At 66.0% G+C, this 115,343-nt stretch carries 97 protein-coding genes, 1 tRNA gene and 1 pseudogene (2 of these 99 cut by a window edge); 52 read left to right on the top strand and 47 right to left on the bottom strand.

Translation table 11 applies throughout. From position 1 onward, the window contains the following. Positions 1 to 606: the 3' portion of a DUF808 domain-containing protein gene (locus tag KV697_RS02150; protein ID WP_219019910.1), read on the top strand. The gene continues 330 nt to the left of window position 1, outside the view; the window shows 606 of its 936 coding nt (coding positions 331-936); its start codon lies off the left edge, out of view; its stop codon occupies positions 604 to 606. Between the two features lie 6 nt (positions 607 to 612). On the opposite strand, the gene KV697_RS02145 is transcribed toward KV697_RS02150, so the two are convergent. Then, the gene (locus KV697_RS02145; protein WP_219019909.1) at positions 613 to 828 is read right to left on the bottom strand and encodes a DUF5818 domain-containing protein; all 216 of its coding nucleotides are present in this window, start codon (positions 826 to 828) and stop codon (positions 613 to 615) included. A gap of 41 nt (positions 829 to 869) precedes the next feature. Beyond that, positions 870 to 3,908, bottom strand: coding sequence for a ligand-binding sensor domain-containing diguanylate cyclase (locus KV697_RS02140; RefSeq protein ID WP_219019908.1), 3,039 nt, complete (start codon positions 3,906 to 3,908; stop codon positions 870 to 872). A 235-nt stretch (positions 3,909 to 4,143) separates the two neighbouring features. Here KV697_RS02140 and dinB point away from each other — a divergent pair, with 235 nt between their 5' ends. Continuing rightward, a complete protein-coding gene (gene dinB / locus KV697_RS02135) occupies positions 4,144 to 5,193 on the top strand; it encodes a DNA polymerase IV (protein WP_219019907.1) in 1,050 nt (349 codons plus the stop codon). A gap of 8 nt (positions 5,194 to 5,201) precedes the next feature. On the opposite strand, the gene KV697_RS02130 is transcribed toward dinB, so the two are convergent. The 4 genes from KV697_RS02130 to glmU form a co-directional block, all read right to left on the bottom strand. After that, complete coding sequence (locus KV697_RS02130) at positions 5,202 to 6,962, bottom strand: sensor histidine kinase (protein WP_257575553.1); 1,761 nt, start codon at positions 6,960 to 6,962, stop codon at positions 5,202 to 5,204. Between the two features lie 11 nt (positions 6,963 to 6,973). Beyond that, positions 6,974 to 8,851 (bottom strand): GGDEF domain-containing response regulator, encoded by a 1,878-nt coding sequence (locus KV697_RS02125; protein WP_219019906.1) that lies wholly within the window; start codon positions 8,849 to 8,851, stop codon positions 6,974 to 6,976. Positions 8,852 to 8,928: 77 nt separating this feature from the next. Beyond that, entirely contained in the window at positions 8,929 to 10,752 is a 1,824-nt protein-coding gene (gene glmS, locus KV697_RS02120) for a glutamine--fructose-6-phosphate transaminase (isomerizing) (RefSeq protein WP_219019905.1), read from the bottom strand. A 4-nt stretch (positions 10,753 to 10,756) separates the two neighbouring features. Continuing rightward, positions 10,757 to 12,121, bottom strand: coding sequence for a bifunctional UDP-N-acetylglucosamine diphosphorylase/glucosamine-1-phosphate N-acetyltransferase GlmU (glmU, locus tag KV697_RS02115; RefSeq protein ID WP_219019904.1), 1,365 nt, complete (start codon positions 12,119 to 12,121; stop codon positions 10,757 to 10,759). Positions 12,122 to 12,183: 62 nt separating this feature from the next. Between glmU and KV697_RS02110 the strand changes: the two genes are divergently transcribed. Beyond that, positions 12,184 to 12,879, top strand: a complete 696-nt coding sequence (locus KV697_RS02110; protein ID WP_219019903.1) for an HAD-IA family hydrolase — start codon at positions 12,184 to 12,186, stop codon at positions 12,877 to 12,879. On the opposite strand, the gene KV697_RS02105 is transcribed toward KV697_RS02110, so the two are convergent. Genes KV697_RS02105 through KV697_RS02090 form a run of 4 tightly spaced genes read right to left on the bottom strand, consistent with a single transcriptional unit; the run spans position 12,839 to position 15,437 of the window. After that, positions 12,839 to 13,855: a nucleotidyltransferase domain-containing protein gene (locus KV697_RS02105; RefSeq protein ID WP_219019902.1), complete on the bottom strand. Its 1,017-nt coding sequence runs from the start codon at positions 13,853 to 13,855 to the stop codon at positions 12,839 to 12,841. The genes KV697_RS02110 and KV697_RS02105 overlap by 41 nt on opposite strands. Then, positions 13,852 to 14,697: an HprK-related kinase A gene (locus KV697_RS02100; RefSeq protein WP_219019901.1), complete on the bottom strand. Its 846-nt coding sequence runs from the start codon at positions 14,695 to 14,697 to the stop codon at positions 13,852 to 13,854. Before KV697_RS02100 ends, KV697_RS02105 begins: the two co-directional genes overlap by 4 nt. Beyond that, positions 14,694 to 14,972 (bottom strand): HPr-rel-A system PqqD family peptide chaperone, encoded by a 279-nt coding sequence (locus KV697_RS02095; protein WP_257575552.1) that lies wholly within the window; start codon positions 14,970 to 14,972, stop codon positions 14,694 to 14,696. The genes KV697_RS02100 and KV697_RS02095 overlap by 4 nt, the downstream gene beginning before the upstream one ends. Positions 14,973 to 14,975: 3 nt before the next feature. Then, positions 14,976 to 15,437 carry a hypothetical protein gene (locus KV697_RS02090; protein WP_257575551.1) on the bottom strand — a complete coding sequence of 154 codons (462 nt, stop codon included), beginning with the start codon at positions 15,435 to 15,437 and terminating at the stop codon, positions 14,976 to 14,978. A 144-nt stretch (positions 15,438 to 15,581) separates the two neighbouring features. Between KV697_RS02090 and KV697_RS02085 the strand changes: the two genes are divergently transcribed. From KV697_RS02085 to KV697_RS02050, 8 genes are all read left to right on the top strand, one after another. Continuing rightward, positions 15,582 to 16,826 (top strand): sensor histidine kinase, encoded by a 1,245-nt coding sequence (locus tag KV697_RS02085; RefSeq protein WP_219019900.1) that lies wholly within the window; start codon positions 15,582 to 15,584, stop codon positions 16,824 to 16,826. Between the two features lie 72 nt (positions 16,827 to 16,898). Continuing rightward, entirely contained in the window at positions 16,899 to 17,945 is a 1,047-nt protein-coding gene (locus KV697_RS02080) for a substrate-binding domain-containing protein (protein WP_219019899.1), read from the top strand. After that, positions 17,942 to 19,318, top strand: a complete 1,377-nt coding sequence (gene pstC / locus KV697_RS02075; protein ID WP_219019898.1) for a phosphate ABC transporter permease subunit PstC — start codon at positions 17,942 to 17,944, stop codon at positions 19,316 to 19,318. The genes KV697_RS02080 and pstC overlap by 4 nt, the downstream gene beginning before the upstream one ends. After that, on the top strand, positions 19,311 to 20,576 hold the full coding sequence (gene pstA / locus KV697_RS02070) for a phosphate ABC transporter permease PstA (protein WP_374011381.1): 1,266 nt from the start codon (positions 19,311 to 19,313) through the stop codon (positions 20,574 to 20,576). The genes pstC and pstA overlap by 8 nt, the downstream gene beginning before the upstream one ends. Next, entirely contained in the window at positions 20,570 to 21,334 is a 765-nt protein-coding gene (gene pstB / locus KV697_RS02065; protein WP_219021182.1) for a phosphate ABC transporter ATP-binding protein PstB, read from the top strand. The genes pstA and pstB overlap by 7 nt, the downstream gene beginning before the upstream one ends. A gap of 11 nt (positions 21,335 to 21,345) precedes the next feature. Further along, a complete protein-coding gene (gene phoU, locus KV697_RS02060; protein ID WP_219019897.1) occupies positions 21,346 to 22,029 on the top strand; it encodes a phosphate signaling complex protein PhoU in 684 nt (227 codons plus the stop codon). Positions 22,030 to 22,042: 13 nt separating this feature from the next. Continuing rightward, the gene (gene phoB / locus KV697_RS02055) at positions 22,043 to 22,735 is read left to right on the top strand and encodes a phosphate regulon transcriptional regulator PhoB (RefSeq protein ID WP_219019896.1); all 693 of its coding nucleotides are present in this window, start codon (positions 22,043 to 22,045) and stop codon (positions 22,733 to 22,735) included. Between the two features lie 116 nt (positions 22,736 to 22,851). Further along, positions 22,852 to 23,223, top strand: a complete 372-nt coding sequence (locus tag KV697_RS02050) for a hypothetical protein (RefSeq protein ID WP_219019895.1) — start codon at positions 22,852 to 22,854, stop codon at positions 23,221 to 23,223. 71 nt (positions 23,224 to 23,294) lie between these two features. On the opposite strand, the gene KV697_RS02045 is transcribed toward KV697_RS02050, so the two are convergent. Both KV697_RS02045 and epsC read right to left on the bottom strand, forming a co-directional pair. Further along, positions 23,295 to 23,627 carry a DUF2794 domain-containing protein gene (locus tag KV697_RS02045; RefSeq protein WP_219019894.1) on the bottom strand — a complete coding sequence of 111 codons (333 nt, stop codon included), beginning with the start codon at positions 23,625 to 23,627 and terminating at the stop codon, positions 23,295 to 23,297. Further along, positions 23,627 to 24,310 (bottom strand): serine O-acetyltransferase EpsC, encoded by a 684-nt coding sequence (gene epsC / locus KV697_RS02040; RefSeq protein WP_219019893.1) that lies wholly within the window; start codon positions 24,308 to 24,310, stop codon positions 23,627 to 23,629. The genes KV697_RS02045 and epsC overlap by 1 nt, the downstream gene beginning before the upstream one ends. Before the next feature lie 155 nt (positions 24,311 to 24,465). Here epsC and KV697_RS02035 point away from each other — a divergent pair, with 155 nt between their 5' ends. After that, the gene (locus KV697_RS02035; RefSeq protein ID WP_219019892.1) at positions 24,466 to 25,230 is read left to right on the top strand and encodes a sulfite exporter TauE/SafE family protein; all 765 of its coding nucleotides are present in this window, start codon (positions 24,466 to 24,468) and stop codon (positions 25,228 to 25,230) included. A gap of 111 nt (positions 25,231 to 25,341) precedes the next feature. On the opposite strand, the gene KV697_RS02030 is transcribed toward KV697_RS02035, so the two are convergent. Both KV697_RS02030 and KV697_RS02025 read right to left on the bottom strand, forming a co-directional pair. Further along, a complete protein-coding gene (locus tag KV697_RS02030) occupies positions 25,342 to 25,863 on the bottom strand; it encodes a carboxymuconolactone decarboxylase family protein (RefSeq protein ID WP_056434968.1) in 522 nt (173 codons plus the stop codon). A gap of 123 nt (positions 25,864 to 25,986) precedes the next feature. Beyond that, on the bottom strand, positions 25,987 to 26,532 hold the full coding sequence (locus KV697_RS02025) for a peroxiredoxin (RefSeq protein WP_219019891.1): 546 nt from the start codon (positions 26,530 to 26,532) through the stop codon (positions 25,987 to 25,989). A 152-nt stretch (positions 26,533 to 26,684) separates the two neighbouring features. Between KV697_RS02025 and KV697_RS02020 the strand changes: the two genes are divergently transcribed. From KV697_RS02020 to KV697_RS02010, 3 genes are all read left to right on the top strand, one after another. Beyond that, complete coding sequence (locus KV697_RS02020; RefSeq protein WP_219019890.1) at positions 26,685 to 27,587, top strand: hydrogen peroxide-inducible genes activator; 903 nt, start codon at positions 26,685 to 26,687, stop codon at positions 27,585 to 27,587. A 38-nt stretch (positions 27,588 to 27,625) separates the two neighbouring features. After that, the gene (locus KV697_RS02015) at positions 27,626 to 28,243 is read left to right on the top strand and encodes a fasciclin domain-containing protein (protein ID WP_257575544.1); all 618 of its coding nucleotides are present in this window, start codon (positions 27,626 to 27,628) and stop codon (positions 28,241 to 28,243) included. Between the two features lie 114 nt (positions 28,244 to 28,357). Further along, entirely contained in the window at positions 28,358 to 28,975 is a 618-nt protein-coding gene (locus KV697_RS02010; RefSeq protein ID WP_219019889.1) for a fasciclin domain-containing protein, read from the top strand. Positions 28,976 to 29,026: 51 nt separating this feature from the next. Here KV697_RS02010 and KV697_RS02005 read toward each other — a convergent pair whose 3' ends face one another. Genes KV697_RS02005 through pgsA form a run of 3 tightly spaced genes read right to left on the bottom strand, consistent with a single transcriptional unit; the run spans position 29,027 to position 30,275 of the window. Beyond that, positions 29,027 to 29,467, bottom strand: a complete 441-nt coding sequence (locus tag KV697_RS02005) for a molybdenum cofactor biosynthesis protein MoaE (RefSeq protein WP_219019888.1) — start codon at positions 29,465 to 29,467, stop codon at positions 29,027 to 29,029. Beyond that, the gene (moaD, locus tag KV697_RS02000; protein ID WP_219019887.1) at positions 29,464 to 29,721 is read right to left on the bottom strand and encodes a molybdopterin converting factor subunit 1; all 258 of its coding nucleotides are present in this window, start codon (positions 29,719 to 29,721) and stop codon (positions 29,464 to 29,466) included. The genes KV697_RS02005 and moaD overlap by 4 nt, the downstream gene beginning before the upstream one ends. Further along, positions 29,721 to 30,275 carry a CDP-diacylglycerol--glycerol-3-phosphate 3-phosphatidyltransferase gene (gene pgsA, locus KV697_RS01995; protein ID WP_219019886.1) on the bottom strand — a complete coding sequence of 185 codons (555 nt, stop codon included), beginning with the start codon at positions 30,273 to 30,275 and terminating at the stop codon, positions 29,721 to 29,723. The genes moaD and pgsA overlap by 1 nt, the downstream gene beginning before the upstream one ends. A gap of 114 nt (positions 30,276 to 30,389) precedes the next feature. On the opposite strand from pgsA, the gene KV697_RS01990 reads away from it, so the two are divergent. Next, positions 30,390 to 31,700, top strand: coding sequence for an MFS transporter (locus tag KV697_RS01990; protein ID WP_219019885.1), 1,311 nt, complete (start codon positions 30,390 to 30,392; stop codon positions 31,698 to 31,700). A gap of 11 nt (positions 31,701 to 31,711) precedes the next feature. Here KV697_RS01990 and KV697_RS01985 read toward each other — a convergent pair whose 3' ends face one another. The 5 genes from KV697_RS01985 to KV697_RS01965 all read right to left on the bottom strand — a co-directional run bounded on the left by KV697_RS01985 (position 31,712) and on the right by KV697_RS01965 (position 37,158). Beyond that, positions 31,712 to 31,882 (bottom strand): hypothetical protein, encoded by a 171-nt coding sequence (locus tag KV697_RS01985; RefSeq protein ID WP_219019884.1) that lies wholly within the window; start codon positions 31,880 to 31,882, stop codon positions 31,712 to 31,714. A gap of 96 nt (positions 31,883 to 31,978) precedes the next feature. Further along, positions 31,979 to 33,682 carry a cation acetate symporter gene (locus tag KV697_RS01980; protein ID WP_219019883.1) on the bottom strand — a complete coding sequence of 568 codons (1,704 nt, stop codon included), beginning with the start codon at positions 33,680 to 33,682 and terminating at the stop codon, positions 31,979 to 31,981. Continuing rightward, a complete protein-coding gene (locus KV697_RS01975; protein WP_219019882.1) occupies positions 33,679 to 33,984 on the bottom strand; it encodes a DUF485 domain-containing protein in 306 nt (101 codons plus the stop codon). Before KV697_RS01975 ends, KV697_RS01980 begins: the two co-directional genes overlap by 4 nt. Positions 33,985 to 34,054: 70 nt before the next feature. Further along, entirely contained in the window at positions 34,055 to 35,371 is a 1,317-nt protein-coding gene (locus KV697_RS01970; RefSeq protein ID WP_219019881.1) for a sigma-54-dependent transcriptional regulator, read from the bottom strand. Next, complete coding sequence (locus KV697_RS01965) at positions 35,368 to 37,158, bottom strand: sensor histidine kinase (RefSeq protein ID WP_219019880.1); 1,791 nt, start codon at positions 37,156 to 37,158, stop codon at positions 35,368 to 35,370. Before KV697_RS01965 ends, KV697_RS01970 begins: the two co-directional genes overlap by 4 nt. 208 nt (positions 37,159 to 37,366) lie before the next feature. Between KV697_RS01965 and KV697_RS01960 the strand changes: the two genes are divergently transcribed. The 3 genes from KV697_RS01960 (at position 37,367) to KV697_RS01950 (ending at position 41,631) form a co-directional block, all read left to right on the top strand. Continuing rightward, positions 37,367 to 38,698, top strand: coding sequence for a dicarboxylate/amino acid:cation symporter (locus KV697_RS01960; RefSeq protein WP_219019879.1), 1,332 nt, complete (start codon positions 37,367 to 37,369; stop codon positions 38,696 to 38,698). Between the two features lie 111 nt (positions 38,699 to 38,809). After that, entirely contained in the window at positions 38,810 to 40,297 is a 1,488-nt protein-coding gene (locus KV697_RS01955) for an alginate export family protein (protein WP_219019878.1), read from the top strand. A 41-nt stretch (positions 40,298 to 40,338) separates the two neighbouring features. Continuing rightward, positions 40,339 to 41,631 (top strand): MFS transporter, encoded by a 1,293-nt coding sequence (locus KV697_RS01950; protein ID WP_219019877.1) that lies wholly within the window; start codon positions 40,339 to 40,341, stop codon positions 41,629 to 41,631. A gap of 3 nt (positions 41,632 to 41,634) precedes the next feature. Here KV697_RS01950 and mtnP read toward each other — a convergent pair whose 3' ends face one another. The 4 genes from mtnP to KV697_RS01930 all read right to left on the bottom strand — a co-directional run bounded on the left by mtnP (position 41,635) and on the right by KV697_RS01930 (position 48,476). Beyond that, complete coding sequence (gene mtnP, locus KV697_RS01945; RefSeq protein WP_219019876.1) at positions 41,635 to 42,513, bottom strand: S-methyl-5'-thioadenosine phosphorylase; 879 nt, start codon at positions 42,511 to 42,513, stop codon at positions 41,635 to 41,637. Positions 42,514 to 42,631: 118 nt separating this feature from the next. After that, positions 42,632 to 44,101: an efflux transporter outer membrane subunit gene (locus KV697_RS01940; RefSeq protein ID WP_219019875.1), complete on the bottom strand. Its 1,470-nt coding sequence runs from the start codon at positions 44,099 to 44,101 to the stop codon at positions 42,632 to 42,634. Beyond that, a complete protein-coding gene (locus KV697_RS01935; RefSeq protein WP_219019874.1) occupies positions 44,094 to 47,306 on the bottom strand; it encodes a multidrug efflux RND transporter permease subunit in 3,213 nt (1,070 codons plus the stop codon). Before KV697_RS01935 ends, KV697_RS01940 begins: the two co-directional genes overlap by 8 nt. A gap of 18 nt (positions 47,307 to 47,324) precedes the next feature. Beyond that, complete coding sequence (locus KV697_RS01930; protein WP_257575541.1) at positions 47,325 to 48,476, bottom strand: efflux RND transporter periplasmic adaptor subunit; 1,152 nt, start codon at positions 48,474 to 48,476, stop codon at positions 47,325 to 47,327. Between the two features lie 165 nt (positions 48,477 to 48,641). On the opposite strand from KV697_RS01930, the gene KV697_RS01925 reads away from it, so the two are divergent. The 4 genes from KV697_RS01925 to KV697_RS01910 are packed head-to-tail and all read left to right on the top strand — an operon-like array spanning position 48,642 to position 53,036. Then, positions 48,642 to 49,274: a TetR/AcrR family transcriptional regulator gene (locus KV697_RS01925; protein WP_219019872.1), complete on the top strand. Its 633-nt coding sequence runs from the start codon at positions 48,642 to 48,644 to the stop codon at positions 49,272 to 49,274. A gap of 56 nt (positions 49,275 to 49,330) precedes the next feature. Further along, positions 49,331 to 50,446, top strand: coding sequence for a glycoside hydrolase family 130 protein (locus tag KV697_RS01920; RefSeq protein WP_219019871.1), 1,116 nt, complete (start codon positions 49,331 to 49,333; stop codon positions 50,444 to 50,446). Beyond that, positions 50,443 to 52,032, top strand: a complete 1,590-nt coding sequence (locus tag KV697_RS01915) for an alpha-amylase family glycosyl hydrolase (RefSeq protein ID WP_219019870.1) — start codon at positions 50,443 to 50,445, stop codon at positions 52,030 to 52,032. Before KV697_RS01920 ends, KV697_RS01915 begins: the two co-directional genes overlap by 4 nt. Continuing rightward, complete coding sequence (locus KV697_RS01910; protein WP_219019869.1) at positions 52,029 to 53,036, top strand: glycosyltransferase family 4 protein; 1,008 nt, start codon at positions 52,029 to 52,031, stop codon at positions 53,034 to 53,036. Before KV697_RS01915 ends, KV697_RS01910 begins: the two co-directional genes overlap by 4 nt. Here the strand turns inward: KV697_RS01910 and KV697_RS01905 are convergent. Then, entirely contained in the window at positions 53,015 to 53,485 is a 471-nt protein-coding gene (locus tag KV697_RS01905; protein ID WP_219019868.1) for a MarR family winged helix-turn-helix transcriptional regulator, read from the bottom strand. The two genes, KV697_RS01910 and KV697_RS01905, sit on opposite strands and share 22 nt — an antisense overlap. Before the next feature lie 63 nt (positions 53,486 to 53,548). On the opposite strand from KV697_RS01905, the gene hppD reads away from it, so the two are divergent. The 4 genes from hppD to KV697_RS01885 all read left to right on the top strand — a co-directional run bounded on the left by hppD (position 53,549) and on the right by KV697_RS01885 (position 56,995). Beyond that, positions 53,549 to 54,610: a 4-hydroxyphenylpyruvate dioxygenase gene (hppD, locus tag KV697_RS01900; protein ID WP_219019867.1), complete on the top strand. Its 1,062-nt coding sequence runs from the start codon at positions 53,549 to 53,551 to the stop codon at positions 54,608 to 54,610. A gap of 119 nt (positions 54,611 to 54,729) precedes the next feature. After that, complete coding sequence (gene hmgA, locus KV697_RS01895) at positions 54,730 to 56,010, top strand: homogentisate 1,2-dioxygenase (RefSeq protein ID WP_219019866.1); 1,281 nt, start codon at positions 54,730 to 54,732, stop codon at positions 56,008 to 56,010. Continuing rightward, positions 56,007 to 56,639 (top strand): maleylacetoacetate isomerase, encoded by a 633-nt coding sequence (maiA, locus tag KV697_RS01890; RefSeq protein WP_219019865.1) that lies wholly within the window; start codon positions 56,007 to 56,009, stop codon positions 56,637 to 56,639. The genes hmgA and maiA overlap by 4 nt, the downstream gene beginning before the upstream one ends. Further along, the gene (locus KV697_RS01885; protein ID WP_219019864.1) at positions 56,636 to 56,995 is read left to right on the top strand and encodes a Rieske (2Fe-2S) protein; all 360 of its coding nucleotides are present in this window, start codon (positions 56,636 to 56,638) and stop codon (positions 56,993 to 56,995) included. Before maiA ends, KV697_RS01885 begins: the two co-directional genes overlap by 4 nt. Here the strand turns inward: KV697_RS01885 and KV697_RS01880 are convergent. Further along, positions 56,985 to 57,851 carry a PEP-CTERM sorting domain-containing protein gene (locus KV697_RS01880; protein WP_257575540.1) on the bottom strand — a complete coding sequence of 289 codons (867 nt, stop codon included), beginning with the start codon at positions 57,849 to 57,851 and terminating at the stop codon, positions 56,985 to 56,987. The two genes, KV697_RS01885 and KV697_RS01880, sit on opposite strands and share 11 nt — an antisense overlap. A gap of 105 nt (positions 57,852 to 57,956) precedes the next feature. Here KV697_RS01880 and KV697_RS01875 point away from each other — a divergent pair, with 105 nt between their 5' ends. The 4 genes from KV697_RS01875 to KV697_RS01860 all read left to right on the top strand — a co-directional run bounded on the left by KV697_RS01875 (position 57,957) and on the right by KV697_RS01860 (position 60,058). Beyond that, on the top strand, positions 57,957 to 58,232 hold the full coding sequence (locus KV697_RS01875) for a metal/formaldehyde-sensitive transcriptional repressor (protein ID WP_058716587.1): 276 nt from the start codon (positions 57,957 to 57,959) through the stop codon (positions 58,230 to 58,232). Between the two features lie 43 nt (positions 58,233 to 58,275). Next, positions 58,276 to 59,244, top strand: coding sequence for a CDF family Co(II)/Ni(II) efflux transporter DmeF (gene dmeF / locus KV697_RS01870; RefSeq protein ID WP_219021179.1), 969 nt, complete (start codon positions 58,276 to 58,278; stop codon positions 59,242 to 59,244). A 35-nt stretch (positions 59,245 to 59,279) separates the two neighbouring features. Then, positions 59,280 to 59,915: a L,D-transpeptidase family protein gene (locus tag KV697_RS01865; RefSeq protein ID WP_257575539.1), complete on the top strand. Its 636-nt coding sequence runs from the start codon at positions 59,280 to 59,282 to the stop codon at positions 59,913 to 59,915. Between the two features lie 69 nt (positions 59,916 to 59,984). Further along, positions 59,985 to 60,058: transfer RNA gene (locus KV697_RS01860), tRNA-Gly, on the top strand. A 28-nt stretch (positions 60,059 to 60,086) separates the two neighbouring features. Here KV697_RS01860 and KV697_RS01855 read toward each other — a convergent pair. Both KV697_RS01855 and KV697_RS01850 read right to left on the bottom strand, forming a co-directional pair. Further along, a complete protein-coding gene (locus KV697_RS01855) occupies positions 60,087 to 61,064 on the bottom strand; it encodes an SDR family NAD(P)-dependent oxidoreductase (protein ID WP_219019863.1) in 978 nt (325 codons plus the stop codon). Between the two features lie 178 nt (positions 61,065 to 61,242). After that, positions 61,243 to 62,013 carry a competence/damage-inducible protein A gene (locus tag KV697_RS01850; RefSeq protein ID WP_219019862.1) on the bottom strand — a complete coding sequence of 257 codons (771 nt, stop codon included), beginning with the start codon at positions 62,011 to 62,013 and terminating at the stop codon, positions 61,243 to 61,245. A 50-nt stretch (positions 62,014 to 62,063) separates the two neighbouring features. On the opposite strand from KV697_RS01850, the gene map reads away from it, so the two are divergent. Beyond that, a complete protein-coding gene (gene map, locus KV697_RS01845) occupies positions 62,064 to 62,891 on the top strand; it encodes a type I methionyl aminopeptidase (protein ID WP_219019861.1) in 828 nt (275 codons plus the stop codon). A gap of 7 nt (positions 62,892 to 62,898) precedes the next feature. Further along, entirely contained in the window at positions 62,899 to 64,410 is a 1,512-nt protein-coding gene (locus tag KV697_RS01840) for an ABC1 kinase family protein (protein ID WP_219021177.1), read from the top strand. On the opposite strand, the gene KV697_RS01835 is transcribed toward KV697_RS01840, so the two are convergent. Next, a complete protein-coding gene (locus tag KV697_RS01835; RefSeq protein ID WP_219019860.1) occupies positions 64,407 to 65,348 on the bottom strand; it encodes a hypothetical protein in 942 nt (313 codons plus the stop codon). The two genes, KV697_RS01840 and KV697_RS01835, sit on opposite strands and share 4 nt — an antisense overlap. Positions 65,349 to 65,446: 98 nt before the next feature. On the opposite strand from KV697_RS01835, the gene purL reads away from it, so the two are divergent. Then, entirely contained in the window at positions 65,447 to 67,672 is a 2,226-nt protein-coding gene (gene purL / locus KV697_RS01830) for a phosphoribosylformylglycinamidine synthase subunit PurL (RefSeq protein WP_219019859.1), read from the top strand. Here the strand turns inward: purL and nhaA are convergent. After that, positions 67,669 to 69,075, bottom strand: a complete 1,407-nt coding sequence (gene nhaA, locus KV697_RS01825; RefSeq protein ID WP_219019858.1) for a Na+/H+ antiporter NhaA — start codon at positions 69,073 to 69,075, stop codon at positions 67,669 to 67,671. The genes purL and nhaA overlap by 4 nt on opposite strands. An 82-nt stretch (positions 69,076 to 69,157) precedes the next feature. Between nhaA and KV697_RS01820 the strand changes: the two genes are divergently transcribed. From KV697_RS01820 to KV697_RS01810, 3 genes are all read left to right on the top strand, one after another. Continuing rightward, positions 69,158 to 70,399: a DUF418 domain-containing protein gene (locus KV697_RS01820; protein WP_257575538.1), complete on the top strand. Its 1,242-nt coding sequence runs from the start codon at positions 69,158 to 69,160 to the stop codon at positions 70,397 to 70,399. Positions 70,400 to 70,479: 80 nt separating this feature from the next. Next, complete coding sequence (locus KV697_RS01815) at positions 70,480 to 70,650, top strand: (2Fe-2S)-binding protein (protein WP_042489390.1); 171 nt, start codon at positions 70,480 to 70,482, stop codon at positions 70,648 to 70,650. 61 nt (positions 70,651 to 70,711) lie between these two features. After that, positions 70,712 to 70,951, top strand: coding sequence for a hypothetical protein (locus KV697_RS01810; RefSeq protein ID WP_219019857.1), 240 nt, complete (start codon positions 70,712 to 70,714; stop codon positions 70,949 to 70,951). Here KV697_RS01810 and KV697_RS01805 read toward each other — a convergent pair. Beyond that, positions 70,886 to 72,205, bottom strand: a complete 1,320-nt coding sequence (locus tag KV697_RS01805; protein WP_219019856.1) for an MFS transporter — start codon at positions 72,203 to 72,205, stop codon at positions 70,886 to 70,888. The two genes, KV697_RS01810 and KV697_RS01805, sit on opposite strands and share 66 nt — an antisense overlap. 64 nt (positions 72,206 to 72,269) lie before the next feature. On the opposite strand from KV697_RS01805, the gene KV697_RS01800 reads away from it, so the two are divergent. The 3 genes from KV697_RS01800 (at position 72,270) to KV697_RS01790 (ending at position 76,963) form a co-directional block, all read left to right on the top strand. Next, positions 72,270 to 73,427, top strand: a complete 1,158-nt coding sequence (locus KV697_RS01800) for an ROK family transcriptional regulator (protein WP_219019855.1) — start codon at positions 72,270 to 72,272, stop codon at positions 73,425 to 73,427. 90 nt (positions 73,428 to 73,517) lie between these two features. Beyond that, positions 73,518 to 76,001 (top strand): TonB-dependent receptor, encoded by a 2,484-nt coding sequence (locus KV697_RS01795; RefSeq protein WP_219021175.1) that lies wholly within the window; start codon positions 73,518 to 73,520, stop codon positions 75,999 to 76,001. Between the two features lie 32 nt (positions 76,002 to 76,033). Further along, positions 76,034 to 76,963 carry a glycerophosphodiester phosphodiesterase family protein gene (locus KV697_RS01790; protein WP_219019854.1) on the top strand — a complete coding sequence of 310 codons (930 nt, stop codon included), beginning with the start codon at positions 76,034 to 76,036 and terminating at the stop codon, positions 76,961 to 76,963. Here the strand turns inward: KV697_RS01790 and KV697_RS01785 are convergent. Continuing rightward, positions 76,960 to 78,027 carry a PepSY-associated TM helix domain-containing protein gene (locus KV697_RS01785; protein WP_219019853.1) on the bottom strand — a complete coding sequence of 356 codons (1,068 nt, stop codon included), beginning with the start codon at positions 78,025 to 78,027 and terminating at the stop codon, positions 76,960 to 76,962. The two genes, KV697_RS01790 and KV697_RS01785, sit on opposite strands and share 4 nt — an antisense overlap. A 2-nt stretch (positions 78,028 to 78,029) precedes the next feature. After that, positions 78,030 to 80,198, bottom strand: a complete 2,169-nt coding sequence (locus tag KV697_RS01780) for a TonB-dependent receptor (RefSeq protein WP_374011403.1) — start codon at positions 80,196 to 80,198, stop codon at positions 78,030 to 78,032. A 187-nt stretch (positions 80,199 to 80,385) separates the two neighbouring features. Between KV697_RS01780 and KV697_RS01775 the strand changes: the two genes are divergently transcribed. Continuing rightward, positions 80,386 to 81,228, top strand: coding sequence for a type 1 glutamine amidotransferase (locus KV697_RS01775; protein ID WP_219019851.1), 843 nt, complete (start codon positions 80,386 to 80,388; stop codon positions 81,226 to 81,228). A gap of 12 nt (positions 81,229 to 81,240) precedes the next feature. On the opposite strand, the gene KV697_RS01770 is transcribed toward KV697_RS01775, so the two are convergent. The 5 genes from KV697_RS01770 to manD all read right to left on the bottom strand — a co-directional run bounded on the left by KV697_RS01770 (position 81,241) and on the right by manD (position 87,529). Further along, positions 81,241 to 82,665 carry a L,D-transpeptidase family protein gene (locus KV697_RS01770; RefSeq protein WP_219019850.1) on the bottom strand — a complete coding sequence of 475 codons (1,425 nt, stop codon included), beginning with the start codon at positions 82,663 to 82,665 and terminating at the stop codon, positions 81,241 to 81,243. A 75-nt stretch (positions 82,666 to 82,740) separates the two neighbouring features. Further along, positions 82,741 to 83,607 carry a hypothetical protein gene (locus KV697_RS01765; RefSeq protein WP_219019849.1) on the bottom strand — a complete coding sequence of 289 codons (867 nt, stop codon included), beginning with the start codon at positions 83,605 to 83,607 and terminating at the stop codon, positions 82,741 to 82,743. A 20-nt stretch (positions 83,608 to 83,627) separates the two neighbouring features. Then, positions 83,628 to 84,902 carry a PQQ-dependent sugar dehydrogenase gene (locus KV697_RS01760; protein WP_219019848.1) on the bottom strand — a complete coding sequence of 425 codons (1,275 nt, stop codon included), beginning with the start codon at positions 84,900 to 84,902 and terminating at the stop codon, positions 83,628 to 83,630. 76 nt (positions 84,903 to 84,978) lie between these two features. After that, the gene (locus KV697_RS01755) at positions 84,979 to 86,298 is read right to left on the bottom strand and encodes an MFS transporter (protein WP_219019847.1); all 1,320 of its coding nucleotides are present in this window, start codon (positions 86,296 to 86,298) and stop codon (positions 84,979 to 84,981) included. 19 nt (positions 86,299 to 86,317) lie between these two features. After that, positions 86,318 to 87,529: a D-mannonate dehydratase ManD gene (manD, locus tag KV697_RS01750; RefSeq protein WP_219019846.1), complete on the bottom strand. Its 1,212-nt coding sequence runs from the start codon at positions 87,527 to 87,529 to the stop codon at positions 86,318 to 86,320. Between the two features lie 201 nt (positions 87,530 to 87,730). Here manD and KV697_RS01745 point away from each other — a divergent pair, with 201 nt between their 5' ends. From KV697_RS01745 to KV697_RS01735, 3 genes are all read left to right on the top strand, one after another. Next, complete coding sequence (locus KV697_RS01745) at positions 87,731 to 89,824, top strand: alpha-glucuronidase family glycosyl hydrolase (RefSeq protein ID WP_219019845.1); 2,094 nt, start codon at positions 87,731 to 87,733, stop codon at positions 89,822 to 89,824. A 484-nt stretch (positions 89,825 to 90,308) separates the two neighbouring features. Continuing rightward, positions 90,309 to 93,455, top strand: a complete 3,147-nt coding sequence (locus KV697_RS01740; RefSeq protein ID WP_219019844.1) for a TonB-dependent receptor — start codon at positions 90,309 to 90,311, stop codon at positions 93,453 to 93,455. A 161-nt stretch (positions 93,456 to 93,616) separates the two neighbouring features. Further along, on the top strand, positions 93,617 to 96,277 hold the full coding sequence (locus KV697_RS01735) for a GAF domain-containing hybrid sensor histidine kinase/response regulator (protein ID WP_306822673.1): 2,661 nt from the start codon (positions 93,617 to 93,619) through the stop codon (positions 96,275 to 96,277). On the opposite strand, the gene KV697_RS01730 is transcribed toward KV697_RS01735, so the two are convergent. The 3 genes from KV697_RS01730 to KV697_RS01720 form a co-directional block, all read right to left on the bottom strand. Then, on the bottom strand, positions 96,274 to 96,876 hold the full coding sequence (locus tag KV697_RS01730) for a DUF2076 domain-containing protein (RefSeq protein WP_219019843.1): 603 nt from the start codon (positions 96,874 to 96,876) through the stop codon (positions 96,274 to 96,276). The genes KV697_RS01735 and KV697_RS01730 overlap by 4 nt on opposite strands. A gap of 111 nt (positions 96,877 to 96,987) precedes the next feature. Further along, a complete protein-coding gene (locus KV697_RS01725) occupies positions 96,988 to 98,496 on the bottom strand; it encodes an FAD-dependent oxidoreductase (RefSeq protein ID WP_219019842.1) in 1,509 nt (502 codons plus the stop codon). 27 nt (positions 98,497 to 98,523) lie between these two features. Then, positions 98,524 to 99,093 (bottom strand): Dps family protein, encoded by a 570-nt coding sequence (locus KV697_RS01720; protein ID WP_172839659.1) that lies wholly within the window; start codon positions 99,091 to 99,093, stop codon positions 98,524 to 98,526. A 256-nt stretch (positions 99,094 to 99,349) separates the two neighbouring features. Here KV697_RS01720 and KV697_RS01715 point away from each other — a divergent pair, with 256 nt between their 5' ends. The 5 genes and pseudogenes from KV697_RS01715 (at position 99,350) to KV697_RS01695 (ending at position 105,278) form a co-directional block, all read left to right on the top strand. Further along, positions 99,350 to 100,642, top strand: coding sequence for an alpha/beta fold hydrolase (locus KV697_RS01715; protein ID WP_257575531.1), 1,293 nt, complete (start codon positions 99,350 to 99,352; stop codon positions 100,640 to 100,642). Further along, on the top strand, positions 100,639 to 102,177 hold the full coding sequence (locus KV697_RS01710) for a GMC family oxidoreductase (RefSeq protein ID WP_219019840.1): 1,539 nt from the start codon (positions 100,639 to 100,641) through the stop codon (positions 102,175 to 102,177). Before KV697_RS01715 ends, KV697_RS01710 begins: the two co-directional genes overlap by 4 nt. Positions 102,178 to 102,339: 162 nt before the next feature. Next, a pseudogene (locus KV697_RS01705) lies at positions 102,340 to 103,362 on the top strand (glycoside hydrolase family 43 protein); the annotation flags it as partial. Between the two features lie 90 nt (positions 103,363 to 103,452). Then, on the top strand, positions 103,453 to 104,358 hold the full coding sequence (locus KV697_RS01700) for a Gfo/Idh/MocA family protein (RefSeq protein ID WP_219019838.1): 906 nt from the start codon (positions 103,453 to 103,455) through the stop codon (positions 104,356 to 104,358). Further along, positions 104,355 to 105,278 (top strand): ATP-grasp fold amidoligase family protein, encoded by a 924-nt coding sequence (locus KV697_RS01695; protein WP_219019837.1) that lies wholly within the window; start codon positions 104,355 to 104,357, stop codon positions 105,276 to 105,278. Before KV697_RS01700 ends, KV697_RS01695 begins: the two co-directional genes overlap by 4 nt. 5 nt (positions 105,279 to 105,283) lie before the next feature. Here the strand turns inward: KV697_RS01695 and KV697_RS01690 are convergent, their stop codons facing one another. The 3 genes from KV697_RS01690 to KV697_RS01680 form a co-directional block, all read right to left on the bottom strand. Then, positions 105,284 to 105,778: a DUF427 domain-containing protein gene (locus KV697_RS01690; protein WP_219019836.1), complete on the bottom strand. Its 495-nt coding sequence runs from the start codon at positions 105,776 to 105,778 to the stop codon at positions 105,284 to 105,286. Between the two features lie 71 nt (positions 105,779 to 105,849). Next, positions 105,850 to 108,867 carry a glycosyl hydrolase family 28-related protein gene (locus KV697_RS01685; RefSeq protein WP_219019835.1) on the bottom strand — a complete coding sequence of 1,006 codons (3,018 nt, stop codon included), beginning with the start codon at positions 108,865 to 108,867 and terminating at the stop codon, positions 105,850 to 105,852. A gap of 64 nt (positions 108,868 to 108,931) precedes the next feature. Then, positions 108,932 to 109,189 carry a helix-turn-helix domain-containing protein gene (locus KV697_RS01680; RefSeq protein ID WP_219019834.1) on the bottom strand — a complete coding sequence of 86 codons (258 nt, stop codon included), beginning with the start codon at positions 109,187 to 109,189 and terminating at the stop codon, positions 108,932 to 108,934. A gap of 303 nt (positions 109,190 to 109,492) precedes the next feature. On the opposite strand from KV697_RS01680, the gene KV697_RS01675 reads away from it, so the two are divergent. Beyond that, positions 109,493 to 110,839, top strand: a complete 1,347-nt coding sequence (locus tag KV697_RS01675; RefSeq protein WP_219021173.1) for a GntT/GntP/DsdX family permease — start codon at positions 109,493 to 109,495, stop codon at positions 110,837 to 110,839. 13 nt (positions 110,840 to 110,852) lie between these two features. Beyond that, entirely contained in the window at positions 110,853 to 111,530 is a 678-nt protein-coding gene (locus KV697_RS01670; protein ID WP_219019833.1) for a FadR/GntR family transcriptional regulator, read from the top strand. 254 nt (positions 111,531 to 111,784) lie between these two features. On the opposite strand, the gene KV697_RS01665 is transcribed toward KV697_RS01670, so the two are convergent. After that, on the bottom strand, positions 111,785 to 112,330 hold the full coding sequence (locus tag KV697_RS01665) for a gluconokinase (protein WP_306822672.1): 546 nt from the start codon (positions 112,328 to 112,330) through the stop codon (positions 111,785 to 111,787). A gap of 164 nt (positions 112,331 to 112,494) precedes the next feature. Here KV697_RS01665 and KV697_RS01660 point away from each other — a divergent pair, with 164 nt between their 5' ends. After that, positions 112,495 to 115,343: the 5' portion of a glycosyl hydrolase family 28-related protein gene (locus tag KV697_RS01660; protein WP_374011380.1), read on the top strand. Its footprint extends 193 nt past the window's final position; the window shows 2,849 of its 3,042 coding nt (coding positions 1-2,849); it begins with the start codon at positions 112,495 to 112,497; its stop codon lies off the right edge, out of view.

Raw genomic sequence — 115,343 nt, 5'->3', positions numbered from 1 at the left:
GAGAAGATCTTCGAAACGCTGACCGGCCATCACGCCGAAGCGGAGGACGCCGCGCCGGTCGACGCCAAGCAGTTGGAAGATCGGCAAGTTTCGGGCGCGATCCGCACCGACCTGATCCTGTCGGGCGAGATCATGGCGATCGCGCTGTCGGAACTGCCCGACCTGTCGATCGGAACGCAGGCCATCGCGCTCGCGCTGGTCGGCATCGCGATCACCGTCGGCGTCTATGGCGTCGTCGCTGCGATCGTGAAGATGGACGATATCGGCCTGCATCTCGCCCGCCGCGACAACGCAACGGCTCAGGCGATCGGACGCGGGCTGGTGAAGGCCATGCCCGTCGTCCTGCGCGTACTGGCGGTTGTCGGCACGGCCGCGATGGTCTGGGTCGGTGGCGGGATCATCGTCCATGGCATGGAGGAATTCGGGCTGACCGCCCTGCCCCATCTGATCCACGGCACCGCGCATCACGTCGCCGAGGCGCTGCCCGTCGGTGGCGTGGTTGCGGAGTGGCTGGTCGGTGCGATCGGCTCGGCGATCGTCGGGCTGATCATCGGCGCGGTGATCGTGGGTGTCCTGCACATTCTGCCGGGCAGAAAGGCCCACTGATCCGGCTCAGGCGCCCCTGACCCCGTCCACCTCCATCACATCCGGGGTCAGCATGTGGCCGGTGATCGCCACCGATTTGCCGACATGGTCGACTGGTACGCGCATCAGGCGCAATTCCAACAACTTGCCATCGTCCCCTTCCAGCACGAAGGCACCGCCCCGCCGGACCAGCCGCCCACTCCTGACCGTCGGCGGATGCGTTTCGGCGCTGTCGTTCGTCATCATGTCCGCCCAACCCGGAAGCGCGGGGTCGAGTTCCGCGCTCAGGCCGCCTGCGCCACCCGGTCCCGGCCGTTCCGCTTCGCATCGTAAAGCGCATCGTCGGCACGGCGGATCATGGCCGCGACATCCTCGCACGGCCGCCAGTCGGTCACGCCAGCACTGAAGGTCACGTTGATCGCCTGGCTCCCGATCAGCAACGGAGTGAAGACGATTTCTTCACGCAGGCGCTCGACGATACCCATCGCGCTGTCGAGCGTGGTGCCGGGGAACAGGATCGCGATCTCCTCCCCGCCATAGCGCGCGATGACATCGCCCGCCCGGATCCCGTTTTGCAGGCGTGCGGCCATCCTTACCAGCACTTCGTCCCCGGCGCTGTGGCCATAGCCGTCGTTGATCCGCTTGAAATGATCGATGTCGAGCAGCGCGAAGGCAAAGCCCTCATCCTGCGCGATCGCATGGTCGCGCGCCGCCTGAAGCGCCGTCATCAGCGTGCGACGGTTGGCCAGGCCGGTCAGCGGGTCGGTGCTGGCCAACCGGTCGAGCTGTTCGTTGGCCGTCCGCAGCGCGCTCGTCCGCTCGGCGACCATCTTCTCCAGCATCCGGGCACGGCGGCGGATGACGGCGGTGACGAGCCAGAAGGTCGCCCCCAGCAGTAGCAGGAAGATCAGCGCCATACCGATTCGCCCAGGCCAGCTCTCATACCATTGCGGGTCGACAGTGATCTCCACCCGCCGCTCGACCGTGCGGGCGCCCAGCCCCGGAACATAGGCCCGCAGTTGCAGGCTATAGGTGCCTGCCGGAAGATTGGTATAGGTCGCACTGGCGGGCGTCCCCGCAGGCACAGTCATCCAGGTCCGATCGAACCCGTCGAGGCGATAGCTGTACCGTGTATCCTCCGGCGCGTCGTAATCGGCGAGCGCAAAACCGATTCGCAGCGTACGGCCGTCCTTTCCCCATCGCAGCGACAAGGCGTTGACAGTGGAGTCGACCGCCAGCGCATGGCCATCAATATCGGCCGAACTGACGATCAGCGGCCCCGGTTGGACATGATCCAGCCGCGCCAGCAGAATATCGGGCTGCAGTACGATCAGGCCATCCGGCGCCCCGAACAGCAGGGAGCCATCCGCCATCCGCGCCGCCGTACGCTGGTTGAACGCACTGGCGCTCAGACCGTCGCGCTTGCTCATGACGCGAACCGTCCGACCGTCCGGATCGATGACGGAGATACCGCCGGCGCTTGCCACCCAGGGACGTCGATGGGCGTCGAGGACGACCGACGCGACATTGTCGCCCGCCAGCCCCTGAACCTCGGAAATCGCGCGGAAACGCCAACCGCCGGGGGCCACACGCCCCTGCGCAACGCCCCCATAGGTGCCGACCCAAATGTCGCGGCCGATCGGGACGACCGAGCCGACATAGTCCTGGGGTAGACTGCCCGATCCGCCCGATCGGCTGGAAAAAATAGTGAACATGCCACGCGTCAGGTCAAACCGCCCGATGCCTGCGGGGGTCGCGATCAGGATGGCGCCATAAGGATCGACGACGATGTTGATCACTTCGTTGTTGGGCAGGCTGTGGGGGTCGTTCGCGTCGTGCTCGAACACCCTCACCTGGCCATTATGACGGCGGACGAACAGGCCCTTATAGGTTCCGATCAGCAGCGCGTCGTCCGTCTCCGCCAAAGAGATCACCGGCAGGTCGCCCAAGCCCTCCACCGACAAAGGTCGCTGCGCCAAGGTGCGGGGATCGATCGCGACGACCCCTCGGGCTCCCGCCAGGATCGTCCCGTCCGATGCCTCCAGCAGGGCCTTGATATCCTGCCCCCCATGCTGGCCTTGCAACGTCAGACGACGCACACGCCCCGCCTTGCGGTCGAGGGCGTCTATCGTCCCGTTGCTCATGCCGAGCCATATCCGGTCGTGCCGGTCGACCATGAGCCCCCGGACATTGTCGTCCGACAGGGACATGCGCGGGTCGGGCATCGCCGATCCGATGCGCAATATTCCCCCGCCCGGCCCTTGTGTGCGCGAAGCGCCCATCTCGGTCGCCGCCCACACGCCGCCCGATCCATCCAGCGCCAGCGCACGCACGGTATCCCCGGCCAGCGACATCGGATTGGCCGTCAGGTGGCGAAGCCCGGTCGCGGAAAAGCCATTGGCGGGATCGATCAGTACGATCCCCATGCCATCGGTCGCGGCCCATAACCGTCCGCGAGCATCTTCGACCATCGCTCGGATCGTCCGGTGGCCGATCAGCGGCGCCGCACCGCTAAGGGTCGGCGACTGGATAAAGCGGGGATGCCAGCCCCGATCGCCGGACATGTAGATGCCGTCCGATCCCGTACCGACCCACAACCGTCCCTGACGATCGCGCATGATCGACCAGATGTCCCGGCTGTCCGTGCTGTCGACCAGCGCGGTCGGCTGGAAACGCCGGGCACCCGGCGGCCGAACCCAAAGCCCGCCCTCGCATCCGGCCCAGAGCGTGCCGTCAGCATCGCGATGGACCGCGAACGCCCCTTCAGGGCGACCGTCCCGCCCCTTGATCGCAACGCTCGACATCGCATCGATGCTATCGGTCTTGGCGATATAGCGATGAACGCCGCCATCCGACGCGATATAGGCGCCCCCCGAACCGTCCGGGGTAAAGCCGAAAATGCGGCTTCCTACAGGCCCGTTGGACGCCTTCAACCGAATGAAGCGACCGCTCGCCGGTTCATAGCGCGCAAGGCCACCGACATTGGTTCCGATCAGCAAGCCGCCATCGGGCAATGCCAACAGCGAACGCACATAATTGTCGGGCAACGAATAGGTATTGCCGGACTGCGCCTTGAAGCTACGAACACGTTGCCCGTCATACCGGGTCAGTCCGCCGCGCGTGCCGATCCACATGGTTCCGTCACTCGCACGGACGATCGCCGTGGCGGTGATATGCGGCAGGCCGACCGCGTCGCCCTGCCGTGTGAAGCTGGCCCATTGCCATGCCGCCCATGGGTCGCCGCGTGCCTCGCCCCGCACCATCGCGGGCAGACACAGGAACAGCAGAAGGGCAGCGGCGCCGAAGGAGCGGTAGCGTTTCAAATCGTTATCCCGCCGCCCTTCTATGACCAGAACGATAAAAGGATATTAATGTCGGTCAAGATGACGGCATCGATGCCGATGCCAAAGGGGTTGACGAACCCGCGATGTTCCTGTTTCGTTTCCAAGCCCGTAGCGTGCGGGACCATGGATCGTTTCAGACTGACGCGTGCCGACGCCAATTTCCTCTCCTGACGAAGCGGCGCACCATGATGGGCGCAAGGTTATCCATGTCGATATGGATGCATTCTATGCATCGGTCGAGCAGCGGGACGATCCCGCCTTGCGCGGGCGGCCCGTGGCGGTCGGCGGATCGCGAGCGCGGGGCGTCGTCGCCGCTGCAAGCTATGAAGCGCGGACCTTCGGCGTCCGCTCGGCCATGCCTTCCGTCACGGCGCTGCGGCGATGCCCCGATCTGGTTTTCGTGCCGCCCCGGTTCGACGTCTATCGCGAGGTATCGCAGCAGATTCGCGCCATCTTCGGCCGCTTCACCGAGTTGATCGAGCCCCTGTCGCTCGACGAAGCCTATCTCGACGTGACGGAGGACCGGGCGGGGCTTGGCTCGGCTACCGCCATCGCCAACGCCATTCGCGAGGCGATCCGCGCAGAGACAGGGCTGACCGCCTCTGCGGGGGTCAGCTACAACAAGTTCATCGCCAAGCTCGCTTCGGACCAAAACAAGCCCGATGGCCTTTGCGTCATCCCGCCAACCCACGGCGCGACCTTCGTTGCGGGATTGCCCGTCAAGCGGTTCCACGGCGTTGGGCCGGTCACGGCACGCAAAATGGAGGCGCTGGGCATCCTGACCGGCCAGGATCTGCGCGATCGGCCACTGGAGTTCCTGCAACGCCATTTCGGCAGCTATGCCGACTATCTCTACGGCGCGGCGCGCGGGATCGACCACCGCCCCGTCCGCGCGCACCGGATCGCCAAGTCGGTCGGCGCGGAGCGGACGTTCGAGAACGACCTGTCGGATCGCGACGCGCTGCATGCCGCGATGGAGCGGGTCGTGGACGCCGCCTGGACCCGGATCGAACGCAGCGGCGTGACGGGCCGCACGGTCACGCTGAAACTGCGGCACAGCGACTTCCGGACGATCACCCGCGCGCGCTCTGCCGGATATGGCATAGCCGACCGGGCCGAGTTTCTGGCGATCGGACTGGACCTGCTGGATCAGCAATTGCCCGTGACGCTGGGCGTGAGGCTGCTGGGCCTGACCCTCTCCGGCCTCTCCGCCGGGGCCGACGATGAACAGGCCAGCCCGAGCCAGGCCGAGTTGCCGCTATAGCCGGTCGGTCAGGCGGCCAGATCGACCGGCTGTTCCCCTTCGCCATCCGCGTCGAGGGTCAGGATAGCCACGGCACCGGTGCCGCGCCCGGCGCTTCGCAGTTCGAGCGTGCCGCCCATCACCGCCATGGAATTGGCACACCAATGCAGGCCAAGCCCGCCCGATTTCTCGGTACGGGTCGAATAGCCGGGCTGGAATAGCCGGGTTGCCTGCGCAGGCTCGAAACCCTCGCCGTCATCGATGATCCGCAATGCCAGGCGCCCATCGCTTGGTGCCGCGATGTCGACGGTGATCGATCCATGGCCTCGCCCCGTCGCGACGATCGCCTCGACCGCGTTGGCGAAGAGGTTGCCGATCACCTGGCTCAGGATCACCCGGTTCGCGACGACATAGGCCGGGTGTGCCGGAAAGGTGAATCCGACCGACACGGCCTGGGCATAGCGGGCGATCGTCGCATTGCGCGCCACGATGTCGCTGATGTCGCAGCGTTCACGCGGCGGACGCTCATGCGCGCGGGCCTGTTGTGCGCCGATGATCTCCAGCGTCTGGCGCATCGCATCGCGCCCGACCTCCAGCTGTCGCCGGACCTCGTCACGCGCCATCGCCTCCGTGTCGAAGGCCGTGGCGATGAACATGGCTAGCTTGGCGCGTCGATCCGCATCGACGTCCCCCCGCGCGAGTTCGTCGAGCGCGCGGTCGAGCAGATCGCGTCTGGCCTTGTCCCCCTGCCCGATACCATGGCTCAGGATCGTCGCCAGCGGCGCGAGCGCGTTGCGGACATTGTGCAGCACCGCAACCGCACTTTCGGAGCGTCCGAGCGCGAAGCTCTGTATCTCGTTACGTTCGCGCAGGTCTTTCAACTGGCTCAGCATCGCGTTGAAGCTGCGGCCCAGCGATCTGAATTCCTCGCACCGGCTCTGATCGTCCTCGAAGGGCAGCAGGGCGCCCGACACCTGCACCCGTTGCATATGCCGCTCCACCCGGTCGAGAGGCGCCAGCACGAAGCGCCCCAGTGCGCGGCGCAGCATCAGCAGGAGGAGGACCAGCAACAGGATCGACGCCGCCGCTGCCAATAATAGCACGCGCCGCCCGAGCAAAACGACTTCACGCGACACCTGGAAACGGACCGAAGCGACCGGCCGCCCATCGGCTCCGGCGATCGGGACGGCGATATCGATGAACTGCGCGCGTCGGCGGGTCGCCATGTCGCTCGAAACCGTTTCCGCAGACAGCGCAACACGCCGCCCGAGCAGGCGTGACAGATGTTCGCCGGTCAGCCGACGCGCCACCGCGACATACGCCAAACCGTCCGGACTTTCCGCCAGGCCCACCGCCATGACGTCCCGCTCGGCCTTCAGGTAGAAACGCGCCGAACGGCCAGATCCCACCAGCCGGTTGATAGCGAGGCGATCCAGCGCGGCCGCAACCTCGCGCTTGCCCGGTGCGCCCCGAACGGTCGCGACTGCGCCGGGACTACGCCGATAGACGATAGCGTATGAAGGAACGGCGGGAACGGTGCCCACCGCATTGGCCTGTTCGCGAGCCATGACTTCGGTCATCGCGGCAAAGTCCGACACCGCGGTCTCCGCCCTGACCCGATAGCCCTCGGTCGCCCGTTCCTCCAGTTCAGCGAACCCCGGAGAGATTACCAGCGTCAACATCACGGCCAGCGCCATCGCGCCGCCGATCCCGGTCAGCGTCAGGATCGACACCATGATGTCGCGAAGCGGACGTGGCCGCCCTCGCCGCTCATGCCACCAACGCGCCATACTGTAACCGGTCAGCCCGCCATGCCCGCGACCAGCGTCGGCGTTGCCGCAAGTTCGCCCGACAACGACATATATTTCCGCTCTGCCAAGGCGCGTGCTTCGGCAGCGGGGACGGGCTTGGAAAACAGATAGCCCTGCAAATGGCTGGCTCCCGCGACCCGGAGCGCCTGTGCCTGGGATTCGGTTTCCACGCCCTCGGCGATCACCCCCAGCCCCAGCGCCCGGCCAAGATGGATGATCGAATGGACGATCGCTGCGGACTCGCGCTCGCGGCCCATGCCGTCGATGAAGCTGCGGTCGATCTTCAGGCAGTCGAGCGCGAATTTGCGGATATTATACAGGCTGGAATAGCCAGTCCCGAAATCGTCGAGCGCGATACGGAAGCCCAGCTTGCGAAGCTCGCAGAGGGTGTGGGCGGCATGTTCGGCATCGTCGAAGATCGCCGTCTCGGTAATCTCGATCTGCACACGCTGCGGCTCGACGCCTGCACGCCGCACGCTATCCATGACGTTGCCGACGAAGTGCGAGCGGCGGAACTGGATCGGGCTGAAATTGACCGAGACATATTGGCCCGGCCAATGCTGAAGCTCGGCCAGTGCATGGTCGAGGATCCAGTCGCCCAGCTCGTGGATCAGGTGGCTTTCCTCGGCCCGCGGGATGAAGATCGCCGGACTGATCGCGCCTCGCTCCGGCGTGTTCCAGCGCACCAGCGCCTCGAAACCGACGATGTCGAGATTGCCGCGACCGACGATCGGCTGGAAAGCCAAGCTCAGCTCGTCGCGGGCGATGGCCTGGCTCAATCCGGCCTCGATCTCGCGGCGGACGCGGATACCCTCGTCCATGCTGGCATCGAACACGCGCACGGTGTTGCGCCCAGACCGCTTGGCCTCGTTCAATGCCATATCGGCCTGCCGAACCAGATCGGCCGGATCGCGCTCGCCGCCCGGCTGGCTCATCACCAGCCCGCACGACGCGCCGCAGCGTACCGCATGGCCCAGCACGTTGAAGGTCGATGCGCAGGCGGTCACGATCCGGTCGCATGATGTTACGGCGAAGTCGATCTCCTCGGCGTCGAAGAAGATGCCGAACTCGTCCCCGCCCAGCCGGGCCACCATCGCGCCCATGGGTGCCGTCGCCTGAATGGTCGCGCACACCTCGCGGATCAGCTCGTCGCCCGCCAGATGCCCGAGCGTGTCGTTGACCAGCTTGAACCGGTCGAGGTCGAGCATCGCGGTGACGAACAGGCCGCCCTGCCGCCCCCGCTCCGTCAGGCCGCGCAGGAAAGCGGCGCGATTGGGGGCGTCGGTCAGCGTGTCGTGCATGGCGATATGCATCGCCCGGCTTTCATTGGCCTCCAGCTCGGCGCTCTTCTCCTCCAGCGTGACGACCTGCTCGGCAAGTAGCGCACGTGCGGCGGCCAGCTCGCGGTCATTGTCCCAGCGACGGCACAGGGCGTTCGCCATCTGCCGCACCTCGCTGACCTCGAAGGGCTTGGCGATGTAGAAGATCTTGTCGGCGGGGCCAGCGACCTTGCCGATCTCGGCGGGAGAAAAGTCGGAATAGCCGGTGACGATGACGAGATGAACATCGGGATCGAGTGCGCGGATGCGGCGGGCGGTCTCGCGACCGTCAATCCCCGGCGGCATGCGCATGTCGATAAAGGCGACGGCAAAGGGCGCGCCTTCGGCTCTGGCGCGCTCGACCGCCGCTACCGCCTCCAGCCCCTGATGACAGTGCTGACGCTCGAAGAGCATGTCCGCCATGCCCTCGCCCGCAGACTCACCAAACAGCTCAGCTGCCATGGCATCGAGCGCCCGGTCCCCGCCCGAAAAGCACAATTCATAGCTTTCATGAACGGCCGGTTCGTCGTCGACGATCAGAATACGCATCCGGCTACCACCCGTCAGATTACTCAATAATGAAACAGATGGTAACCAAGGAGGCTTAAAGTGACGTAAATGGACAGTTATTCGACGGTCACACTCTTTGCCAGATTGCGCGGCTGGTCGACATCGGTCCCCTTGGCGACCGCGACGTGATAGGCCAAGAGCTGGACGGGCACCGCATAGACGATCGGCGCGATCAGCGGGTGCACCTTGGGCATGGTGATCGTGGCGATGCAGCCGTCGCCCGCGGCCTCGATCCCGTCATAGTCCGAAATCAGGATCACCTTGCCGCCGCGTGCCTGCACTTCCTGCATGTTCGATACGGTCTTTTCGAACAGCGGACCCGACGGCGCGATGACGATAACGGGTACCGATTCGTCGATTAGGGCAATAGGGCCATGCTTCATTTCGCCTGCGGCATAGCCCTCGGCATGGATATAGCTGATCTCCTTCAGCTTCAGGGCGCCCTCCAGCGCCAGCGGATAGTCGGTGCCACGCCCCAGATAGAGCACGTCGCGCGCGCCCGCGACCGCACCGGCCATGCCCTCGATCGCCTCGTCATAGGCCAGCGCGCCGTTGATCGCGGCGGGCGCTTCGGACAGGTGGCGGACGATCTGCTTTTCCTCGTCCGCCGACAGCCGCCCCTTGGCCTTGGCAAGATTGGCGGCGAGCGCGGCAAGTACGCTCAACTGGCAGGTGAACGCCTTGGTCGAGGCGACGCCGATCTCCGGCCCGGCATGGGTCGGCAGCAACAGGTCGGCCTCGCGCGCCATCGAGCTGGTCGGCACATTGACCACCGCAGCGATCGTTTGACCCTCGCCCTTGGCATGGCGAAGCGCCGCCAGCGTGTCGGCGGTCTCGCCCGACTGGCTGATGACGATCATCAGGCCGCCCGGCTCCATCACCGGCGCGCGGTAGCGGAACTCGGAGGCGACATCGAGGTCGACGGGCACGCGGGCGAATTGCTCGAACCAGTATTTGGCGACCATGCCCGCATAGAAGCTGGTCCCGCAAGCGACGATGGTCACGCGCTTGATGCCCGACAGGTCGAAGTCGGGGATGGGCAGCGCCACCTTGCCCTCCAGCCGCTGGAGATACGAGCGCAGCGTCTGGGCAACGACGATCGGCTGCTCGTAGATTTCCTTCTGCATGAAGTGGCGGTGATTGCCCTTATCGATCAGCGCGCCGGTGACGCCCGACAGCGTGACGGGGCGGTCGACGGGGTTGTTGTCGCGATCATAGACCTGTGCGCCCTCACGCGTGCAGACCACCCAGTCGCCTTCGTCCAGATAGGCGATACGCTGGGTCAACGGCGCCAGCGCCAGTGCGTCCGAACCGAGATAGGTCTCGTCATCACCATAGCCGACGACCAGCGGCGAACCGAGCCGCGCGCCGATCAGCATGTCGGGCTGGTCGCGGAACAGGATGGCGAGCGCGAAGGCGCCGTGCAGGCGCGGCAGCACCTCACGGACGGCGGCGACGGGATCGAGGCCCTGCTCGACCTTCTCGCTGACCAGATGCGCGACGACTTCGGTATCGGTTTCGCTAGTAAAGACACGGCCGCGCCCGATCAATTCGTCGCGGAGCGCCTTGAAATTCTCGATGATCCCGTTGTGGACGACCGCGACGTGATCGGTGGCATGGGGGTGCGCGTTGTTCGTGGTCGGGCCGCCATGCGTCGCCCAACGGGTATGCGCGATGCCGATCGAACCGGGCAGCGGATGCGCCGCCAGTTCCTTGGCCAGATTGACCAGCTTGCCCGAAGCACGGCGACGCTCGATCTCACCCTGATCGATCGTCGCGATCCCGGCCGAATCATAGCCGCGATATTCCAGACGTCGCAGACCATCGAGCAGCCGCTCGGCGACGTCATCGCCGCCCAGAATTCCCACGATACCGCACATAGTCTTACTCCCCAGCCTTTTTTGCGGCCTTCTTGGCCGTCATCATGTCTCTGAAACGCTTGGCCCAACCGGCCTTCGTCTGCCGCTCGGCGCGGACGAGGGCGAGGGCGTCGGCCTCCACATCGCTCGTCACGACCGATCCCGCCCCGACGATCGCACCCGCGCCTATGGTGACGGGCGCGACCAGCGCCGAGTTGGAGCCGATGAAGGCGCCCTCGCCGATCACGGTCCGGTACTTCAGGAAGCCGTCGTAGTTGCAGGTGATGGTGCCCGCGCCGATATTGGCGCCCGCGCCCACCTCGGCATCGCCCAGATAGGTCAGGTGATTGGCCTTGGCACCGGGGCCGAGCACGGCCTTCTTCATCTCGACGAAATTGCCGACCCGCGCGCCTTCGCGCACGTCCGCGCCGGGACGCAGCCGGGCATAGGGACCGATGTCGGCGCCGGTGGCGACGGTCGCGCCCTCCAGATGACTAAAGGCATGGATGTTCACGCCGTCCGCGACATGGACGCCGGGGCCGAAGACCACATGCGGCTCGATCACCACATCGCGGCCGAGCCGGGTATCGTGCGAAAACCAGACCGTGTCCGGCGCGATCAGCGTCGCTCCTTCGACCATCGCGCGCGCGCGGCGGCGCGCCTGCCAGTCGCCCTCGACCACCGACAGTTCGGCGCGGCTGTTTACACCTGCAACCTCAGCCGCGCCCGTCTCGATCACGGCGGAGTGGCGGCCATCGGCGGCGGCGAGCATGACGATGTCGGGCAGATAGTATTCTCCCGCCGCATTGTCGTTGCCGACCCGGTCGAGCAAGCCGAACAAGTCTGTCGAACGCACGGCCATCAGGCCGGAATTGCAGAGGGTTACGGCGCGTTCTTCGGGATCGGCATCCTTGAACTCGACCATCCGGTCGATCCGGCCGCTCCCATCTGCGATCACGCGGCCATAGGCGGCGGGATCGGCAGGTCGGAAACCCAGCACCACGGCGGCGGGGGCGTCGGCTTCGCCGAGCCGGTCGATCATCGCGCGCATGGTCCGCGCCTCGACCAGCGGAACGTCGCCGTAGAGGATCAGCACATCGCCATCGAACCCGGCCAGTGCCTCGTGGGCCTGCGCGACGGCATGACCGGTACCCAACTGCTTGGCCTGCAGCGCGGTGGCAACGCCGAGCGGAGCGACCGCCGCCTCGACTTGCTCGCGCCCCGCGCCCGTCACCACGACCATGCGCTCGGGCGACAAGGCCTTCACGCTATCGATCAGGTGGAGCAGCATCGGCCGCCCGGCAATGGGATGCAGGACCTTGTGCAGGTCGGACTTCATGCGGGTGCCCTTACCCGCAGCGAGGATGATGGCGGCGATCGGTCTCGTCATGACGGTTGCGCCTGCCATGGATTTCCGGTCAAGGCCAGTCGGAGACTGCACCGGGACCGAACATGGACGTCAATTCATCGCATGGTTTTCCCTTCGCCATCGTGGGCTTCGACCTGGACGGCACGTTGTTGGACACCAGCGGCGACCTGGCCGCCGCCGTCAATCATGCGCTGGCTTCGATCGGCCGGGCACCGCTGAGTGTCCAGGCCGTCAAGCCGATGATCGGCGGCGGCGCACGCGCGATGTTGCAGCATGGGCTGGACGCGACCGGTGGCGGCTATGACACCGAAACGCTCGACCGGCTGCACCGCCTGCTGCTCGACCATTATGAAGCGAATCTGGCGGTGCACACGGCGCCCTTTCTCGGCGCGATCGAGGCGTTGGACGAACTGGCGGCGCGCGGCGTGGCGCTGGGCATCATGACCAACAAGCTGGAACGTTTTGCACGAGCGATCCTGCAATCGCTTGGACTGACCGATCGCTTCGCATCAATCATCGGCGGCGATACGCTGGGCGTCGCCAAGCCCTCGCCCAGGCCGATCCAAGCGCTGGTCGAGCAATGCGGCGGAGGATCGGCGGCGTTCGTCGGTGATTCGATCTTCGACGTCCAGGCCGCCCGGGCGGCGGGGCTGCCGGTCATCGCCTGCTCCTTCGGTTTCCTCAGCCAGCCGGTCGAGGCGCTGGGGGCCGATGCGATCATCGACGGCTATGCCGAGCTTATCCCGACACTGACGCGGCTTTCCCCTTCCGCCATTTGATCCATAGATGTCGGGCGAGCATCGGCAGCGGCATCCGGATGAGGTGGGATCGAATGTAAAAGGCCATGCGCAGCACCTTGCGCCGCTCCCGCCCCCAACCGTCGCGGGCCAACAGGCGCCACCGGTAGAGATGGTCCAGCAGGGGCAGGCGTCGGCATCGTTCCGGAACGCTCGTCCCATAGAGCGCATGGCTCAATCGCAGCGCGCGATCGACCGCCGCCGACAGGCCATGAAGCGCCGCACGCTCCTCCAGCCGATCCAAGCCCCGTTCCCCGATCAGCGCGTGGATGTCCCAGAGGTTGCGCAGGCCGCCCGCCAATTCGCCATCGGCAAAGAGATGCGCCGCCGCATGGACGATCATGTCCGCATGACACAACGCGGCGAGGTTACCGCCCAGCGGCTCTGCATCGGCGATCAGGGCCTGCGCGTCAGGTTTCGGTCGCGCAATCGGCGGCAGGATCGTATGGTGGACATCGACCATGCGCCCCCGCTCGCCATGTACCAGCGGAGCAAGCTCATGCATCCAGCGGCGATAATAGAGATCGTCATAGGGATCGGACTTCATCCACTCCCACCCGGCATCGATCAGCAGCTTTTCGGCATGATCGAGCAGGTTTCTCGGCAGCAGGATATCGCAATCACCGATACCGCGCCCCTGCCCCGCCGCCAGCCCAGCGGCCACGAAGGCCGTCCCCTTGAGCAGAATGACCGGGTGCCCCAGAGGCCGCAGCGCCAGCGCCACGCGGTCCGCTTCCCATAAGGCCGTTCGCCGCGCCTCGGCGGCATCGATCCGCGCCTCGGCGAGGGCATTGGCTACTGCCTCGGGCACAGGAAGGCCATCGAGCCGATACGCCAGAGTGCCCGCCAGCGTCTCGGCCCGCGCAACCGCAAGCACCTCGGTCCAGCGCGGCAGATCGATGGTGTCCGCGCGCGAGGGATCGCGCAACAGCGCGACGAGTGCTTCCACGGCCGTCACAGCGCGTCCCACAAGGCTTCGATCGCCGCCACACCCGCTTCCCCATCGGGATAGTCCAGCGTCACCGAGGGCACTTCCGCACGCAGCCGGGTGAGCGTGCGGAACCCGGCCTCGCCCATCGCGACATAATTGGTCGACGCCTGGGTCAGGCGGACGAAGGTTTCGGTCGGCGCCAGCCCGCTCAAGGCGGAGGGAAAACCGAACCTCGGGAAGACCAGCAGGACGGGCCGGGCGGGCTGCTCCATCGCAGCGATGGCGGCGGCCGGTGGCGCGACGTGCCGGACATCGCCCTTGGGCGTTCCCGCCAGCAACGGCCCGACGCGATAGCCGTCGGGAATGAGGGCCAGACTTTCGTTCTTCAGGCTGACCGGCCGGGGAAAAGGATGCGCCCAGCCGGTGTCCGAGTCGATCATCGCAAATTCGTCGCCCATAAACCGCCAGCCCCGTTCCGACAGCATCATCGCCAGCGTCGACTTGCCCGCGCCCGACACGCCGCTCAACAGGATCGCCCGGTCGCCACGCGCAACGACCGCAGCGTGGAGCAGCAAATGGCGGCGATGCCCCAGCGCGACCTGCAGGTTCATCCCCATCTCCGCCGCCAGCAGTCCCTGCGCCAGCGGCAGGGGCGACGCATCCGACAGCCAGTAATCCCCCGCCACGCGGACCGACGGACGGAACCAGCGCCGCAGGGGCGATACCGCCTCCAGCCGGACGTTGTAGTCGGCAAATTCCGGGCGAGGATAATCGCGGTACAGCACGTCGAGCGCGGCGATCGGCGTACGCCAGTCCGATCCGATCCGAAAGCCGACTGGCCCCACGCGTAACGTAATCTGGTGCCTCACACCCGGTCGACCAATCCGGCCGCTTCGAGTTCGGTCAGCCGAACGTCGAGCAACGCCGCACCGTCAGCATCGCCCAGATCGTAACGTTCCGACAGCCGGGCAAGCAACGCGTCCTTGTTCAGCGGCTCTTGCGCCAATGCTTCGAGGATCTGGGGCGCCGGTTCGTTCAGCAAATGGGTGACGCCCGAGGGCCGGTGGAAGATTGCCGTGAACATATCCAGCGGCTCGACGATCAGCAGCGCCGCCTCCGCCGCGCGCCAGCGCGGACCGGGCACCGATCAGCCCCTAGGATTCTGGACGGACAGGAAGCAGGTGTAACCGGCCTGACCGCCGCTCAGCTTCTTGATATATTTGAGATAGGCATCGTTCGAATAATAGGTCGTACCGGGCAGATACACCCCCTTGGTCAATGCCGCGCGAACCTCCTCGCCCGTGAAGGGACGCGGTGCGGGCGGATAAGGCCCACCGACCAGCGCGCCGAGCGGCCCCAGCGGTCCGGGGTCGACCACATTGCCGTTCCGGTCGATATATTTCCCCGCATTGCCCGCCCCCGGCACGGCGATCTGACAGGTCATGACCGACGCCGTCGTCTGGGCCAGCGCGGGCCGAACCGCGATGACCGTGCTCGCACCCACCGCGCCCAGCATCAGCATCCGGCGGCTCGTCACGCTGGAGGCCTGGGCCTGCTCCTCGCGCATGGGACCGGATGCGGGACCGGGTTCGGAGGGCGTGTCGTCCATGACCAAGCGATCTCCCATATTCATCGGCCCACCACAAGAACCTGTGCAAGGCCAGCGGCTTCCCAAAAATGGAAGCCCCGCCCCGACGTTGCGACCGTTCAGAAGTGAAGACAGCGCCCCTGCACCCCGCTACATCGGCACGCCATGGGATTCGGCATTCGTACCTTATGGGCCATCGTCGTGGTCGTGGTGGCCGCCGCCGTGGTGTTCCTGACGGCTGGCCCCGCGCCCGCGATCATCGCGCTGGTCGGCGGGATCGCCGCCGCGCTGGTCGCAAGCGAAGGCGTGCCAGACGAAGCCGAGGAGGACATGGCGGCGGACGAGAGCCGAACCGGCCTGTCGCCGCTGCTGGAGGAAGCGCTGGATGCCATCGTCGAGCCGGTGCTGCTGATCGAGGCGGGGCAGGTGATCCTGGCCAATCGCTCGGCGCGCGGGCTGCTCGGCAAGCATATCGTCGGCGAGGACGCGCGCATCGCGATCCGCCATCCCGCTGCCACCGAACGACTGCTGACAAAGGAAGGCGTCACCGATCCCGCTCAGCCGATTTCGCTGGTCGGCCTTGGCTCGCTCGAACAGCGTTGGGAGATGCGGATCGCCGACACGACCGGCGGCCAGCGCATCGTCCACCTGATCGACCAGACCGCACATGACGCCGCCGAGCGGATGCGCGTCGACTTCGTCGCCAATGCCAGCCACGAATTGCGGACCCCGCTGGCCTCAATTTTGGGCTTTATCGAAACGCTGGGCGACGAGGCGGGCGAAGACGCGGAAATTCGCGCGCGCTTCCTGAAGGTGATGTTCGACGAAGCGCGGCGGATGCAGCGGCTGGTCGAGGATCTGATCTCGCTCAGCCGGATCGAGGCCGACAAATATCGCCAGCCCGCCCAGCCCGTCGACATGGCCGAACTGGTCGACCATGTGTGGGAGGAGTTTCTGGACTCCGGCTCGCCCCGTGCCGACGATATTGCGTGCGAACTGGCCGAGGAGCTTCCGCCGATCGCGGGCGACCGGGCGCAATTGTCGCAGATGCTGCACAATCTGATCGGCAATGCGATGAAGTACGGCAAGGCGGAGACGCCGGTCCGCGTTAGGCTGGACCGCGACGGCCCCATGCTGCGCCTGAGCGTCGCCGACCGCGGTGAGGGCATCGCGGCCAGTCATCTCCCTCGCCTGACCGAACGCTTCTACCGCGTCGACTCGGGGCGCAGCCGCAGTATCGGCGGTACCGGTCTGGGCCTCGCCATCGTGAAGCACATCGTCGAGCGGCATCGCGGAAAGCTGGAAATCACCAGCGAGGTCGGGGTCGGGACCACGGTGACGGTGCGCCTGCCCGCGCTGAAGACGCCGGAAAAGATCGCTTCCGAGAGCGCTGTCACAAAACCACAATAAAAATGTCACACGGGGGTATGGCGAGCGTGGCAGCGCCGGTTCGCACCCGTTCCGGTGTTTCCAAGGATTTTGATGCGCCTGCCCTGCCTTCTCGCCGCGATATTCGCGCTGGCGGCCTGCTACGATCAGGCCAATGGCGGCGGCGCGGGCGTGCGGGACCAGATCACGGCTGTCGGCTCGTCGACCGTCTATCCCTTCACCACGATCATCGCCGAGCGGTTCGTCGCTGCCGATCCGGATGCCAAGGCGCCGGTGATCGAGTCGACGGGCACGGGTGCGGGTATGAAGCTGTTCTGCGCCGGGATCGGGGCGGCGCATCCCGATCTGGAAGACGCGTCGCGCCGGATGAAGGCCAGCGAGTATCGCGACTGCGCGGCGCATGGCGCGGGCGAACTGCTCGAAATCCAGATCGGGATCGACGGCATTGCCTTTGCCGAGTCCCGGCGCGGGCCGCACATGGCACTGACCTCGGTCGACATCTATCGCGCGCTGGCGGCACATCCCGGCGGCAAGCCGAATAGGGCACGCACCTGGGCCGACGTCAATCCGTCGCTGCCCGCCATTCCGATCCAGGTCTACGGCCCGCCTGCGACCAGCGGCACCCGCGATGCTTTGGCCGAACTGATCCTGGCGAAGGGATGCGATGCGGTCGAGCCGGGTGCGCCTGCCCTCGCGGCCCGCAATCCCGAAGCGCACCGCCTGTTCTGCACGCGCGTGCGAGAAGACGGCGCCTATATTGACGCGGGTGAGAACGACAATCTGATCGTCCAGAAGCTACAGGCCAATCCGGACGCGCTGGGTGTCTTCGGCTATTCCTACCTCGAGGAAAACAGCCAGACCGTCGACGGGGTTACGATCAACGGCGTCAAGCCGACCTATGACGCCATCGCGGCCGACCGCTATCCCGGATCGCGCCCGCTCTATGTCTATGTGAAGAAGGCGCATCTCGACGCCATTCCGGGCTTGCGCGCTTTCCTGCGCCTCTATGCCGACAACTGGGGCAAAAATGGTCCGCTGGTCCGCCGGGGCCTGATCGCCTCGCCGCCCGCCATTCAGGCCCGTTCGCGCGCCATCATCGCCCGCGAAACGCCGCTCGATCCGGCGAGCCTGCCGTCATGAACGGCGTCGTCCTTCTCATCCTGACCATCGGGCTGGGCATCATCGCCTGGGCATCAACCCGGATGCACGCGCTCGGCTTCCGGCGTCGGTCGGGGACGCGCGCGAGTTCGCTGCCGCATCATCATGGCTGGTACGTCGCGCTGTGGACGGCAGTGCCGCCGCTGCTCTTCCTGGCGATCTGGGCGGCGACGTCGCCCGCGCTCGTCACCGACATCGTGCTGAAAGCGCCCGCCGCCGTGCAACTCCCCCCGCCGGGGTTCGAGCGGGCGGCCATCCTGTCCGAGGCGCGCGCGCTGGCGGCCGGGCAGGCACAGGGCGCATTCCACGCTTTGTCGCACACCCTTGCGCCCGCCTATGACGCCGCGCAGACGCGGATCGACTGGATCGCCACCGCGATCGTCCTGCTGCTGGCGCTGGCGGGTGGGGCCTATGCCTATCTTCAGGTCCGACCCGAGTTTTCGGCGCGCACCCGGATCGAACGCGTCGTGTTGGGCCTGTTACTGGGGGCGTCGCTGATCGCGATCCTGACCACCGCAGGCATCGTAGCCTCTCTGCTCTATGAGGCGGGGCGGTTCTTCTCGGTCGTGCCGCTCACCGAATTCCTCTTCGGTACCCACTGGAGTCCCCAGTCGATCGATCCGCGCCATCCCGGCGCGTCTCTTGGCGCGGTGCCTCTGTTCTGGGGTACCTTCTTCATCGGGGCCGTCATCGCCATGGCGGTCGCCATCCCCTTCGGCCTGATGAGCGCCATCTATCTGACCCAATATGCCGCGCCCCGTGCCCGCCGGATCATGAAGCCGGTGCTGGAGGTGCTCGCGGGTATTCCGACCGTCGTCTACGGCTATTTCGCCGCGTTGACCGTCGCCCCCGCCGTACGACAGTTCGCGGTTGCGATCGGCATCGACTGGGCCTCGTCGGAAAGCGCGCTGGCCGCCGGGCTGGTCATGGGGGTGATGATCATCCCCTTCGTCTCGTCCATGGCCGACGACAGCCTGGCGGCCGTGCCCAGTTCGATGCGGGACGGCAGCCTGGCGATGGGCGCGACGCCGTCCGAGACGATCACCCGCGTCATGCTGCCCGCCGCCCTGCCCGGCGTCGTTGGCGGCATATTGCTCGCAGTCAGCCGCGCGATCGGCGAGACGATGATCGTCGTCATGGCAGCGAGCGGCGTCGCCACGCTGACCGCCAATCCCTTTGCCAGCACGACCACCGTCACCCGCCAGATCGTCGACCTGCTGACCGGCGAGGCCGAGTTCGACAGCCCCAAGACGCTGGCCGCCTTCGCGCTGGGCCTGACGCTCTTTCTCATCACGCTGCTGCTCAACATCGTCGCGCTCAACGTGGTGAAGCGGTATCGGGAAACCTATGAATAAGCCGCCCACCCCGCCTTCGGCCGCAGGGTGGAACAGCCCTGCCATGGCCCGCCGCCTGCGTCGGCGTTATGCCGCCGAGCGTCGTTTCCGGCGGCTCGGGGCGGCGGCGGTCGCACTGTCGGCCGCGTTCCTCGCTTTCCTGCTCATCACCATGCTGGCGCAGGGGCTTCGCGGCTTTACCGAAACGCGCGTAACCATGCCGGTCAACCTCGCTGCCGCCGATCTGCCCATCGAGCCTGCCCGATTGAAGGGGCGCGGCGCCGATCTGGCACTGGCCGGGGCGGGACTGGAAAATGCGGTCGATACCGCCGCGACCACCGCCTTCGGATCGATGGGAAGCGATCTGCTCTCACCCGGCGCGTGGATCGTCGTGCGTGACGCGATCAAGGCCGATCCCGGCCTGCTCCACCGCACCGTCCGGTTCGAGTTGCCGCTCGCCAGCCGTTATGATGTGGCCGCAAAGGGCGTGGGAACGCCGGAGGCCGAGCGGGTCGTTGCGCAGCTTGAAAAACGCGGCCTGCTGTCGACCGGCTGGGATATGGGCTTCCTGAAGGATGCCGACGCCACCGATCCGACGCGGGTCGGCATCTGGGGTGCGGCCAAGGGGTCGCTGTTGACCATGGTGGTGACGCTGGCCCTCGCCTTCCCGATCGGCGTGCTGGCTGCGCTCTATCTGGAAGAGATCGCACCGAAGAACCGCTGGACCGACATGATCGAGGTGTCGATCAACAACCTCGCGGCCGTTCCCTCGATCATCTTCGGCCTTCTGGGGTTGGCGGTGTTCCTCGGTACCTTCGGCCTGCCGCGTTCGGCTCCGCTGGTCGGCGGCCTGACGCTGGCGCTGATGACCATGCCGGTGATCGTCATCGCCGGGCGCAATGCGATCAAGGCGGTGCCGCCCTCGATCCGCGACGCCGCGCTGGCGGTGGGCGCGTCGCGGGTGCAGGTGATCTTCCATCACGTCCTGCCGCTCGCCCTGCCCGGCATCCTGACCGGCACCATCATCGGCATGGCACGGGCGCTGGGCGAGACCGCGCCGCTGCTGATGATCGGGATGCGCGCCTTCATCGCCGCGCCGCCGCGCGGGCTGACCGATCCGGCGACCGTGCTGCCGGTCCAGATATTCCTCTGGTCGGATCAGGTGGATCGCGGCTTCATCGAGAAGACCTCGGCCGCGATCATCGTCCTGCTCGTCTTCCTGCTCGCGATGAACGGGCTGGCCATCTACCTCCGCAATCGGTTCGAGACACGCTGGTGAGTACCCCCAAGATAACCGCGCGCAACGTCAGCGTGTCTTACGGCGCCAAGCAGGCGATCCACGACATCTCGATCGATGTCGACATGGACCATGTGATCGCCTTCATCGGCCCCTCGGGCTGCGGCAAGTCGACCTTCCTGCGCACGCTCAACCGGATGAACGACACCATCCCCTCGGCGCGTGTTTCGGGCGACGTCCGGCTCGACGGGCAGGACATCTACGCGCCCGAAATGGACGTGGTGCAGCTGCGCGCGCGCGTCGGCATGGTTTTCCAGAAACCGAACCCCTTCCCCAAGTCGATCTATGAGAATGTCGCCTACGGCCCGCGCATCCACGGCCTCGCGACCTCCCGCAGTGAGATGGACGCGATCGTCGAGCGTTCGCTGACCCGTGCGGGCCTGTGGAACGAGGTGAAGGACCGGCTGTCGGAAAGCGGCACCGCGCTGTCGGGCGGCCAGCAGCAGCGGTTGTGCATCGCGCGCGCCATCGCGGTCGACCCGGAAGTGATCCTGATGGACGAGCCGTGCAGCGCGCTCGACCCGATCGCGACCGCGCGGATCGAGGAATTGATCCACGACCTGCGCGGCCGCTACGCCATCGCGATCGTCACCCACAATATGCAGCAGGCCGCCCGCGTCTCGCAGCGTACAGCCTTTTTCCACCTCGGCACCTTGGTCGAGTACGGCAAGACGTCCGACATCTTCACGAACCCGAAGGAAGAGCGGACGAAGGACTATATTACCGGCCGTTACGGCTGAGGACGAGGATCATGGACCACACCGTAAAAGCCTTCGACAACGACATCGGCCGCCTGCGCGGGCTGATCAGCCAGATGGGCGGGTTGGCCGAGGAAGCGATCGCCAATGCCATCAAGGCGCTGCAACGCTCCGACCTGGAACTGGCGCGCAAGGTTCGCGAGGACGACAAGGCGATCGACCTGATCGAGGCGGAGGTCGAGCGGCTGGCGGTGCGCACCATCGCGCTCCGGGCCCCGATGGCCAACGACCTGCGCGAGGTCGTCGCGGCGTTGAAGATCGCCAGCGTGGTCGAGCGGATCGGCGACTATGCCAAGAACATCGCCAAGCGCGTGCCGATGATCGAGAGCGAGGACCGGATCGAGCCGGTCTCGATCCTGCCCGCCATGGCCAAGATCGCCTCTGCGATGGTGCATGACGTGCTCGACGCGTTCGCCGCGCGCGATGCCGAGGCGGCGGTGCGGGTCCGCGACAGCGACAACGCGCTCGACGATTTCTACGATTCCATCTTCCGCACGCTCGTCACCCATATGGTCGAGAATCCCAAGACGATCGGGCAGGTCGCGCACCTGCTGTTCATCGCGAAGAATCTCGAACGCATCGGCGACCATGCGACCAACGTCGCGGAGATGGTCTATTTCGCCGCCACCGGCACGCAAATGGGCGAGCGTGACCGCGGCGGCTCCTTGCCTTCTTGAGGGAACAGGCACCATGGCACGGGTAAAGATGTTGCTGGTCGAAGACGACGCCGCACTCGCGGAACTGCTCGTCTTCCATTTCAAGCGCGAGGATTTCGAGGTCACGCATACCCCGGACGGCGAGGAAGCGTTGCTGTTGGCACGCGAGAGCACGCCCGATATCGTCCTGCTCGACTGGATGGTCGAGGGGATTTCGGGGATCGAGGTCTGCCGCCGCCTGCGTCGCTCACCCGAGACGGCGAACGTGCCGATCATCATGCTGACCGCGCGCGGTGAGGAAGAGGACCGGGTACGCGGGCTGGAAACGGGCGCGGACGACTATGTCACCAAGCCCTTCTCCCCGCGTGAGCTGGTCGCCCGCGTCGGCGCGGTGCTGCGCCGGGTGCGCCCGGCACTGGCGGGCGAGGCACTGGTTTACGCGGACATCGAAATGGATACGGTCGGCCACAAGGTCCGCCGTGCAGGCGAAGTCGTTTCGCTCGGGCCAACCGAGTTCCGCCTGCTCAAGCATTTCCTGGAGCATCCGGGCTGGGTCTTCTCGCGCGAGCGGCTTCTCGATGCGGTCTGGGGGCATGACTCGGATATCGAGAGCCGGACGGTCGACGTGCATATCCGTCGCCTGCGCAAGGCGATCAATATCGGCGACCGGCCCGACATCATCCGCACGGTGCGCTCGGCGGGCTATTCGCTCGACGCGGGCGGCTGATCGCCGATGTGAAAAGGCGGTCAGGATCGGGTCGCAAGCGAAACGAGGGAGCCAAGTGCGGCATGGGGCGTTCTGCCCCCGCGCTTACACCTTGCGCTTCTGAACAGGAGATTCGCATGAAGCTCGTTTTTCTGGCCGCCACCGCTCTGATGGCGGCGCCCGCTATGGCTCAGCAGACCCAGACCGACACCACCGCCCAGGCGGGGATGCAGGCCGGCGCCTCGACCCAGACGGACACGACGACGACGCAGACCGACGCGTCGGGCTCGATGCAGGCCAATGCCGCGGCAACCGCTGGCACGATGACCGCCGGCGGCTATCAGCCCGCCCAGCCGCCCATGGCATCGCCGCCGCAGGCCGGCGCGCCGATCGTCTTCAAGCAGGCGCCCAGCCCCGAGCAGGCTTACCCCGCCCCGGCTCCGCTGAAGAGCTATCCGATCTGCAAAAAGGGTCAGTATGACCAGTGCCGTCAGCGTGGCGGCAAGTAATCGGCCCATCACCCGGCTGTGAAAAAGGCGTCGGTTCCCAACAGGAACCGGCGCTTTTTCGTTGGGAAGGGTTATTCTTCGACCAGCTTCATCAACCGCCGCTCGACCGGGGCCAGCACCGGCCCCAGCTCATGACCGCGCTTCAACACCGCCCCGCCCTCGCCAATCAGCGCCCACATGCCCTGACGGTTGCGCAAAGCTGGGCGCTTCTCGATCCGGAACTCCGGCCGCTCCGCCGCGCGGCGGAAAGCAGAAAAGATCGCCGCGTCCCGCCCCATGTCCATCGCATAGTCCCGCCAATGCCCCGCCGCGACCATCCGGCCATAGAGGTCGAGGATGCGAGTCAGCTCGGCGCGGTCGAACCCTACCTGCCCCGCCGTCTTTGGAAAGGGTACGATCCCCATCAGGCCCGATCGCGCTCGTCGCCCCGCTCGGCCAGCGCCGCGTCCAGCCGCCGCCGCATCGTCTCCAGCTCGCAACGAAGCATTTCGATCTTCTGGGTCTGGGGGTCGAAGATTTCCGAACAGGGTGTGCCATAGGGGACGAAGCGCGGCTCCGGAGCCGCGCCGCCCTCGACCATCGTCGGGCGCGCCGGGATGCCGACCATGACCGCGCCCTCGGGCACATCGCGCGTGACGACCGCATTCGCACCGACCCGCGCGCGGGGACCGACGGTGATCGGCCCCAGAACCTGCGCGCCCGATCCGACGATGGCGCCGTCCATCAGCGTCGGGTGGCGCTTGCCCGCCACGCCATTGTCCGGGCTGGTGCCACCCAGCGTCACGCACTGATAGATGGTGACGTCGTCGCCGATCTCCGCCGTCTCGCCGATCACCACGAAGCCATGGTCGATGAAGAAGTTTCGCCCGATCTTTGCGCCGGGATGAATGTCGATCGCCGTCAGGAAGCGGGTGAAGTGATTGACCAGCCGCGCGAGGAAAAACGCCCGCGACTTGTAAAGTCGATGCGCGATCCGGTGCCCGGCCAGCGCCCAGACACCGGGGTACAGCAAAATTTCGGCACGCGAATGCGGAGCGGGATCGCGCGCCCGGATCGAATCGAGATAAGCGGCCAATCGGCTCGGCATGAGCATGTCCCCAGATGCGATATGCGCATTTAGGCATAGGTTCAGGCGAAATCCAGATCGACCCTGCCTTCGCTTGGGGTCGGCCAAACTCTATCGCGGTTGCAGCGTTGCCTGGGACACGGCATGGCCGCCGGTCATAAAGCACAGGAGACATGATGGACCCGACCAGTACCGAGCTGATCCACATCCTGCCGTTCGTGGCCGTGGGCTTTGCCGCGCAGGTGGTCGACGGCGCGCTGGGCATGGCCTTCGGGGTAATCTCCAACACATTGCTCATCAGCCTGGGCGTGCCGCCCGCCGCCGCCTCTGCGGGGGTGCACAGCGTCGAGACGTTCACCACCGCCGTCTCCGGGATCAGCCATGCGGTCCATCGCAACGTCAACTGGCGGCTGTTCCTGCGGTTGATGATTCCCGGCGTGATCGGCGGGGCGCTGGGCGCCTATGTCCTGTCCAACATCGATGCCGCCGTGGTGAAGCCCTTCATCCTCGCCTATCTGACCGGCATCGGCATCTATCTGCTGATCCGGGCCTGGCGGCACAAGGCGGCCACGCGGGAGCCTAAGGTCGTCGAGCCGCTGGGTTTTCTCGGCGGGTTTCTGGATGCGGCGGGCGGCGGTGGCTGGGGGCCGGTCGTCACGTCCAACCTGCTAGCGCAGGGCGCTGCGCCGAGAACGACGATCGGCACGGTCAACACCGCCGAATTCTTTCTGACGGCGACCATCTCGGCGACGTTCATCACCCAGCTCGGCTGGGGTGCCTTCACCATGGCAACGGTCGGGCTGCTGATCGGCGGCATCTGCGCGGCGCCGTTTGGCGCGATGCTCGCCAAGCGGGTTCCGGCGCGGATGCTGTTGACGCTTGTCGGGGTGATCCTGACGTTGACCAGCCTTTGGGGGCTGTATCAGGCGATCAAGGGCTGATTTTCCTCCCCTGCAAGGGGAGGTGGCAGTCCGTAGGACTGACGGAGGGGTGTGGGACACCCCTCCACCACCGCTTTGCGGCGGTCCCCCTCCCCTTACAGGGGAGGAATATTACGCGATCGCCGAGTGAACGGTCGCCACGGCCTGCATCACCGCTGCGATGCGAACGGCCGTCTGGATGACCTCGGCCGACGCGCCGGCTTTCTTCAGCACCGCCTCATGCGCGTCGATGCACATGCCGCAGCCGTTGATCGCCGATACGGCCAGGCTGAACAGCTCGAAATCGATCTTGTCGATGCCCGGTGCGCCGATCACGTTCATGCGCAGCTTGGCGGGCATGTTGCGATATTCTTGGTTCCCGGCCAAGTGGGTGAAGCGGTAATAGACATTGTTCATCGCCATCACCGCTGCCGCCGCGCGCGCCGCATTGGCGGCCTCGGGCGACAGCTTGGGGGCGCATTCCGCCTCGGCGGCCTCGACCAGTGGCTTGTGGCCGGTGCCATGCGCACAGGCGAGCAGCAGGCCGTACTTGCGCTGATCGTTCAGCACCGGCTCGTTCAGCAGCGAGCCGACGTTGAGGCGGATGTCCTTGGCGAAGTCGGGCAGCTGCCCGGCAAATTCCTTGAGCGACATGAAAGGGATTGCTCCGGATAAACGACGCCCCAGTCCGGGCCACCGACCGCACGCGATCAGCGACCCTCGCCGGGGCGTCGGAAATGGTGGGCCCGGGGACGTCGCCGCCCCCGGACGACAGGATTACTCGGCGGCGAGCTGGAGGACGTCGTCGCCCTTGTTCCAGTTGCACGGGCACAGCTCGTCGGTCTGCAGCGCGTCGAGGACACGCAGCGTTTCGGCCGGGTTACGGCCGACGTTCAGGCCGTTGATCGTGACATGCTGGATGACATTGTCGGGGTCGATGATGAAGGTCGCGCGGTACGCGACATGCTCATTCTTGTCGACGATGCCCAGCGCATCGGCCAGGACGCGGCCATTGTCGGCGATCCAGGGGAAATCGGCCGCGGCCAGATCCGGGTCCGACTTGCGCCATGCCAGGTGGACATGCGCGGTGTCGGTCGACGCGCCGATCAGCACGGCGTCGCGATCCTCGAAATCGCTCTTCAGCTCGGAATAGCCCACGATTTCGGTCGGGCAGACGAAGGTGAAGTCCTTCGGCCAGTAGAACAGGACCTTCCACTTGCCCTCATAGGAGGTGTCGCTGATCGTCTCGCCGGCGGGCAGCGCGTTGGTGCCCTGCTGGACGGGAACGGTGAATGCGGGGAGCTTGTCTCCAACGGTCAACATGGCAATGAGCCTCCATTCTAAAAAAATCGGGCTTCAGCCATCCTCTCACGATCGGCGGTGGACCGCCTGTATTCGTTGCCGCGACAGATATGGGGACTGGCGCCTTTGATCCAACAAGCTATTTGTCACAGCGCAATCGACTGAGACGATCAATGGCCGCGACCTACCTACCTACGTTGAAACAGTTACAATATCTCGTGGCCTTGCAGGACCACGGCCATTTCGGCCGGGCGGCGGACGCGTGTTTCGTTACGCAATCCACCCTGTCGGCGGGCCTTCGCGAGCTGGAAACGCTGATCGGCGTGACGCTCGTCGAGCGGACTCGGCGAGTCGTGCGCTTCACCCCGCTGGGCGAGCGGATCGCAGACAAGGCGCGCCGCGTGTTGCGCGAAGCGGACGAGCTGGGCGATATGGCGCGCGCGGCCGGGCGGCCGCTGTCGGGCGAGATGCGCATGTCGGTGATCCCGACCATCGCGCCGTTCATGCTGCCCCGTATCCTGCCGCGCCTGCGCCGGGACTATCCCGACCTGAAGCTGTTCCTGCGCGAGGAACCAAGTGGCCCCGCCTGCGAGCGCCTCCATAATGGGCGGACCGACTGCGTGCTGCTGGCGCTTCCCTATGCCTGTGGCGAGGTGACGGCCGAGCCGCTTTTCGACGACCGGCTGTTCGTCGCCTTCCCGACGGACGACGATCTCTCGCCGCCCGCCGCGATTCCCGCCTCGGCGATCGATGAGGCCCGGCTGCTGTTGCTGGAGGACGGTCATTGTCTGAAGGATCATGCGCTCGCCGCCTGTAACCGGCCAGAACTGCGCGCCGAGGCGACGATGCTGGGCACCTCGCTCCACACCATCGTCCAGATGGTCGACAATGGCCTGGGCATGACGATGCTGCCCGAAATGGCGCTACGCTCGGGTATACTCGACAATACCCAGATCACCGCCCGCCCGCTCGACGCCGAGAATGCGATGCGCAAGATCGCGCTGGTCTGGCGTCGCGCCAGCCCGCGGGAAAAGGATTTCCGCCTGCTCGCCCAAGTTCTGGCCGAAGCGGCCTGACCCCTTCGATATCATCCCATCATCAGGAGATTTCGCCCATGACCCATAATGCTCGGCGGCTGATGGCCGTTCTGCCGCTCCTCGCTCTGGTCGGGTTGAGTGCGTGCGGAGGCGGGCGAGATCTGCGGCAGGCCCCTGCGGCCCCGTCCAGCACGCCCGCCGTGACGATCCCGGCGCCCCAGCCCGATCAGCCGATGGTGCCGACGCGGACGATCCTGGACAATGCCACCGCGACGCCCTCGCTCTCCTCGCTCGTCGCCGCGATCCGGGCAGCGGGTCTGGCGACGACGCTGGCAGGCCCCGGCCCCTATACGCTGTTCGCACCGTCGAACGAGGCGTTCGCCCGGCTGGCGCCCGGCGTGCAGGACCAGTTGCTCCAGCCCGCCAACCGCGACTCGCTGGTCAAGCTGATCCGCTTCCATATGGTGCCAGGCATCGTCGGGATCGCCGATCTTCAGGAAAAGATCGCCGCGGGCGGCGGCACCGCGAAGCTGCTGACGGTGCAGGGCGAATGGCTAACCGTCAGCATGACCCAATCGGTCATCACGCTCACCGACAGCAGCGGCAACAAGAGCTATATCGAAGCGGGCGACATGCCACAGGCGAACGGCGTCATTCACATCGTCAACGGTGTCTTGGTACCAAAACTGGATTAAGTGCGTTACTCCCCGCAGGACGGCCGTTTCGCCTCAGGAACGGTTGGCCTGCCCTTCACCATGCGGTGCGACGCGACTTCGCTCCGCCGCCAGAAGAACGGGAGTATTCTTTTCATGTTGAAGACCTTTGCCATCCTTCTGTCCGCCACCGCCCTGACGGGCGCGGGCGCCGCCGTTGCCCAGACCGCGCCGACTGCGCCTGCGCCGACGGCGCCCACCCAGGCTGCACCAGCCCAGACGGCCCCTGCCGCGCCGACGACCGCAACGCCGGCCGCGACCGGCACGATCGTTCAGGTCCTCGCCGCAACCCCGGATCGCAGCACGCTGGCCAAGCTCGTCACGGCGGCCGGCCTGACCGCCGACCTGTCCGGCCCCGGCCCCTTCACTGTCTTCGCCCCCAGCAACGAAGCGTTCAGCCGTATGCCGCCGGGCGCGCTCGACACGCTCAGCAAGCCGGAAGCCAAGGCGACGCTGGCGACGATCCTGAAATACCATGTCGTACCGGGCAAGCTGACCGCCGAGCAACTCAAGGCTCAGATCACGGCGGGTAACGGCACCGCTACGCTGACCACGCTGGCAGGGCAGCCGCTGACCGCGCAGCTCGGCCCGAACGGCAACATCATGCTGACCGACGTGAACGGCCAGAAAGCCTATGTCGACAAGGCCGATGTCGATGCCACAAACGGCGTCGTGCACCTGACCAATGGCATCAACGTGCCGAAGATCGGCTAAACCGCAAATTGGTCGAAACAGGGAAAGGCGGGGCTTCGGCCTCGCCTTTTTCTATGCGGTCCAGCGTTCGGCGGCGGCCGTGTCGCTCTTGCGCGCCTCGACCCAGCGGGCGTCATCCCCCCGCGTCTCACGCTTCCAGAAGGGCGCATCGGTCTTCAGACGATCGATAAGATAGGCGCAAGCGTCCAGCGCATCCCGACGATGGGGGGCCGCGGCCAGCACCAGCACGATCCGCTCGCCCGGCCGCATCGGGCCGACCCGGTGGATGATCGTCGCGGCCTGCAGCGACCAGCGCTCGACGGCTTCGCGCGCGATCCGGTCCAACGCAGCCTCGGTCGCGCCCGGATAATGTTCGAGTTCAAGGGTATCCACGCCGTCATCGGCACGGACCAGCCCACAAAAGCTAGCCACCGCGCCGACATCCTGCCCCTCGATCCTTGCCATTTCGTCGGCAAGGTCGATGGGGGCGACCGAAACGAGAATCCGGATCATCCGCCCGTCACCGGCGGGAAGATCGCAACCTCACGGGCGTTGCCGATGGGCGTATCGAGGGGGACGAAATTCTGGTCCACCGCCGCCCGCAGCCGCTCGGGCGCCGCCATCGCCTCCGCATAGCCGCCGCCACGCGTCGCCAACCACGCCACCAGATCGGCAACCGTCGCCACATGGTCGGGCAACGTCACCGTTTCTTCGGCCTGCCCGATGCGCTCGCGCACCCAGGCGAAATACAGGATCGTCAACGTCATCAGCTATCCATGTGCTTGAGGCCGACGCGCAGATAGTCCCATCCGGTCACGAGGGTCAGCACCGCCGCCGCCCAGAGCGCCGCCAGCGCCGCCTCGTGCAGCCACGGCCAACCGGGCAGCGCGCCGCCCAGGATCAGGCCGCCCAACGCGATGAGTTGCAGCGTCGTCTTCCACTTGGCCAGCCGCGATACGGGCACCGACACCTGCAACTGCGCCAGAAACTCACGAAGCCCCGACACCGCGATCTCGCGCAGCAGGATGACGAGGCCCGCGACCACGCTCAGCCCGCTCAGCACCTGCACCGCGACCAGCACCAGGATGACCGAGGCGACCATGATCTTGTCGGCGATGGGATCGAGGAAGACGCCCAGCTTCGACACCGCCCCCTGCGCGCGGGCGAGATAACCGTCGAAATAGTCGGTAATGCCCATCAGGCAGTAGAGCGCGAAAGCGATGCCATAGCCCAGCGCCCATTCGGGTTGCCACAACAGCCCCGCCAGCAACGGCACGGCCAGGATTCGCGAGAGCGTTAACAGGTTGGGCAGCGTCAGCATGTCGCCTTCTAACCGCTCGTTCGCCCATGACAAACCGCTTTAAGCGGTTGGCGATACGGGTACGCATAGCTATGTTGGTGTCATCCTGTTGCCACGATCGGGCCATTTTTCGTTATGCTCAATGCCCTCGGGCTTCTCAAACAGCGACGCTTTCTGCCGCTGTTTGCCACCCAGTTTCTCGGCGCTTTCAACGACAATCTGTTCAAGACGTCGATGGTGCTGTTCGCGACCTATGCGATTTTCACCGACCCCCATTCCGAATTCTATTTCAACTGCGCCGCGACCGGCGCCGCCATCCTGCCCTTCGTCTTCCTGTCGGCTTTGTCCGGCCAATTGGCGGACAGCCATGACAAGGCGCGGATCATCCGCATCGTCAAAACGGTCGAGATCGGCATCATGCTGGTGGGCGCGGGCGGCCTGCTGATCGCCAAGGCGGGATATACCACGGCCGGGCTGGCGCTGATGCTCGGCACGGTGCTGGCACTGGGCGTACATTCGACCTTTTTCGGGCCGATCAAATACGCCATCCTTCCGCAGCATCTGGAACCTGAAGACATTCTGGGCGGCACCGGCCTGGTCGAGGCGGGGACCTATCTGGCGATCCTGCTCGGCACGGTCGCGGCGGGCTGGATTCCCATCGAGGCGGCAGCGATCGGCGTGCTGGTGGTCGCCGGGATCGGCTGGTTCCTGGGGCGGCAGGTCCCCCCCGCCCCGCGCGAGGGACCGCCGCTGAAGCTCAACTACAATCCGTTCACCGCGTCGTGGCGACTGATCTCGGCGACGCTGCACATCCGCCGCCTGTTCCTGGCGATCATCGCGATCAGCTTCTTCTGGACGATCGGCGCGGTCCTCATCATCATCTTCCCGCCGCTGGTGAAGAATGTCCTGACGGCGGACAAGGAAGTGGCCAGCCTGGCGATCGCGATCTTCTCGATCGGCGTCGCGATCGGGTCGGTGGTCATCAACACGATGTTGAAGGGCGAGATTTCGGCGCGCTATTCGCCGATGTCGGTGATCGCGATGGGCGCGTTCGTCGTGCTGTTCTCGTTCCTGTGCCGCAACTGGACCCCGGCGGCGGGCGGCGGCCTGTATAGCTGGCAGGCCTTCCTGGCCGAGCCGCGCGCGATCGGTATCCTCGCCACGCTGCTGGCGATCGCCACGACCGGGGGCATGTTCGTGGTACCGCTCTATGCCTTCCTGACCACGACGGTCGAAAAGGACCAGACCGCGCGGACCGTGGCGGCGAACAACATCGTCAACTGTTTCGCGATGACGATCGGATCGGTGCTGGCCTTTGCGATCAGCGCAGCTGGCGTGTCGTCCTCCGACATGCTGTTCGTCGTGGCGGGCATGTGCCTGGTCTCGGCCTGGCTGGCGTTACTCCTGCACCGCGCCTGCGGCGACGTTTCCGTCGAGCCTGCCTGAAACGGGCCAGCTCAGAACAGGAACGTGTAGATGCAGATGAAGAAGGCCGTGAAGCTCAGTACGAACAGCCGGATATCCTGATCGTCATCCTGCCGTCGGCGTCGTTGCGAAACGGCTGGCGGCAGCGTGCGCCGAAAGGGGTGGCGGGCAGCTTCGTTGGTCAGGACTAGGCGGCGTTTCATAGCCCCCTGTTAACGTCTCGTTTACCGTTTCGGCAGCGGCCCGATATCGGGCCGTCTGTCCCCGCTGCCCCGTTAAGAGACAGCGGGGACAATGGCTCAATGCTCGTGTGCGCCCGAGGCGCCGATGCCCGTCTCCGAACGGATGCGCTGCGCCGGATAGCCTGCCTTGTCGACCGCCGCACGGCCGGTCCGGTCAGTGATCGACACCAGCCAGATGGTCAGAAACGCCAGCGGCATCGAGAAGATGGTCGGCGAGCCATAGGGGAAGATCGGCGCGGCATGGCCCAACACCGCCACCCAGATGGCGGGCGACAGGATGGTCAGCACCAGGGCGGTCAGCAGCCCGACCAGGCCACCCGCGACCACGCCCCGTGTCGTGCAGCCCGACCAAAGCAGCGACAGGAACAGCACCGGAAAATTGGCCGACGCCGCCAGCGCGAAGGCTAGGCTGACCATGAAGGCGACATTCTGCTTCTCGAACAAGATACCCAGCAGGATTGCGACAACGGCCAGCACCAGCACCGTGATCCGCGACACGCGAAGCTCCGAGGCGGAGTCCGCCTTCCCCTTCTTGATGACGGTCGCATAGAGGTCATGACTGACCGCCGAGGCCCCCGACAGGGTCAGGCCCGCGACGACCGCAAGGATGGTCGCGAACGCCACCGCGGAGATGAAGCCCAGGAACAGATTACCCCCGACCGCCTGCGCCAGATGGATCGCCGCCATGTTGCTGCCCCCGCGCAGCGCGCCCTCCGCATCGAGGAAGCTGGGATCGGTAGCGACCAAGACGATCGCGCCGAAGCCGATGACGAAGGTCAGGATGTAGAAATAACCGATCCAGCCCGTCGCCCACAGCACCGAGCTGCGCGCCGCCTTGGCATTGGGCACGGTGAAGAAGCGCATCAGGATATGCGGCAGGCCCGCCGTGCCGAACATCAGCGCGGCCCCGATCGAGATGGCGGAGATGGGGTCCTTGATGAACCCGCCCGGCCCCATGATCGCCCGCCCCTTAGTGACGGCTTCGTCCGGCCCCGCGCCTGCGAGAGCCGCCAGCGCCGTCTTCACCTCGACCGCGCGCGCGAACAGCGCTTCGGGGCTGAACCCGAACCGCGCCAGCACCGCGATCGCCATGAAGCTGGCCGCGCCGAGCAGCATCATGGCCTTGACGATCTGGACCCAGGTCGTAGCGGTCATGCCGCCGAACAGGACGTACATCGTCATCAGCACGCCGACGATGATCACCGCATAGCCATAGGGCAGGCCGAACAGCAGACGGATCAACTGCCCCGCCCCGACCATCTGCGCGATCAGATAGAACAGGACGACGAGCAGCGTCGAACAGGCCGCCACCATCCGCACCGGCGTCTGGGCGAAGCGGAACGACGCGACATCGGCGAAAGTGAACCGCCCCAGATTACGCAGCCGCTCGGCCATCAGGAACAACAGGATCGGCCAGCCGACGAGAAAGCCGATCGAATAGATCAGCCCGTCATAGCCATCGGCATAGATCTGCGCCGAAATGCCCAGGAAGGATGCGGCGGACATGAAGTCGCCCGCGATCGCCAGGCCGTTCTGGAAGCCGGTAATCCCGCCCCCGGCCGTATAGAAATCGGAGGCCGTCCGGGTTCGCCGCGCGGCCCAGCGGGTGATAGCCAGCGTCAGCGCGACAAAGGCCGCGAACATGCCGATCGCGGTCCAGTTCGTCGCCTGCTGGACGGCAGGACCGATGGCATGAGCCTCGGCCGCCGAGATCGGCAGGAACGCCAGCGATGCGGCGAACGCGATGCCCCCGCGCCTCATGCGCCATACTCCGCCCGGAGCGCGTCGATCACCGGATCGAAATCGCGATTGGCGCGCCAGACGTAAAGGCCGGTCAATAGGATCGCGAGCGCGATCACCCCCAGGCCGACCGGAATACCCCAGCTCGTCGCGCCTCCGCTGACCGACCGGGCCAGCAGCGCCTTGTCGAAGGCGATTGTCAGGACGAACCCGAAATAGACGATCAGCATGATGACCGTCAGGATGGTCGTAAAGCGCCCTCGCCTGCGAACGAGCGCGACGTAGCGCGGATCGCGGGCCAGACGGGCTGCGGCATCCTCCATGGCATTCTCCTAACCCCCGCACCGTAGATCGGTGTCGTGGCCGCCATGCTCCCCCGCCCCCGCCGTAACGTCAAGCGCGATTGGGGCGATAGGCGTTCAGGTCGATGCCGTGGCGCGCGACTTTGTCGTAAAAGGTCTTGCGCGGAATACCGAGAATGGCGAGCGCGGCGCGGACATCGCCTGCCACCTCCTCCAGCACCGCGCGGATCGTTGCGCCCTCAAACTGCTCCACCCGCTCGGGCAGGGGTAGCGGATCGCCCGCCTCGCGTGCGTCCCCGAACAGGCCCAGCGCGACGCGATTGGCATAGTTGCGCACCTCGCGGACATTGCCGGGCCAGTCGTGCGACAGCAGCCGCGCCTGGATGCCGCCGTCGATCATCGGCACCGGCCGTCCGAACCGCTCCGCCGCCTCGCGCAGGAAATGGGCGAAGAGCAACGGAACGTCGGCCCGCCGCTCGCGCAACGGCGGCACGCGCAGCCGCACCGCGTCCAGCCGGTAGAGCAAGTCGGCGCGGAAACGCCCCTCCTCCACCGCGCGGGCCAGATCGGACTTGGCGGCCGCGACGATACGCAGGTCGAGCAGTTGCGGGTCCTCCGCCCCGATCGCTCGGACCTCGCGTTCCTCGACCACGCGTAGCATCCGGCCCTGCAGCGCCGGGGCCATGCTGTCGACCTCGTCCAGGAACAGCGTCCCGCGATGCGCCGCCGCGATGCGCCCCGGCGTCCGGCCATGCGCCTGGCCGAACAGCTCGTCCTCGGCGATCGCCTCGGGCAGGGCGGCGCAGTCGACCGCGATGAAGGGCCGCGTGCGCCTGGCGCTCCAGCGGTGGAGCAGCAGTGCGACCAGTTCCTTACCGGTCCCCGTCTCTCCCTCGACCAGCACATCGACATCGGCGTGCGCCACCTGCCGCACCGTATCGCGCAGCCGCATCATCACCGGCGTCTCACCGATCAACGGATAGGCGCCCTGTGCCTCCTCCGCCGCCTGTCGCAGACGCCGATTGTCGAGGACCAGCCGCCGCATCTCCAGCGCGCGCTCGGCGCTGGAGATCAGGTGGTCGGCGGCAAAGGGCTTGGCGACGAAATCATAGACACCCTGTTTCAGCGCGGCGACCGCCATCGGCACGTCGCCATGGCCGGTCATCAGGATCACTGGAATTTCGGAATCGATGGCGGCGACCCGCCTCGACAATTCGATCCCGTCTATGCCGGGCATCCGTATGTCCGACACGACCATGCCGGGGAAATCGGCGGTGATCGTCGCGAGCGCCGCCAACGGGTCGCCATGCGCCTCGACATCAATCCCGGCCAGCTCGAACGATTGAGCCAGCGCCTGCCGCAGCACCGTGTCGTCGTCGACCAGAAGAACCCGCAACGTCTCGCTCATGCCCGGCGCATCCTTAAACGAAAGCCCGCGCCGCCCAGCGCAGAGGGGATGGTTTCCAGCATGCCGCCAAACTCCGTCATGATATCCCGCGCAATTCCCAGGCCCAGCCCCAGCCCATCGGGCTTGCCGGTCACGAAGGGGGTGAAAATCTCGGTCGCAATCGCCGGGTCCAGGCCGGGGCCGTTATCCTCGACGGTCAGTTCGACCCCGTTGCTATGCTCCACCACGGTCAACCGCACGCGTGGCGACGGGCTTTCCGCCACTGCGTCCAGCGCATTCTGGAGCAGATTGACCAGCACCTGCTCCAGCCGGACGCGCCCGGCGACGACCTGCGGCAGCGCCCCGCCCCTGGGGCGCTCCAGTGCGACCCCTGCGGTCCGGAACCGGTCGCCGATCAGCAGCATCGTACCGTCCAGCACCGCATCCAGCGACACCGGCCCCAGGCCGTGGGTGCCACGCCGGACGAAGCGGCGCATCTCCTGAACGATCGAGCCGATCCGCTCGGTCAGCTCGACGATGGTGGCCAGATTGCCCGCCGCCTTGTCCGGCTTGTCACGCGACAGGAAGGTGCGGGCATTGTCGGCCAGCGTGCGGATCGCCGCCACCGGCTGGTTGATTTCATGCGCCACGCCCGCCGTGATCGAGCCGAGCGACCCCAGCCGATTGGCCTGCGCCAGTTCCTCGCGCGCCGCGCGGAAACGCTGGTCGGCACGGATACGCTCGGAAATCTCGACCGTCAGCTGGTCGTTGGTCGCGCGCAATTCGGCGGTGCGCCGGGCGACCTCTTCCTCCAGCGCCTCGCGCGCCAATGCCGCGCGTTCGGCGCGCGTCCGCCGCCAGATCGCCAGCAGGGTCATCCCGATCAGCCCGATCGCGATCAGCGCCGTCACCGAGCGGACCCAGCCCTCCGCGTCCTTCAGCGCGGGTTTGGTGGGCAGGACGTGAACGAGCTGCCACCGGGGAAGCGGGGCCGGCGTCGTCCCGACGACATAGCGAAGCCCCTCCCGATCGATCGCATCGACGCCCGTGATTCGATAGGGACCGGGGCGAAGCACGATATTGCCGAATTGCTGGCTCTGGCGGATCGCCGCCTTGGCCGAAGGGGTCAGCGGGCGGGTCAGAGTGAACTCGGCGGCGGGATCGGTGGTGACCACGGCGACGCCATGGTCGTCGAGCAGCAGCGTCTGCCCCGCATCGGACGCCCAAGCCTGTACCATCCGCGCAAACTCGACCTTCACGACGACCACGCCGTCGGGCGCGCTAGCCGGGCCGATACGGCGTGCGAGGAACAGGCCGGGCTTGTGGCTGGTATTGCCCAGCGCGAAATATTCAGCCGTGCCCGTCTCCATCGCCTGGCGGAAATAGGGGCGAAAGCCGTAATCCCGCCCGACAAAGCTATCCGCCTTGCCAGCGTTGGAAGCGGAAACCGTGCGCCCCTGCCGATCGATGGCATAGATCACCGGCGCGCCGGTCCGCTCCGCCAGGCCCCGCAGCTTCTCGTTCAGCCGCTCGGCCGCTTCGACCGATCCGTTCCGCAAGGCGTCGCCGACATCGGGATATTCGACCAGCACGATGGGCAGAAGGCGAAAGCGCTGCAATTCGCTGTTGAGCAGCCTCTCTTCCTGACGGGCGATGCGATGGGCGTCGTCGCGAAGGCCGGTGACCGCCTGACGATGGGCGTAGACCCGCAACAGCGATCCGATCGCGATCGTCAACAGCACCACCGCGATCAGCGGCAGGGCATGGCGCCGGACGACCGCGCCACCGGGATTGGGCAGGGACTGCATATGTGCGAAATATCGCAACACACCCCCAAACGCCATGCGGATTTTCGCGCGGAATCAGCAGGAAAACTAGCTTTTGCCGTTTATTATCAATGCTTTAGATGCCTTTTAAAGAAATTTGTAATGCCCGGCAGCATTTCGCACACTGACTGCAATCGGAAGCGCGGCCAACCGCGTCCGGCCCACCTTTTGTAGAGGATGTCGAAAAGCCATGATCGCCCAAGATTATGCCGTAGCAGAGGCGCCCCGCCGGGCGCGGATCTGGTCCCACCTATATGTACAGGTTCTGTTCGCGATCGCGCTGGGCGCGATCATCGGTCATTTTTGGCCGAGCTTCGGCGAGTCGCTGAAGCCGATCGGCGATGCCTTCATCAAGCTGGTGAAAATGATCATCGCCCCCGTCATCTTCCTGACCGTCGTCACCGGCATCGCCGGTATGCGCGAACTGGGTTCGGTCGGCCGCGTCGCGGGCAAGGCGTTCTTCTACTTCATCACCGTGTCGACCTTCGCACTGGTCGTCGGCCTGATCGTCGCCAATGTCGTCCAGCCGGGCGCGGGCATGAACATCGATCCCGCCACGCTGAAGGTCGGTTCGATCGCCGAATATACCGCCAAGGCGCATGACACGACCGTCACCGGCTTCCTGTTGGGGATCATCCCCGACACGCTGGTCAGCGCCTTCACCCAGGGCAACATCCTGCAGGTGCTGATGGTCGCGATCCTGTTCGGCATCTCGATGGCGCTGGTCGGCGAGCCCGCCCGCCCGCTGCTCAACAGCCTGGAGCGGATCAGCGTCGTCGTCTTCCGCATGGTCGGCATCCTGATGCGTGCCGCGCCGATCGGTGCCTTCGGTGCCATCGCCTTCACCATCGGCAAGTACGGCGTCGGCAGCCTCGTCAATCTCGGCGCGCTGGTCGCAACCTTCTACCTTACCTCGATCCTGTTCGTCGTCGTCGTGCTGGGCACCATCGCCCGCGCCAACGGCTTCTCGGTCCTGAAGCTGATCCGCTACCTCAAGGCCGAGCTGCTGCTCGTCCTCGGCACCTCGTCGTCCGAAGCCGCGCTGCCCAGCCTTCTACAGAAGATGGAAAAGGCCGGTTGCGAGAAGTCGGTCGTCGGCCTAGTCGTCCCGACCGGCTACTCCTTCAACCTCGACGGCACCAACATCTACATGACGCTGGCCGCGCTGTTCATCGCCCAGGCCTGCGGCGTCGACCTGTCGCTCGGCCAGCAGCTGGCCCTGCTGCTCGTCGCGATGCTTTCGTCCAAGGGCGCGGCGGGCGTGACCGGCGCGGGTTTCATCACCCTCGCCGCCACCCTGTCGATCGTGCCGGACGTGCCGGTGGCCGGCATGGCGCTGATCCTCGGCGTCGACCGCTTCATGTCCGAATGCCGCAGCCTGACCAACTTCATCGGCAATGCGGTCGCCACCGTCGTGGTCGCCCGTTGGGAAGGCGCACTCGACAAGGACGCGTTGGACGCCGCGCTGAACGGCAAGCCGATCCTGCCCAACCCTGCCACCGTCCATCCCGCCATCGCCTGATCCGCATCCCGACACGACCCGGCCGTTCGCATCGGCCGGGTCATTTGTTTACCAGGACGCGATAAGGCAATCGACACGACGACAGATTGGTTTGATTGAGGGGGATATTTCATGAAGTTTCTTTGGCTTGCCGGCACCGCCATGGTGACGGCGATCGGGGTCGGCATGACCCCGGCAGCAGCACAGACCGTCACGCCCAAGGCCATGGCAGAACCCGCCAGCCCGGCCGCCACCGCCTATCCGACGAGCGCGGCGGGCGACGGCAATACGGTTGGCGGCTACAACCAGTCGCGCTGGGCCGAGGACTGGCGCAAATATTGCGACCCGGCCAAGCGTGACGATTTCATCGACGCGCTGAAATGCGTGAAGCTAACCGAGGACGGCAAGTCCTATGTCACCTTCTCGGGCGAGCTGCGCACCCGCGTCAACATCACCACCAATCCCAATCTGCGCGAAGTCCAGCAGCAGCGTCAGGACATCGCCCGCATCGTCGGCGGCGCGGACGTCCATCTGGGCGATCACTTCCGTGTCTTCGGCGAACTGGGCCGTGCGGAACTCCAGGGCATCAACCTAGGCACCCCCGGCGGCAACCTGCGCAACCAGCTGGCCGTTCAACAGCTTTTTGCCGAAGTGAAGGGCAAGGCGCTGGGCATGGACGTCGGCGTGCGCGCCGGTCGTCAGGAATTTTTCGACGGCCCGCAGCTGCTGACTGTCGGCCGCGACAACAACACGCTGTACTTCGTGCTGGACGGCGTTCGCGCCTATGCCCGTGGCAAGGACGCGCGGATCGACGTGTTCGACCTCAACTACGTCACCTATGGCTTCAAGGGCATCGGCGACGACAAGACCAACCCGGACGTCCGCTTCACGGGTGCGACCTTCGGCTTCCGCCTGTCGCCCAAGCTGTTCGGCGGCTCGAAGCTGTATCTAGACCCGTTCATCTGGCGCCTCCGCAACCGCCGGGCGGTCTGGGGTCCGACGACCGGACTGGAGGAACGCTATTTCCTCGGCCTGCACGCTTATGGCGATGCCGGACCGGTCAATATCGACTGGACCGTGAACAACCAGCGCGGCACGTTCAACAACCGTCCGATCGAGGCGTGGCAGGCCTTCATCGCGCAGACCTATCGCCTGGGTAAGAAGCCCGACGCACCGCGCGTCGGCGCGCATTTCGACTATGGCTCGGGCGGCGGCGCCTATCAGCGGACGGGTGAGCTGAACACGACCAACGGCCTATTCGGCAACAACATCTATTACAGCTATGGCCTGTTCCTGACGCCGACCAACCTGCTGTACGCCGCGCCGAACTTCACCTTCACGCCGATCAAGGGCGTGCGCTTGGCGACCGAATACGGCTTTGCCTGGCGGCCCGACGAGTTCGACGCCGTCTACCGCGCAAGCGGCGCTGCCCTCGCCGGAACGCAGAACGTGCGGGGCAAGAAGGTGGCCGAGGTCGCCCGTCTTCAGGCGACATGGACCATAACGCCGCGTCTTTCGTTTGTCGGGCGTTACGAACATTTCAAGGCCGACACCGTGTTGCAGCGGGCCAATCTGAAAAGCTCGGACTTCTGGGCAGGATGGTTGAGCTTCCGCTTCTAAAAAGCGGGCGGCCGATCAGGACCAGTCAAGGGGAGTATGACATGACCAGCACCACCGCCGATCCCGGGCGCGAGCGGCTGAAAGCCATTATCGGTGGCTCGACCGGCAATCTCGTCGAATGGTTTGACTGGTATGTCTACTCCGCCTTCACCCTTTATTTCGCGCCGCACTTCTTCCCGTCGGAGGATCGCACCGCCCAGTTGCTGAGCGCGGCGGCCGTGTTCGCGGTCGGCTTCATCATGCGGCCGATCGGCGCGTGGGTGATGGGGATCTATGCCGACAGCCGGGGGCGCAAGGCCGGGCTTAGCCTGTCGGTCACGTTGATGTGCGCAGGCTCGCTCATCATCGCGATCACGCCGGGTTACCAGACGATCGGCCTGGCCGCCCCGGCGCTGCTGGTGCTGGCCCGTCTGATGCAGGGCCTGTCGGTCGGTGGCGAGTATGGCGCGAGCGCGACCTATCTGTCCGAAATGGCGGGCAAGGACCGGCGCGGTTTCTTCTCGTCCTTCCAATATGTCACCCTGATCTCTGGCCAGTTGCTCGCCATCTGCGTGCTGCTGATCCTGCAATCGACCATGTCCGAGGCGGCGCTGGACGAATGGGGCTGGCGCATCCCGTTCGCGGTCGGTGCCGTCCTCGCCGTCGTCGTCTTCTATATCCGGCGCGGCCTGGCCGAGACCAAGAGCTTCAAGAATGCGCAAAAGGACGACGCGCCCAAGTCGGGCCTGATCCAGCTGTTCAGCAAGCATCCGAAGGAAACGCTGACGGTCATGCTGCTGACCGCCGGTGGCACGCTCGCCTTCTATGCCTATTCGATCTACATGCAGAAGTTCCTGGTCAACACCAGCGGCTTCAGCCGGGAGGTCGCCAGCCAGATCAACGCCGTTACCCTGTTCGTCTTCATGCTGCTCCAGCCGCTGGCGGGCGGGCTGTCCGACCGGATCGGGCGCAAGCCGCTGATGGTGGCGTTCGGCATTGCGGGCGTGCTGCTAACCTATCCGATCTTCTCGACGCTGGAGACGACGCGCGATCCCATCGTCGCGGGCGCGCTGGTCATGGGCGCGCTCATCATCGTCACCGGCTATACCTCGATCAACGCGGTGGTGAAGGCCGAGCTGTTCCCGGCGCATATCCGGGCGCTGGGCGTCGCCCTGCCCTATGCGCTCGCCAACACCATCTTCGGCGGCACGGCGGAATCGGTCGCCCTGCTGTTCAAGAAGGCCGGTTTCGAGCAGGGCTTCTACTGGTATGTCACCGCGATGATCGGCATCTCGCTGATCGTGTATCTGCGGATGCGCGACACGGGCAAGAACAGCCAGATCGTCGAGGACTGATCCTCAGCCGCCCCGCGTGGCCAGCACGCGCGACACGATCGGGCCGAGGCTGTCGGCCTTGGCCCGATCGACATGCGAGATATGCGTGATAAGCGCCTGATCCAGCACCGTGTCGATCGGCGACGCCGTCCGCTCGTCGGGCAGCATGGCCGCCAGTTCCGCGACCAGCGCCCGCGCGGTGGCGGCATTGGCGCCGAGTTGCGCCAGGACCGCATCGACCTCGACATGCGCCTCGTCTTCGCGCCAGCAGTCGTAATCGGTGACCATGCCGATCAGCGCATAGGGTAGCTCCGCCTCGCGGGCGAGCTTGGCCTCCGGCATGGCGGTCATGCCGATCACATCGGCACCCCATTGGCGATAGAGGTGGCTCTCCGCCCGGGTCGAGAATTGTGGCCCCTCCATCGCCAGATAGGTGCCGCCATGGACCATCCGCGCGCCAGCCCGCTCGCCCGCCTGTGCCGCCAAGGTCGACAGGCGCGGGCATACCGGATCGGCCATCGAGACATGGGCGACCAGCCCGGCGCCGAAGAAGCTTGTATCGCGATGAACGGTCCGGTCGATGAACTGGTCGACCGCAACGAAGTGGCCGGGCGGCAGTTCCTCGCGAAGCGACCCGATGGCGGAGATGGCCAGCACGTCGGTACAGCCCGCCAGCTTCAACGCATGGATATTGGCGCGAGCATTCACCTCGGTCGGCGACAGGCGGTGCCCCCGGCCATGGCGGGGCAGGAAGACGAAGCGCACCTCGCCTATCCGCCCGCGCACCAGCGTATCGGACGGCGCCCCCCAGGGGGTATCGAGCACCAGCGTCTCGACATCCTCCAGCGCATCGATCGCGTAGAGGCCGGAGCCGCCGATGATCCCGATCGTCCAGCCCGTCATATCACGCTCCTGTTTCATCATGCGCCGGTTAGGCGCTCCGTCTGACAAAGCAAAGGGGCGCACGGGGTGATGCCCCGTACGCCCCTCGCTCGACCGCGTCGGCCGGGGGTTCGGGGATTTAGCCGGACGCGGGAACCGTGGACGTAGCCCCTGTCTCGCGCAGGCCACCGCCCAGCGCGACATAGAGTGTGACGTCATTCTGAAGCGCCGCGCTACGCAGCGTCAGCAACTGCTGCTCGGCCGAGAACAAATTGCGCTCGGCATCCAGCACTTCGAGATAGATGGCAATGCCGTTGGTGTACCGAAGCCGCGCCGTCCGGGCGAGCCGCCGCTGCGCATCGACCGCGCGGGTCTGCGCCTCGATCTGCTCGGCATAGCGACGGCGGGCGACCAGCGCATCGGCGACCTCGCGGAACGCGCCCTGCACAGTGCGCTGATAGGCCGCGGTCAGCTCGTCCGCCTGCGCCCGGCTGAGCTTCAGCTGCGCGTTACGGCGCCCCCAGTCGAAGATCGGGAGAAGGGCCGCGCCCTGCACCTGATATTGCGCCGAATTGCCGTCGATCAGGCTGCTGAGCGCAGGCGAGACGAAGCCCGCCAGCCCGGTCAGCGAGATGCTGGGCAGGAACGCCGCGCGCGCCGCGCCGATATTGGCATTGGCGGCGAGCAGTTGCTGTTCGGCCTGAAGCACGTCAGGCCGGTTGACCAGCAATGCGGCGGGCAGGCCCGGCTCGATTGCGGCGAACTGGTTCTGGTCACCCAGCCGCCGTCCGGCGGGCAGAGGCGCGGTGATCGGGCCGCCGACGAGCACGGTCAACAAATTTTGCGACTGCGCCACGGTACGGCGAAGCTCGGCCAACTGCGTCTCCGCCTGGGTCAGCAGGGCTGCCGCCTGGTCGTAATCGACACTGGACGTCACGCCCGCATCCATCCGTCGCTTGGCGATGCCCAGCCCCTCACCGCGGCTGGTGACGGTCTGCTCTGCGAGTGCGATCTGTTCTTCGGCGGCGCGGATCTGGAGATAGGTCGCGGCGACCTGTCCGACGAGCGACAGGCGGAAGGCACGTTCGGCCTCGACGGTCGCCAGATATTGCCGCCGCTGCGCCTCGGCCAGGTTGCGGACCCGGCCCCAGAAATCCAGCTCGAAACTCGACACCCGCGCCCCCAGCGAGAACTGGTTATAGGTGATCGAGGTCGGGTTCTGTGCATCCCCCGCGCCCGGAATCGCGTTGCCGAAGCCCAGCGAGTTGAGCGGCACGCGGGTCCGCGATGCTCCCGCCGTGGCGTTTAGCGCGGGCAGGCGCTGGGCATCCTGAATGCGATATTGCGCCCGCGCCTGCGCCACCCGCGCGACTGCCTGGGCGAGGTCGCGATTATTGGCGAGGGCGGCGGCGATATAGGCCTTGAGCTGTTCGTCGGCGAAGAACTCGCGCCAGCCGATCTTGGCCGCCGTCCGCGTGCCGCTGACCGCCTCGGGATAGCTGGCGGAGACGGGGGCGATCGGCTGATGATATCTCGGCGCCAGGTTGCAGCCGGCCAGCGCGCTGGTCAGCGCCAGTGTGGCGGCCGCACGGGACAAAGCCTTACGCATGGGCCGGGCCCTCCTCTTCCCCGGTTCGTGCTTCACGCTCACGCGCTTCCTCCTCGGCATCCGCCGCCTCATGGTCATGCTCACGCGCCAGCCATTTCTTGGCCGCGATGTAGAAGACCGGCGTGAAGAAGATGCCGAACGCCGTCGCAGCGATCATGCCGCCCATGACGCCGGTGCCGACCGCCCGGCGGCTGGCCGCGCCCGCCCCCGTCGCGATGAACAGCGGCACCATTCCCAGGATGAAGGCAAGGCTGGTCATCAGAATGGGGCGCAGACGCTGGCGCGCCGCTTCCAGCGTCGCCTCGAAGGGTGAACGGCCGCCCTCTTCGTCCTCGATCGCGAATTCGACGATCAGGATCGCGTTCTTCGCCGCCAAACCGATGATCGTGATGAGGCCGACGTTGAAGTATACGTCCGCCGAGAAGCCCCGGAAGATGGTCATCAACACCGCACCCAGCACGCCGAACGGCACCACCAGCAACACCGCCAGCGGGATCGCCCAGCTTTCGTAGAGCGCGGCGAGCAGCAGGAAGACGACGATCAGCGACAGGCCCAGCAACAGGCCGATCTGCCCGCCCGCCTGCTGCTCTTCATAGGCGGTGCCGGTCCATTCGAAGCTCATCCCCGCGGGCATCACGTCGCGCGCGATCTTTTCCATTTCCTTCAACGCAGTGCCGGTCGACTGGCCGGGTGCAGCCATGCCCGAGACGGTCAGCGACGGATAGCCGTTATACCGCTCCAGCTGCTGAGGACCGTTCTGCCAGCGAACCTTCGTAAAGGCCGAGAAGGGTACCATATTGCCCTGAGTGTTGCGCACCCGCAGCGCCAGCACGTCCTCGGGCGACATGCGCTGCGGAGCATCGGCCTGAAGATAGACGCGCAACACATTGCCTTCGCGGACGAAATCGTTCGCGTAAGCCGAGCCGAAGGCGATCGACAGCGTCTGGTTCACGTCGGCAATCTGGAGGCCGAGCGCGCGCGCCTGAATGCGGTCGATATCGACATAGAGCTGCGGCGCCGGTCCCAGACCTTCGGGGCGAACGCCCATCAGCACCTTATTCTGCGACGCCTTGGCCAGGATCGCGCCCTGTGCCTGCTGCAACGCGGCGGCACCCAGACCGGACCGATCCTCGATCTTCATCGAGAAGCCCGTCGCATTGCCCAGCGCCTGGATCGGCGGCGGATCGAGCGCGAAGATGGTCGCCTCCGGGATCGACTGGACAAAGCCCATCGTCTTGCCGACGAGCGTGGTCGAGTTGTTTTCCTTACCGGGCCGATCGTGCCACGGCTTCAGGTTGACGAACGAGATACCCGCCGCCTGCCCCTGGCCGAAGAAGTTGAAGCCCGCGACCGACACGATGTCGGACACTTGCGGCTGGGCGTGGAGGAACTTCTCGACCTTGGTGATCGCCTCGCCCGTCCGCTCCAGCGTGGCGCCGGGGGCCGCGTCATAGGATACGAAGATATAGCCCTGATCCTCAGTCGGCAAAAAGCCACCGGGGATGCGGGTGAACATCAGGCCGGTGACGACGACGACCACGGCGAACACCGCCAGCCAGCGGACGGGGCGCGACATCATCCGCTTCACGCCGCCCGTGTACTTCTCCGTACCCCGGCCGAACCTGTCGTTGAACCAGTTGAAGAAGCGCTGCGGCAGGCCACGCACGCCCGGCTTGGGTTCGGGGCGGTCCTCCAGATGCGCATCCTCCTGCTTGAGCAGCGTCGCGCAGAGCGCCGGCGTCAGCGTCAGCGCGAGCACGGCCGAGAAGAAGATCGACACGGCCAGCGTCACCGAGAACTGACGGTAGATGCCGCCGGTCGAGCCGGGGAAGAACGCCATCGGGATGAAGACCGCGACCAGCACCAGCGTGATGCCGATGATCGCACCGGTGATCTGACCCATCGCCTTCACGGTCGCGCGGCGGGGGCTGAGCCCCTCCTCCGACATGATCCGCTCGACATTCTCGACGACGACGATCGCGTCGTCGACCAGGATGCCGATCGCCACCACCATGCCGAACAGCGACAGGGTGTTGATCGAGAAGCCGAAGGCCAGCAGGCCAATGCAAGCGCCGCCCAGCGCGATCGGTACGACGATCGCGGGGATCAGCGTGGCGCGCCAGTTTTGGAGGAACAGGAACATCACGAGGAAGACGAGGATCATCGCCTCGACCAGCGTATGGATCACGCTGTCGACCGAAGCGGTGATGAACGGCGTCGTGGTGAATGGCACGCTCCAGGTCACGTCGGCCGGGAAGCTCGCCTGAAGCTGCTTCATCTTGGCCGACACCGCATCCGCCGTTGCCAGCGCGTTCGCACCGCTCGCCAGCTGGACGGCCAGACCGACGGTTTCCTTGCCGTTCAGGGTCAGGCGGAAACCGTAATTGTCCTTGCCCAGTTCGACACGCGCCACGTCACCCAGACGCACCGCCGACCCGTCGGGGTTCGCGCGGATGATGATCTGGCGGAACTGCTCCGGGGTGGCGAAGCGGTTCTGGGTGATGATCTGCGCGGTAAACTCGGCGGTACGGTTCAGCGGCTGCGCGCCGATCGAACCACCCGCCGTCTGGCTGTTCTGTTCCTGCACGGCGGCCAGCGCTTCAGAGGCGGACAGGCTATAGCCCGCCAGCTTCTGCGGATCGAGCCAGATGCGCATCGCATAGGGCGAGCCGAACAGCTGGACGTCGCCCACGCCGTCGATACGGCGAAGCTCGTTGCGGATATTGTTCTCGGCGAAGTTGCCCATTGCGACGGGACTGGTCTGGCCCGACTTGGAGCTGAGCGTGATGACTTCGAGGAAGCCTGCCGAGCCTTCCGTCACCTGGATGCCCAGTGCACGGACTTCCTGCGGCAGGCGCGGTTCGGCGCGGCTCAGGCGGTCCTGGATCTGCGTGCGCGCCACGTCCAGATCGGTGCCGGGCTTGAAGGTGACGGTGATCTGCGCAGTGCCGTTGGACCGGCTGGTCGACGCCATATAGAGGAAATTGTCGACGCCGTTCAGTTCCTTCTCGATGACCGCGGTCACCGAACGGTCCATCACCTCGGCATCGGCACCATTATAGGTGACGGCCAGGTTCAGCGCGGGCGGCGCCACCGACGGGTAGTTCTCGATCGGCAGCAACCGGAGCGAAATCACCCCGAACAGGGCGATGAAGAGCGCGATCACCCAGGCAAAAACCGGGTGATAGACGAAAAAGCGGTTCATGATGCTCTACTCCGGCGATCAGCGACCTGCGGCGGGCTGCGCACCCGTCCGGCTCTGCGCCTGCGCCCCGCCGGGCTGGCCCGGCTGCTCGATGCGGACCTTCTGGCCCGGCTGAACCTTCTGCCAGCCCTCGGTGACGACCTTCTCGCCCGGTTTCAGGCCGGACAGGATCACCCAGTTACTGCCGACCTGCCCGCCCAGCGTCACGGGACGCGACTGGACCGTGCCCGCTTGGTCGACCACCATGACCGAGGCTGCCTGGTTGCTCAGCTGGACGGCGCGCTGCGGCACCGAAATGCCGTTGCGGATCGTGCCCGCATTGACATGTGCCCGGACGAACTGCCCGGGCAGCAAGGCGCGGGTCGGGTTGGGGAAGCGCGCCCGCAACTGTTGGCTGCCGGTCGTCGGATCGACGGTCTGCCCCGCGAAATCGAGTTGGCCAGTCGGGCCATATTCGGACCCGTCCTCCAGTGTCAGGCGCACGGTGATGTGCGACAGGTCGGGCAGCGCCAGCCCGCCCGAGCGCGCCTGCTGAATCAACTCGCTCAGCGCCGCGCTGGACTGGGTGAAGACGGCGTAGATCGGCGACATCTGGTCGACCTGGGTCAGCGGCGTCGCCTGGGTCGCGCTGACCAGCGCGCCCTCGGTCACCTGTGCGCGGCCTACCCGCCCGGCGATCGGCGCGCGGACGATGGTGTAGCTCAGCTGTAGCTGCGCGCGCGACAGGGCGGCGCGGGCATCGGCGACGCTGGCGTCCGCCTGACGGAGCGTGGATTGCGCGGCGTCGAACTCCTGCGCGCTGACGGCGCGTTCGGAAACCAGCGGCTGATACCGGCGCACGATCGACGCGGCGTTGACCCGCGCCGCCTCCGCCCGAGCCAGAGCGGCTTGGGCCTGCTGAACCTGCGCGCGATAATCGCGCTGGTCGATACGGAAGAGTGCCTGACCCTCGGCGACGTCGGTGCCTTCGCGGTACAGCCGCGCCTCGACGATACCATCGGTCCGCGCGCGCACTTCGGCGGTGCGCATGGCCTCGATCCGGCCTGGCAGCTCGATGATGTTGGGAACCGCGGCGGCCTGCACCGTGATCGCGGTGACGAGGGGCGGCGGCGGAGCGGCCTGCTCCTGCTGCGACGCTCCCTGGCCGCACGCCGCCAGTGCCAATGCCATCGCAAACGACGACCCCAGGACGGTAAATTTGGACACCCCGTGAAACTCCCTGAAGCACATGACGTTTAAGTCATTCGCATTCCCCTGTACCTCGCACCTGCCGAAAAGCAACGGCAAGGTGCAATTAAATTTGACCTATGCCGTGGGAGTACGCAAAGGGGGATCATGACAGTCACCAAACGGACCGCTGGACGCCCGACCCGGGAGCAGGCGCAGCATATCGACGATATCATCCTGTCCGGCGCGCGCGAGGCGTTTTGCAGCCGCGGAATCGAGGGCACCTCGATGGAGGAAATCGCCTTATCCGTGGGGGTTAGCAAGCATACCATCTATCGTCGCTATGCTGGCAAGATGGCGCTGCTCGACGCGGTGGTGACGCGCGACTTGGACCGGCTGAACCAGGCGATGCTGGACGACAGCAGCGGGTCCAATCCGCTGGAAAGGTTGAAGAACTCGGCACGCCGATTTTTCTTCTTTTGTGTTCAGCCGGATTCGGTTCGATTTCTCGCATTTTTAACGTCGGAGGCGATTTTCTCCGACGAATTGCGCCAGCGATTCGCGACCTGGGACCGGGTGATGGCCGATCCGATCATCGCGTGTATCCAAGCGTCGCAGGATGCGGGACTGTTGCGGCGTGACGATACGCCACTCGCGCTGTTCAGCCTGCTGGCCGATATGATCGACGGTCCCAGCCGCCGGATGCAGTTCAACCTGCCCGACCCGTTCAACGGCCTCAGCCCGGACGATTTCTTCGAGCATCGCTGGTCGGTGTTCCTGAAGGTCGCGACGGCGGGTTGACCCAGGCGGGACGATTCCAATCGGGAACGCGGAATGACAGCGGGCGTTGGCGGGCCATGTCCGACGACCTGCTGATCTTCCGCCCCGACGATGTCGATCTGTCCCGCTCCCCGCTGCGAAGCGGCATAAACGAGCCGACCTATGTGCTGGGGGCGTTCAATCCGGGGATGACCCGGCTGGCCAATGGCAACATCCTGCTGATGGTTCGCGTGGCTGAAGCCCTTAGCGAGCCGGTCGACGGTGCCCATGTCCGGGCGATCCGCTGGACGGCTGAGGGCTATGTCCTCGACCGCTATCCGCTGTCCGCAGTCGACATGACCGATCCGCGACAGTTCGCCATTCGCGGCAGCGCCCACCGCATTCTGGCACTGACGTCGCTATCCTGGTTGCTGCCCGTCGAGCTGTCGCCCGATGGCGCGGCGATCGTCGCGGTTCATTATGACAAGGCGATCGAACCGGCCGCGACCTGGCAGGATTATGGCGTCGAGGATGCCCGCATTAGCCAGATCGGCGACCGCTGGTACATGACGACCTGCTCGGTATCGGCCGAGCGGCATTCGACGACGCTCCACATTTCGGACAACGGCCTCGACTATCGACTGGCCGGCATCATCCTTGATCATCAGAACAAGGACATGCTGTTCTTCGAGGGGCTGATCGATGGCCGCTTCATGGCGCTGACCCGGCCGCTGGGGGAGGTCTATTTCGCCTATCCGGATGACAGCCCGTTTATCGGCGGTCCCTCGATCAACTTCGCGACCTCGCCCGATGCGCTGCACTGGAAGCCGCTGGAGGCACCGGGCATCCGCGCGCGCAAGGACTCCGTCTCGGCGATGAAGGTCGGTGGCGGAACCCCACCGATCCTGACCGAGCGTGGCTGGCTGACCCTCTATCACGGCGTCGAGCGTCGCGAGTCGGTGGGTATCTATCGAAGCTTCTGGGCGCTGTTCGACAAGGACGAGCCTACCCGCATCCTGCACCTCGCCGACGATCGCCCGATCTTGGAGGCTGCGCCCGATCTGACCGCCTCGATCGCGCATCAAATGTACCTGCCGACCCCTGTGGTCTTTTCGACCGGCATGATCGACATGGGCGACCATTATCTGGTCGCGAGCGGCGAGGCCGATCTCGCCTGTCGCATGACCCGCCTGTTCAAGGGCCTGTTCGCATGAGCGTCCGCCCGTGGTGGCATTCTGCCGTCCTGTACCAGATTTACCCCTGGTCGTTTCAGGACAGCGACGGGGACGGCATCGGCGATTTGCGCGGGATCGAGAGCCGCCTCGATTATCTGGTCGATATGGGAGTCGACGCGATCTGGCTTTCGCCGATATTTCCGTCACCTATGGCCGACTTCGGCTATGATGTGGCAGATTATTGCGGGGTGGATCGCCGGTTCGGTACGCTGGCCGACTTCGACTCGCTGCTGGCGTCAGCCCATGCGCGGGGGTTGAAGCTGTTGCTCGACTTCGTGCCCAATCACAGTTCGGACCAGCACCCTTGGTTCGTCGAGAGCCGGTCGAGCCGCGCCAATCCCAACCGCGACTGGTATATCTGGCGCGACGCCGCGCCCGATGGAGGCCCGCCCAACAACTGGATCAGCGACTTCGGCGGCCCGGCCTGGACCTGGGACGAGGCGACCGGCCAATATTATTATCACGCTTTCCTGAAGGAACAGCCCGACCTCAACTGGCGCAATCCGGAGGTGCGGGCGGCGATGCTCGAAGTGTTGCGCTTCTGGTTCGCGCGCGGCGTCGACGGATTTCGGATCGACGTCCTGTGGCACATCGTCAAACACGCGGGCTTTCCCGACAATCCGATCAACCCCGATTGGGACCCGGCGACCGGCGAGATGAACCGGGTGTTGCAGCTCCATTCGACCGACCAGCCCGAAGTGCACGACATCGCCGCCGACATGCGCGCCATCGCCGATGCTTTCGGGCGCGAAGGCGACGACCGGGTATTGATCGGCGAAATCTATCTGCCGGTCGAGCGTCTCATGCGCTATTATGGCCGGCAGGGCGAGGGCGTCCACCTGCCCTTCAACTTCCAGCTGATCGACGCCCCCTGGGACGCGCGACATCTGGCACAAATGATCGCGGAATATGAGGCTGCTCTTCCCCCCGGCGGCTGGCCGAACTGGGTGCTGGGCAATCACGACCGACCGCGCAGCGCGACCAAGCGCGGCCCGGCGCAGGCCAGGGTGGCGGCGATGCTGCTGCTGACGCTGCGGGGAACGCCGACGCTCTATTATGGCGACGAGCTGGGCATGGAGAATGGCGCCATTCCGCCCGACCGTGTCCGCGACGCCCGTGAGTTGCGCGAGCCGGGGTTGGGGCTGGGCCGCGATCCGGTCCGCACACCGATGGTCTGGGACGACAGCCCGCAGGGCGGTTTCACGACCGGCGAACCCTGGCTGCCGCTCGGGACCGGTTGGCAGGAGCGCAATGTCGCCAGCGAACTGGCCGACCCCGGCTCGATCCTGGCGCTGCATCGCGCCCTGCTGACGCTACGCCGGAACAGCCCGGCGCTCGCCACGGGATCGATCCGGCTGATCGAAGCGGAGGGCTCAGTGCTGGCCTATGAGCGGGAACAGGATGACGAGCGGTTCGTCATCGCCCTCAATCTCGAGAACAGCCCCGCCCCCGTCCATCTGACCGGCCGCCCGGTGCTCTCGACGCTCGGCGATCTGCCGACCGGCACCCCTGCCCTTTTGCGCCCCGATGAGGGGCTGATCCTGAAAGTCGATGCTCAGCCATGAAGATCGCGATGATTGCCCCGATCGCCTGGCGTACCCCGCCGCGCGCCTATGGTCCTTGGGAATTGGTGACGAGCCTGTTGACCGAGGCGCTCGTTGCGCGGGGTGTCGACGTCACCCTGTTCGCGACGCAGGACAGCATCACCGCCGCCAAGCTGGCCGGCCCGGTTCCCGCCCCCTATTCGGAAGACCCGAGCGTCGATGCCAAGGTCTGGGAGATGCGCCATCTGGCCGCCGTGTTCGAACGTGCGGATCTGTTCGACCTGATCCACAACCAAGCCGATTTTCCCGCCCATGCCTTTTCGGGGCTGGTCGACACCCCCATGGTCACGACGATCCATGGTTTCTCGTCCGAGCGCATCGTGCCGATGTACGAGCCATATCAGGACCGGGTGAATTACGTCGCGATCTCGGACTCCGACCGGCACCCTCGGCTCCGTTATGCCGACACCATCCATCATGGCATCCCGATCGACGAATTTCCTTTTGATCCAACGGGTAGTGACGACCTCCTCTTTTTCGGTCGCATCCATCCCGACAAGGGCGCGGCGGAAGCGGTCGCGGTGGCGGAAGCGACCGACCATCGCTTGGTCATGGCCGGAATCGTCCAGGATCAAGGTTATTGGGAGCGTGAAGTTCGCCCGCATGTCGATGACGAGCGCATCGTCTATCGGGGCCCCGTCGGTGGTGCGGATCGTACCGCGACGCTTGGGCAAGCCAAAGCGCTGCTCCACCTTATCAACTTCGACGAGCCGTTCGGCCTCTCGGTGGTCGAGGCCATGGCCTGCGGTACGCCCGTCATCGCCATCCGGCGCGGATCGATGCCCGAGCTGATCGAGGACGGCGTCAACGGCTTCCTCGTCGACAACGTCGAACAGGCGATCGACGCGGTCGGCCGGATCGGCGAGATTGACCGGGCCGCCTGCCGCAAGGTCGCGGCGGAACGCTTCTCGGTCGACCGCATGGCCGACCGCTATATGCAGCTTTACCGCTCTATCCTGGGCTGATCGCGCTGCGCCAACGCGACGGCGTCGATCCGGTGAAGCATGGTCACGAACGCCTCCAGTTCGTCCGGCGTGAACCCGGCAAATAGCTGCGCCTCCAGCTCTAGGGCTTTGGGCGCGACATCGGCGTAAAGTTCGCGCCCGGCATCGGTCAGGACCAGAAGGTGTGAGCGCCGATCGCCGTCATGCGCCGTCCGGCCGAGCAGCCCGCGCCCAACCATCGCGATGGCGGCACGCGAGACCGTGACCTTGTCCATCCGACTGCGCTCGCACACTGCCGACTGGGCGACCGCGCCTTCCTCGGCGACGATCGCGATCAGCCGCCATTCGGGGATCGTGAGGCCGAACAGCTGCTGATAGGCGCTGGCGATATGGTCGCTGACCAGGTTGGACGTGATCGACAGGCGATAGGGTAGGAAGCCGTCCAGCCGCAATTCGCGAGATCGTAACATTTGACACCAATTCTCCGTTCTGCGATCTGGTAACGGAAGATACTGGATCAGGAGTTGGACGTCATGGCAACCACCCCGAACAATCCGCTGGGCCTGGACGGCTTCGCTTTCTGCGAATTCACGACGCCCGAGCCCGACATGCTGGCCCGTCAGTTCGACATGATGGGCTTCGTGCCCACGCATCGTCACCCGGAAAAGGCGATCACCCGATACAAGCAGGGCCGCATCACCCTGCTTCTCAACGCCGAAGCAGAAGGGCAGGCCTCCGAGTTCCGCGCGGAACACGGCCCCTCGGCCAGCGGCATGGGCTTCTACGTCGCCGATCCCGCCGAGGCATTCGATCACGCGGTCGCTGGCGGAGCCACAGCGGTCGATGCGACGCGCGGCTGCCTGACGCCGGACGCCAAGGCGATCGAGGGCATCGGCGGCAGCTACCTCTATCTCGTCAAGGCGGGCAGCGACCTGTTCGGTGAGTGGAACGAGATCGCGGGCTGGCAGCACGCCGAGGCGGAGAATAACGTCGGCCTCGACCTGCTCGATCACCTGACCCACAATGTCCGTCGCGGCGAGATGCGGACTTGGTCGGGCTTCTATTCCAAGCTATTCGGCTTCGAGGAACAGAAGTATTTCGACATCAAGGGCAAGGCAACGGGCCTGTTCAGCCAAGCGATGATCGCCCCCGACAAGGCGATCCGCATCCCCCTGAACGAAAGCCAGGACGAGAAGAGCCAGATCGAGGAATTCATCCGCGAATATAATGGCGAAGGCATCCAGCATCTCGCGCTGACCACCGACAATATCTACGAAACCGTCGAGAAGCTGCGCGCGCGCGGCGTCCGGTTGCAGGATACGATCGAGACCTATTACGAACTGGTCGACAAGCGCGTGCCGAACCATGGCGAGGACCTGGAGCGGCTGCGCAGGAACCGCATCCTGATCGACGGCAATGTCGGCGAAGAGGGCATCCTGCTCCAGATTTTCACCGAAAACATGGTCGGTCCGATCTTCTTCGAGATCATCCAGCGCAAGGGCAATGAGGGCTTCGGCAACGGTAATTTCCAGGCGCTGTTCGAGAGCATCGAGCTGGACCAGATTCGGCGCGGCGTCATCACGGTGGATGCGTAAGCATCCATCGATGCGCGCACGAAGGTGCGCGAGCAAGCCCGGCCAGCGCGGCCGAGCCAGCGCATAAGGCGCGGCTTGGCCGCGTCTGACGCGCTGGCGTGTTGTGGAGAGGAAAAGAGATGACGACATCCTACATCCCCGGCTTCGGCAACCACGTCGCGACCGAGGCGGTCCCCGGCGCCCTCCCCATCGGCCGCAATTCGCCGCAGCGCCCGGCTTACGGCCTCTATGCCGAGCAACTCTCCGGCACCGCGTTCACCGCGCCGCGCCACGAAAACCGCCGTTCCTGGCTCTATCGCCTGCGCCCGACCGCGGAGCATCCGCCGTACGAGCCCTATGACGGCGCGCCGCGCTTCGCGCCCGGCACCTCCGACAGCCCCCTTCCCCCGAACCGCCTGCGCTGGGACCCGGCCCCGATGACGCCGCCGGGCACCGACTGGATCGACGGGATGACGACGATGCTCGCCAACCGCGATCCGGCGGATCTGGAGGGTGTCGCGGTCCATGTCTATGCCTGCAACCGCAGCATGGAGCGCGTCTTCGTCGATGCCGATGGCGAACTCGTCTTCCTGCCGCAATCGGGCCGCTTGGTCATCCTGACCGAGCTGGGCCGGATCGACATCGCGCCGGGCCAGATTGCGCTGGTTCCGCGCGGCGTCCGCTTCCGCGTCGAACTGCCCGATGGCGAGGCGGCGGGCTATGTCGCGGAAAACCATGGCAGCTTGTTCCGCCTGCCCGATCTAGGCCCCATCGGCGCGAACGGGCTGGGCAATCCGCGCGATTTCGAGACGCCGGTCGCCTGGTTCGAGGATCGCGACGCGCCGACCCAGGTGGTCCAGAAGTTCCTCGGCTCGCTCTGGACGATGACGCTCGACCACAGCCCGCTCGACGTGGTGGCGTGGCACGGCAATCTCGCGCCTTGGCGATACGACCTGGCGCACTTCAACACGATCAACACGGTCAGCTTCGATCATCCCGACCCCTCGATCTTCACCCTGCTGACCTCACCCAGCGACGTGCCGGGCCGGGCCAATGCCGATCTGGTCCTGTTCCCGCCCCGCTGGATGGTGGCGGAGGACACGTTCCGGCCGCCCTGGTTCCACCGCAACGTCATGTCGGAGGCGATGGGCCTCATCACCGGGGCCTATGACGCCAAGGCGGAGGGCTTCCGACCCGGCGGGCTGTCGCTGCACAATCTGATGGCGGGCCACGGCCCCGACCTCGCCAGCTGGCAGGGGGCGAGCAACGCGGAGCTGAAGCCGCACCGGATCGAAGGCACCATGGCGTTCATGGTGGAGAGCTGCTGGCCCTATCGCCCGACGACCCATGCGCTGTCGCACGCGCAGCTCGATTATGATGCGGTGTGGAAGGACTTCCCCAAGGCCAAGCTGCCATCATGAGCCTGACGCTCCACGGCTATTGGCGGTCGAGCGCAGCCTATCGCGTGCGGCTGGCGCTGGCGCTGAAAGGGCTGTCCTATGACAGCGTCGCACATGATTTGCGTATCGGTGCGCAGCGCGCGGTCGAGTACCGCGAGCTCCAGCCGCAGGAACTGGTGCCGGTGCTGGAAGGGCCGGACGGCCCGCTCATCCAAAGTCCCGCCATCCTTGAATGGCTGGAGGAACGCTATCCCGATCCGCCGCTACTCCCCGCCGACAGCGCCGGGCGCGCCATGGTGCGCGCCATGGCCGCGATCGTGGCCTGCGACATCCATCCGATCAATAATTTGCGTGTCCTGACCATGCTCCGTCAGGACATGGCGGCGGACGAAGCTGCGATCTGCCGCTGGATCGCGCGTTGGGTGACGGAGGGCCTCGCCGCGCTGGAGTCGCTGATCGAACGGCACGGCGCGGGCTATGCCTATGGCGATACGCCGACGCTCGCCGACTGCCATATCCTCCCGCAAGTCTATAACGCCCAGCGGTTCGCGGTCGACCTGTCCCCCTTTCCCCTGGTCGTCGCAGCAGCCCAGCGCCTACGCGACCGCGTGCCCGAGGCATCGCCCGAGGTTCAGGGCGACGCGGCATGAGCGACGAACGCCTGACCGCTACGCCAGCCGGGATCAGGCTCGGCCCGCTCGATACCATCGCCGACGGCGCGGCGCGCAACTTCGTTCTCCAGATGCGGGCGGGCCGTTTTCACGGCTTCATCGTGCGGCGCGGCGAAGTGGTCCGAGGCTATGTCGACCGCTGCCCCCATATGGGCCTGCCGCTGGCGCAGGAACTCGACGCCTATCTGACCCCGGATGGGTCGCGGATCGCCTGTTCCTGGCACGGCGCGATCTTCGACGTGGGTGACGGCCAGTGTCTGGGCGGCCCCTGTATGGGACAGCGTCTAACGCCCTGGCCGGTCATGGTGCGCAATGGAGCAATCGTTACGGCGTGACGGCCGTGACCTCGGCATGGGCGATCGCCTGCAACCGGCCGATGAGACGCGGCTCCAGCCCAAGATCGATCCCCGCCTTTTCCTGCTCGCCCAGTCGCCGGACGTCGAAGCCGGTGATCTTCCCGAAGATGACCAGCGCTTCCAGATAATAGCCCGCCGCGCTGGCGTGATACTGGTCCCAGGTCCACAGATCGACCTGCCCGAAGGCGATGCCGTCATAGGGATTGGAATCGGCGACCCGCTCCGCCCAGGCCCGGTTCCATGCCTGCCCGACCGGGATCGTGCCCGAGATTTCGGGATAGCGCCGCACGGCATAGGTGTTGCCCGCCGCCAGATCGTCCGCCATCGCCGTGATCGGCCTGCCCCGCCACGGGCTGGCGGTACGATAGGTCAGGTCCGCGCGGCTCCAGGTGGATACCAGTTCGACGCGGACGCGCGGATTGGCCCGGCGTAGCATGGCCGTCAGCAGTCCGGCCGCCTCGGCATGACGGACCGGGTCGCCCGGCCGCTGCGGATCGAGCGTGCTATAGCCCTGAAGCACGACCACGTCCCAGCGACGATCGATCTCGCTGCGCTTGTGCTCGTAATGAAAGGCCAGATCGCGGCCGCCCGCCGTTTCCAGGCTGACTTGCCAGTCCTGCCCCGCCTCTTCGGCAAAGGTCTTGAACAGCGCGGGCACGCCGCCGATCCCTTCACGGTTGAGATCACGGACCAGATCGGGGCGATAGCGCATGACCGGCGAGTTTGCGCCGAAGGTGAAGCTGTTGCCGACGAACAGGATCGATTCGGCTGCCGCCGGAGCCGCCCCCGTCAACGCCACCGCCATCAGGGTCCATCGTCCAAAACGCCTACTCATGCTCGTTCCCTGATCCTCGTCATGGTCCCTTTTGACCGATGCCCCGACCCGTTCGCAACCCGCCAGTTGATCACAGGGCTTATATACCCTATACCCCTATCCATTATGGCTCATGTAACGACCAGCAAGGAAAAGATCATCGCCCGCGTCCGGCGGATCGCGGGACAGGTTGCGGCGATCGAGCGCTCGGTCGTGGCCGATGCCGATTGCGCCGAAACGTTGCATCTGGTCGCTGCGGTCCGGGGTGCGGTGGCGGGGTTGATGGACGAGCTGGTCGAGGATCACCTCCACGCCCATGTCGCGGCCCCCGGCCTGTCCGACGAGGAACGAACCGCCGCCGCCGCCGAGCTGGCCAAGTTGCTCCGCCGCCATTTCCGCTGACACCGCCGACCGAGGACGTTTCGCCGTGACCACTCCCGCAAACATGCACAGCCATGATTATCTGGGCCACGCCCATGACGAGAATGCGCGCCGCACCCGCCTGGTCGTGTGGCTGTCCACGGGCATGATGGTCGGCGAGATCGTCGCGGGCTATCTGACCGGATCGATGGCACTGCTGGCCGACGGTTTCCATATGGCGACCCATGTCGGCGCCCTAGGCATCGCGGCGATCGCCTATTCCTATGCCAAGCGCCATGTCGCCAATCCGCGCTATAGCTGGGGCACCGGCAAGGTCGGGGAACTGGCGGGCTTCGGATCGGCAATGGTGCTGGGGCTGGTGTCGCTGGGCATCGCCTATGAATCGATCATGCGCCTTGCCGATCCGCACGCGGTCGCGTTCGGCGACGCGATTTTCGTCGCCGTGCTCGGCCTGCTGGTCAATATCGCGAGCGCCTGGTTGCTCGGCCATGGACATAGCCATGGGCACGGCCACGATCATGGGCACGGCCACGATCATGGGCATGGGCATGGGCATGGGCATAGTCACGCTCACGGCCATTCGCACGATCACCACGATCATTCGCAGGACCGCTATGGCGGCGACACCAATATGCGGGCGGCCTATATCCATGTGCTGGCCGATGCGCTGACCTCGGTCATGGCGATCCTGGCGCTGGTAGCGGGACGCTATCTGGGCTGGGTCTGGCTCGACCCGGCGGTCGGACTGCTCGGCGCGGCGGTGATCGCAAACTGGTCGGTGGGCCTCATGCGTCAGGCCGCAACCGTCCTGCTCGATGCCGCCGATCCCAAGCTCGCCGGCCAGGTTCGCGAGCGCGTGGAAGCGCCCGGCGACCTGCGCATCCATGACTTCCATATCTGGCGGATCGGCCCCACCGCCCACGCCGTTGTCTTGTCGGTCGAGGGCGTCGGCACCACGCTGACCAGCGCGGCCATCCATCAGCGGCTCGACGGCATGACAGCGCTCGGCCACGTCACGATCGAAATCCGCTAACTCCTTGTTGAAGAAGCCATGTTAGGAAGCGCAGCATGAGAGCGCTGCAACTTCTGGCCGGAGCGATCCTTCTGGGCGCAGTGGGCAGCGGCGTGATGCTCGCCCGCCACGCCTCTCGCGAGGAAGCGCCAAAGCTGGTTGTTGCGGCACCCCGCCCCGCCGCCCCTCCCCTGACGCCGGTTCCGGCACCCTCACCCTCCCCCACGCCAGCCCCCTTCGTCGTGCGCCGTATCCTCGACCTGAAAGGGCCGTTGAAGCACGGCGATTTCGTGTGGGACGAAAGCGGCGCGCCCAGCGGGCCAATCGTCATCACCGTCGATCTGACGGCGCAGGTCGTCTCCATCTTCCGTGACGGCTATGAGATCGGCACGGCGGCGATCATCTACGGCGCGGACAATATGCCGACGCCGCTGGGCGTATTTCCCATCCTCCAAAAGGATGCCGATCACGTCTCCAACCTCTACGACGCGCCCATGCCGTACATGCTGCGCCTGACCAATGACGGCGTCGCGATCCACGCCAGCGACGTGCGCTACGGTAACGCCACCCATGGCTGTATCGGCGTGCCCACCGGCTTCGCCAAAAAGCTGTTCGCCGCGACCAGCCTGGGTGACCGGGTGATCGTGACGAGCGGCAAGACGATGGCGCTAGGCCAGTCCATCCTGGGCTGACCTGTTCCCAAGAAATTTACCCGCGACCGCTTGCCAAATTCCTGCCGCTTGAATAGGCAGCATCGCACCGCGGGTGTAGCTCAATGGTAGAGCAGCAGCTTCCCAAGCTGAATACGAGGGTTCGATTCCCTTCACCCGCTCCACCATCATCGCTGATTATCGACGACTGTCTCAGGCGCGGTAATAGTCCCTGTACCAGGCGACGAACCGCTTCAGTCCCTCGGTCAGCTCGACCTTGGGGGCATAGCCGGTCAGGGCGTTCAGTTTCGATACATCGGCATAGGTCGCGGTCACGTCGCCCGGCTGCATCGGCTTCATGATCTTGACGGCCTCACGGCCCAGCGTCCGCTCCAGCGTGGAGATCATGTCCATCAGGCCGACCGGCTGGCTGTCGCCAATATTCAGGATGCGGTGGTCGCCCCGCTCCGGCGGATGGTCGAGCGCGCCGGTGATGCCGTCGACGATGTCGTCGATATAGGTGAAATCGCGTGCCATCCGGCCTTCGCCGAAAATCTCGATCGGTTCTCCGCTCAGGATTTTGCGGGTGAACGAGAAGTAGGCCATGTCCGGCCGTCCCCAGGGACCATAAACGGTAAAGAAGCGCAGCCCCGTCTGCGGAAAGCCATAGAGCGTCGCATAGGATTGGCTCATCAACTCGCAGGACCGCTTGGTCGCAGCATAGAGCGAGACCGGCGAAACCGAGGGTTCGTCCTCGCTGAACCCCTGCCCGCCCATCGGCTTGTCGCCATAGACCGAACTGGACGAGGCATAGACGAGATGGACGAAGCCCGGCTGATGGCGGCAGGCTTCGAGAATGGCCAACTGCCCGCCGACATTGGAACGCTCATAGGCGAAGGGGTGGTCGATGCTGTGTCGAACCCCTGCCTGGGCCGCCAGATGAACGACGCGGGTCACGCCCTGCTCGCGCAGCAGGGCCGCGACGGCCTGCGCATCCGCCACGTCCATCGTGCGGAAGGAAAATCCGGGGATGCCCTCCAGGCTGGCGAGCCGGGCTTGTTTCAGCGCCGGATCGTAATAGGCGTTGAGATTGTCGATCCCGATGACCGTCTCGCCACGCGACAACAGGCGATGCGCGGTGGCCTGACCGATAAAGCCTGCCGCGCCGGTGACGAGGATGGGAGCCGACATCGGCTTTAACCTGCCACGACTGCGCCGAGGCGGAAAATCTGTGTCATCCCCATCATTTCACTGCGCATCCGAAACCCCTCCACCTTCATCGGCCACAGAGACGGAAAGGCCCGCCCTGATGACCTGTCGTTATGCGGTTAGTCTTGAAAAAGTACGAAAATGCGAGACATCGCCCGCGTCAGATACCGCCTGCGATGACGCTCCGCCCATCGGCTTCCAGCGCCTCGGTCAGATCGCGCAGGCAGGCATCCACCTGCGCCGCATCGGGGCTTCGCACGACGAAATTGGCGCCGGTGCGGCCTTCGCGGAAGAAGGGGTAGCTCCCGATCGCGACGCCCTCATGGGTCTTCTCGGCATGGCGCAGCAGCTCGGCAACTTCGCTTTCGCCCACCCAGCAGCCGATGGTGCCCGACACGACCGGCCGACCGCCTTCCAGCGTGCCGGTCAGAGCGTCGAGCATCCCCGCCGTGATATGCGGCACCCCCGCCATGATGAAGATGTTGCCGATGCGAATGCCCGGCGCGCCGGACACGCGATTGGGGATCAGCGAAGCGCCCTCCGGCGTGCGCGCCATCCGTGCCCGCGCCGCACTGACGCCGCCGCGCGTGGTGTAATAGTCCTCCAGGATCGCCCGCGCCTCGGGATGCTCGATTACCGGCACGCCCAGCGCCTCGGCAATCGCGTCGACGGTGATGTCGTCATGCGTCGGCCCGATGCCGCCCGTCGTGAACAGATAGTCGTTGCGCGCGCGCAGCGTGTTTACCGCCTCCGCGATCGCATCGGTCCGGTCGGCGACGACCCGCACCTCGGCCAGCCGGATCCCCTGCACGTTCAACCATGTGGCGAGCTGCGCGATGTTGCGATCTTGCGTCCGGCCCGAGAGGATTTCGTCGCCGATGACAATAAGCGCGGCGGTCCAGATACGCTCGGATGGGGTCGCGGTTTCCATGCGCCCGACATAGCCTCGCAAAAACGGTCGCGCCACGCTATATCGCCGTCATGACCGATTATGTGACCGTTTCCGCCGACGCGCCTCAGGGGCGGACCGGCGCGATCAAGCTCTGGGGCCGCGAGGCGTTCGACGGGATGCACAAGGCCGGCCGCCTGGCCGCCGAGACGCTGGACATGCTCGTCCCGCATATGGTGCCGGGCGTCACCACGGCGGAGATCGATCGCCTGATCCACCAGTTCATTCTGGAACGCGGCGGCGTGCCCGCGACGCTGGGCTATCGTGGTTATACCCATTCGACCTGCATCTCGATCAACCATGTCGTCTGCCACGGCATTCCGTCCGAGAAGACGTTGAAGTCGGGCGATATCGTCAATGTCGACGTGACCCCGATCGTCGATGGCTGGCATGGCGATACCAGCCGCATGTACCTGATCGGCGACGTGCCGCTGAAGGCGCGCAAGCTGGTCGAAGTCACCTATGAATGCCTGATGCTGGGCATCGAGCAGGCCAAGCCCGGCAATCATATGGGTGACGTGGCCCATGCCATTCAGCAGCATGCCGAAAAGCATCGTTACGGCGTGGTCCGCGATTTCTGCGGCCATGGCCTGGGCCTGTTGTTCCACGACGCGCCTGAGGTCGTCCATGTCGGCCGCCCCGGCACCGGTCCCGAGCTGAAGCCCGGCATGATCTTCACTATCGAGCCGATGATCAATATCGGCCGGCCCGACGTGAAGCTTCTCGACGATGGCTGGACGGCGGTGACGCGCGACCGCTCGCTCTCGGCGCAGTTCGAGCATTCGATCGGCATCACCGAAGAGGGCTGCGAAATCTTCACGCTCAGCCCGGCGGGCTATACCCAGCCACCGTATAGCTGAGCCGATGCTGCTGGGCGCGATCCGGGTGGCGGCGCGCGACCGTGCCCGACTGGCCGAGGTGATCGCGACCGCCTCGCGCTTCGGGCTGGACGTGTTGCTGGCTCGGCTCGGGCGCGATCCGGCGCGGCGCGATCCGGACGCTCTGCCCTTCGATCTGCCTGCCCGCACGCGGCAGGCGATGGAGGCGCTGGGGCCGGTCTGGGTCAAGCTCGGCCAGATCCTCGCGACCCGCGCCGATCTGTTGCCGCCCGAATGGATCGCCGAACTCGAACAGCTCCACAGCGCCGCGCCCCGCCTGCCCTTCGCCGATTTGCGTGCGCAGGTCGAAGCGGCGCTGGGCGAGCCGCCAGAAACCGCCTTCGCCCGGTTCGATCCCGAGCCGCTGGCCGCCGCCTCGATCGCGCAGGTCCACCGCGCGGCACTTGCCGATGGGACCGAGGTCGTGCTGAAGATCCGCCGCCCCGGCATTCGCCCGGTGATGGAGGCGGACCTCCGCCTGCTGACGCAGTTGGCCGCAATGGTGGAGGCGACCAATGCCGAAGCGCGCCGCTACGGCGCGGTGCGGATGGTCCGCGAACTGGGTCGCGACATTCTCGAAGAACTCGACTTCACCAATGAAGGCCGCAACGCCGACCGGCTGCGCGAAGATTTTGCGGGCGACGCGCGCGTGGTGGTGCCGACGATCCACTGGGCGCAGACCTCCGAGACGCTGCTGGTGATGGACTTCATCGAAGGCGTTCCGCCGCGCAACGCGGCCCTCCTGCGTCAGGCCGGGATCGATCCGGCGGCCATTGCGTCGGCCGGGGCGGACATCGTGCTGAACATGACGCTCATCAACGGACGCTTCCACGGCGATCCGCATCCGGGCAATCTGCTGTGCCTGCCCGGCAACCGTATCGCCATGCTCGACCTGGGGCTGATCGGCCATGTTTCCCCGCGTCGGCGCGAGGAGGTCATCGCCTTTACCCAATCGATCGCGAACAGCGACCCGGCCTTGCTGGCGGAAACGCTGAAGAACTGGTCGCAAACCGATGATATTCTTCCCGAACGTTTCCAGGCGGTCGCCAACCGGCTGGTCGCACGGCATGGCGGCGGCGCGCTGCGGCTGGCGGCAATTCTGGGCGACATCTTCCCGGTGCTGCGCGAAGAACGGATCGTCCTACAACCCGACATGCTTCTACTGTTCAAGGCGCTCATCACCATCGACGGCGTGTTGAGCGGCATCCAGCCCGACTTCGACCTGTCGGCCGCGCTTCGCCGGGCAAGCATGCGAATCGTCGAGGCCCGTCTTGCCCCCGAACGCTGGACGAGACGAGCGACCGCCCTGGCGCTGGAGCTGGACCGGCTGGGCGACGACCTGCCCCGCCTGATCCGGGCGACGACACGCAAGCTGGAAAGCGAGCAGGCCGTCGTTTCGACCGGCGGTATCGAAGCGGCGATCCGCACCGGCGCTGGTTGGATCGCGGCTGCGCTGGCGCTGTCGGGCATCGCGATCGCGGCGGCGATGCGGCTCGGTTAGTTCAGCCGCTTGAGCTGATCGCCCAAGCCAAAAGGATAACGGCGATATTCCTGGCGCCAGTCCACGCCCGCTCGCTCCAGCATCTCTGCTTCTATCGTGCCGTAAACGTACAATGCGCCGCGTTTCCAGACCTTGAAGCCCTGCTCGCGCACCGCCCGCAGGCTCGTCGCAAGCCCCCTCCAGCGCTCTACCGCATCGTCGCGCATGGCCGCATCACCCTGCCGGGCCAAGGTCAGTTCGGTCCAACGCGCGACGCCTTCCTGCCCGACCTGAAATTCATAATAGCGCCGGTCCATCGGACTGACCTTCGCCAGCGCCGCCTCGCGCGCCGCCACATAGGCATGCGTCGCCGCACGCCGCTCCCGCGGCGACTTGGCTTCCAGAAAGGCGAGACCAGCATCCCCCATCGCCAAAAAGGCCGCTCCGACTTGAGGGTCGGCATAAGGGAACGGATAGTTCAGCATCCAGCTGCCATTGGTCGAGCCAGCGCTCAATCCCAATGACGCGACGGCGTGGGCATAGCCCGGCATATGCCACTGATAGAGATGGAATGCCTCATGGAGAACCGTGGCCTTCCAATAGGCCGGGGTCATTTCCAGGGCCTTGGGATAACCGATCGCGATCGTCTCCCCACCCGGAAAGAAATCGGCGGCGGAGGAGAGGTCGATAGCCAATTTGCGAGGTCGGATCTGCAACGAACATTTCGTCCGTGGATCACGCCCGGCACGCGTGAAACCCTTGACCACGCCGTGGCAAAACAGGGTTTCCTGCTCCGGCCCGATCAGGACCAGGTCCAATGGCACCCTGTCGAAACCCGGCCAAAGACGGTTTCCTGCCCCTCGATAGAGATGCTGCACCTCCGCCAGCATCACTCGCTCCGGCTCGGGCGGCAGTTCAGCCCCGGCCAGAGCCAAGCCCGTCATCATCGCCAGGATCATCGCGCCACCCCCATCGCCTGTTGCCCCTGGCGATCATGACGCGTCTCGCGCAACAGCGATAGTGACGAACCCGCGACAGCGCGTTAAAGGCGCGGGCCATGACCGAGATCACGCCCCAGATCGTCGCCGACCACGGCCTGTCCGAAGAAGAATATCAGCGCGTCCTGACCGCGCTGGGCCGCGAGCCGAACCTCGTCGAGCTTGGCATCTTCTCGGTGATGTGGTCCGAGCATTGCAGCTACAAGTCGAGCCGCATCCACCTGAAGAAGCTGCCCACCGAAGGGCCTCAGGTCATTTGCGGTCCGGGCGAGAATGCGGGCGTCATCGACATCGGCGACGGCCAGGCCGCCATCTTCAAGATGGAGAGCCATAACCACCCCTCGTATATCGAGCCCTATCAGGGTGCGGCGACGGGCGTCGGCGGCATCCTGCGCGACGTATTCACCATGGGCGCGCGTCCGGTCGCGAACCTGAACGCGCTGCGCTTCGGGCGGCCTGACCACCCCAAGATGCGTCACCTGATCTCGGGCGTGGTTCATGGCATCGGCGGTTACGGCAACTGCGTCGGCGTGCCGACGGTCGGCGGCGAGGTGAACTTCCATCCGGCCTATGACGGCAACATCCTGGTCAATGCGATGACGGTCGGCGTCGCCGATCAGGACAAGATCTTCTATTCGGCCGCCAGCGGCGTCGGCAATCCGATCGTCTATGTCGGATCCAAGACCGGCCGCGACGGTATCCACGGCGCGACCATGGCCTCGGCCGATTTCGGCGAGGATGCGGACGCCAAGCGCCCGACCGTGCAGGTCGGCGACCCCTTCACCGAGAAGCTGCTGATCGAGGCCTGCCTCGAACTCATGGCGTCGGACGCGATCGTCGCCATCCAGGACATGGGCGCGGCGGGCCTGACCTCGTCGTCGGTCGAGATGGCCTCAAAGGGTGGCGTCGGCATCGAACTCATCATGGACGACGTGCCCCAGCGCGAAGAGGGCATGACGGCGTATGAGATGATGCTGTCGGAGAGCCAGGAGCGGATGCTCATGGTGCTGAAGCCCGGCCGTGAGGATTTTGCAGAGGCCATCTTCCGCAAGTGGGAGCTGGACTTCGCGGTCATCGGCCATGTGACCGAGACCGGCCGCATGGTCCTGCGCCACAAGGGCGAGATCGTGTGCGACATTCCGCTTGGCCCGCTCGCCGATGACGCGCCGCTCTACGACCGTCCGCACGTACCCACGCAGGTTCCGGCCGCGATCACCTCGCCGGGCTGCACGGACCCGGCGGCGGACCTGCTCAAGCTGATGGGCTCGCCCGACATCGCTTCCCGCCGGTGGATCTGGGAACAATATGACCATATGGTCGGCGGCGATACGGTGCAGCGCCCCGGTGGTGATGCCGCCGTGGTCCGCGTCCACGGCACGCAGAAGGGTCTCGCCATGAGCACCGACTGCACCCCGCGCTATTGCTATGCCGATCCGGTGACCGGCGGCATGCAGGCCGTGGTCGAGACGTGGCGCAACATCACGGCGGTCGGCGCCAAGCCGCTCGCCATCACCAATTGCCTCAACTTCGCCAACCCGCAGCGCCCCGAGATCATGGGCCAGATCGTCGGTTGCCTCGAGGGCATGAGCCAGGCGTGCCGTGCGTTGGATTACCCGATCGTGTCAGGCAACGTCTCGCTCTATAACGAGTCGAAGGCGACCGGCGGCGGCTCGGCGATCCTGCCGACGCCTGCGATCGGCGGCGTCGGCCTGATGGCGGACTGGTCCAAGTCGGCGACCGTCGCCTTCAAGGGCACCGGCGACGTCATCGTCCTGATCGGCACGCCCAAGGGCGAGATCGGCCAGTCGCTGTGGCTGCGCGAAGTTCATGGCATCGAGGGCCGCGACGCGGGTCCGCCTCCGTCGATCGATCTGGATGCCGAGCGCCGCACCGGCGATCTGGTCCGCGAGGCGATCAACGCCGGTCACCTGACCGCCGTGCACGATGTCTCGGACGGCGGCATTGCGGTGACGGTCGCCGAGATGGCGCTGGCGGGCAATATCGGCGCGCTGATCCAGTTCCCGGAAACGGGAGAGGCCTGCCGCCAGCTCTTCGCCGAGGATCAGGGCCTGTACATCGCCACGGTCGAGGACACCGCGCTGATGGACTTCCTGGCGAACGCGCACCAGGCGGGCGTCGAGGTCGAGCGCATCGGGCGCACGGCGGGCAGCCGCCTGATCTTCGAGCGCGAGGACGGCGACTTCGTCGTGGCGCTCGACGATCTGCGCCGCGCGCATGAGGGCTTCTTCCCCGCGCTGATGGGCGCGGACGCCGCCCTCGCCTAAATCTCTGCCGGAGCCTCGGCCGCGTGCCGAGGCTCCGCGCAGTGGCGCAGGATCGCATAGCCGATCGCCGCCGCCAGCACCGAGGCCAGCAGCACCCCCAGCGACGCCGCCTCGCGCATCTCGCCATCGCCAAAGGCCAGTCCGGCGATGAACAGCGAGATGGTAAAGCCGATCCCGGCCAGCGCGCCGACGCCCACCACCATCGGCCATGTCACCTGATCGGGCCGCCGGGCCAGACCCATCGCACTCGCTGCCCAGGTAAAGATCAGGAAGCCCAACGGCTTGCCGACCACCAGTCCCAGCACGACGCCCATGACCAGCGGGCCGCCGATCATCGACAGCAGATCACCCGAGATGTGGATGCGCACGTTCGACAGCGCGAACAGCGGCAGAACGACATAATTGACCCAGGGCGTCAGCACCTCGATCAACCGGCTGCTTGCCTCACGCGTGGCCGACGCCATTTCATGGAGATAGCCCAGCCGCTCCTCGGCGCGTTGGCGATGCCGATGCTCCTCCTCGCCATCATCGGCTTCTTCCGCCGCATCGTGCGCGTCGCGGAACTCGTCCACCCGTCGCTGTACCCGCCGGGCGAAGACATGCTGCTCCAGCCGGGGCTGCACGGGCACGGTCAGGCCGATCAGCACACCGGCGATCGTTGCATGAATTCCGGACTCCAGCACGCCGCCCCAGATGACCAAAGCAAGCAGCACATAGGGCACCGACGACACCCAACCGATCCTGCGAAGCCCGATAATTCCCGCCAGCGCCACCCCCGCCACCATCAAGCCCCAGGGGTCGATCGCGCCGCTATAGGCGAAGGCGATGACCAGCAATCCGCCGACATCGTCCACCGCCGCGAAGGCCAGCATTGTCGCACGCAATCCCGCCGGCAACCGGTTGGCGAACACGGCGATCAGCGCGAGGCCGAAGGCGGTGTCGGTGGTAATGACCGTACCCCAGCCCGGCTGCGCAGGCGTTCCGCCCGCAACCGCCAGATAGAGCGCGACCGGCACCAGCATTCCGCCCACCGCTCCCGCCAGGGGGAACGCCGCCGTACGCCAATGGGCCAGCGGGCCGGTCGCCATCTCGCGCTTCACGTCTGCACCAACGATCACGAAGAACAGCGGCAACAGGGCGTGGTCGATCCATTCGGCCAGTCGGTGCGACACCTCGCTCACACCGAAACCGATGGTGACGGGCGTGTCCCAGAAACGCTCGAAGGCCGTCGCCCAGGGGCCGTTGGTCATCGCGAGCGCCAGGATCGTCGCCAGCAGCAGCGGCCCGCCCGTCACCTCCCGTCCGGCAAAGAACGGCTCGATCTGACGCAGGAAAGCGGACGCAGCGGGCGAGTGATGCGCGCGGGCGGTGGCGCGGCCGGTCAGGCGAGGCGATAATCCCATGATATCGCAATGCTTCGCTTCGCCTGCCGGTTGCATCCCCGGCCACCCCGGCTATGCCCGATGAGGCATACGGAGCTTTTCATTGGTCGACGGTCCCGCCCCCATCCTGACGCCCCCCGCGCCCGGCGATCGCCTGTTGTCGCTGGATGTTTTGCGCGGGGTGGCGGTGATGGCGATCCTGCTCGCCAACCTGCCGGGCTTCGCACTGCCCGACCCGGCCTATTCCAACCCCATCGCCTGGGGCGGGCAGCGGCCGGTCGACATCGGGGTTTGGGTCCTGACCGAAAGCTTCGTCAACGGGCGGATGCGGGGCCTCTTCTCCCTGCTGTTCGGCGCGTCGACCTTGCTAGTGATCGAGCGCGCGGATGCGGCGGGTTGGAACGGCGCGTCCTTTCATCTGCGGCGGATGGCGGTGCTGTTCGTGCTGGGGCTGGTCCACCTGACCTTCATCTGGACCGGCGACATCCTGGCCCATTACGCGCTGGTCGGTATCGTCGCTCTGGCCTTTGTCGGACTGACACCAAGAGCGCTCTGCTGGTCCGCCGCAGCCTTTGCCGGGCTGTCGATGGCCCTGGGTTCGCTGGAATGTGTCGGCCTGTTCGCCGCCGTCACCCGCAGCACGCCGCAACTGGCGGCTTTGTGGGACGGCTATCAGATGGCGTTCGGCTCCCCTTCGCCCTCCAGTCTGGCACCGGAGATCGCGGCCATGCGCGGGTCGTGGTCGACGGCGACGGCCTTCCGGCTTCAGAACAACGGCAATCCGCTGATCGACCTCGTCCAGATCGGCCCGGACACGTTGAGCGCGATGCTGCTGGGCATGGCGGCGTTCAAATCGGGTTTCCTGACGGGAAGCTGGTCACGCCGAGCCTATCGCCGATGGGCAGTCCTTGGTCTGGGGCTGACGGTCCCGGTCTATGCGGCGATGGCGTCGGGCATCATGGCGAGCGGATATGACGTTCGTGCCATCACCTTGGTCGAGCTGTTTCTCAACATCCCCTTCCGGCTGGTCGGTACGCTCGGCTATGCCGCGTTGATCCTGTTGCTGACGCGGCCGGGCGGGTGGTGGACGACGCGGATCGCGGCGGCCGGGCGCATGGCCTTCACCAACTATATCGCGACCAGCATCGTGATGACGGCTATCTTCTATGGCCATGGCCTCGGCCAGTTCGCCCGCTGGGACCGGGCCGATCTTTACTGGCTTGCACCGATGATGTGGGGCCTGATGCTGTTCTGGTCGAAGCCATGGCTTGCCCGGTTCGGACAAGGGCCACTCGAGCGTCTCTGGCGGCTGGCGAGCAGGGGAATGGCTGGCAGAACACTATAATTTTCTGCAAACGCCTCGCAACAGCCTTGCGACCCACTATCATTAGCGCTACAAGACGGCCGTTATCGATGGAGAGCGCCTTGGTCGTCTGCGTGTGCAATGCCATCCGGGAATCGCAAGTTCGTGACGCGGCTCGCGCCGGGTCCATGACCCCGTGTCAAATGTATCAGGCGCTGGGTCGTCAGCCCAAATGCGGTCAGTGCGCGGTTCTCGCACGGGCCATCATCGAAGAAGAACGCGCCGCCGCCTGAGCCTGCGCGGCCATGCGACCCTGAGCCCGCTCTGGCGTTGAGGGACTTTGGGAGAGCGGCGATGAGCGACGGAAAGACTTTGCAGATTGGCCTGCGCCGCAGCGGCGAGATGGCAGCCGTCTTCATGATCGGCGACGGCCTGCTTGGATTGCTACAGCCAAGGCGGCATGTCGAGCTTTGGCGGTCGGACGTCCCGGCGGTCGATATGCTGGTCCGGTCCTTTGCCGGTCACCCCCTACGACGCCGGGCTTACGGTTTGGTGCAACTCGCCGCCGGACTGGCCCTCGCCTCTTCCTTGTGAAAGCCATAGACCCCGCCCGCCGATGAGCAGGCCAATGGCGATCAGGCTACCCAGGATCGGCACGACCGTCGCGCTAAGCGGCAGGAGGCTACCGCCAGCCCCCACCGCGACGATGGCAGCGAACAGCAGATTGCCCATCGCCGCCGAACCCTTTAGTCCCGCCAGGAACAGGCCGACCGGCGTCGTTTCGCCACCCACGCCGCCGGATCGCTGAACGATCTCGGTCAGCAAGGCCCATATGGCCAGGTTCATGCCGCCCAGCGCTCCGCCGAACAGTGCCAGCAGCGTCATGCTCAACGCGCCGTTCGGCAGGACCGTCAGTCCGATCATGGCGAGGATCGCAACGCCATGCGACACGGTGGCGATGCGGCTCGGCGAATGGCGACGCGCAATCGCCATCCAGCCAGGCAACGCCACCGACTGCGCGATGGTGATGGTCAACAATGCTGGCCCCGCCCAGCTCGCCCCGCCGCGCACCGCCTGCCCGTAAAAAGGCAGCGCCCGCTGAAACAGCGGCACCAGCCCCGCCTGCACCACCGCCAGAAACAGCAACCGGCGAAAGGATGGATTACCGAGATAGCGCAGGATGGGGCGCGAATGTCCCTCACCCGCCGCCGCCTGCCCCGGCGAGTTGAGGCCACGGGTCGCGATCAGCGCGATGGCGAGGGTCGCCATATAGAGCGCCCCGCCCGCCATGGCGCCACTCGCAAAGGACTGGCGCTGGGCCAGCGGATCGGCCAGCGACAGGCTGGAGCCGGAAACCAGAGCCAGCAGCGCGACTCCCGAAGCGCTGAACAGCAGCCGCATTCCCGACACCCGCGCGGCATCTCCCGGTGCGCGTGCGACCCGGATCAGCAGCGTGTTGTGCCCGACATCGCACAGCGAATAACCGATCCGGCAGGCGATGATCGCCGCCGCCACCGCCATGGGCGCCTGAAGCACGAAGATCAGCCAGAAACATACCCCGCAGAGCGGCGCACCGACCAGCACCAGCTTCGCCAGCCCCCTGGCTCCGCCTCGTGCATCGGTGAACCGCGCGACACTCAGGTCGAACATCGCATCCCAGCACAGCGACAGCGCCAGCAGCGCCCCGGCCGTCAACGGCCCGAACCCGGCGATCGACACCAGATAGAACAGCATGATGCTCTCGAAACTGGTCCACACCACGCTCTTGCCGAGATTGCCGACGCTATAGCCTAGCTGGACCGGCAGCACGTGGGATCGGCTGGACAGGGTTTCGGGGTCGGTCGTCATCGCAACTGCCCCTAGACCGGATGACTTTCATTTATTTGACACGACGCAAATATATCGGCTCGCCATGTCCCGCCCTTCGACGCCGCCGTCCCGCCGCCCGCAGATCATGCTTAACGAACCGCAGCGGCGCGTGTTGATGCAATTGCGGATCGAGGGATCGGCGCCGCGCACGCGGCTGGCGCAGTTGCTGGGCATGAACGGCGCGTCGATGACGCGGCTGACCCAGTCGCTGTTGGCGCTCGACCTGATCGAGGAACAGGACTCGATCGACGCGCAGGCGCGGGGGCGGCCGATGGTGCCGCTGACCGTGTCGGGGCATGGCGGCTGGGCGATCGGGGCGACACCCCACCCGGGCTGGCTGGAACTGGTGATCGTAGATTTCCGGGGACGGCCACTCGTCCACGACACGACGCCGTTCGACAGCCCCGACCCGCGCATCTTCGCCCAGACCGTCGAGGCACGGCTTCAGGCGATCGCTGCCACCCATGGCTTCATGAGGGGCAAGTTCCTCGGCATGGGCGTCGCGGTGCCCGGCTATGCGCTACCCGGCGACCGCAATCGCCGGATCGTGGTGGACCGGGTGGCGGGGTGGAATGACGTGCCGCTCGCCGAAATGCTGGGCGATGCGCTGTCCATGCCGGTGTGGATCGAGAATGACGCCAGCGCGGCGGCGCTGGCCGAATATTATCAGGACGGGATCATCGGGCGTTATCGCTCGGTGCTGACGCTGTTCCTGGGGCATGGCATAGGCGGCGGCCTGATCGCCGAGCGCGATCTGTTTCTGGGCGAACATGGCAATGCGGGAGAGGTCGGACGGCTGTTCCCCGGCCACAGGGCGCGCCCCTCTGGCATCGATCTGCTCCATGTCCTGCGCGAGTCCGGGGTCGCGATCGACTCGCTTGCCGGGATCGAGGCGCTCATCGAAAGCCATGCGCCCCTGATCGCCGCCTGGACCGAACGGGTCATCAGGCAATTGGAACAGGCGGTGATGAGCGGCACGGTCTGGCTCGATCCGGGTGCGATCATCCTGTCGGGCGCCTTGCCCATCGCCTTGTTGCAGCGGATCGCCGAAGGGCTGGCGGAGCGGTCGCTGCACCGCGACGATGGCTATCGATCCACCCTGCCCGCCATCCTGTCCTCGCGCATCGGCAGCCGGGCGGTGGTCATCGGCGCGGCGATGATTCCGGTCCATGCCGTCACCGCGTCGCAGGGCGCGATTTAATTACATGTAAGCAAATAAAACTGTCATCGATGGCCGCCAATGCGCCCCCGTCCAGACATTCCGGGGGGTATCATGAAGCACGAATTTTTGATGGGCGCGGCGCTGTCCGTCGCGACGGTCCTGGCGCAACCCGCGCTCGCCCAGACGCAGACTCCGGCTGCCGCCACGCCCGACACTCCGGCGGCCGATGCAGGCCATTCCGACATCATCGTCACCGGATCGGCCCGTCAGCAGCGCCGTTTCGACGTGTCCTATGCCGTCAACGCGCTGTCGCAGGCAGACATCCAGAAGCTGGCCCCCAAGAGCACGACCGACCTGATAGGCACGCTGCCCGGCATCCATGTCGAGGCGACCGGCGGCGAGGTGCAGAACATCACCCGCGTGCGCGGCATCCCGACCGATCGCGGTTTCCTCTATTATCAGCAGGACGGCCTGCCGCTGTTCCAGGAGCTGGACGGCTGGTTCTTCAACCAAGGCGACGGGATGAACCGGCTCGACCTGATGACCGACCGGATCGAGGTCGTGCGCGGTGGCCCCGCCCCGATCTATGCCAGCACGGCCGCCGCCATCGCCAACGTCATTACCGTCACCGGCACCGCGACGACACGGGGAAAGGTCCAGGCGACCCTCGGCGATACGGGCTATTACCGGCTCGACGCCTATCAGGCGGGGCCGCTCAACAGCGATACCTATTATGCGGTGGGCGGGTTCCTGCGCTATCATGACGGCTATCGCGACTCCGGCTTCCCCAGCGATCGGGGCGGCCAGATCCGTGCCAACATCAAGCACGATCTGGCGAATGGCTTTATCAAGCTCTCGGGGCAATATACCGACGACCACAACGTCTTTTATCTGTCGATCCCGACCAACGATCCGCGCAATCCGTCGACCAGTCTCAATCCCTATATCGACTATTTCAACGGCACGCTGAACACGCCCGCGCTGCGCGACGTCAACATCCGCTATCGCGACGCGTCGGGCGTTGTCCAGAACCAGCGCGGCGACCTGGCCAATGGGCGCCATATTCAGTTCGGCAATGTCGCGCTGGATTACGAGGGCGATCATGGCGACTGGCACGTCTCCGCCAAGGGCGGCCTGACGATGGGCAAGGTGCATTTTGACGCCTTCTATTCGACATCAAACCCGGTCGATGCGACGATCTTCGCCAACAGCTATCTCGCTGCCTCCACGACCGCGTTCGGCCCCGGCATCACGCGCATGGGCTATAGCTTGGCCGGGACCGGCGGGCAGACGCCCTATGACCCGTCGGCCGACTCCGGGCTGGTGATGCAGGCGCAGTATCGCTCGATCCAGACCGACTTCTATTCGTCGCAGGCCGACCTGTCGGTGACGCGCAAGTTCGACACCGGCATCGGCACCCACGACATCCGCATCGGCACCTATGGTTCACTCTGGGGCCAGAAGATGTTCACCGCTTATCAGAATTATCTGATCCAGGTGAAGTCGCAGCCCAAGCTGCTCGACCTTGCCGCCTATTCGGCGAACGGGGCGGTGCTGGGCTATGTCACGGACAATGGCTCGCTCAACGATGCGGTGTCGCTGAACGCGGGCAATGTCGACGGTCGGATGATCGCGCTCTATGGCACCGACAGCTGGGACGTGACCGACCGGCTTCGCTTCGATGCGGGCATCCGGCACGAATGGTATAGCTATAGCGGCTTCGCGCAGCTGACCGCCACCTATAATCTGGGCAACGCCACGACGCTGGCCGACAACAACACGCGCGGCTTTACCGGCGCGATCGGTCAGTTGCGGCTGAAGCAGCAGGCGACCAACTGGACCGTCGGCGCCAATTACGACCTCAGCCGCCATATCGGCATGTATCTGCGCGCCTCGCAGCTCGACGTGCCGCAGAACACCACCATCGCCTTCAATTTCCCCACGCCCGCCGTCATCCCGACCAAGGCGAAGCTGTACGAAGCGGGGGTCAAGCTGGCCTCGGGCGGGTCGTATCTCTATATCACGGGCTTCTACACCAAGTTCGATCCGCTCAACGCGAGCTTTGCCGGGTTCAATCCGGCCACGGGGCGCGCGGACGTGACCACGACCTTCATCGGCACCGCCGAGACGAAGGGCATGGAAGCGGACGGACGCCTGAAGCTCGCTGGCCCCTTCTCGCTGGCCGGATCGGTGACGTGGCAGAACCCGCGCTACCTAAACTTCAGCAGCAATACCGGCCTCGACGGCAGCCGTGCCAACAGCAAGCAGATCGTCCGCGAACCCAAGCTGTTCCTTAACGTCCGTCCGACCTTCGACTTCGATGTCGGCGGCAATGCGGTCAGCCTTTACGGCCGCTACGACTATGTCGGGCGTCGCTACACCGACTTCTTCAACTCGACCGCGCTGCCCGCTTATGGGTCGTTCGGGCTGGGTGGCATCGTGACCTCGGGCGCGTGGCAGTTCCAGCTGGTTGGCGACAACATCACCAATGCGCATGGCTTTACCGAGGGCAACACGACGGGCGACCGCTTCGGCCAGGGGGTTCCGACCGCCATCTTCGGGCGGCCGCTGTTCGGGCGCAACGTTCGCCTGATCGTCAGCCGCAAGTGGTGAGCCGCATGTCCGCTCCTTCGGGAAAGTCCGCCATGTACCGTCCCCTGATGGCCCTTGCGCTGGCCTGTATGGCTTCGTCCGCGCAAGCCAGCCCCGCCGATACCATGCGCCGCATCCGCGATCCGCAAGGGGGGCTGATCGTGATCGCCCATCGCGGCTGTCACGAGGCGGCGCCGCTGCACCGGCTCGGCACCACGCCCGAGAACTCGGCGGCCGCCTTGGCTCAGTGCGTCGCGATAGGGGCGGACGTGATGGAAACCGATGTCCGGCGCAGCCGCGACGGGTATCTGGTCATCATGCATGACGACCGCGTGGATCGGACGACGGACGGCACCGGCAAGGTTGCCGACCTGTCGCTCACCCAGCTCAAGGCGCTGCATCTTCGGCAGGACGAGGGCGGTCCTGCGGTCCCGCTGACCGACCAGCGGGTGTTGACCCTGGATGAGATGCTCGCACTCGCCAAGGATCGCATCATCCTGAACCTTGATGTGAAGGATGCGATTTACGGCGAGGTCGTGAACACGGTGCACCGGGCCGGTGCGCAGGACCGAGTGATCGTGAAGACCTTCGCGGGCGTCGCCTCGCAGCCGCTTGCCGCCATCGCCCCCTATGACCGCGTGCCCTTCGCCCCGATCCCGATCACGGCGGAGCCGAATGCCGCCGACGTGCCGCAGATCATCGAGCAGCAGATGCGCGGGGGTGTGAAGCCCCTCGCCGTCGAACTGCCGGCCCTGCCGCTCGCCACCCTGCCCTCCGTGATGGCGCGGGCCAAGGCGGTGGGCGTGCCGATCTGGGTCAATACGTTGTTCAAGGGCTTCGTCACGGGCATGGGTGGCGATCCCGAGGCGCGTCGCGATCCGGCGGCGGTCTGGGGACGGCTGGCCGATATGGGTGTCCGCCTGATTCAGACCGATGCGGTGGAGGCGCTGGTCCGCTACCGCGCGGCGCGGGAGCGGCGTTAAGCGGCCCGCCGGGCCGAGCGGCGTGGACGCCGGAACCAGAAGGTCCACACCGCCAGCGTCCCCAAAAGGGTCAACGCCAGCCCGCTGACGGTCATCAGCAGCTTCCACGCCACCCCGCCAACCCGTCCGGCATGAAGCGGATAGAGCATGTTGTAGACCCGCGCCGCGCGCGGCATCGCCATCGCGTCGGTGTTCGACAGCAGGTGCCCGGTGGCGGCGTCGAAGGACAGGGTGGTCCGCCCATTGGGCAGCCACTCGTCCGCCCGGCGCATCCGCAGCGTAATCGGATCGCCCGGTTTGCGTGGCATGCTCAGGATACGGGGCACGGCATCAGGATAACGCTGGGCCGCCGTCGTCAGCATCGCCTGCCAAGGTGGGTTGGCTGTCAGCGCTCCGCCATGAACCTTGCCCGGTCTTAGCGCCGCCAGCGCCTTGGCGGGCGAGCCGAACGGGGCAACGACGATCATCGCGAACGGCCGGAACACCATGGCCGCGCCGGTGACGGTCGAGAGCAGCAAAAGCGGCGCGACGATAATACCCAGATCACGGTGATGCATGACGATCGCGGGACGGCTCAGCCGCTTCGGCCAAAGCCGCCATTTGAAGGTCCGTCGGGTCCGCCACCACAGGATCGTCCCCGACACGACGAAGAACAGCCCGCACAGCCCGGCGATCCCGATCACCGTCTCGCCGACATCGCTGGCGAACAGATGATGATGGAAATCGAACAGCCATAGCTCCGGCCGCTCCCACTGGCTGCTCCAGCGATCGACGATCCGCCCGGCCTGATCGGCATAGGCCCCCGCCCCGCCCGGCAAGCGAAGCTGGTTCAGCGCAAAACCGTTATCCGCGAACACCACGCTCTCGCCGCCCTTCGGCTGGGGCAGCAAACGTTGCACCGCCGCCGCAACCGAGCCGGGATCGCGGACCAACGGCACGGCCTTGCCCGGCACCATGATCCACGCGGCCTTCCAGACGAGCAGGCTTCCCGTCAGGCCGAGCAACGCCAGCACCAGGCCGATCACGCCGCCCGTCCAGCGATGGAGCAGGTCGAGCCACTTCATGGTCAGAACCTTACGTCCCAACCCAGCGTGATCGTCCGCCCGCGCCCGGCGAAATAGCTGAAATTGTCGGTCGGCAGCCGGGTGTCGCTGGAATAATCGATATAGAAGCGGTCGAGCAGGTTCTGCGCGGCAAGATATATGGTCCCCTTGCCGGTATTATAGGCGATGGTCCCGTCGACCACGGTATAGCCGCCAAAGTCGTTGCGCGGATCGCGCAACAGCCCCTTGAAGGTGCGCGACAGGAAGAACTGGCTCTGAAGCCGCGCCGACCAGGGGCCGCGGTCGTAGCTAGCGGCCAGATTGAGCCGGTCGGGCGAGATGTTGCTGCCGTCCAGATCGGTATTGACGATCCCGTCGGGCGGCGTGTTGCTGTCATATCGGCCCGACAGATGCGCATAACCGATGGACAAGCGCGTGCCGGGCAACGGCAGGCGCATCCCCAGATTGATCTCCAGCCCCTGAATCTCGGTGCGCAGCCGCTGCACGTCGAAGATGCCGCCCGGATTGGCGATGAGCAGCTGCCCCTTATCGCTCGACGACCAGAAATAGGCGGCGCTGGCATCAAGCGGCCCGCGCTTCACCTCGATGCCGATCTCGCGATTGTTCGAGACGATCGGCGCGATGTCGAGGAACTTGTCGATCTCCACGCCCGGCCGGTTCACCGCACGGGTGATGCGACCGATATCGGGCACGGTGAAGCCCTCGGCATAGCTGGCATAAGCGCGGATGCCCCGGACCGGCTCGACGATGACGCCGCCGTTGAAAAGGGCGTCCTGGAAGGTCGGCGTCCCGCCCTTCACCGATACGCGATTGGACGTGGCGAGCGTGGTATAGTCGTCGATGCGGATGCGGACATTCTCCCACCGCACCCCGCCCGCCAACCGCACCGCCTTGTCGAACAGCGCGAGATTGAGTTGGCCGAAGGGCGCCAGGCTACGGAAATCGCTCGGCGGCACCCAGACACGGTCGGTCAGGATCAGCCGCTGCTCGGTCTTGTCCCACAGCGCGTCGAACCCGACGATCGCCGTCAGCGCCTCGAAACCGGGAATGGCGCGCTCATAGCTGATCTTGCCGCCGATCTTGCGGCTCCGGTTCTGCGACTGGTCGATCAGCGTGCCGACCGGCGCGATCGACGGGTCCTGGAAGGTCGCGATCGGGTTGATCTCCGCGCCGAAGGTGTCGTGGGTGCGGTTCCAGAAGACCTGGGTGACGAGATTGCCCTCGGCCAGATCGGGATCGGTCAGCGACAGCGCGACGCTCTCGGTCCGGCTGGCGGCGCTGCGCCCCGGCGGGTTGCCGCGCTGCGCACTGGTCGGCAGGCCGGTCAGCCGGTTGCCCGCGACCGCGACATAATCGCCATCGCCTTTCAGCTCGAAACGGCTGGCGATCAGGTCGAGCCGCATCGTGTCGGTCACGGCATAGCCCGCCCGCGCAAACAGCGAGGTCGTGCGCGAATCCTGCGTTTCGCCCTGGGTCAGGTTCAGGCCGACACGCCGCCCATCGCCATCATAGAACACGCCGCGCTTTTCATAGACCGCGCCCGCGCTGATATCGAAGCGGCCCGACTTGTACTGGAGCAGTCCACCGACCTTGCCGCCCAGCCCTTCGCCGTGGAAATCGGCGTCGGCGGTACCCTGTACCAGCGCGCGGCCGCTCAGCCCCTCCTTGCGGGGCGCGCCCACCGTCACCTGGTTGACGATGCCGCCGGTCCCTCCGACGCCCTGAAGCGCGTTCGATCCATAGATCAGCTCGACCCGGTCGATGAAGAAGCCGTCGATCGTGTACCCGTCGCGGCTTCCGTCGCGCAGCGGCGTCGTCTGCGGAATGCCGTTGATCGCGTATAGCGGCGAGCGACCGCGCAGCGTCTCGCCTGCGCCTGACAGCTTCTGGCGGGTCGGCGAGAAGGACGGGGTCAGCGTCGCCACCGCATCGACCACCGAGCCGGAGATGGCGAGCTGCTGGTCCAGCGCCTGCTTGTCGATGACGTCGATCGTCATCGGCAGGGCGTTGGGCGGCAGGACGGAACGCGCCGCGCTGACGACGATATCCTGCTTCGGCGCATCGCCCGCCTCTGCGACCGTGGCCGCTTCCTGTTGCGACCGGGCATCCTGCGCATGGCCGATCGCCGGACAGAATGCGACCGAGGTCATCGCCAAAAGCCGCCAACGCATCTTCATTCTCGCCACCCCCTTTGTGGTGGGAGGCGCATAGGCAAAAGATCATGCGATTGCAACTCGCTCGCATTAGCTTGATTGTAGGGCGTGCTAGCTGCTCACAATTTTGCCGAAATATGCAGCACTTACGGCGAACATTCCGACGCGGGCGCGCGTTGTCGCGGCTCACTATCGAAAGCATCCTGTGCCGCATTATCTGATCGCGCAAAGCGAACTGCCTGAGGAACGGGAAGCCCGCCGCCGCCGTGCGGGGAAGAGTTCGGGCGAAACCTATGCGGCGACGTTGGAACAGATGCAGCCGGGGATCGAGACGACGATCATATCTCCCGCCGACGATGCTAGCTGCGGTTTCTCGACAGACCGACTGGCGCAGTTCGATGCGGTCTTCCTGACCGGATCGCCGATGCACGTCTATGACGACAGCCCCGAGGTCCGGCGTCAGCTTGACTTCATGACCCAGGTTTTTGCGGCGGGTACGCCCTCATTCGGATCGTGCGCAGGGTTGCAGATCGCGGTCGCGGCGGCGGGCGGGCGGGTGCGCGAGATGCCCGAGCGGATGGAGGCGGGCATCGCGCGCCGCATCACCCCGAGCGAGGCTGGCCGCAGCCATCCGTTGCTCGCTGGCCGTCCGCCGAGTTGGGACGCACCCGCCATCCACGGCGATGAAGTCGAACAACTGCCGCCGGGTGCGACGCTGCTCGCCAGCAATGCGGTGACGACCGTACAGGCGGCGGAAATCCGTTTCGACCGGGGGGTGTTCTGGGGCGTGCAATATCACCCAGAACTGGCGCTACGCGAAATCGCCCTAGCGATCGCCGCCCAGGCCGATGATCTGGTCGAGGCCGGACTGGCCGATCGGGCGGAGGATGTCGAGGCCTGGAGCGAAGACCTCGACGCGCTTTACGAGGCCCCCCATGACCGCGCGCTCCGCTGGCGCCTGGGCGTGGATGGCGAATTCGCGGAGGAACGGTTGCGCCGCCGCGAAATCGCCAACTTCCTGTCCAACCTCAGCGCCTTGCGCGGCTAAGCTGTCGGGCCATCAAGGCCCGACATCCGCCGCGCCGGTCTGGACACGCAGCGCCTTGCCTGCCTTGAAGCCCAACGCCGCACCGACCCGGTCATCCCAGCCATAAGGATCGTTGCGCACGATCGGCTCTCCGCCATCGTCGAACAGCACCGTCTGGTAGAGCAGCCGGACCGGGATCTGGCGCGGTAGCTTCACGAAGCTCTCCTTGCCCGTCTCGCGCGCCCTGTGCCACTCGTCCAGCACGCCCTCGTCCTTCGCCAGCATCTCGGCAAAGCCCAGCGCGTCGTCGACGCGGACGCAGCCATGGCTTCGCTGCCGCTGAACCATACCAAACAGCGCCTTGGCGGGCGTATCGTGCAGATAGATTGCGTGGTCGTTCAGCATGTCGAACTTGACCAGCCCGAGCGAATTCTTCGGGCCGGGCTGCTGCACGATCCAGCCATCCTTCCAGACCATGTTGTTGGCCTTCAGATAGCCAGCGCCCTTCTTGGCCAGTTCCTTTTCCTGGATCGATCGCGGCACCGTCCAGGTCGGGTTGGCGACGAGGCGATAGATGGGCGACCCGAGCTGCGGCGTCTCGGTATCCGGCTCGCCCACTACCACCTTGCGGCTGTCGACGATCTTGCCGTCGCGCCAGTAGGTCAGGCGCGCCGCCGCAATGTTCACGTCGATCCGGGTGGCAGGTGGCGTCCGCTCCAGCCAGCGCAGCCGTTCCATCGCCACCGCAATGGCCCGCGCCCGGTCGGCGTTGGACATGTTCAGGATGGCCAGCGCCTCGCTGCCGATGATGCCATCGGGCTTCATGCCGTAATCGGCCTGCATCCGGCGCACCGCATCGACGATGGTCGGGCTATAGCTGTCACCCTGCGCCGCATTGGGCGCAAGATAGTCGAGGATAACCAACTCGCGCAGGATGGCGGGCAGGCGCGGGTCGGTGTCGCCCGGCTTGATCGGCTCGCCCGTGCCCGCAATCTTGACGTCGGCATCCTGCGGCTGCTGCCGGAGCTTGAGATAGGCGTCGGAGAGCCGCTTGTAATTGCCATCCTGCGGCGCAAGGCCGTTCAGCCATTTGGTCAGGTCGCCGCTGCGCAGCGCCGCCGCCAATCCCGCCTTCAGATCGGGCGACGGATGGGGCACGGTATAGACCTCGTACAGCTTGGTCGGATCGGTCGCCCCTCGCGCCAAGGCGGCGGCGAAGCGCAGCGCCTGTGTGGTCGTTCCGCCGTCATCGCCGCCGGACACGTCGAACGTCATATGGTCGAGACCGTGCGCCGCACGCGCATCGATGGCCTGCTTGAGCTGCCCGCGTGTCTTGTCGCTCCACCGGGCGGGACCGGCCTGCTCATCCGCCTGGGACGTCGCATTCTGATCCGTCGCGACCTGACCGCCACATGCCGACACCAGCAATCCCAGCGCCAATACCGTCCCTGTCCGCATATCCGTCCGTCGCTCCCTCATTCGGAATCGTAAACGCACCGAAATGAAGTCGGCTCCCGCTTTGTTTGGAGGGCTTTACCAAGCGAACGTCAGCGAGATCGTGGCATGAGGGATCACCGCTGCCGTCGTGCCACCCGGCGCGTCCAGGCGACGCAGCCGGTTGTCCCGGACCAGCGCGAGTATATCGGCCTGCAAGGTCGCGGCACCGGCACCCATTTTCAGCGGCTGAGCCAGGGTCACGCCCCCGCTGCCATACACCCGCGTACCGCTGCCCGCCGCATAGAAGCCGTTCCAACCGATACCTACTAACAGGGGCACGCTCAGCGACGGCCCATCCTCCCGGCCCGACAGCTCGAAGGACGGACTGATCCCGGCGATCGTGTAAAGACCGCCCTCCCCTTGCGTCCGACGGGTGATCGCCGCGCGGGGTTTCAGCCGCCCGAAACCTTGATCGGCGGTATAGAGAAGACTGAGGCTGGCTTCATGCGTCGTCGACGCCACGCCGTTGGGACTGGTCTTGATGGCGTAGGTCGCGGCCGTCGTCAGCCCCTCCGCCGGACGCCAGGCGAGCCCGAGCAGATTGTTGCTCTCATACCAGGCACGCGGGGCGGCACGTTCGTCCTGACGCGGCGCGTGAAAGCCGTTGGAGCTTTGTCCGACGACGAACAGCTCCCCGGCGCCGTCCCGTCTCCGCCGAACGACCCGCGCACCACCGACGGCGACATGCACTGGCACGCGGTCGAGTGCCGCATCGTCATCGTCCAGCGCACCGCGTGCATAATCGCCGTTGCGGACGTCGAGCATGACGACCGGGTGCCAGTCCGCCTTACGATCCTTCACATCGATTTCGGACAGGGTGGCGTCCTCGGTATCGGCGAAGGGGATCGACTGGCCCCAGGCAGGACCAGTCCCCGCGACGAAGGCGAACGCGGCCGCCGCCATCGCAGCGCCATGTCCGCGCCTCACGAGGTCCGGCGGACCAGCCAGACCGTATCACCCGCGTCGTCGAGGACGAAGATCGCGCCGTCCTCGCGGGTCTGGATGCTGACCGGACGGCCATAGACCTCGCCCTTCTTCGCATCGGCGATGAAACCGGTCAGGAAGGGCTGCGGGGCAGCGGTCGGGCGACCGCTGGCAAAGGGCACGGCCAGCACGTCATAGCCGCTGAAGCTCGACCGGTTCCACGAACCGTGCCGCGCGACATAGGCGGTTTGCGCCGCATTGCCTTTGTCGAAGGCCAAGCCAAGCGCGGCGGCATGGGCGCCGACGGCAACATCGGGCATCAGGGTCTTGGCCAGCAGGTCGCGCCGCTCATTCGCATGGCGGGGATCCTGCTTTCCATAATAGCTATACGGCCAGCCATAGAAGCCGCCTTCCTTCACGCCGACCAGATAATCGGGCGAGATATCGTCGCCGATCTCATCCCGTTCGTTGACCGCCGTCCACAGCACACCGCTGCCGGGCGCCCAGGCCATGCCGACCGGGTTGCGCAAGCCCGAGGCGTAAAGACGCTCGCGCCCGCTCGCCAGATCGACCGCGAGGATGGCGGCGCGGCGCTTCTCCTCGTCCATGCCGAACTCGCCGACATTGGAAGCCGAGCCGACCGAGACATAGAGCGTGCGGCCATCGGGGCTGAGCAGCAGGTTGCGGGTCCAGTGGTTGTTATAACCACCGGCGGGCAGCGCGATCAGCGGCTTGGGCGCGGCGGTGATCGTCGTCTGACCGGGCTGGAAGGGAAAGCTCACCACGCCGTCGGTGTTCGCGACATAGAGCCGCCCACCGACATATTGCATCCCGAACGGCTGGTTCAGGCCTTCGCGCAATATGAAGCGTTGCTCCGCCACGCCATCCCGGTCCGCATCGCGGAGCAGCGTCAGGCGATTGGCGCTGAACCCGGTGGTCTTGGACAGCGCCTGCCCGCGTTGAACCTCGGGATCGGCGTCGAGCTTGGGCTTGGTACGCGCCTCCGCCACGATCACATCGCCGTTCGGCAGCAGCAACGCCTGCCTCGGATAGTCCAGGCCGCCCGCGAACTTCACCACCTCATAGCCGCGCGGCGCGACGGGCTTTCGCCCCTCGGGCCAGCCGATCGTCTTGGGATGGTTGACGACCGACTCCGTCGCATAGGGCTCCGGCTGGGGCGGAAGGCCCACGACCGGGGTGCCCGACTGGGCGGAGGCCCCGCCTGCGACCATCGTCGAGGCGAGAAGAAGATGGGCGAAGGCGATCCTGTTCATGCTGGCTCCCGGTTGCGTGAGCGAGGAACCACCCGATCCGGCCATATGTCCGCCGCTGCGACCGGGACATGAAATGTTACACGGCACCGATCCGCACGTCGCGGTAACGCGGGTTCAGGATGTGGAAGACCAGCAGCGCGACGAGATAGGCCAGGCCGCAGGCGATGAAGAAGGGCTGATAGCTCCCTACCCGGTCGAGCAGCGCACCCAGCGCCTTGGACGCGATGAACCCGCCGGTCGCTCCGGCAAAGCCGCCCAAACCGATCAGCGTTCCCTGCGCATAACGCGGGAACTGGTCGCCGGGCAGTGCGAAGAGGTTGGTCGAAAAGCCCTGATGCGCGGCACAGGCGAGGCCGATCATCGCCACCGCAACCCAGATGCTGCTCGCCTGCGCGGCGAACATCACGGGCAGCGCGAACAGCGCACAGGCGAACATCGCCCGCTTGCGCGCCCGGCCCGTCTCGACACCCCGCTTCAACAGCCGTGAGGAATACCAGCCGCCGACGATCGCGCCGACATCGGCCATGATATAGATGGCGACCAGCGGCGGCCCGAAATTCTTCAGGTCATAGCCATAGCGGCTGTGGAAGAAGTCCGGCAGCCAGAACAGGAAGGTCCACCAGACCGGATCGATCAGGAAACGCCCGGTCATATAGGACCAGGACTCACGGTGGCGCAGCACGGTCAGAAAGCCCGCGCGCCCTATCGTCTCGACCCGCTCCGCCTCGATCCAGGCGCGTTCCTCGGGCGTGATGCGCGGATGGCTGTGCGGCGGGTGATAGAGCCGCCACCATGCGGTCAGCCAGACGACGTTGAACAATCCGGTGATGATGAACGCCCAGCGCCAGTCGAGTACCAGATCGGCGATCAGGAACCCGATCAGCAACGGCGTCACCACCGCACCGACATTGGCCCCGGCATTGAAGATGCCGATCGCCATCGCGCGTTCCTTCTTGGGGAACCATTGCGAGGCGGCCGCCAGTGCCGAGGGAAAAGTCCCCGCCTCGCCCAGCGCCAGCGGGATGCGCGCGAGTGCGAAACCGGTGGTCGAGGTGACGAGCGTCTGCGCAAAATGGCCGACCGTCCATGCCCCCATCGCCAGCAGATAGCCCGCGCGCGGCCCAATCCGGTCGATCAGCCAGCCGAACAGCAGGAAGCCGAAACCATAGGCGACCTGGAAATAGCCGGTAATGTCGCCGTAACCGCTATTGGTCCAGCCATAGAGCACGGTCAGCTGGGGTTTGAGCACCCCCAGCACCAGCCGGTCGATATAACTGAGCACGACGGCGGCGAAGAGCAGCCCGCAAATGACCCAGCGCACCCGCCCGCGTGGCGGCGGCACGGCATGGGCGGCGGTGTCGGGCGCGGTGGCGGCAGCCTGGGTCAGATCGCTCATCTTACCAGCTCCACCCTCTTTACCAACTCCATAGCGTCCCGTCCTCCAGACGGTTCACCGGCAGATAGGCGCGCTTGTAAGGGTAGGTTTCGGCCAGCGCCTCGTCGATCTCGACGCCCAGGCCGGGCGCGTCGCCGGGGTGCATCATGCCATCCTCGAAGCGATAATGATGCGGGAAGACCGCGTCCGTCTCCTCGGTGTGCGGCATATGTTCCTGGATGCCGAAATTGGGGATCGACAGCCCGAAATGCAGGGCCGCGGCCATGGTGACAGGCGACAGGTCGGTCGCGCCGTGACAGCCGGTGCGCACCTGATACAGGTCGGCGAGCGAGGCGATCTGCCGCAAATGGGTCAGGCCGCCCGCATGGACGACCGTGGCGCGGATATAGTCGATCAGCCGGTTCTCGATCAGATGCTTGGCATCCCAGATCGAGTTGAAGATCTCGCCCACCGCCAACGGCGTCGTCGTATGCTGGCGGATCAGGCGGAACGCCTCCTGGTCCTCGGCGGGGGTCGCATCCTCGATCCAGAAGGGACGATAGGGCTCCAGATCCTTGCCCAGCCGCGCCGCCTCGATCGGGGTCAGGCGGTGATGGACGTCATGGAGCAGGTGCACGTCCCAACCCAGCGCCTCGCGCGCGGCGGCGAAGAGTTCCGGCACGACGCGTAAGTATTTCTCGGTCGACCAGACGCTCTCGCTGGGCAGGTCGGCATCGGCGGGTTCGTAGCGCTGCCCGGCCTTGGCCACGCCATAGGTGGAGGCGAGGCCCGGCACACCGCATTGCAGGCGGATCGCGCGATAGCCCTCGTCGCGGTGGCGGATGGCCGTGGCGATGGTGTCTTCGATCGACGTACCGTTGGCATGGCAATAGACCATGCAGCCTTCACGCGCGGGGCCGCCCAGCAGCTGATAGACGGGCAGCCCGGCGACCTTGCCCTTGATGTCCCACAACGCCATGTCGACCGCTGCGATCGCGGTCATCGTCACCGGCCCGCGCCGCCAATAGGCACCCTTATAGAGATACTGCCAGATATCCTCGATCCGGTGCGCCTCCCGCCCGATCAGGCAGGGGATGACATGGTCCTGCAGATAGCTGGCGACCGCCATCTCGCGCCCGTTGAGCGTCGCATCGCCCAGGCCGGTGGTGCCGTCGTCGCATTCGATCTTCAGCGTGACGAAATTGCGTCCCGGCGAGGTGACGATCAGGCGGGCGGAAACGATCTTGGGCATGGAAACGTCCTTCAGGCGAACAGAGGCGCGACAGAAGGATGGCCGCACGAAGCGGCATGGCGGATCGGGTCTTGCCAGCGGGTCATTCAGGCCCCTCCTGTCAGGCAGCCGGTCCAACCCGACTTGCCAATTGGTCTGATAGCGGTAACGTGCGGGCCAAGCGTCGGCTTGTCAATTGCCGACACATCGGGAGAGTATGGCATGAAACGGATTCGCGCATGGACCACCGCGCTGTCCCTGTCCTTGGTCGCACTGCCATTTCCGGCGGTCGCGGAGGACGGCTACGCGCTATGGTTGCGCAATACGGCGCCATCGGTCGGACAGGTGAATGTCAGGGTGTCAGGGGCGTCGCCGACGCTCGATCTGGCGGCATCCGAACTGCGCCGCGCCCTGCCCGCTGGTACGCCGCCCGTCATGGTCGCGACGGCGGCCGACCCTGCCCTCCGCTCGCTGCGTTTGCCGTTCGAGGGGCTGGGCGAGGAAGGCTATCTGGTTCGTAGCGTCACGCTAGACAGGCAGAAAGTCCTGCTTGTCGCGGGCAACAGCGATCGCGGCGCGCTTTACGGTGCGTTCGCGCTGATCCGTCATCTCGCGACCGGCGGCAAGGCGGACGGCGTCGCATTGCGCTCGGCCCCCAAGGTCAAGCTGCGCGTGCTCAACCATTGGGACAATCTTGATGAAACCGTCGAGCGTGGCTATGCGGGCCAGTCGCTCTGGGACTGGTGGACGCTGCCCGACTTCCGTGATCCGCGCTATACCGACTATGCCCGCGCGAACGCGTCGATCGGGATCAACGGCACCGTCCTGAACAACGTCAACGCCAAGGCCGACAGCCTGACCGCGCCCTATATCGCCAAGGCCGCCGCGCTGGCGGACATATTCCGGCCCTGGGGCATCAAGGTCTATCTGTCGGTCCGCTTCTCCGCGCCGATCGAGCTTGGCGGGCCGAAGACCGCCGATCCGCGCGATCCGGCGGTGGCCGCGTGGTGGAAGGCCAAGGCCGACGAAATCTATCGCACCATCCCCGATTTCGGCGGCTTCCTGGTCAAGGCCAATAGCGAGGGCCAGCCCGGCCCGCGCGACTATGGCGCATCCCATGCCGATGGCGCCAACATGCTGGCCGCGGCGGTGAAACCCCATGGCGGCATCGTGATGTGGCGCGCCTTCGTCTATGCCGAAACCGATCCCGAGGATCGCGCCAAGCAAGCCTATACCGAGTTCAAGCCGCTCGACGGCAAGTTCGCCGACAATGTGTTGGTGCAGGTGAAGAACGGCGCGATCGACTTCCAGCCGCGCGAACCCTTCCACCCGCTGTTCGGCGCTATGCCGCGCACGCCGTTGATGATCGAGTTCCAAATTACCAAGGAATATCTGGGATTTGCGACTCATCTAGCCTATCTCGGCCCGCTGTTCACCGAGGTGCTGGACGCCAAGACCGAACAGAAGCCGGGCGAGACGGTGGCGGATGTGGTCGACGGCCAGGCCGAGCATCACAAACTCTCCGGCATGGCGGGCGTCGCCAATATCGGGCGCGATCGCGACTGGAGCGGATCGACCTTCAACCAGGCGAACTGGTACGCCTTTGGCCGCCTGGCCTGGGACCCCGATCTCTCGGCGGAGGAGATTGCGCGCGCCTGGGCCGCGCAGACCTTCGGCACCGACCGGCAGGTCATCGATACCGTCACCGCCATGATGATGGGAAGCCGGGAGGCGGTGGTCGACTATACCGGCGCGCTGGGCCTCGCGCATCTGATGGCGACGGGTCATCACTATGGACCGGGACCGTGGGTGTCCGATCTGGCGCGGCCTGAATGGAACCCGACCTATTATCACCGCGCCGATGCGAACGGGATCGGCTTCGACCGTACCGCCTCGGGCAGCAACGCCGTCGGCCAATATGCGGGGCCGGTCGCGAAGGCCTTCGGCAAGCCGGAGACGACACCCGAATCCATGCTGCTCTGGTTCCATCACCTGCCCTGGGACCGGCGGATGGCGAGCGGCCGTACCCTGTGGGAGGATCTGGTCGCCCATTATGATCGCGGCGTCGCCTATGTCGCGCAGATGCAGCGGCAATGGGACGGCCTGCGCCCGAAGATCGATGCCGAGCGGTGGCAGAAGACGGCGACCTATCTCGCAGTTCAGGAACGCGAGGCCCGCTGGTGGCGCGACGCCAGCCTGGCCTATTGGATGTCTGTCAACCATCGCCCGCTCCCTGCCGGGGTCCGCGCGCCCGAACATGATCTGGCCTGGTACAAAGCGCAGCGCTTCCCCTACGCGCCGGGGCACACGTCATAAGGCGGTTAACGGTCGCGGCCTCGGAAAGGTCGCGACCGACCGCTATTCCTTACCGGCAAAACCAGACGCACCAGCTTTGGTCCGGCCGGTCTGGCTTTACTTGTGCATTGATAAATCGATTGCAGTATTACCACCTGCACTTGTGCTGGCTTTAGATTTAAGCTGGCCGTCTCATCTTGATACGGCGTGGCTGTTGCAGAACAGCCATAGTTCGTCACGAACCCACCGCGGCCTAACCAATTTCCATTGACTTGTGGACCAATAACGCAGAACGATAGCGCTATCAGCATACGCCGCATCAGACGGTCGGAGGGGATAGGATGGTTAACGGCATCGTCATGGCCGACGCATCGGCAGACCGCGCGGCGCATCGCCCCGGCCAGCATGACACGCCATCCACCTGATCCGACACCTGCCCACCGATCCACCGAAATTTTTCCGCATGTCGCAACGAACGACAGCGGGCCGCAAGAGAGGACCTGACATGAAATCCGTGCCCACCATCCGCCTCAGCCGCATTGCCCTGCTATGCGCCACGGGCGTCGGCGCGATGAGCGCGTCGACCGTCTGGGCGCAGGCGGTTCCCGCCCCGCAGGAGCAGATACTCAACAACGGCCAGGATAACGGCCCGTCCACGCCGCCCGCGCCGCAGACCGACCAGACCCAGGGCACGCCGTCCGAGGACATCGTCGTCACTGGTTATAGGTCGAGCCTTGCCAAGTCGACCAACGCCAAGCGCGCGTCGACCGGCTTCACCGACTCGATCTTTGCGGAGGATATCGGCAAGTTCCCCGACACCAACATCGCGGAATCCTTCAACCGTATTCCGGGCGTCACCATCACCCGCGACGTGACCGGCGAAGGCACCAACGTCGCCATTCGCGGCCTGGGATCGAACTTCACCAACGTCACGCTGAACGGCGCGCCGATCGCGGTCGCCTCGTCGGGTTCGACCGACGCGCAGGGCACCGACCGCTCGGTCGACCTCAGCTTCTTCCCGACCGACCTGTTCACCAAGCTGACCGTGAACAAGAGCTACACCGCCGACCTGCTCGAAGGCGGCGCGGCTGGCAATATCGACCTGCGCTCGGCCCGTCCGTTCGATCGCAATACCTCGTTCGTCGCCTATAACATCCAAGGATCGAAGCAGACGCCGGAGGATCGGATCGGTGCGCGCGGCTCGCTGATCGGCAGCTGGCGCAACGACACGTTCGGCGTGCTGGCGGGCGTCTCGGCGCAGCGCCTGTTCACCGACACGCGCGGGTTCGAAACCATCGGCTATACCAACCCGGCGCTGACCGCCGCCCAGTGCGGCGCGACCAGCGGCTGCAACAGCACCGGCGGCGGCAACTGGACGATCCCGTCGACCGTACCGAACGGCGCGGGCGCGGGCCTGATCCCCGGCACCGTGATCGACCGCAACTTCCTGCTCGCCAACAATCCCGGCGCGACCATCCAGCAGATCGACAACGGCCTGCTGCCCCGTCTGGGTCGCGTGACCAGCATTCGCGGCCCGCGTGACCGCATCAACGCGATCCTGAGCGCCGAATATCGCCCGACCGACGAGCTGCATTTTTATGTGGACGGCCTGTACGGCTTCAAGAAGAACGAGCTGATCCGCGAGAACATGGCGTGGATCGTCCGCAACGGCGCGATCATCCCGACCAACCTGACCTTCGACAAGTCGGATTGCAGCGCGGGCTGCACCGTCACCGGCGGCACCTTCGCCAACGCCCAGTTCTTCAACGAATTCCGCCCCTACACCGAGACGACACGCCTCTGGAGCGTCAATCCGGGTGCCGAGTGGCAGATCAACGACAAGCTGAAACTGAACTTCCAGGGCAATTACGCCCGCTCGACCTTCCACCGCGAAAGCCCGACGGTTGGCATGACCACGCCGCTGGGCGTCGGCAACACCGTCACCTTCTCGAACACTGGCGGCATCCCGACGATCACGAGCGCGCTGGACCTGAACGATCCGAAGAATTTCGGCTGGTACGCGGGCAGCCGCGTCAACCTGCAGGACGAGCGTCGCCTGAACATCAACAAGGGGCTTCGAGGCGACCTGACCTGGGGCGACACCGCGCTGAACCTGAAGGTCGGCGGCGCCTATGACGACACGTCGCGCCGCATCCGGGGCTTCGACAACAGCCAGTATTGGCAGAACGCGGTTTGCGGCAACAACCCGAACGTCGCCGTCCCATCGCCCAACTCGCAGCCACCCTGCGAAGGTCTGAACGCGCCGGGTGCTGCGCCTGCTGGCTACCCGACCTATCCAGGCTATGGCACCGGCTTCAGCTCGGGCATGAGCGGCCCGGTCAGCTATGGCGGGTCGCTGATCCCCAATAGTGCCGCGTCCAGCTATCTCTCGCCGGGGCCTGCCGGCTTCGTGACGGTCAACTGGCCCGCCTTCGCCAAGGCCAGCAACTACCAGTTCTTCCACGACAATGCGCCGGAAAATGGCGGCGCGAACACCGGCGCCAGCGCAGGCTTCATTCGCGAAGTCGTGAAGTCGGCCTTCGCGACAGTCAACGGCGCGCAGGAACTGGGTGGCAACACGCTGCGCTTCAATGTCGGCCTGCGCTACGTCAACACGATCCAGACGATCTCGGGCCGCGTCTCGGTCCCCGATCCCCGCAACACGACGGCGTCGGGCGCCTCCCTGCCGGATGGCAGCCGCTATCCGAGCATCATCAACATCGCCGAGACGCGCAACGTCTATTCCGAATGGCTGCCCGCCGCGACCTTCGCCTATGACATCGGCGAACATGCGGTGGTGCGTGTCGCGGGTTCGCGCACCATGACCCGGCCCGACCCTTCCGCCCAGCTGCCGGGGATCAACTTCGGTGCGCCTTCGGCAGATCAGGCCTCGATCGGCAATCCGGCGCTCGCGCCCTATCTGTCGACCAACCTCGACCTGGGCTTCGAATATTATACCGGCCGTGAGGGCGTGATCAGCTTCAACGCGTTCCGCAAGTCGCTGGAAGGGTTCACCACCACCGCGATCAGCACGGTGCCCTTCTCGAACCTGGCGCAGTACGGCATCACCTATGACACGCTGAACCCGACGCAGCAGATCGCGATCAATTCGCGCGGCGGGCCGAGCCAGGCGCAGGTGCAGGTGACGTCGCAGATCAACGTGCCTAACAAGCTGACCATCAACGGCCTGGAATTCCAGTGGGTTCAGCCGCTCGACTTCCTGACCCGCGCGATCGGCATCACCGGCTTCGGCTTCAACGCCAACGCCACGATCGTCGACCAGCGCAGCGACGGTCCGGCCGTCGCGTTCGGCGTGGCCCCCTTCACCTACAACATCACCGGCTATTACGAAAAGAACGGCGTGATGCTGCGCGTCGCCACGACCTCGCGTCAGGGGGCGCAGAACAGCGGCGCGGCACAGAACGGCATCCCCGCCGCCGCGCTGTTCGGGACCGACTATACCACCTACGATTTCTCGTCGGCGTTCGACCTCGACAAGATCTTCGGCATTCCGGGTGCGCCGCAGCTGACCATCAACGTCGCCAACTTCACCAATGCGACGCTGCGCTCCTACTTCCAGTTCGAGAACGCGACGTTCACCCAGTATAAGCCGGGCCGTCAGTTCCTGATCGGCCTGCGCGGCACCTTCTAAGCTTCCGAACGTTCCCCCAAATGATCGGAGGAGGCCCCGGTGAAAACCGGGGCCTTTTTTTGTTGGCGGACCGGGGCGCCGCCACAGGCTTGGAGGCGAAGGACTTTAAAGCCGATCAATCACCGCTTCGCGCTTTTCGGTTTATCGAGTATCCTGCCATAGTGACCGACGCTCCCCCATCGCCGAACCTGCCGCAGAGCGAAGGCGCAACCGCGACCGATCCTGACGCCACGTTGCCGCCTTTCCTGAGCGGCGGCGGCGATTGCGCCGATCGGATCGCGCGGATTGACTGGTCGGGGACCATGCTCGGCCCGGTAGAGGCCTGGCCGAAATCGCTGACCATGTCGCTCGCAATGGCGCTGCGTTCGGCGGTACCGTTCCTGCTGCTGTGGGGCGAGGACGGGGTGATGTTGTACAACGACGCCTATGCCGCGTTCGTCGGCGATGGCCATCCCGCCCTGCTAGGAACCAAGGTCAGCGACGGCTGGCCCGAGCATCTCGCCTTCAACGAACATATCATGGCGGTCGGCCTGGGCGGTGGGACGCTGCATTTCCCGGACCTGCCGGTGCCCCTGCGCCGTGCGGGGCAAGAGATGCGCGCCTGGGTCAATATCGACACCTCGCCCATCACCGACATACAGGGCAAGCCGGTCGGTGTGCTCTGCATCCTGGCCGAGACGACCGAGCGGGTGCTGGCGGAGCGCCGGGCCGCCTTCCTGCTGACCCTGTCCGACCATCTGCGCGCGCTGGAGACACCCGCCGAGATCATGGCGCTCGCGGCGGAACGCCTTGGCGAGGAACTGTCGGCCAGCCGGGTCTTCTATGCCGAGATCACGACGCGCGGCTGGATGACCGTCGAGCGCGACTATGCGCGCGGGGTCTCGTCGATCGTCGGTCGCCATTCTCTTGAGAGCTTCGGACCCGACCTGCTGGCCGCCTATCGCGGCGGCGCGCCCGTGGTCGTGACCAATGTCGGCGCGGACGAGCGCCTGAGCGACGGCGCACGTTCGGGCCTTCAAGCGCGTGAGGTCGGCGCGTTCGTCGACGTCGTCCTGTTCGAGGAGGAAGAATGGGTCGGCCTGCTCGCGGTCCAGAGCGCCACCCCGCGCACCTGGAGTTCCGAGGAAGAGGCGCTGGTCCAGAATGTCGGCGAGCGGGTGAAGGTCGCGGTCGAACGCTGCCGCGCCGAATTGGCCCTGCGCCAGTTGAAGGACACGCTGGAACAACAGGTGGTCGAGCGGACCGCCGAAATCCGCCGATACCATGAAATCGTCGAGGCCATCGCCTCGCCAATCTGCGCGTTCGACACCGATTATCGCCTGATCGCGTTCAACAAGGCGCATGATGCCGAGTTTCGGCGGATTTATGGCTTCCCCTCGCGGATCGGCGACGTATTCCACGAGCTGTTCGTGCCCGAGCAGCAGGGCACGATGCGCGCCTTGATGAGCCGGGCGCTGACCGGCGAGCATTTCACCGTGACCGAAGCGTTCGGCAGTCCCGAGCTTGGCATACCGATCTGGGAGATCACCTATACTCCGCTTCGCAACGGCGCGGGCCAGGTCGTTGCCGCCTTCCATCAGGCGACCGACATTTCCGAGCGCCTGAGGGCGGCGGCGGAGCTGGAAGCGGCGCAGGAGGCGCTGCGCCAGAGCCAGAAGGTCGAGGCGATGGGCAGCCTGACCGGCGGGGTCGCGCACGACTTCAACAATCTGCTGACCCCGATCATCGGCTCGCTCGACATGCTGATGCGCAAGGGCTCGGGCACGCCGCGCGAGAAGCGGCTGATCGACGGTGCGCTGCAATCCGCCGAGCGGGCCAAGACGCTGGTGCAGCGCCTGCTCGCCTTCGCCCGCCGCCAGCCGCTCCAGCCGACCGCAGTCGATCTGGGGCAGCTCGTCGACAGCATGACCGACCTGATCGCCTCGACGGTCGGTCCGACCATCGAGCTGGAAGTCGACATCGCGGACAATCTGCCGCCCGCGAAGGCCGATGCCAATCAGGTCGAAATGGCGCTGCTCAACTTGTCGGTAAACGCCCGTGATGCCATGCCGAACGGCGGAAGGCTGTGCATCAAGGTCAAGCCATGCCGGATCGCAAGCCAGCAGTTCGCCGATGTCCCGGCAGGCGACTGCATCTGCCTGAGCGTCAGCGACACCGGCATGGGCATGGACGAGGCGACCCGGCAGCGCGCGATCGAGCCGTTCTTCTCGACCAAGGGGGTCGGCAAGGGTACGGGCCTGGGCCTGTCGATGGTCCACGGCCTGGCGGCGCAGCTAGGCGGCGGCCTGACGATCCGCAGCGAACTGGGACAGGGCACGGAAATCACGCTCTGGTTGCCCGTCAGCGATGTCGAGGCTGCGACGCCAACCCCGGCCGCACCTGCCCCCGCCAATACCGATGGCGTCGGTACGGTCCTGCTGGTCGATGACGAGGATCTTGTGCGGATGAGCACTGCCGACATGCTCGCCGATATGGGGTATGGGGTGGTCGAGGCCATGTCGGGCGCGCAGGCGCTGGAGCTGGTGCAGGCTGGTCTGCGCCCCGACCTGCTCGTGACCGATCACCTCATGCCGGGTATGAACGGCGCGCAGCTGGTCCGTGAGCTGGAAATCAAGCTGCCCGAGCTTCGCTCACTGATCGTATCCGGCTATGCAGAGGCAGAGGGGCTGGATATCGAGATCGCGCGGCTGACGAAGCCTTTCCGCAGCGAGGAACTGGCCGCCAGCCTGACCGCCATCGGCGCGCGGGCATCGGCGGCGCCGGCCTTCGGTGACCGGGCGGCTCCCGAAGAAGGTGACGCCGCCCAGCCGGTCAATGCTTAATAATCGTCGGAATTGTCGAAGTCCGAATTGCCGTCGTCGAAGCGGCCGCCGTCGAAGCGGCCGCCGTCGTCATCACCGAAGTTGTTGATGGTGACATTCTCCGGGCGATCCATGAAACCCTGACAGCCGCCGAACAGGCCGCCACCACCGCCGCCACGGTGGCCGAACATGTCGGACAGGCCGGAAAACAGCATCTCGCCGCCGACGACGCCCGCTGCGGTCGTGCCCGCGCTACGCAGGAAGCTGCCGAGGCCGCCGCCGCCCGAGAACACCCCCGGACGTGCCTCGGGCGGGGGTGGCGAATAGCTTTCCTGTGGCGGCGCACCCCAGGGGCCGCCAGCGCCGTGAGGCAAGAAGCTGCTGCTCGCGGGAGCAGGCGCGGCCTGTTGCTGGCGTTCCAACTCCGCGATGCGCTGCTGGGCGGCGTGTAGCGACTGGTCGGCGACGATCGCGTGCTGGACGAGCAGATAGGCGGCATCCGGATTGGACGACAGCGCGCGGGCGATCATCGCATCGGCTTCGGGATCTTTCGCGCCGGTACGCGCGGCGGACAGTTCATCGAGAAAGCGGGTAAGCAGCGTGCGTTCTTCGGCGTTCATCGGAGCACTCCAATCATGCGCCCCGAAAGATCGTCGAGCCTCACCCCAAATCAAGGCCCAAGGCCCCGGATGACCGATTATTCACCCAACCGGCATCTCGTCTCCAGCCTGCTAGCCTCCATGCTGCTCCCAGAAATATTCCTTTTGCAGCGCCAGTTCGTCACGACCCGCCGTCAGGATCGCCTGCTCGCGGCCATCTTCGGCGAACATGACCGCGAAATCCTGGGCGGGGACATCGCCGTCTATCGTCCGGTCGTCGGGCGAGGCGACATGGCCGACATAGCGCAGGCTGAGGTCGTAATGGCCCGACCAGAAGAAGGGCACGTCCTGGTAATCGCCGTCGACCTGTCCCATCAGATGCCGGGCAAGCCACTGCCCCATATGCTGTGCCACCACCCAATGCTCCACCCGGATGGCGTGGCCCAGACGGGGGTCGGGGGCGTAAGCAATATCGCCGATCGCGTGAATGGACGGGTCCGATGTGCGCAGTTGCGCATCGACCGCGACGCCGCCGCCATCGGCCTTGTCGCCCAAATCCAGACCGGCGGCTTCCGCCAGCTCCACCCGTGGCCGCACACCCATCCCGGCGACGACGATATCGCCCTTCACCACTAAGCCGTCGTCGAGCATGGCGGCATGACCGTCCCAACGCGCAATGCGGCGGTTCATGTGGAATTCGACGCCCTTGGACCGGTGGAGGTCGCGGATCATCTTCCCGACTTCCGGCCCGGCCGTCTTTTCCAGCGGCAGCGCGTCGTCGGACACGACCGCGACCTCCAATCCCCGCGCAATCAGCGAGGCGGCGACCTCCAAACCGATATAGCTTGATCCGACGACGATAGCCCGCTCGGCCTTCCCTGCCGCCGCGATCAGTCGGTCGGCGTCGGCAAGGGTCCGCAGCGCGAACACATCCTTGCGATCCGAACCATAGAAATCGGGCGACACGACCGCCGCGCCGGTCGCCAGCACCAACCGGTCATAGGCAATGCGTTCACCATCATGGAGGACGATGGCCTTGGCGTCACGGTCGATCCGCGCCACAGCAACGCCCGAACGCAAGTCCACTCCGTCCAACGCTGGCAAGGCCGCATCGTCGCGATCCGCCTTCCCCGCCAGATATTGTTTCGAACAGAAGGTGCGATCATAGGGCGCGTCGCCTTCCTCATTGACCACCGTTACCGCCGCAGCCGCACCATGGCGCGCCAGCATCTCCGCACAGGCATGGCCCGCCGCGCCAGCGCCGATGATAACGATACGGCCTATCCCGGCAGCGTCCACAGTTTCGGGTGTCGGGCCAAGCTTGGCGAGGCCGGTGATCCGCACGCGACCGTCATCCTCCACCACCTCGAACCGCTCGAGCGGCGGGAAAGCGGGAGCGCCTACCGCCTCGCCCGTCTCGACATCGAAACGCGCGTGATGCCATGGGCAGCGCAGCGTCCCATCCGCCACGATCCCGTCGGCCAGAGGCGCCTTCAGATGGGTACACTGGCCCGCCAGCGCGCAGACCCGCCCCCTGTGCCGGACGAGCACGACATCCTGCCCGTCCAGCACACCGGCGACGATACGCCCTTCCTGCACATCGGTAGAGGCGATGCCCTTCGCCAGATCACGATCTGCCATCGCCTCTTGCCTTTCCTGCTTTCGGGATCAGTCGGCGCGCTGGAGCGCGGTCGCCGCCAGATGCTCTCCGACGAACCAGACCTGCGGTTCATTCGAGCGGATGATGTCGCTGACCAGAAGATCGTTGGTGCCGTCGTCACCGGATTCGTCTGCCGTCTTGGCGCCCTCATGCGCCTGTTCCAGCACGATCCGATGCGCCTCCAGCAGGCGGGCGAGCATCGTCGGCACGTCCTCGCGGCCACGCGGCGGGCGCGGGATGCGGGTCATCTCGGCGACGTCATGCGGCGTCGCGATGCTGATCCCACCCAGCGCCTGAATGCGCTCGGCCACCATGTCGACCAGTTCGGCTTGCTTTTCGTAATGCGTGTCGAGCAGCAGATGCAACTGATAGAAGGTCGCCCCCGACATCTGCCAGTGATGCTTCTTGTACAGGTCGCGCAGCATCATAGTGTCCGCCAGTACCTGGTTCAGGATCGACACGCTCTGCTTGCGAGCATTGTCGGACAGGCCCAGCGGCAAGTCCTTCAACGTGCCGAACGGCTGAATTTCGCGATATTCGATCTTGTACTGCGGCTGCGCCTGGTCGGTATCGGCCACGACTTTACTCCGATCATGGATATGGATCGTCGCCAAGCGTTTGCCTCGGCTCACGGTTCCATGAATTTTCCCACAGCGAGCCATCGGCGACCATTATCGCCTCTGATCCAAATTAATTTTTGTTGATAGGCATTTGTCAGGAACGGACCGTGCCGTGCGGCGTCCAGCATGGGCTTTCAAGGGACCCGGCCGCATGATCCAACCGACCTTCGTTTTTCTCCATGCCCTTGGTTCCAGCCACAGGGAATGGGATGCGGTGTCCCGCCACCTCGGCGACGCGCCCAGCATCGCGGTCGACCTGCCGGGTTTTGGCGAGCGGGTGGGCGAAGGCTATGCCGACGTCGCCGAGATGGCCGACGATCTGGCGGACGAAATCCGCCGCCGTCGTCTGAGGGCCTGCATCCTGGTCGGGCACAGCATGGGCGGCAAGATCGCCACCATCGTCGCCAGCCGTGCGGCGGCGGGCGAGGTCGGGCTGGCCGGGGTTGTCGGCGTTGTGCTGGTCGCCGCTTCGCCGCCCGCGCCCGAACCGATGGACGAGGCCCGGCGCGCCGAGATGATCGGCTGGGTAAAGGGTGGATCGATCGGGCAGGACGATGCCGAAACCTTCGTGAAAGCCAACACCGCCGCGCCTCTGCCCCCCGAACTTCACGACCGGGCGGTTGCCGATGTGCGTTGGTCCAGTCGCGAGGCATGGCTCGGTTGGCTGGAGCGCGGCAGCCTGGAGGACTGGAGCGAGCAGGTCGGCCAACTCTCCATCCCCGCGCTGATCGTCGCGGGCGGGGAGGACGGCGATCTGGGCGAGGATGCGCAGCGCAGACTCAACGTGCCGCATTACCGTCATGCCGACGTCCGCGTGGTCGACGGGGCCGCGCATATGATCCCCTATGAGCAGCCCGAAGCGCTGGCCAGGCTGATCGCCGACCATGCGGCGTCGCTGGCCGGGTCGATCCTGCCAGCCGGGTTCGTCGATATTCTCGGCTCCAACCGCGTGAGCCGCCGCGCCCGCGCCGCGATGCTGGAGCGGACCCGGCCGGTATCGGACGACGACCTTCGCTGGTCCGACACCGAACGGGCGACGGTGAAGGCCATGATCGTTCATATCCTGCCCGACCACACCTCGCCGCGTGACCTCACCCAGCGGGTCGAGGCGGCTATCGTGCGGGGACCGGGCGACGGCTGGCGCTTCGCCGATCTGCCGCCCGACGATGAGGCGTGGCGGCGTGGTCTGATTACGCTCGACGCGCTCACAGGCGGGTTCGCCGGACAGGATCATGCGATCCAAGCCACATGGCTCGAACGGATCGCGGCCGGAGACGCCAACGCGGCGGCAGACGAACGCCTGTTCACGCCGGGCCAGATGACCCTCTGGTTCCAGGACGTCCGGGCCGAGGTCGTTCGTCAATGGGCCGCCCTTCCCTCGACCATGGCGGCGATCAGCTATGACGGCTTTGCCGTCGGCGGCGATGGGCCGCGCAAGCAGGGCTATCGCCGCACCAGCGCGAACGATGTCGAAGCCTGGCAGACAGCGCAGGAGAAGACCGCATGAGCCGCGCCCCTTATGCTCAGACCGAGATGGTCGATGCGGTCGTCATCGGCACCGGCGCGGGCGGCGCACCGCTGACCGCGCGGCTGGCGGAGGCCGGGCTGTCGGTCGTCGCGCTGGAGGCCGGACGGTCCTTCATGCCGGACGAGCATGTCGCGGATGAACTCGCCGCCGACATCTACTGGATGGAGGAAAGGTTGAGCGGGGGCAGCGACCCCACCGCCTTCGGATCGAACAATTCGGGCATGGGTGTCGGTGGATCGACGCTGCACTGGGGCGCTTTCTGCCCCCGTCCCGACCCGCGCGACCTGCAACTCAGGACGATGACCGGGCAAGGCGCCGACTGGCCGATCCCACATGGCGAGCTGATCGCCTATATCGAGCAGGTCGAGCGGTTTACCGGTGTGTCCGGCCCGGCGCATTACCCATGGGACGACACCCGCGACTATGCCTATCCGCCGGTCCCCCGCAACGCCTCGGCCGAGGTGATGGCGCGGGGGTGCGAGGCGCTGGGCATCACGGCGACCGACGCGCCCGCCGCCCTCGTCTCGCGGGATCGCGAACAGCCGCATTGGGGACAGCGTCAGGCCTGCGTCAATTGCGGCACCTGTCACCAGGGTTGCCGCAACGCCGCCAAGACCAGCATGGACACCACCTACCTGCCGGAGGCGGTGGCCCATGGCGCCGAGATCCGGTCCGGCGCGCGCGTCCTGTCGTTCGAGTTCGATCATGCAGGGCGGATCAGCGGCGTCGTCTATCGACAGGACGGTCAGGATCACCGCCAGCGTTGCCGCGCCGTCTTCCTCTGCGCGGGCGGGGTGGAAAGTCCGCGCCTGCTGCTGAACCTGGGCCTTGCCAATTCCAGCGGGCAGGTCGGCCGCAATTTCATGGCGCATGTCGCGACCCAGGTCTGGGGTCGCTTCGACGACGAGATGCGGATGAACCGGGGCTATCCCTCCTCGCTCATCAGCGAGGATATGATGCGTCCCGCCGATGCCGATTGCGTCGGTGGTTATCTGATGCAAAGCTTGGGCGTCCTGCCGGTCAACCTCGCCACCGGGCTGGCACGCGGGGCGGGCATGTGGGGGACGCGGCTCCAGTCGATCCTGCACAACTATAATCGCATGGCGGGGATCGGGATCAACGGCGAGTGCCTGCCGCATCCCGACAACCGCCTCACCCTGTCGGACGAGACCGATGCTTTCGGCCAACGCAAGGCACGGATCGACTTCAGCTATCACGACAATGAACGCGCCATCGACCAGCATTCCCGCCGCGTCATGACTGCCATCTGGGAAGCGGCGGGGGCGCAGGACATTTTCGCAGTCGACCGTTCCGCCCATACCATCGGCACCTGCCGCATGGGCGACAATGGCGACGAAGCCGTGGTCGATGCGGACGGGCGCAGCTTCGACATCGCCAATCTCTGGATTTGCGACAATTCGATCTTCCCCAGCGCGCTGGCCGCCAATCCTGCACTGACGATCATGGCGCTGTCGCTGCGCACCGCCGACCGCTTCCTGGCGACAAGGCCCTGATCGCGACGGAAAGACTTGAAACGCACACCGTCGCACCATGCGTTTGTAATGTCGGAGTTTTGGGCTAGGGCAAGGACTTCGCAGCGCCCCCGTGGCGATTCGAACAATAAGGTTCGTCCGATCCCGTCCGGGACGGCGCGGCCGTCAGGCGGAGGATGGAAGATGCTTACCCGACGTTCATTCGTGGCCGGTGCGACCACCGCCATGGCGCTGCCCGCCATCGCCAAAGCCGCATCCGTGCCGACCATCGTCAACCCGGTGGTCCGCCAGCGCGCCGACGCGCAGGTCTTCCGTCACACCGATGGCTGGTATTACATGACCGGCTCGGTGCCCGAATATGATCGGCTGGTCCTGCGTCGTTCCAAGACGTTGCAGGGTCTGCACAGCGCCGCCGAGCGGGTGCTGTGGCGGCATCTGCCGAGCGGGCCGATGTCGGGCTTCATCTGGGCGCCCGAGATGCATCTGATCGACGGCCGCTGGATCATGTATTTCGCGGCCGGGCCAAGCGGCGGCGGCGAGGATGTATTCCGCATCCGTACCTTCGCAGTCGTGTGCGACGGGTCCGACCCGATGGCCGGCAACTGGTCGGTGCTCGGCCAGCTTCAGACCGAGTGGGACACGTTCACCCTCGACTCGACCAGCTTCGTGCACAAGGGCCGGCGCTACCTCGCCTGGGCCCAGAGCGAGCCGGGGATCGCAACCAATTCCAACCTCTATCTCGCCCCGCTCAAGACCCCGCTGACGCTAGCCGCCAAGCCGGTCCGGCTGTCTGTCCCGACGCTGGAATGGGAGATCCAGGGGTTCAAGGTCAACGAGGCCCCCGCCCTCCTCGCCCGCAATGGCAAGCTCTTCATGACCTATTCGGCCAGCGCCACGGATGCGCGCTATTGCATGGGCATGCTGACCTGTGACGCCAATGCCGACCTGATGAACGCGGCCAACTGGTCCAAGTCGCAGGTTCCGGTGTTCAAGACGTCGGCTGCGCACAAGGTCTTCGGGCCGGGTCATAACAGCTTCACCGTCGACGAGCGCGGACGTGACGTGCTGGTCTATCATGCGCGCGACTATTCCGAGATCAAGGGCGACCCGCTGTTCGACCCCAATCGCGACACGCGGATGCAGTATTTTCGCTATCGCCCCGATGGCTCGCCGGATTTCGGCGAACCCGTCGCCAACGGTCCGCTTCGCCGGGCCTGAACTCGCTGCCCGGCAATGTCGGAGTAAGGCTGTTGCCGCCCCTTTCAAGGCGACGGCAGGAAGGAATCGAAGGCGGTCATGCGCGTATTGGTCACGGGGCTGGGAGACATTGCGCACAAGGCCTATCTTCCGGTCCTGTCGGCCATGCCCGATGTCGAGTTGCACCTCGCGACCCGAAACGCAGAAGTCCTGACCGCGGCGGGACGCAGCTTTCGCGTCGCGGGGCTTCATGCCAGCGTTGAGCAGGCCCTTAGTGCGACCAGCTTCGACGCCGCCTTTGTCCATGCCGCCACCGATGCGCATCCCGCGCTGGTCCGCACCTTGCTCGAAGAACGAATTGCGACCTTTGTCGACAAGCCCCTAGCCGATCATCTGGCCGAGGTCGAAGCGCTGGTCGCGCTGGCGAAGCGGCAGCACACGCCGCTTACCATCGGCTTCAACCGCCGCTTCGCCCCGAGCCATGTCGCCTTGAAGGACTTGCAGGCCGACCTGATCGTCATGGAGAAGCACCGCCAGCGACAGCCTGACACGGCGCGCCGGGTGATCTTTGACGATTTCATCCATGTCGTCGATACGCTGCTGTTCCTCAGTCCCGGCCCTGTCCTGCGCCACAGCATAGAGACACGGGTCGAGCAGGGAATGTTGATCTTGGTCGCACTGATGCTGGCGGGTGACGGCTTCACCGCGATCGGCACCATGCACCGCAATAGCGGGCTGAACGAGGAACGGTTGGACGTGATCGGGAACGGCCTTCGCCATTCGGTGCGCAACATGGCCGAGGTCGTCCGCATGGACGGAGCCGAATACCGCGAGCGCCGGGGCGACTGGACGACCGTCGGCAAGCAGCGCGGGTTCGAGGCGATGTGCCTCGATTTCCTTTCCAGCGCGCGGGAACGCCGTCCGGTCCAGGCCGATGACATTCTGGCCACGCATCGCCTGTGCGAGGCGATCACCGTTCATGCCGAACGCCTATCATCTTCATGAATAGCCGGACGCCGCCACACCTGCCGATGACGCGGGCGTTCAATCACTGGATCGCGGGCGAGCATTTCGCCCGGCGGTTCGGCCGCTGGCCGCTACCGGCGGATGCCCCCGATGCGCTCATCAACGACATCATCTTCGACCGGATGATCGACCCCGACTGGTCCCCGCTGCACCGGGCGTTCATCGACAAGCAGACGGCCAAGGACGAGGCCAGACGGCTTTGCCCCGATCTCGCCGCGCCGGAGACCCTGCTCGTCATCCCGATCGAGGCCGTGACGTCGATCGAGCACCTGTTCGAGCTGCTCCGCCCCTTTATCGGCACCGACGTCATCGCCAAGCCGACCCATGCCAGCGGTGCCGTCACGTTCCTGCGCGATCTGACCGACCCATCGGAGCTGCGCGCACTCTACGATCTCGCTTCACGCGATTACGCCAGCCTGTTGCGGGAGATGCAATATGCGGGGCTGGCGCGGAAGATCATCGTCGAGGCGATGATCCCGACCTCTGTTCCCGCACCGCCCGACGATTACAAATTCCACTGCATCCATGGCGAGCCGCTGCTGTGTCAGATCGACCATGGCCGGTTCGGTCAGGCCTGGAGCCGCCTGTACCGCGTTCCCGAATTCACGCCGATGGACGAAGCGGATGGCCTGTCGCCCCCGGCTGGGTTCGCCCCGGCCGCGCGGGACCGGCTGGACCGGATGATCGCCGCAGCCAGGGCGCTGTCCGCCCCCTTCGCCTTTGTCCGTGTCGACCTGTATGACGGGCGCGATGCGGTGTATTTCGGGGAGCTGACCTTCACCCCCGCCGCCTCGCTCGGCATTGCGCCATCGGCGGCGGGGGTCCACCGGGTCGGCCCGACCCATCGCATCTATAGCCGCATCCTGATGGACGCCCTCGCCGCGCCGGTTTCGGGCTGAACACCCTACCAGCCCATACTCCCCGGCCCACCCTTGAACGGGCCTGCGAGGTCCGGGGCGATCCAGCCGCCATAAAAGCCGCCCGGCTGCGGCCGGACCTTCTCGCCATCGACGGTGCAACTGTCGAACGGCGCGGCATAGAAGGCGAGATGATCCCGCAGCATCGCAAAGCCCGGCGTCGGGTCAGGATAGCTCCAGGCGACATCGCGGAGCAGCATGCCGCCAATCTCGACATGCCAATAGATCGCCTCCCCCTTCCATTCGCAGAAGGAACGCCGGTCCGACCGCCGCAGCACATCCTGCGCGATATCGGCGGGCGGCAGATACCAGCTGGGCGGATGGCTGGTTTCGAGCGTGCGGACGGGCGCGCGGCTGTCCGCGATCACGATGCCGTGATGCACGATGCGGACATGACGCGTACTCGGCTCGGCGATGGCGGGACGCGGATAGTCCCAGACGCTTTCCTGTCCGGGGCCGACGGGATCGGGTCTGGGCTTCATTACTTACTCCTGCGTCACGGGGCTTGACCGCTCAACGCCGGGCGACTGGAAAGGGAGCCGTCGCACAGGATCTAAAGCGGCGCGGAATACAAGCCATGATGGGTCAGGATGAACAGCTGCCCCGGCTCACCCTTGCCGAGCACCAGTTGTAGCGGGCGCTCGGGCACGTCGATCCGACGGAGCAGCGCGCCGTCCGGACCATAGACGAAGACCTGCCCGTTCGCGACATAGAGCCTGCCCGCCGCATCGCGCACGGCGCTCTCGCCGCCCCGCTCGGCCAGCACCCGGAGATCGGTGACGCGTCCGCCATCGCCGACCCGCCCGGCATAGGTCCGGTTCTCCGACCCGTTGGTCATCACCACCTCGCCCCCCGGCTGACCGGCCGCGAAGCCATAGGCGTCCAGCGTGTCGGACCAGCGCCAGCCCTGATGATCGTCCGGCCCCTGGTTCCACACGCGAAAGGCGGGCAGCACCAGCGACCCGTCGGGCGAGACATATTCCTGTGCCTTGGCCTTGCTCATCTTGGCCGCGAACATGTCGGCCATGGTGGGGTAGGCATAGCTTTTGGGGTCGATCCGGTCGGCGAATTCACCATTCTCCCAGACATTGACCGGCAGAAGCGTCTGCGCTCCCGGATGCGTCCGCGCCGGGGTCGGCGAGATGACCGTTACGGCCGCCGGAGCGGCGGGATCGATGCTATAGACGCTGCCGTCACGCCCCGCCGAAGACAGGACCAGTAGATGCCCCGACCGGTCGACCGCCAGATTGACGGCATCGAGCGGCGCATCGGCGACGATGTTCAGCCCCTTGGCCTCCGACCAGCTATGGATACGCTGGAAGAAGCGGTCGATGAAGTAGAGCGTGCCCTGTGCATCGACCGCAGCCCCGGCCACCGAGTAGAAGCCGTCCGCCAGCTTGCGCACGTCCGGTGACACCGGCACCGCCGAAGCCGTCGCCGCGCTGGTCGGCACTGGCGGCACGTCGAGGTGGGCGAACTCCCGCTCGCGTACCTCCGTTTGGCGCGTCATATCTTTGATCGCGTTCTCGAACGGATATTTGCTCGCCCGGACAAAGGTGCCGCAGCCCTTGGCATCGCAGCTGGCAAAACCGCTCTCGGCATTCACATGGACGTTGCGGAAACGGATGTCGCCGGAGCCGTAGAGTTTCACCGCCGCATCCATCGGCTTAGCAGTGCGGGTGACGCGGTAGCCGTGATAGTTGGCGAACAGGATGTTGCGGCTGTGGCGGAATTCGGTCGACACGGCGTTGACGCCGTCTCGCACCTCCTGCTCGGTCTGCGGGGCGAGGAATTCCCAATTGGCGACATGATCGAGCACGATCTCGGCCCGGTAATGATGCTCGGCCGACAGTTGATAGACATGCCCCGGCGTCGTCGTGTTCGAAACGTAGAAACCGGCCGAGGCTAGCGTATTCGGCGACCAGAGCGCGTTGAACGTGCCGCCGCCGCCGTCCGTCACCCAGATGCTGGCATGCTGCCCGTCAAAGCGTGCGCGTTGGTCGCCGAAACCGATCGGGCTGCCCGGCGTCAGCACCGTGCCGCCGCCGCCCTGGATTTTCACGTCATCAACCAGCGACGCCTCGCCCGCCTTCCACAACAGGGCCGTGGCGCGCGGATTGACCCCGCCGGTCCACAGCCCCATGCCCGAGACGATCCCCGCCCCGCCCTTCGCACTTTCGATCAGTGCCTTGGCCGATCCGACCCCGCGATAGCCGGGGGCATCGTCCGCCAGATAGATATGGGTCAGGCTGGGGTGCAGCGCGATAAGCACCGTGTCGGGGCGCAGCCGCAGCGTGTCGCTGACCCGGTAACGGCCCATCGGCAGATAGAGGACGCGGTGGGTGTCGATTGCGCGTTGCAGGGCAGCGGTGTCGTCGGTGGTGTCGTCTCCCTTTACCCCCAGATCGCGGACATTCGCCCAGGCCGCGACCGGCGGCAGCGCGGGGATGGCGGGTTTGGCTCTTGCAGGCGTCCGACCCAGCGGGCTGATCTTCACATCGGTCGCGAAGTCGCCCATCTGCCCCAGCTCGGGCACTTTGAGCCCATAGCCGAAATCGGCGACGCGGTAGCGCGGCCCCGCGCCCGCCACCACCCGCCCGCTGTCGCGGAATTTGGCAAAGACGGGCGTGGCGATGCCGATCGTGTCGTCGAAGCCGATCTGGGTAAAGACGCTCTTTTCCGAGGAGATGACCACGCCCGCATCGCGGACATTCTCGAACCGCACCTGCTTGCCCCAAAGCGAGTCCGAATAGCCCCGGTCGATCTCGATCCCCACCGGTGTGTCGCGGATGGCGACGTTGACCAGGGTCAGGTCGACCTCATGCTCCCGGATCGCCGCCTCGCGCTGGCCGGTGAAGTCGCTGTCGATCAGCGTGAATTGCCAGGCAGGCGAGGTCTTCTCGGTAACGATACCATATCGGCCGCCGAAAAAGCGCAGATTCTGTGCGGCATTGCCTGCCTGATAGATACCGGCAAAGCCCGATCCGATATGAAAATCGACATGGCGGATATAGCCATGCTGGGCGACGCGGAACCGTACCCCGACCGCCCCCGCATTGTCCTCGCCGATCCGGAAATCGACATTGGCGAGCGCGGAATAGAAGGTCGAGGAGGTGGCGTCATACAACGTCGGGTCGAACGGCACCGTTGTCGGCACCGGCACCGGCGGCTTGCCCGATCGATACTGGTCGTCGCCTGCAAAGGTCATCATCGCCGCGATGCCCGAGCCGAAGCCCGGCGTCGCATCGGCCAACAGGATCTCGGGCCGGGTCGGACCGACCCCGAACAGGCGAACGCCCGAGCGCACGACGATCGTGCGGCTGATCCGATAGCGACCCGAGGGCAGGAAGACGATGCCGCCATGGCCGCCCTTGGCCGCTTCGTCGATGCCCTGCTGGATCGCGGCGCTGTCATCGGCGCGCCCGTCGCCCACGCCCCGGATGGTGATCGCGCGCGGATCGGCGGGGGCGGTGCGATAGATGGAGGTCGAGGACCGGGCGGCAGCGGGGGCCGCCATCAGGGGTGCAGCGGCCATCAGCACCGCCGCGCTCAGCAGCCAGTTCGTCTTCATTGCCCTCTCCTTGTATCGGTGGGCCTTAGCGTAACGGCACGGCGACCGGCGTCGCCAACCTGGATCAGGCGTGGAGGCTGAGCGCCTGCGCCGCGATCGCCACCTGCGTCCGGTTGCGCACGTTCAGCTTGCGCATCAGCGCGGTCATGTGCGCCTTCACCGTCGCCTCGGCGATACCCAGGTCGAACGCGATCTGCTTGTTGAGCATCCCCGAATGGACGCCGCGCAGCACCTTCATCTGGGTCGGGGTCAGCCGTGCGAGCGAGGGCGCTTCGGCGCGCGCGCTCAGGGGTTGGCAGGCCGTCGGACGTGTCCCTTCCATCGTCATCCTCCACTATGCGGCCCGGCTGGGCCAAAGGCTGTCGGTCGTGCGCGCCAACATGATCCCGCGTCCGTTGCGACCCAATCTATGTGGATTCGGTTGGACAGGTTTTCATCATGCGCCCGCCAATTGCCCCGGATCAAGCCCTTTTCTATTGCTGAGACCCAAAAACCTGTCCTACAGATACGGGAGAAGTCCGGCAGGTGAAAACGCCGCCATGGACCATGGAGGGGTGTCGATGCGCAATCCGCAGAGCTTGAACCACATCACGCGCTGGAACCAGATGACGTGCGGAGCCCGCCCGTGACCGGCGAGGATATCCGCCTGATCGCGTCCGCGCTGGCGGGCATCCTGCTCGCCGTCCTGATGATCGTGAAGGGGCGGCTGCATCCCTTTATCGGCCTGCTGTGCGGCGCGTTCACGGTCGGGCTGCTCGCCGGGCTCCCGCTCGCCGATATCGCCAAGGCGGTGCAAAAGGGCGTGGGCGACATCGTCGGCGGCACCGGCCTGGTCGTCGCGCTTGGCCTGTCGCTGGGGGCGATGCTGCACCTGTCGGGCGCGGCGGCGGCGCTGGCGCAGAGCGCATTGCGGCTGACCGGCGCGCGGGCGGCCCCCTGGGCTACCTTGGGCATTGCGATCCTGATCGGCCTGCCACTGTTCTTCGAGACGGGCCTTGTCCTGCTGCTCCCGATCGTCGTGGCGGCGGCGGAGGCGATGAACACGCCCGATGGCGAGGCGCGCGATGCCGCCAAGCTGCGCCTCATCATGCCCGCGCTCGCCGGACTGGGCGTCGTCCATGCGCTGGTGCCCCCGCATCCCGGCCCGCTGCTGGCGGTCGAGGCGCTGGGGGCCAATCTGGGCCGGACGATGCTCTACGGCATCCTGATCGCCATACCGACGGCGATCCTCGCGGGGCCGGTGCTGGCGCGGATCGTCACGCCGGGTGTCCGCCTGGCGCCGCCCGTCTTGGGCGACCACCAGCTCGACATCGCGGTGCCGGGGCGCGGGGCCGCATTGTTCATCGTGCTGCTGCCCGTGCTGCTGATCGCGACGGGCGAGTTGGGACAGCTTGCCACAGGCTTGAAGGGCGCCGCCTGGCTGGTCGCGGCGAGCAATCCGGTGATCGCGCTGCTCGTCACCAACCTGCTCGCCCTGCCCCTGTTGTTCGGGCGGCGGCTGCGCGAGGCGACGATCCAAGACGCGGTGTGGCATGAGACGATGGGCGCGGCGGGCGCGATCCTGCTGGCGATCGGCGCGGGTGGCGCGCTGAAGCAGGTGCTGGTCAGCGCAGGCCTGTCGGACCTGCTGGCCCGGCTGGTCACCATGTACGCCATCTCGCCGTTGCTGCTCGGCTGGCTCGTCGCGGTCGGTATCCGGCTGGCGGCGGGGTCGGCGACGGTCGCAACCATCACGGCGGTCGGCATCATGCCGGGGGTGGTGGCCGGGTCGGGGGTGTCGCCCGAACTCGTGGTGCTGGCCATCGGCGCGGGCTCGGTGTTCTTCAGCCATGTCAACGATCCGGGTTTCTGGCTGGTCAAAAGCTATGTCGGCACCAGCACCGCCGACACGTTCAGGACCTGGTCGATGCTGGAGACGGTCATCTCGGTCGTCGGCCTCGCGCTGGTGATGGTCTTGAGCCATATCGTCTGAAGTGGGGGCGACGATGAACGAAGGGCGGCTGGCGGACCGGGCCTATACGGCGATCGTCCGCATTATCAATGACGAGGGACTGGCCATCGGCGACCGCCTGCCCTCCGAGGCGAGGCTGGCCGAGACGTTCGGCATGTCGCGGACGATCGTGCGTGAGGCGCTAGCCCGGCTGGCGTCGGACGGGATCACCGAGGCGCGGCGCGGCGCGGGTTCCTATGTAAAGCGCCGTCCGTCCGAGCGGCTGGGCACCCATATGCCGATGGACGAGCTGGCCAAGACGCTGGGCACCTATGAGGTGCGCTTCGTCCTGGAGGCGGAAACGGCGCGGCTGGCGGCGCTGCGCCGTTCAAGCGAACAGATGGAGGCGATCGAGCGGGCACTGGCCGCGCTCCGCGCCGCGCTCCTGTCGGACGCACCCGCGCATGACGAGGATTGGGTGCTTCACCGGGCCATCGTCGAGGCAACGGGCAATTCGGCCTTCATCCCCGTCTTCGACCATCTGAAGGACGAGGTGATGCACATCCTGCGCGCCGGCGTCGACATCTCACGCTCGCGCCCGCCCGAGGTGATCGGTGCGATGATGGACGAGCATGACGCCATCGTCGAGGCCATCCGGGGCCGCGATCCCGACGGTGCGGCACTGGCGATGCGCTGGCATTTGTCGCAGGGGCGCAAGCGGCTGATGCCGTGAGCAGATTGGATGGAACATACCCTTCTTCCCTCTCCCCTGGACAGGGGAGAGGGTTAGCGGAGCTTGCCAGCGTGCTGGCTAGCGCAGCTTGGGTGAGGGGTCGAGCGAGCCTTTGGCTCGCGCGCTCACGTGGTGAGCGCTCACCCCTCACCCAGCTCCGACTAAGCCTTTGCCTTCGCAAAGGCCAAGTCTGCGCAACCCTCTCCCCTCATGAGGGGAGAGGGAGGAGAAAGCTGGTTGAATGTCGGCGCCTCCTAGCGTTGCTCGATCCACCCGAGCGTATGGGCGACCAGCATTTCGGGCGGCAGTCCGGCATCCAGCGTCAACGCACACTCGTCCGCCGTCGGCCGCTCCAGCGTTGCCAACTGGCTGTCGAGCAGGCTGGGCGGCATATAATGATCCTTGCGCCCGCTCATCCGCCTGGCAATCTCTTGAGTATCCGTGTCGAGGAAGACGAAATACAGCGGCACGCCCGCCGCTGTCCGCAGACGCTCGCGATACACCCGCCGGAGCGCCGAACAGGCGGCGATGGCCGTCCCGCCCTCCCGTGCCGCCTCACCGATCGCCGCGCCGAGACGATCCAGCCAGGGCCAACGATCCGCATCGGTCAGGGCATGGCCGGTACGCATCTTCGCGACATTCTCGGCCGAGTGAAACGCATCGCCCTCCAGCACCCGGCAATCGAGCCGCGCGCCAAGCCGCTCGGACAGGGTGGTCTTGCCCGTGCCGCTGACGCCCATCACCACGATGCCCTGGGCGCGTGCGCCTGTGCCGTTGCCGTTGCCGTCTTTCGCCTTCACCCGCACCCCTTGTCGTTAGCATTGGCACTATCAGCCATGCCCGTTCGACCTTGGCTATCGCGTCTGGGACGACAAAGGCCATTACGACCTTTGTCGCAGTCGTGCCGAAGCGTCGCCTTGCCTATCCCAATGGCCCTGCCCCCGAACCGTTCCGCCTGAAGAGGATGACCGCCATGACGCGCCCGCTTTCCCTTGCCGTTCTGGCGCTGCTCGCCGGAACCGCCGCGTTGCCGGCTTGGGCCGGTCGCACCGCTTCGGTCTTCACTCGCGCGCCCGCCGATCCCCGCGCGGTGACGGTGCAGGCGCGCGGTGACGGTCGGAGCGACGACGGCGCGGCGATCCAGCAGGCGATCGACCGGGTGGCGGGTCAGGGCGGCGGCGGTATCGTCTTCCTGCCCTCCGGCCGGTATCGGTTGACCCATACGCTCTATATGCGGCCGGGCGTCCGCCTGTTCGGCGTGGGCAAGACACGCCCCGTCTTCGTCCTCGCCCCCGCCACCCCGGGGTTCCAGCAGGGCGTCGGGACCATGGTCTTCTTCACCGGCACGCTGCCCCCCGAAGCGGGCAAGGATGCAGCGCCGGTCCCCGTACCGCCGCCGACCAGCGTCCCCTTCGACAAGAGCATCGCCGACGCCAATTCGGGCACCTTCTATTCGGCCATGGCCAATGTCGATTTCGAGATCGGGGCCGGCAATCCGGCCACGACCGCCGTCCGTTTCCACACCGCCCAGCACAGCTATCTGGCGCATATCGATTTCCGATTGGGCGATGGCCTGGCGGGCATCTATCAGGTCGGCAATCTGGGGCAGGACCTGCACTTCCATGGCGGGCGCTACGGCATCCTGACCGAGAAGCCCTCCCCCGCCTGGTCCTACACGCTGATCGACTCCAGCTTCGACGGACAGCGCGACGCGGCGATCCGCGAGCATGAGGCGGGGCTGACCCTGGTCAACACGGTGATCCGCAACGTGCCCGTCGGGATCGAGATCGACCGGGGCTATGGCGACTGGCTCTGGGGCAAGAAGGTCCGGTTCGAGCGGGTGTCGCGCGCAGGCATCGTCATCAGCAACGAGGACAATGCCTATACGCAAATCGGCTTCCAGGACGCGACCGCGAGCGACACGCCGGTCTTCGCGCAGTTCCGCGACAGTGGGCGGACGATTGCCGGCCCCGCCCGACGCTATCGGATGCGCGACTTTTCCTACGGTCTGGCAGTGCCGTCGCTCGGCCAGACGGGGCGCTATGCGACCAAGGCGGATGCGGTGCCGCTGACCGCATTGATGTCCCGCGAGGCTCCCGCGATTCGCGCCCTTCCGCCGGTCGAACGCTGGGTCAATGTCCGTGACCTCGGCGCCAAGGGCGACGATGCGACCGACGACACCGCCGCGCTGCAACGGGCGATCGACACGCACCGCGTCCTCTATTTCCCCGCCGGTTTCTATCGGGTCAGCGACAGCTTGCGCCTGCGCCCCGACAGCGTGCTGATAGGCCTGCATCCCAGCCTGACCCAGATCGTCCTGACCGATGACAGCCCGGCCTTTCGGGGCATCGGCAGCACGAAGGGGCTGATCGAGAGCGCCAAGGGCGGCGACGCCATCGTCTCCGGCCTCGGGCTGGCTGCGGGCGGGCGCAATCCGCGCGCGACCGCTTTGCTCTGGCGCGCGGGTAAAAGCTCGCTGGTCGACGACGTCAAGTTCCAGGGCGGGCACGGCACCTTCCGCGCCGATGGCAGCCGCTTCGATCCCTATAATGCCGACCACACCGGCGATCCCGATCCAAAGCAGCGCTGGGACGGCCATTATCCCAGCCTGTGGGTGACGGATGGTGGCGGCGGCACGTTCAACGGGCTGTGGACGCCCGACACTTATGCGTCGGCGGGGATGCTGGTGTCGAACACCGAGACGCCTGGCCATGTCTATCAGATTTCGGCCGAGCATCATCGCCGCGCCGAGATCGTGCTCGACCGGGTGGCGCATTGGGAGTTCCTCGCCCCCCAGACCGAGGAGGAGGCAGGCGAGAGCCGCGATGCCGTCGCCTTCGAAGTGCGCCATGTGCGGGACGTGCTGTTCGCCAATCTCCACGCCTATCGCGTGACCCGCTCGCTCCAGCCCGCGCGCGCGGCAATCGCGCTGTACGGCCAGAACGACATCCGTTTCCGCAACGTCCATGTGAATGCCGAGAGCGGCCTTGCGACCTGTCAGACTGATGGTTGCGGCACCTATCTGCGCGCCAGCAAATATCCGTACGAGAACGCCATTCGCGACATGACCCGAGGCGTGGAGGTACGCGAGCGCGAGTTCGCGACGCTCGACGTAACCCCTGCCCCGCTGCCCGCCCCCTCGCCCAGTCTGGCGCCGGTTCGGCGGCTGGCCGATGGCTTCTATTCGCTGGGCGGCGGTGCGACCGACGCTAGCGGCAAGCTCTATTTGGTCGACCGCTATTTCCAGCGCATCCATGGCTGGAGCGAGACAGAAGGCCTGTCGGTCGTATCCGACGCGCCGCTCGATCCGGTGAACCTGGCGGTCGATGGCTCGGGCAAGCTGCTGGTGCTGTCCTCGGCCGGTCCCACCGCGACGGTCTATAGCATCGACCCCAAGGCTCCCGCCGCCGTGACGACGCTGTCACCCACCGCCGCAACGCCGGCGAACGCCCGGATCGTCCTGCCCGGCAGCCTCTGGGTCAATGGCGAGTTCCGCGACCAGTACGACCCCGCCGCCGACCGCTTCACCACCCTGGCCGAGATGTTCGCCCGCGACATCGGCCAGCCCAAGCCGCTATCCTATGTCGCCCCCGATGGCAGCATCGCCCTGCCCGCCTTTCGCGTGTGGCAGCAGGGGCCGACCGATCATCGCGGCTGGCGCTTTTCGGACACGCTCGACACCTATGGCCTGATTGCCGCGCGCCCCGGCACCCGGATCGCCATCGCCAACGGGTCGGAGGACCGGACCTATACCGGGCTGGTCGGCGCGGGCGGCGCGGTGACCGAGCTAAAACCCTTCGCCCATCGCGGCGG

It is taken from the genome of Sphingomonas sanguinis, from assembly GCF_019297835.1.
GTDB lineage: Bacteria > Pseudomonadota > Alphaproteobacteria > Sphingomonadales > Sphingomonadaceae > Sphingomonas > Sphingomonas sanguinis_D.
Note: the sequence above shows the minus strand (reverse complement) of the source record. Positions and strands in the feature narration are given on the sequence as shown.

What these genes read in the sequence shown, in the direction of transcription:
- KV697_RS01795 (WP_219021175.1), top strand. Translation starts at nt 73,518, where the DNA reads ATGGGCGCGGCGCTGTCCGTCGCGACGGTCCTGGCGCAACCCGCGCTC.
- KV697_RS01670 (WP_219019833.1), top strand. Translation starts at nt 110,853, where the DNA reads ATGAACGAAGGGCGGCTGGCGGACCGGGCCTATACGGCGATCGTCCGC.
- pgsA (WP_219019886.1), bottom strand. Translation starts at nt 30,275, where the DNA reads ATGCTGACGCTGCCCAACCTGTTAACGCTCTCGCGAATCCTGGCCGTG.
- KV697_RS02005 (WP_219019888.1), bottom strand. Translation starts at nt 29,467, where the DNA reads ATGATCCGGATTCTCGTTTCGGTCGCCCCCATCGACCTTGCCGACGAA.
- glmS (WP_219019905.1), bottom strand. Translation starts at nt 10,752, where the DNA reads ATGTGCGGTATCGTGGGAATTCTGGGCGGCGATGACGTCGCCGAGCGG.
- KV697_RS01800 (WP_219019855.1), top strand. Translation starts at nt 72,270, where the DNA reads ATGTCCCGCCCTTCGACGCCGCCGTCCCGCCGCCCGCAGATCATGCTT.
- pstA (WP_374011381.1), top strand. Translation starts at nt 19,311, where the DNA reads ATGAATAAGCCGCCCACCCCGCCTTCGGCCGCAGGGTGGAACAGCCCT.
- KV697_RS01925 (WP_219019872.1), top strand. Translation starts at nt 48,642, where the DNA reads ATGACAGTCACCAAACGGACCGCTGGACGCCCGACCCGGGAGCAGGCG.
- nhaA (WP_219019858.1), bottom strand. Translation starts at nt 69,075, where the DNA reads ATGGGATTATCGCCTCGCCTGACCGGCCGCGCCACCGCCCGCGCGCAT.
- KV697_RS02050 (WP_219019895.1), top strand. Translation starts at nt 22,852, where the DNA reads ATGAAGCTCGTTTTTCTGGCCGCCACCGCTCTGATGGCGGCGCCCGCT.
- epsC (WP_219019893.1), bottom strand. Translation starts at nt 24,310, where the DNA reads ATGCCGAGCCGATTGGCCGCTTATCTCGATTCGATCCGGGCGCGCGAT.
- KV697_RS01950 (WP_219019877.1), top strand. Translation starts at nt 40,339, where the DNA reads ATGACCAGCACCACCGCCGATCCCGGGCGCGAGCGGCTGAAAGCCATT.
- moaD (WP_219019887.1), bottom strand. Translation starts at nt 29,721, where the DNA reads ATGACGTTGACGATCCTGTATTTCGCCTGGGTGCGCGAGCGCATCGGG.
- KV697_RS01765 (WP_219019849.1), bottom strand. Translation starts at nt 83,607, where the DNA reads ATGGCGGCGGCCGCGTTCGCCTTCGTCGCGGGGACTGGTCCTGCCTGG.
- KV697_RS01785 (WP_219019853.1), bottom strand. Translation starts at nt 78,027, where the DNA reads ATGAAGTGGCTCGACCTGCTCCATCGCTGGACGGGCGGCGTGATCGGC.
- dinB (WP_219019907.1), top strand. Translation starts at nt 4,144, where the DNA reads ATGGATGCATTCTATGCATCGGTCGAGCAGCGGGACGATCCCGCCTTG.
- KV697_RS01755 (WP_219019847.1), bottom strand. Translation starts at nt 86,298, where the DNA reads ATGAGCGATCTGACCCAGGCTGCCGCCACCGCGCCCGACACCGCCGCC.
- KV697_RS02080 (WP_219019899.1), top strand. Translation starts at nt 16,899, where the DNA reads ATGCGCCTGCCCTGCCTTCTCGCCGCGATATTCGCGCTGGCGGCCTGC.
- KV697_RS01850 (WP_219019862.1), bottom strand. Translation starts at nt 62,013, where the DNA reads ATGGAAACCGCGACCCCATCCGAGCGTATCTGGACCGCCGCGCTTATT.
- KV697_RS01855 (WP_219019863.1), bottom strand. Translation starts at nt 61,064, where the DNA reads ATGTCGGCTCCCATCCTCGTCACCGGCGCGGCAGGCTTTATCGGTCAG.
- KV697_RS01970 (WP_219019881.1), bottom strand. Translation starts at nt 35,371, where the DNA reads ATGAGCGAGACGTTGCGGGTTCTTCTGGTCGACGACGACACGGTGCTG.
- KV697_RS02085 (WP_219019900.1), top strand. Translation starts at nt 15,582, where the DNA reads ATGGGATTCGGCATTCGTACCTTATGGGCCATCGTCGTGGTCGTGGTG.
- dmeF (WP_219021179.1), top strand. Translation starts at nt 58,276, where the DNA reads ATGCACAGCCATGATTATCTGGGCCACGCCCATGACGAGAATGCGCGC.
- KV697_RS01770 (WP_219019850.1), bottom strand. Translation starts at nt 82,665, where the DNA reads ATGCGGACAGGGACGGTATTGGCGCTGGGATTGCTGGTGTCGGCATGT.
- KV697_RS02145 (WP_219019909.1), bottom strand. Translation starts at nt 828, where the DNA reads ATGACGAACGACAGCGCCGAAACGCATCCGCCGACGGTCAGGAGTGGG.
- hppD (WP_219019867.1), top strand. Translation starts at nt 53,549, where the DNA reads ATGGCAACCACCCCGAACAATCCGCTGGGCCTGGACGGCTTCGCTTTC.
- KV697_RS01690 (WP_219019836.1), bottom strand. Translation starts at nt 105,778, where the DNA reads ATGAAGCCCAGACCCGATCCCGTCGGCCCCGGACAGGAAAGCGTCTGG.
- KV697_RS02010 (WP_219019889.1), top strand. Translation starts at nt 28,358, where the DNA reads ATGTTGAAGACCTTTGCCATCCTTCTGTCCGCCACCGCCCTGACGGGC.
- KV697_RS01965 (WP_219019880.1), bottom strand. Translation starts at nt 37,158, where the DNA reads ATGCAGTCCCTGCCCAATCCCGGTGGCGCGGTCGTCCGGCGCCATGCC.
- glmU (WP_219019904.1), bottom strand. Translation starts at nt 12,121, where the DNA reads ATGACGAGACCGATCGCCGCCATCATCCTCGCTGCGGGTAAGGGCACC.
- KV697_RS01695 (WP_219019837.1), top strand. Translation starts at nt 104,355, where the DNA reads ATGAATAGCCGGACGCCGCCACACCTGCCGATGACGCGGGCGTTCAAT.
- KV697_RS02035 (WP_219019892.1), top strand. Translation starts at nt 24,466, where the DNA reads ATGGACCCGACCAGTACCGAGCTGATCCACATCCTGCCGTTCGTGGCC.
- phoU (WP_219019897.1), top strand. Translation starts at nt 21,346, where the DNA reads ATGGACCACACCGTAAAAGCCTTCGACAACGACATCGGCCGCCTGCGC.
- KV697_RS01990 (WP_219019885.1), top strand. Translation starts at nt 30,390, where the DNA reads ATGCTCAATGCCCTCGGGCTTCTCAAACAGCGACGCTTTCTGCCGCTG.
- KV697_RS01910 (WP_219019869.1), top strand. Translation starts at nt 52,029, where the DNA reads ATGAAGATCGCGATGATTGCCCCGATCGCCTGGCGTACCCCGCCGCGC.
- KV697_RS01940 (WP_219019875.1), bottom strand. Translation starts at nt 44,101, where the DNA reads ATGCGTAAGGCTTTGTCCCGTGCGGCCGCCACACTGGCGCTGACCAGC.
- KV697_RS02110 (WP_219019903.1), top strand. Translation starts at nt 12,184, where the DNA reads ATGGACGTCAATTCATCGCATGGTTTTCCCTTCGCCATCGTGGGCTTC.
- manD (WP_219019846.1), bottom strand. Translation starts at nt 87,529, where the DNA reads ATGCCCAAGATCGTTTCCGCCCGCCTGATCGTCACCTCGCCGGGACGC.
- KV697_RS01835 (WP_219019860.1), bottom strand. Translation starts at nt 65,348, where the DNA reads ATGATCCTGGCGATGATGACGGGCTTGGCTCTGGCCGGGGCTGAACTG.
- purL (WP_219019859.1), top strand. Translation starts at nt 65,447, where the DNA reads ATGACCGAGATCACGCCCCAGATCGTCGCCGACCACGGCCTGTCCGAA.
- KV697_RS01930 (WP_257575541.1), bottom strand. Translation starts at nt 48,476, where the DNA reads ATGGCATTGGCACTGGCGGCGTGCGGCCAGGGAGCGTCGCAGCAGGAG.
- maiA (WP_219019865.1), top strand. Translation starts at nt 56,007, where the DNA reads ATGAGCCTGACGCTCCACGGCTATTGGCGGTCGAGCGCAGCCTATCGC.
- KV697_RS02025 (WP_219019891.1), bottom strand. Translation starts at nt 26,532, where the DNA reads ATGTTGACCGTTGGAGACAAGCTCCCCGCATTCACCGTTCCCGTCCAG.
- KV697_RS02090 (WP_257575551.1), bottom strand. Translation starts at nt 15,437, where the DNA reads ATGGACGACACGCCCTCCGAACCCGGTCCCGCATCCGGTCCCATGCGC.
- KV697_RS01920 (WP_219019871.1), top strand. Translation starts at nt 49,331, where the DNA reads ATGTCCGACGACCTGCTGATCTTCCGCCCCGACGATGTCGATCTGTCC.
- KV697_RS01780 (WP_374011403.1), bottom strand. Translation starts at nt 80,198, where the DNA reads ATGCGTTGGCGGCTTTTGGCGATGACCTCGGTCGCATTCTGTCCGGCG.
- KV697_RS01700 (WP_219019838.1), top strand. Translation starts at nt 103,453, where the DNA reads ATGCGCGTATTGGTCACGGGGCTGGGAGACATTGCGCACAAGGCCTAT.
- KV697_RS01955 (WP_219019878.1), top strand. Translation starts at nt 38,810, where the DNA reads ATGAAGTTTCTTTGGCTTGCCGGCACCGCCATGGTGACGGCGATCGGG.
- KV697_RS01730 (WP_219019843.1), bottom strand. Translation starts at nt 96,876, where the DNA reads ATGAACGCCGAAGAACGCACGCTGCTTACCCGCTTTCTCGATGAACTG.
- pstC (WP_219019898.1), top strand. Translation starts at nt 17,942, where the DNA reads ATGAACGGCGTCGTCCTTCTCATCCTGACCATCGGGCTGGGCATCATC.
- KV697_RS01740 (WP_219019844.1), top strand. Translation starts at nt 90,309, where the DNA reads ATGAAATCCGTGCCCACCATCCGCCTCAGCCGCATTGCCCTGCTATGC.
- hmgA (WP_219019866.1), top strand. Translation starts at nt 54,730, where the DNA reads ATGACGACATCCTACATCCCCGGCTTCGGCAACCACGTCGCGACCGAG.
- KV697_RS01810 (WP_219019857.1), top strand. Translation starts at nt 70,712, where the DNA reads ATGAGCGACGGAAAGACTTTGCAGATTGGCCTGCGCCGCAGCGGCGAG.
- KV697_RS01880 (WP_257575540.1), bottom strand. Translation starts at nt 57,851, where the DNA reads ATGAGTAGGCGTTTTGGACGATGGACCCTGATGGCGGTGGCGTTGACG.
- KV697_RS02130 (WP_257575553.1), bottom strand. Translation starts at nt 6,962, where the DNA reads ATGGCGCGTTGGTGGCATGAGCGGCGAGGGCGGCCACGTCCGCTTCGC.
- mtnP (WP_219019876.1), bottom strand. Translation starts at nt 42,513, where the DNA reads ATGACGGGCTGGACGATCGGGATCATCGGCGGCTCCGGCCTCTACGCG.
- KV697_RS01960 (WP_219019879.1), top strand. Translation starts at nt 37,367, where the DNA reads ATGATCGCCCAAGATTATGCCGTAGCAGAGGCGCCCCGCCGGGCGCGG.
- KV697_RS01975 (WP_219019882.1), bottom strand. Translation starts at nt 33,984, where the DNA reads ATGGAGGATGCCGCAGCCCGTCTGGCCCGCGATCCGCGCTACGTCGCG.
- KV697_RS01935 (WP_219019874.1), bottom strand. Translation starts at nt 47,306, where the DNA reads ATGAACCGCTTTTTCGTCTATCACCCGGTTTTTGCCTGGGTGATCGCG.
- KV697_RS01725 (WP_219019842.1), bottom strand. Translation starts at nt 98,496, where the DNA reads ATGGCAGATCGTGATCTGGCGAAGGGCATCGCCTCTACCGATGTGCAG.
- KV697_RS01680 (WP_219019834.1), bottom strand. Translation starts at nt 109,189, where the DNA reads ATGGAAGGGACACGTCCGACGGCCTGCCAACCCCTGAGCGCGCGCGCC.
- KV697_RS01760 (WP_219019848.1), bottom strand. Translation starts at nt 84,902, where the DNA reads ATGAACAGGATCGCCTTCGCCCATCTTCTTCTCGCCTCGACGATGGTC.
- KV697_RS01790 (WP_219019854.1), top strand. Translation starts at nt 76,034, where the DNA reads ATGTACCGTCCCCTGATGGCCCTTGCGCTGGCCTGTATGGCTTCGTCC.
- map (WP_219019861.1), top strand. Translation starts at nt 62,064, where the DNA reads ATGACCGATTATGTGACCGTTTCCGCCGACGCGCCTCAGGGGCGGACC.
- KV697_RS02125 (WP_219019906.1), bottom strand. Translation starts at nt 8,851, where the DNA reads ATGCGTATTCTGATCGTCGACGACGAACCGGCCGTTCATGAAAGCTAT.
- KV697_RS01980 (WP_219019883.1), bottom strand. Translation starts at nt 33,682, where the DNA reads ATGAGGCGCGGGGGCATCGCGTTCGCCGCATCGCTGGCGTTCCTGCCG.
- KV697_RS02020 (WP_219019890.1), top strand. Translation starts at nt 26,685, where the DNA reads ATGGCCGCGACCTACCTACCTACGTTGAAACAGTTACAATATCTCGTG.
- KV697_RS01710 (WP_219019840.1), top strand. Translation starts at nt 100,639, where the DNA reads ATGAGCCGCGCCCCTTATGCTCAGACCGAGATGGTCGATGCGGTCGTC.
- KV697_RS01805 (WP_219019856.1), bottom strand. Translation starts at nt 72,205, where the DNA reads ATGACGACCGACCCCGAAACCCTGTCCAGCCGATCCCACGTGCTGCCG.
- KV697_RS01905 (WP_219019868.1), bottom strand. Translation starts at nt 53,485, where the DNA reads ATGTTACGATCTCGCGAATTGCGGCTGGACGGCTTCCTACCCTATCGC.
- KV697_RS01685 (WP_219019835.1), bottom strand. Translation starts at nt 108,867, where the DNA reads ATGAAGACGAACTGGCTGCTGAGCGCGGCGGTGCTGATGGCCGCTGCA.
- phoB (WP_219019896.1), top strand. Translation starts at nt 22,043, where the DNA reads ATGGCACGGGTAAAGATGTTGCTGGTCGAAGACGACGCCGCACTCGCG.
- KV697_RS01865 (WP_257575539.1), top strand. Translation starts at nt 59,280, where the DNA reads ATGAGAGCGCTGCAACTTCTGGCCGGAGCGATCCTTCTGGGCGCAGTG.
- KV697_RS01875 (WP_058716587.1), top strand. Translation starts at nt 57,957, where the DNA reads ATGGCTCATGTAACGACCAGCAAGGAAAAGATCATCGCCCGCGTCCGG.
- KV697_RS02030 (WP_056434968.1), bottom strand. Translation starts at nt 25,863, where the DNA reads ATGTCGCTCAAGGAATTTGCCGGGCAGCTGCCCGACTTCGCCAAGGAC.
- KV697_RS01985 (WP_219019884.1), bottom strand. Translation starts at nt 31,882, where the DNA reads ATGAAACGCCGCCTAGTCCTGACCAACGAAGCTGCCCGCCACCCCTTT.
- KV697_RS02045 (WP_219019894.1), bottom strand. Translation starts at nt 23,627, where the DNA reads ATGGGGATCGTACCCTTTCCAAAGACGGCGGGGCAGGTAGGGTTCGAC.
- KV697_RS01885 (WP_219019864.1), top strand. Translation starts at nt 56,636, where the DNA reads ATGAGCGACGAACGCCTGACCGCTACGCCAGCCGGGATCAGGCTCGGC.
- KV697_RS01915 (WP_219019870.1), top strand. Translation starts at nt 50,443, where the DNA reads ATGAGCGTCCGCCCGTGGTGGCATTCTGCCGTCCTGTACCAGATTTAC.
- KV697_RS01745 (WP_219019845.1), top strand. Translation starts at nt 87,731, where the DNA reads ATGAAACGGATTCGCGCATGGACCACCGCGCTGTCCCTGTCCTTGGTC.
- KV697_RS02015 (WP_257575544.1), top strand. Translation starts at nt 27,626, where the DNA reads ATGACCCATAATGCTCGGCGGCTGATGGCCGTTCTGCCGCTCCTCGCT.